Consider the following 92,543-nt stretch of genomic DNA (forward strand, 5'->3'; position numbering starts at 1 on the left):
GTATCCGCCTGGCGGGCCCGCATGGCCAGCGAAGCCGGAAAGGCACAGTACCAAGCCCGCACGATCTGCGAATGCATCCATGCCCGATGGCGGAACTGGGACCTCAGGCAATTGACCGTGCGCGGCATCGAGAAGGTCCGTGCCGTCGTGCTCTGGTACGCCCTCACCAACAACATCCTGCAAGGACACCGTCTCGCAAAAACATAGGCCGCAGAAATGTACCCGACGGCCTGACGCCGCCGGACGCTTGCCATCAAGGAGTGCCACCGCTCCTTGGCCGAATGCCGAAAACAAACGAATTGGCTCACAGGCTCTACGGCTGCAGGGCTTGTAGGAACGATCGCAGAGGCTACGGCTCCACGAACTCCTCGCGCCGATATCCCTGCGCATACAGCAGCGCGGTGAGATCGCCGTGGTCGATCCGGGCCGCCGCGGCGGCCGCGACGGCCGGCTTGGCGTGATACGCCACGCCAAGTCCTGCCGCCTGGATCATCGCGAGGTCATTGGCGCCGTCGCCGACGACGACGGAGTCGATGTCGTCGAGATCGAACGACTCCATCAAATCCACCAGCGTCGCGAGCTTCGCGGCGCGGCCCAAAATCGGCTCCTTCACTTCGCCGGTGAACTTGCCGTCGCGTACGACGAGCTCGTTGGCGCGGTTCTCCTGGAAGCCGATTTTTGCGGCGACCGCGCTGGTGAACAGGGTGAAGCCGCCGGAGACGAGGCAGGTATAGGCACCGTGAGCGCGCATGGTCGCGACCAGTTCGCGGCCGCCCGCGGTCAGCGTGATGCGCTTGGCCAGCACTTCATCGACGACGCTGGCAGGAAGATCCTTCAGCAGCGCGACGCGCTCGCGCAGTGCCGGCTCGAACTCGATCTCGCCGCGCATCGCGCGTTCGGTGATGGCCGCCACATGCGCCTTCATCCCGACAAGATCGGCGAGCTCGTCGATGCACTCTTGGCCGATCATGGTGGAATCCATGTCGGCGAGAAAAAGCTTCTTGCGCCGGACGCCGGCAGGCTGCACCACGATGTCGATGGGCAGATCGCCGCGAAGCTCGCGCAACCGCTCTTCGATAGCGTGACGGTCGCCTTCGAGGTTACTGTCGGCACCGAAGGGAATGTCGACCGCAACCCCGTCGAACAGCCAGTGCGCGGGTGCCGCTTGCGGCAACACGGCGCGGGCGCCGTCGACGATGGTCGAGTCGAGGGCGGGATTGGCGGGATTGCAGATCAGCGTGGCGACGAGGGACATTTGAGGTTTTCGTGAGCGAGAGGCATTCAAGCAAGGCCGTGCTTATCGCAGGCCCGACCGCCAGCGGCAAGTCGGCGCTGGCGCTCGAGCTTGCGCTGAACGCAGGCGGAATCGTGATCAATGCCGATTCCATGCAGGTCTATCGCGACCTCCGTGTCATCACCGCGCGTCCCACGCAGGATGAGGAGGCGCGCATTCCGCATCGCCTCTATGGCCATGTCGATGCGGCCGTGAATTTTTCCGCCGGCGCCTGGGTGGCTGATGCCGCGAAGGCGCTTGAAGAAGCGCGGGTCGAGGGCCGCCTGCCGATCTTCATCGGCGGCACCGGGCTGTATTTCAAGGCGCTGACGGCGGGTCTCTCGGTGGTGCCGCCGATCCCTGCGGAAATACGTGAGGACGTACGTGCCCGGCTGGAGCGCAACGGCGTCGAGGCCCTGCATGCGGAACTCGCGCGCCGCGACCCGCGCGCAGCCGAGCGATTGAATCTCCGCGACCGGACGCGGATCGCGCGTGCGCTCGAAGTGGTCGAGGCGACCGGCCGTTCGCTGCTCGACTGGCATCATGAGGGCCAGCCGCCGCTGTTGCCGAAGGACAGTTTTCGCGCGGTGTTTCTCGCGCCCGACCGTGACGAACTTTATGCCCGTATCGACGCCCGTTTCGAGGCCATGCTGGGTGCCGGTGCCCTGACCGAGGTCGAGCAGCTATCCGCCCGCGGCCTCAATCCGCTGCTGCCGGCCATGAAGGCCCATAGCGTGCCGGCCCTGATCCGCCATCTGCGCGGTGAGCTCAGCCTGGAGGAGGCCGCCACGATCGGCCGGGCCGACACCCGCCACTACGCCAAGCGGCAATTCACCTGGTTCCGGCACCAATTGCCGGAGTTCGAATGGGTGAAGCCGGTTGAGGCGAGGGGCTGGCTCGCAGCGGCCGCCGGCGCTGCGCGGGACCCACACTGACGTGCTTTTGTGCTCGCGTTCCCGCATTTACCTCTCGCCGAACCCCGGGAACACCGCTACACTGCTAAAATCGCGCGGGAACGGCTGCTTTGCCTTGACATCGAGGCTTTGGTCGTTATGTTTCGCGCAACCTTTGGGAAGCTGAGCGCCTGCCATGCGTAATATTATTACCAAACTCCTTATCGTCGTCGTAACCAGGCACACCGCCGGGGGTGGCTAGCTGCCATCCACATGACAGGCGGTGTGCAGGGTCCCTCTTCGGGGCCTTTTTTATTTCCCGAGCCCGACACGAACCAAGCCGCTGACAACAGCGCATCCGGAGCAAGCCAATGAGCGACAAGAGCCACGATCCGAACCAGATGACCGGCGCCGCGATGATCGTCCGCGCGCTCATCGATCACGGCGTGACCGACATTTTCGGCTATCCCGGCGGCGCGGTGCTTCCGATCTACGACGAGATCTTCCAGCAGAGCGAAGTCCAGCACATCCTGGTCCGCCATGAGCAGGGCGCGGGCCACGCTGCCGAGGGCTACGCGCGCTCGACCGGCAAGCCCGGCGTTGCGCTGGTGACCTCCGGTCCCGGCGCCACCAACATGGTGACGCCGCTGACCGACGCGCTGATGGATTCGATCCCGCTGGTCTGCATCTCCGGCCAGGTGCCGACGCATCTGATCGGCAACGACGCATTCCAGGAATGCGACACCGTCGGCATCACGCGCCCCTGCACCAAGCACAATTGGCTGGTGCGCGACGTCAACGATCTCGCAAAAGTCCTGCACGAAGCCTTCTACGTTGCGACCACGGGCCGTCCGGGCCCGGTGCTCGTTGACGTTCCTAAGGACGTGCAGTTCGCGACCGGCACCTATCATCCGCCGCGCAAATCCGACGTGCACCGCTCCTATGCGCCGCGCGTGAAGGGCGATGCGACGCAGATCCGCAAGGCCGTGTCGCTGCTCGCAGGCGCCAAGCGCCCGGTGATCTACAGCGGCGGTGGCGTCATCAATTCCGGTCCTGAGGCCACCAAGCTGCTGTGCGAGCTGGTCGAGGTTACGGGTTTCCCGATCACGTCCACGCTGATGGGACTAGGTGCATATCCGGCGTCGGGCAAGAACTGGCTCGGCATGCTCGGCATGCACGGCACCTACGAAGCCAACATGACCATGCATGATTGCGACGTCATGCTGTGCGTCGGCGCGCGCTTCGACGACCGCATCACCGGCCGTGTCGATGCGTTCTCGCCGAACTCGAAGAAGATCCACATCGACATCGATCCGTCCTCGATCAACAAGAACATCCGGGTCGACGTGCCGATCATCGGCGACTGCGGCAACATCCTCGGCGACATCCTGCAGGTGTTCAAGGCTGAGGCGAAGAAGCCCGACATCAAGTCCTGGTGGCAGCAGATCGCGCAGTGGCGCGCCCGCAACTCGCTCTATTACAAGAAGAGCAACGACGTCATCCTGCCGCAGCATGCGATCCAGAGCCTGTTCGAGGCGACACGCGGCAAGGATACCTACATCACGACCGAGGTCGGTCAGCACCAGATGTGGGCGGCGCAGTTCTTCGGGTTCGAGGAGCCGCACCGCTGGATGACGTCGGGCGGTCTCGGCACGATGGGCTACGGCCTGCCGGCCGCGGTCGGCGTGCAGGTGGCCCATCCGGACAGCCTCGTCATCGACATCGCGGGCGACGCCTCGGTGCAGATGACGATGCAGGAGATGTCGACGGCGGTTCAGTACGAGCTGCCGATCAAGATCTTCATCCTGAACAACCAGTATATGGGCATGGTGCGGCAGTGGCAGCAGCTGCTCCACGGCAACCGGCTGTCGCATTCTTATTCGGAAGCGCTGCCGGATTTCGTCAAGCTCGCGGAAGCCTATGGCGGCGTCGGCATCCAGGTGCACAAGCCCTCGGATCTCGACGGCGCCATCCAGGAGATGATCTCGGTCAAGCGCCCGGTGCTGTTCGACTGCCGCGTCGCCGCGCTGGAAAACTGCTTCCCGATGATCCCCTCCGGCAAGGCGCATAACGAGATGCTGTTGCCGGAGCAGGCCAACGACGAGGCCACCGCCAAGGCGTTCGCCGGCGGCAAGGCGCTGGTGTGACGTCATGTTCGACCTGACGGAGCTCGAGCGCGCACATGCGATCGTGGGGCAGGCGGTGCCGGCAACGCCGGCACGCGGCTGGCCCTTGCTCGCTGGGCGCCTCGGCACCGAGGTTGTGGTCAAGCACGAGAACCACACGCCGATCGGCGCCTTCAAGGTGCGCGGCGGGCTCGTCTATCTCGACCGTCTGAAGCGCGAGCGGCCGAACATTCCCGGCATCATCTCCGCGACGCGCGGCAATCATGGCCAGAGCCTGGCCTTCGCCGCGAGCCGTCACGGCGTGCCGGCGGTGATCTGCGTGCCACGCGGCAACTCGGTCGAGAAGAACCGCGCGATGAAGGCCTTTGGCGCCGAGCTGGTCGAGTACGGCGAGGATTTTCAGGCCGCCCGCGAGGAGGCCGAGCGCCGTGCGCAGTTCGCCGGGCTCCACATCGTGCCGTCGTTCCACCCGGACCTCGTGCTGGGTGTCGCGACCTACGCACTGGAGCTGTTTCGGTCTGCGCCCGACCTCGACGTTCTCTACGTGCCGATCGGGCAGGGCTCGGGCATCTGCGGCTGCATCATGGCGCGCGATCTGCTCGGCCTGAAGACCGAGATCGTCGGCGTGCAGTCGACGGAAGCACCGTCCTACGCGCTGTCGTTCGCAGCGGGCCAGATCGTCGCGACCGAGACTGCCAACACGCTCGCCGATGGCATGGCGACGCGCATTCCGGACGCAGATGCGTTCGCGCTGATCCGCAAGGGCGCCTCGCGCATCGTCCAGGTCACCGACGATGAGGTCGCCACGGCGATCCGGGCCTACTGGACCGATACGCACAATCTCGCCGAAGGCGCCGGTGCTGCCGCGCTCGCCGCGGCGCTGCAGGAAAACAGCAAGCTGAAGGGCAAGCGCGTCGGTCTCGTGCTGTCCGGCGGCAATATCGATTTCGATCTGTTCCGCCGTTGGGTCGGGACGGACGCGCCAGCGATGGCGTGAGGCAGAGACAAGAGGGGACGACAATGAACCAGCCCGCATCCGCCTACTTCATCGAGGAGCGTCACGATCCCAACGAGACGCACACGCTTGCGGTGCTCGTGCAGAACGAGCCCGGCGTGCTTGCCCGCGTCATAGGCCTGTTCTCGGGTCGCGGTTACAACATCGAGAGCCTCACAGTCTCGGAGACCGAGAGCCAGAAGCATCTCTCCCGCATCACCATCGTCACCACGGGCACGCCGATGGTGATCGAGCAGATCAAGCACCAGCTCGACCGCATGATTCCGGTCTATCAGGTCGTCGACATGACGCTGAGCAAGCGCTCGATCGAACGTGAGCTTGCGATGGTCAAGGTGCGCGGGCAGGGCGAGCATCGCGTCGAGGCGCTACGGCTGGCGGATGCGTTCCGCGCCCGGGTGATCGACGCCACCACCGAGAGCTTCGTGTTCGAGATCACAGGCAATACGGACAAGATCAACCAGTTTATCGACCTGATGCGCCCGCTCGGCCTTGTCGAGGTGTCGCGCACCGGCGTTGCCGCGATCGGCCGCGGGCCTGAGGGGATGTGAACCATGCTGGCGCGCGACTGGTATTATAACGAGCGGAACCGGATGGGCATCGGGCCCACGGTGGCGTCGATCTACGACTCTCACGACGATGCCGATCTGCGTGCGCGCGCCGCGCTGAAAATGTTGGGTGTCCAGCGGGGCTGGCGGATTGCCGACATCGGCTGCGGCAACGGCGTGCTGGCGACCGAAGCGTCGCTGATGGGTGCCGAGGTCGACGCCATCGACATCTCGCCGGCGATGCTGGCGCTCGCCGAGATCTACGCGCGCGACCGCAAGGCGCCCGTGCGCACGCAATCAGCCGGCCTGCTCTCCTTCGCTTACCGGCCGGAATCCTACGATCTGATCGTCAGTGAGTTCACGCTGCACCATCTGCCGGACTTCTGGAAGGCTGTGGCGATGTCGCGGATCTATCGCGCGCTGAAGCCGGGCGCGACTTTTTACCTGCGCGACATCGTCTATGCGTCGATGCCCGATGCCGTCGAACGTGACGTCGAGCAATGGGCCGACTACCACATCAAGAACCACGATTTCTCGCACGAGAGCGTGGTGACGCATATGCGCGACGAATATTCCACTTTCGGCTGGGTGATGGAGCGGATGCTGACCGATGTCGGCTTCACGCTGGTCTCGGCCGACTACCACGCACCGATGCACGGCACCTATCTCCTGCGTAAACCGAAAGCCGGCGAGCAAGGCTAGAGCAGCAGTGGCAATGAACTCAACCAGCCAGAGCGAAGCTGCGCTCCCTCCCCCGCTTGCGGGGGAGGGTTGGGGAGAGGGTGTCTCGACAACGAAGACTCCCCCAGAGGAGGGAACCCTCACCCGCGCCTTCGGCGCGACCTCTCCCGCAAGCGGGAGAGGTTAGGGAGTTTGGGATGGAGCCGGCCGACATCCTCATCGCCCTCATGGTGGCGATCATCTGGGGGCTTGCCTTTGTGGCGAGCCGGATCGCGCTCGACGAGTTTTCGCCGGAGCTGATGACGGCGATGCGCTTTTCCATCGCCGCAGTGCCGTGCCTGTTCATTCCCAAGCCGAAGGTCGCCTGGTCGCTGCTGATCGCGATCAGTTTTACGCTGTTCCTCGGCCAGTTCCTGAGCCAGGCCTACGGCATCGCCCATGGCGTGCCGGTGGGGCTGACCTCCGTCGTCGTCCAGAGCCAGGCGCTGTTCACGATCGGCTTCGCGGCGCTCGTCTTCGGCGAGCGCCCGACGCCGGCGCAGACGCTCGGCATCGTCATCGCCGCCATCGGGCTGCTGATGATCTGCGGTACCGTCGGTTTTGATTTCAGCGTCGGCGCCTTCGCGGTGCTGATGATTGCCCCGATCTGCTTTGCCGTCGGCAATCTCCTGCTGCGCGGTGCTCGCGGCGCGCCGATGTTCGATCTGTTCGCCTGGCTCTGCCTCACTGCGGCGGTGCCGCTGTTCGCGCTAGCGCTTGTCGTGAACGGGCCGACGCCGACCTTCCAGTCGCTGATCCATATGTCGCTCACCGGCCTGATCTGCCTGCTGGTGATCGGCGCGATCTCGACCAGCATCGCCTATTGGCTGTGGGGCCGGCTGCTGCGTGATTATCCGGCGGCGCAAGTCGTGCCTTTCGCGCTGCTGGTGCCGTTCGTCGGTTCTGCCGCGTCCAGCATCGTGTTCGGCGAGCGGTTCGGGCCGCTGCGCCTCGCCGGCATGCTGACCGTGATCGGCGGCATCGCGGTGATGGTGCTGGTCAAGCGGCCCAAGGCGTTACCCAAAGAATCGCTTGCGAAGACCGCGTGAGGTAAACATGGCCAACTCGCTCTTCTACGCCTTCCTCGCCTTCATGGTGGTGATGTACTTCACCCCCGGGCCGAACAACATCATGCTGCTGGCCTCGGGCCTGACCTACGGCTTCCGGCGCACCATCCCCCACATCGCCGGCATCGTCATCGGTTTTGCTTTCATGGTCGGTGCGGTCGGCCTTGGGCTCGGCACCGTGTTCCTGGCGTACCCGATCCTCCAGACCATCCTGAAATATGCCGGTGCGGCCTACCTGATCTATCTTGCCGTCGTGATCGCCATGTCTGGCCCAACCACGCCGGGCAGCGAGGACGGCCGCGGCCCGATGACCTTCTGGGGCGCCGCCATGTTCCAGTGGATCAATGCCAAGGGCTGGGTGATCGTGATCGGCACCATCACGGCTTACGCGGCGATTGCCCAGTTCCCGATCAACATCGCCATCCAGACCCTGATCAGCCTTCTGGTCGGCACGGTCTCGACCGTGGTCTGGGCCTTCTTCGGCACTGCACTACGACCGGTGCTGACCTCGGAGCGGCTGGTCCGCGCCTTCAATATCCTGATGGCGCTGCTGCTGCTCGCCTCCCTCTACCCCGTTTTCATGGATGCATGATGTCGCGGATTTCCATGCAGAAACGGGTTTCCCTAAGGGCTGAAAATGCTCTAGACAGCCCCCGAAATCCGCAAATTCCACCCTTCGGACACCGACCTTTGGCCGATTCTGGCCCTCAATGAGGAAACGACTATGCGTGTTTATTACGATCGCGACGCCGACCTGAACCTGATCAAGGGCAAGAAGGTCGCCATCGTCGGCTATGGCAGCCAGGGCCACGCCCATGCACTCAACCTCAAGGACTCCGGCGTCAAGGAGGTGGCGATTGCGCTGCGCAAGGACTCGGGCTCGGTCAAGAAGGCGGAGGCCGCTGGCTTCAAGGTGATGGAAGTCGCCGACGCCGCCAAATGGGCCGACCTCGTCATGATGCTGACCCCGGACGAGCTCCAGGGCGATATCTACCGCGAGCACCTGCACGACAACATGAAGAAGGGCGCCGCGCTCGTGTTCGCACACGGCCTCAACGTCCACTTCAACCTGCTCGACCCGCGCGCCGACCTCGACGTGCTGATGATCGCGCCGAAGGGCCCCGGCCACACCGTGCGCTCGGAGTATCAGCGCGGCGGCGGCGTGCCCTGCCTGATCGCGATCGCCAAGGACGTCTCGGGCAACGCCCATGACCTCGGCCTGTCCTACGCCTCCGCTGTCGGCGGTGGCCGCGCCGGCATCATCGAGACCACCTTCAAGGAAGAGTGCGAGACCGATTTGTTTGGCGAGCAGGTCGTGCTCTGCGGCGGCCTGGTCGAGCTGATCAAGGGCGGCTACGAGACCCTGGTCGAAGCCGGCTACGCCCCGGAGATGGCCTATTTCGAGTGCCTGCACGAAGTGAAGCTGATCGTCGACCTGATCTATGAAGGTGGCATCGCCAACATGAACTACTCGATCTCCAACACCGCGGAGTACGGCGAGTACGTCACCGGTCCGCGCATCGTTACCGCCGAGACCAAGGCCGAGATGAAGCGCGTTCTCGCCGACATCCAGGGCGGCAAGTTCGCTCGCGACTGGATGCTCGAGAACAAGGTCAACCAGACCTCGTTCAAGGCGACCCGCGCCAAGCTCGCCCAGCACCCCATCGAGGAAGTCGGCGCGAAACTCCGCGACATGATGCCCTGGATCAAGAAGGGCGCGCTGGTCGACAAGTCGAAGAACTGAGGCGGCGATCTCTGAACGTGGCGCGTCGGTGACGCGCTACGTTCGGCACGCGGATGCGAAACAAAAGCTTCGCTCGCCAAACCAAATCTTAAATCTTCACGACTATATCTGAGCGAGATCGCAAACAGCGGTCTCGCTCTTTCATCTCGCGCGAAGCATTGCTGCTTCATTCAAATTCTTCGCGAGTTGATGTCCTCTCAGAGCATCAAGAACTGACGCTTAAACCACATTCTTGGGTTCGCGTCGTTTCTCAGAACTTTCTCAGAAGTTGCGATTGCCAAAAGCGCTGTGTCCTCAGAGTCTAGGATTCGGCTCTTCATCTGCGCTCTTATCGCGCGATCAAGCGCGTTTCGCGACGTTCGCACGCCGCTTCATCTTAAGAACCGGCACCCGCTGTGCCTTCTTGCAGTGCGCCGAGGTCTCGAAAAAGATCGTCGGTGCGCGGCTTGAGAACCGGGCATCATTGCGCTGGAGGGGCCTTCTCCTACATGATCGCGTGGGGCTAAAGGGGGGAAGACCATGCGATCTGTCGTCGTCACCGGCGCATCCACCGGCATCGGCTGGGCCATTGCGAAATTTCTGATTGGGCGCGGCTATCGCGTCTTCGGCAGCGTCCGCAAGCAAGCCGACGCCGACCGGCTGAAGGGTGAGTTCGGCCAAAACTTCACGCCGCTCCTGTTCGACGTCACCGACGAGGCCGCCGTGCTGGCGGCCGCGCGCCAGGTGCGCGAGGCGCTGGGCGGCAAGACGCTGGCTGGCCTCGTCAACAATGCCGGCGTGGCCGTGGCTGGCCCCGTGCTCGAATTGTCGGCGGATGATTTCCGTCGCCAGATGGACATCAACGTCATCGGCCCCGTGATCGCGACGCAGGCGTTTGGACCGCTGCTCGGTGCAGATCCGTCGCTGAAGGGGCCGAAAGGGCGGATCGTGATGATCAGCTCGGTCGCGGGCAAGAATGGCAATCCGCTGTCGGCGCCCTATTGCGCCTCCAAGCATGCGATCGAGGGCCTGTCGGAGAGCCTGCGCCGCGAGCTGATGCTGTTCGGCATCGACGTCATCATCGTCGCGCCCGGCGCGGTGAAGACGCCGATCTGGAGCAAGGCCGAGCAGTTCGACATGTCGGTCTACCAGAACTCGCCCTATCTCCCCGCGCTCAACAAGGTCATGGCGTTCATGATGAAGCTCGGTGAGACCGGGCTGCCGGCTGAGCGGATCGCGGAAGTCGTCTTCGAGGCGCTCTCGGCGGCAAAGCCCAGGGTTCGCTATCAGATCGCGCCCGACCGGATGCGGCACTTCATCACGGCCACGCTGCCCAAGCGAACCGTCGACCGTATCATTGCCAAGCGGCTCGGGCTGCTGCCACAGGGCTGAACATGCGAAGCATTTTGATCGCAGTCCTTTGCGTCCTCACCACCGCCGCGCAGGCCGGCGACCAGGGCGATCCGCGGTCCTGCGACGGCTCGACCGCCGAGATGGTCGAATGCCTGAAAGGGCAGACCGCGCAATGGGACAAGCGCTTGACCATCGCCTATCAGCAGGCGATGAAGAACGCGGCGGACGCGCAGCGCGACCAGCTTCGCGCCGCGCAGCGGCTCTGGATCCAGTACCGCGACGCCAATTGCCTCTATTACGGCATGGGCGAGGGCACCATTGCCCGCGTCGATGCCGGCGAGTGCCTGCGCCGGATGACCGAGGCTCGCGCGCGCGAGCTCGAGGGCCTCGGCCGGTGATTATGCTTTGGCGGTCTGCGGGGTCGATCGCGAGGCCATCGCGATCATGCGCAGCGCCATCACCGCGAGCAGCGGAATGAGGAACGCCGCGTAACCCGGCATCGCCGGCACGCGCTTGCCGAACGACACCATGAACTGGAACCAGAGGTAATAGCCGCCAACAAGGTGCAACGCGCGCCAGGCGCGGGGCCCGATCAGCGCGGCCGCGCGGTCGAACGAGGTCGCGCTCATGGCGATGATCACGGCATAGCCGATGCCGCCGAAGATGTAGGACGCGGCCGAAGTTGCCTCCGCAAAGCCGGCCGGATCCATCTTGGCGAAGACGACGATCGCGACCGCATGGATGGCGTGGGAAGCCGCAAAGCTCAAGCCCAGATAGCGCCGGTTGCGCCGCTGCCAGCGCGTCCAGGCGTTCGGCCATAGCCGCGCCAGTGCCGCGGCACCGAAGGCCAGGCAGAACAGCAGCAGCGAGCTGCGCGCCGTGAAGCGGATCACCATGCGCACGCCCTCGACCTCGAATTGCCGCATCGAGGCGATCCAGAGGCTCAAGGCAATCAGGCTCAGCGTGAGGACGGCGAGCAGCCGCCAGCCTTCGAACCAGCTTTGACGTTGCGACATGGTGGTCTCCTCCATTATGTAATCATCGATTACATTTCGAGGTGGCACAGCCGTCAACGGTGTAATCGCTGCTTACATTCACGTTCGGGTGATGCTAGAAGGCGCCATGCCCGCCCGTCAGACGTCCAAGCCCCAGACTTCAAAACCTCGCGCCCGTCGCCAGACATCCGCAGCCCGGCCCTATCATCACGGCGATCTCCGCCGCGTGCTGATCGATGCTGCGCTGCAACTGGCGGCCGAGGGCGCCGAGGTGTCCGTGCGCGAGGCTGCGCGCCGGGCTGCGGTATCACCGGGGGCGCCGTTCCGGCACTTCCCCAATCGCGATGCGCTGATGGCGGCGGTGGCCGAGGAGGCGCAGCGGCGCTTTCGCGCCGAGATCGAGGTCGCACTGGCGGAAGCGCCGTCGGCCGATCCGCTGGCCCGCTTCCGCGCCTTCGGCATCGCCTATGTGCGCTGGGCGATGCGCAACCCCGCGCATTTCGAGATCATCTCTACCGGCCGTTATTTCGCCCACGACAGCTCGGCCGAGCTGACGCGCGACAATGCCGAGCTGGTCGTGCTCACCGAGCGGATGCTGGCCGCGGCGGCCGCGCAGGGCCTGCTGCGATGGACGGATCTCAAACGCATCCTGATCGCGGGCCGTGCCCTGATCTACGGCTTTGCCCGGATGAACCTCGACGGCCATTTTCCGCGCTGGGGCGTGGCGGAGGACGAAATCGAGCCGATGGCGGAGGGGGTGATCGATCTGTTCATCGCGGGGATCGCCAAGCCCTAGCGTGCTCGGCGTGCGGCCTTTCGCCTCCCGCTAACATTAAGCGAAGGTCGGATCGTTACACGCGTTGCTTGTCCGTGACCGTTCAATTACAGTTTTATGACACGGTGCAGGCTTTCCGGCTGCGCCGAACGCCGCAGGCATCATCGCGCCGGACCAGAAGTTGCGTGTCGTCGATGGCGTCCGCGCCCAATTCAGGTCCTTCCGCCACCACCGCCGTCCTGGCGAGCGTCGCCGCGCTCGGCATCTGGCGGCTGCTCGCGGTTGCCGCGCCGCATTTCGCCGCGCTTGCGCTGATGTACGAGACCGAGACCGATTTCGGCTCGCGCCTCTCCTTCCTGCTCGCCTGGGGCATCCTCAACTTCTTCTGGATCACGCAGCTGCGCCGGCCGGCACTGTCGGGTGCGCTGTCGCTGACCATGGTCGTGGTGCTGGTGCTGCTGTCGCGGCTCAAGCACGACGTCGTTCAGATGACGGTCAACTTCATCGACCTGATGATGATCGACCGCGACACGGTCGCCTTCCTGTTCACGATCTTCCCGAATTTGCGCTGGTCGGTGATCGGGGCCGGCCTGGTCACGCTGCCGCTGATGTATGCGCTGTGGTGGCTCGATCCGTTCCGCATCCGCCGCCTGCCGGCACTCGCCGCGATGCTCGCCTGTCTCGCGGGGTTGGTCGGATATTCCGTCTATCATCCGGACGAGGCCTGGCGCGGCTATTACGACGACGGCTATCTCTCAAAATTCTTCCGCTCGGGCGTCAGTGCGGTTTCCGACTTCGCGCAGTATGGCTTCATGGAGTCGGACGCCTCGACCAATGAGCGGCTCAACATGCCGCTGGTCGATTCCTGCCATCCGGCCGGCCGGCGGCCGAACATCATCATGATCCATGATGAATCGAGTTTTGACATCCGCGCCGCGCAGGGCGTCAAGGTGCCCGCTGGTTACGGCAGCCACTTCAAATCCTGGGATGGCAAGGAACGCACATTCCTGGCCGAAAGCAATGGCGGGCCGAGCTGGTTCACCGAATACAACGTGCTGGCCGGTCTCTCCTCGCGCTCGTTCGGCCGCTTTGCCTATTTCGTGACGCGCATTGCGTCGGGGCGCGTGGAGCGCGGCCTGCCGCTGGCGCTACGCCGCTGCGGTTACGACACCATGTCGCTCTATCCCGCCTATGGCGGCTTCATGGGCGCGCGCAGCTTTCAGGTGACGACCGGCGTCGAGCGCTTCCTCGACTCCAGGGATCTCGGCGCGAAGGACGTCGAGCCGGACAGCTTCTTCTACGACAAGGCGCTCCAGTTGATGGGCACGCGGACGCCGAACAAGCCGCTGTTCAGCTTCATCTATCTCGGCGCCAATCATTTCCCCTGGGAGACGCGCTTCCGTCCCGATCTGGTGCCGAGCTGGCGCGCGCCGGGCAACGTACCATCCATCGACGAATATCTGCGCCGGCAGGCGATGAGCGCCGAGCAATACAAGGCCTTCATTGCGGGCTTGAAGAAGACTTTTCCGGGAGAGCCTTTCCTGATCGTGCGCTATGGCGATCACCAGCCTGAGTTCGCGCCCAATCTGCTCGAGCCCGGGCTCGACGAAGGCGCGATCGGCAAGAAGCTCGACGCCTACGATCCGCGCCTCTATGCGACCTATTACGCGATCGACGCCGTCAACTTCGAGCCGGTGAAGAGCGACGCGGTGATGGACACGATCGACGGTCCCTATCTGCCGCTGGTGATCCAGGAAGCTGCCGGCATTCCGCTCGATCCGTCCTTCGCCGAGCAGAGGGAGATCATGCTCCGCTGCAAGGGCATCTTCTACGGCTGCAAGGACGGCGCCGAGGCGCGGCGGCTCAACCGATTGCTGATCAATGCTGGGATGATTCACGGGCTTTAGTTACTGGCATCCTAGCGCCCGCCGACCTTCCCCCACAGCCACTTCGCTACTACATCCGGCGATGAATTCGCATCATTGCCGCTGGCGCGCAGATTGGCCTCACGCATGGTGGCGATGTCGATCTTGCCGAGGAGCGGGCTCAGCGCCGCCTTGAGGCGCTCGTCACCGGTACGCTTCGGCGCCAGCAGCAGGATGGCATCGTAAGGCGGGATCGCTTGCTTGGGATCGTCGAGCGCCACCAGCTCGTACTTCGCGATCAGCCCGTCGCTGGTATAGCCCGCGATCACGTCGACCTCGCCGCTGGCGACCGCCGCATACATGAAATCCGGCTGCATCTGGCGCTGCGCGCTGAACTGAAGACCGTAGGCCTTTTGGAGCGCCGCCCATTCGGGCCGCGAGAAGAATTCGTAGTCGCCGGCAATCGACATCGTCGATGCGTGGGCGGCGAGATCGGCGATGGTGCGGATGCCAAGCGCGTCGGCGCGCTTCTTCGGCAGCACCAGCGCATAGGCATTCTCGAAGCCGAGTTCGCCGAGCAGCGTGATGTCGTCCTTGGCGAGCGCCATCTTCAAATCTGCCACCAGCTCTGCACGCGGCTTGATGTCGGTGCGGTGCAACTGGTTGGCCCAGAGCGTGCCGGAATAGTCGACATAGAGATCGATGTCGCCGGCCTTCAGCGCCTCGAAGATCACGCTCGAGCCGAGACCGGACCGTGCCGTGGCGGAGAGGCCGGCTGCCTGGAGGCGGTCCCTCAGCAGGGCCGAGAGCACGTATTGCTCGGCGAAGGTTTTTGCACCGACCACATAGCCGGACGACGAACGTCCCATCGTCGGCACCAGGGTCGCCGCAACCAGCGCCGCGATGCCGATCGCGCCGAGCCCGGCGCGGAGGCGGCTGCGATTGCGCAGCCCGCTCTCGATCAGGCCGAGCAGTTGATCGACAGCGAGCGCGAGCAGGGCTGAGGCAAAGCAGCCGAACAGCACGAACACCCAGTTCTGGGTCTGGAGCCCCGCAAAAATGTAATTGCCGAGGCTGGTCTGGCCGATCGGCGTCGACAGCGTCGCGGTGCCGATCACCCACACGGCGGCGGTACGGATGCCGGCCATCATGACCGGCAGTGCCAGCGGAAGCTCGACCATGACCAGCGACTGCCGCTCAGTCATGCCGACGCCTTTCGCGGCTTCGATCAGCGCGGGGTCGATGCCGTTGAGCCCGGTGATGCCGTTGCGCAGCACCGGCAGCATCGAATAGAGCGCCAGTGCCAGCATCGCCGGCAGGAATCCGAATGCGGAGAAGGAGACGCCGAACCATTTCAGCGTCACGGACGCCGCAAGCAGCAGCAGCGGATAGAACAGCGCGAGCAGCGCCAGCCCCGGCACGGTCTGCACGATGCTGGCGAGCGCGAGCAGGATGGCGCGCGGCGCGGGGCGGTTGCGTGTGAGGATTGCGAGCGGCAGGCTGACGATCAGGCCCAGCGCGAGCGCGGCGAGGCTCACCCGCACATGATTGCCGAGATAATCGGGCAAGTGCGACAGCGCCTCGCCCCAGCGCGGATCATTCAGGAAGCTCATGCCGCACCGCTCTGTGGTAGCAGCGCGTTCAGCCGCTCGACCTGGCGCCGTGGCGTGCGCAGCAGCTCCAGCACATAGGCATCGCTGCTCGTTGAGAGCTCCGACGGCGTGCCCTGTGCGAGCAGCTTGCCGCCGCGCATGACCGCGATGCGGTCGGCGAGCAGAATCGCCTCCGTCATGTCGTGCGTGATCATCACGGTCGTCAGGCCGAGCCTGCGATGCAGTGAACGATAGTCGTCCCCGAGCGCATCGCGGGTAAGGGGATCGAGCGCGCCGAACGGCTCGTCCATCAGCACAATGCGAGGTTTTGCTGCCAGCGCCCGCGCCACGCCGACGCGCTGGCGCTGCCCGCCCGAAAGTGCCTCCGGCAGCCTGTCACGATGGGCGGCACGGTCGAGCTGCACCAGCTCGATCAGCTCGTCGACGCGCGCGGCGATCTCGGTTGCGGGTGCGCCGAGCAGCTTTGGCGTGATCCCGATATTGTCGGCGACGCTTAAATGAGGAAACAGCCCGCCGCTCTGGAAGACGTAGCCGATCCGGCGCCGCAGCGCGACCGGATCGATGTTCTGGACGTCCTCGCCCTCGACCGTGATGGTGCCGCCATCGGCCTCGATGAGCCGGTTGGCAACCCGCAGCAGCGTCGTCTTGCCCGAGCCCGAGCCGCCGACGATGGCCAGAAACTCGCCGTCGGCGATGTCGAGCGAGACGTCGTCGACCGCCCTGAGGGCGCCGAAGCTCTTGGTGACGTTTCGGTAGCTGATCGCCGGCTTGGAAGGCATCGCGGGTGGGCTCAAGGGCGGGTAAGGGGACGGCCAGCCCCATGCGTAGCACGCTTGGCCGGTTGATTGAACTTGCTCGCGCGAGCGGCTAAGGCATCAAGCCAAGTTCGGAGGAAACACATGACAACGCCAACGGCGGTGGCGCTGGAAGATGCCAAGGTTGCGTTCCGGCTGGGGGACGGGCGGGTCTATACGGCGGTGGAGAAGGCCCATCTCGCGGTCGCGCAGGGCGAGTTCGTCGCCATTGTCGGCCCGACCGGCTGCGGAAAATCCACGCTGCTCAATGTCGCCGCAGGGCTGCTGAAGCCGGCCGCCGGCAGTGTCAAGATTTTTGATCGGCCGCTCGCCGGGCTGAACCGGGATGCCGGCTATCTGTTCCAGGCCGATGCGCTGTTCCCCTGGAAGACGGCGCTGGACAATGTCGCGATCGGGCTCGAGATCAAGGGCACGCCGCGCGCCGAGGCGCTGCCGCAGGCGCAAAAGTGGCTCACCTCAGTGGGTCTCGGCGCCTTTGCGGGCCGCTATCCGCACATGCTCTCCGGCGGCCAGCGCAAGCGTGTGGCGCTCGCGCAAGTGCTGATCCGCGACCCAAAGATCCTGCTGATGGACGAGCCGTTCGGGCCGCTCGATGCGCAGACGCGCCAGGTCATGGGCAATCTGCTGCTCGACTTGTGGAATGCCGACCGCAAGGCCGTGCTGTTCGTCACCCATGATCTCGAAGAGGCGATCGCACTCGCTGACCGCGTCGTGATCATGTCGGCGGGGCCGTCCTCGCGCATCATCGGCGCCTGGCGCGTGACGCTCGCCCGCCCGCGCGACATCTTCGAGGTGCGGATGGACAAGGAGTTCCATGCGCTGCATCGCGAGATCTGGAGCGTGCTCAAGGACGAGGTGATGAAGGGCTACGCGCAATCCACCCACGCGGCGGAGGCGGTCTGATGTCGCGCGTCACGCTGCTTGCGCTGCAAATCCTGGTCGCGATCGTCTGCATCGTGCTGTGGCAGTTGCTGTCGACCGTGCCCTTGTTCGGCAAGATCCTGCTGCCGCCGTTCTTCTTCTCCAATCCGGTCGACGTGTTCGAGCAGATCGTCAAATGGTTCGCCTCTGGCGTGATCTGGAAGCATCTCTGGATCACGCTGGTGGAATCGATCCTGGCCTTCGTGATCGGCTCGCTCGGCGGCGTCCTCATTGGCTTCTGGTTCGCACGCCAGCCGTTGGTTGCCGCGGTGTTCGACCCTTACGTGAAGATGGTCAACGCGCTGCCACGGGTGGTGCTGGCGCCGATCTTCGCGCTGTGGCTGGGGCTTGGCATCTGGTCCAAGGTCGCGCTCGGCGTAACGCTGGTGTTCTTCATCGTGTTCTTCAACGTCTATCAGGGCGTCAAGGAAGTCAGCCGCACCGTGCTCGACAATGGCCGCATGCTCGGCATGAGCGAAGGGCAGCTGATGCGGCATGTCTATTGGCCGTCGGCGCTGTCGTGGATGTTCTCCTCGCTGCACACCTCGGTCGGCTTCGCTGTGGTCGGCGCCGTCGTCGGCGAATATCTGGGATCGGCCGCAGGGCTAGGCTATCTGATCCAGCAGGCCGAAGGCGTGTTCGACGTCGCGGGTGTGTTCGCCGGAATGTTCGTGCTGTCAGCCTTCGTCATCCTGATCGATTACGGGGTGACGTTGGTGGAGCGTCGCCTGCTGGTCTGGCGGCCGACGGTGGATGGGCGCGGCTAACCGCCGGGGGCCCGCGCGCAAGCGCGAGCCCGGAAGCAACGAACGCTTAATCCAGCAGCTTGGTATCGTCAGGTGCCTGCGGCGGCGTCTTGATCGCGATCGCCTTGACCTGGCCGGTGATCGGCTTGGTGCCGCCATGCGGCGTGCCCTTGGGGATAATGACGAGGTCGCCGGGCTTCACCGTGACCTCCTTGTCACCGAACCAGATCGTACCGGTGCCCTCCAGAATGTACTGGATCTCGTTGGTGTTGGAATGCAGGTGCTTCGGCACATTGCCGACCTGGATCGACACGGTGGCGCCGTCAGCGGTCATGAAGGTCTTGGAGCGGTAGCCGACTTTGTTGGCGTCCCCTAGCGCGTCGCCTTCCATCTCGCTGGTATGGATGATCTGCGGGGCGATGCTCTCGGCGGCCAGTGCCGGCCGGAGCAAGTGGGTCGCGCCGCATCCGGCGATAAAGGCGGCAGTGATCGACAGCCCGGCAGCAAGGCGATTCATGGACGATTCTCCCCATCAGGAATGGTTGTTGTGTGGGCATGCTATTGCGCCGAAAGGCCAATGGCCAGTGCCACTTAAGCGGTGCTTCTCAAGCCAGTCCCGCTGCTCTATGGTGCCGCCAGCCGAACGGAGGAAACCAATGAAGAACACGATTGCCAGGCTCGCCAGCGCGCTGCTCGCGCTGACGCTCACCACCGGTTTTGTGGCAGCGCAAAGCAAGGTCACCATCGCGATCGGTGGCGGCGCCTGCCTGTGCTATTTGCCGACGGTGCTGGCCAAGCAGCTCGGCGAGTACGAGAAGGCCGGCCTCAATGTCGAGCTGGTCGACCTCAAGGGCGGCTCGGACGCACTCAAGGCCGTGCTCGGCGGCAGCGCCGACGTGGTGTCCGGCTATTTCGACCATTGCGTCAACCTGGCGGCCAAGAAGCAGGAGCTGCAGGCTTTCGTGGTCTATGACCGCTATCCCGGGCTCGTGCTGGTCGTCGCCCCCTCGCACACGGGAGACATCAAGTCGGTCAAGGATCTCGCCGGCAAGAAGGTCGGCGTCAGCGCGCCGGGCTCCTCCACCGACTTCTTCCTAAAATATCTCCTGAAGAAGAACGGGCTCGATCCGGCCGGCACCGCCGTGATCGGCGTTGGCCTCGGCGCCACGGCCGTGGCTGCGATGGAGCAGGGTCAGATCGACGCCGCGGTGATGCTCGATCCCTCCGTCACCGTGCTCCAGGGCACCCACAAGGATTTGCGCATCCTCAGCGACACGCGGACCCAGAAGGATACGCTCGAGACCTTCGGCGGCGAATATCCGGGTGGTGCGCTGTACTCGACCGTGGCCTGGATCAACGGACACGAGAAGGAGACGCAGGCGCTGACCAATGCGATGCTCGCCACGATCGCCTGGATCCATTCGCATTCGCCCGAAGAGATCATGGCCAAGATGCCGGACGAGATGGTCGGCAAGAACAAGGAGCTTTATCTCGCCGCGCTGAAGAACACGATCCCGATGTTCTCCGAGACCGGTAAGATGGATCCGAAGGGCGCCGATGCCGTGCTGGCGGTGTTCAGCGTCGGTTCGCCCGAGGTGGCCAACGCCAAAATCGACGTCAGCAAGACTTTTACCAACAAGTTTGTCGACCAGGCCAAGAAGACCACGGGGAGCGCCAAATAACTGACGCGAAGGCCTGGTAATCAGACGTCATGACGTCACCCACCATTCATCGCGTCTCGACGCTCGAGCTTGCCGTGCGCCCCGTCGTCTGGCCGTTCGCCGAAGAGCGGCGCGCCGAGATCGAGGCGCATTTCGCCGAGCAGCAACGCGCGCGGCCGAAAATCTGGAACGGCCGGGTTCTGCTCGGACGCGATGCCGTCTTCACCGACGGTCATCTCGCTGCGACCTATTTCGAGACCGATTTCGCCAGCTTCCTGGCCTGGCGCGATTGGGGCTTTCCCGATCCGGCCGTGTTCAACGGGTTCGGCATGGCCGCGCTGCGCACCTCCGATGGCGCCTTCGTAATGGGCGAGATGGCACATCACACCGCCAATGCGGGACGCATCTACTTCGCGTCAGGCACGCCCGACCTCGATGATGTCAGGGGCGACACGCTCGACATTCCCGGCAGCGTCGTCCGCGAGCTCGAGGAGGAGACCGGTCTGCTCCCCGCCGATTATTCGGCGGAGGCGGACTGGCACTGTGTCGTCACCGGCAGCGCACTTGCCATGATCCAGATCCTCAACCTGGATATGCCGGGTGAGGCGGCTCGCGCGCGGATCGAAGCCAATCTGGCGCGCCAGGACGAGCCGGAGCTTTCGGCCATCCATCTCGTGCGCGGAATGGATGATCTCACGCCGACCATGCCGCGATTTGTCACGGCCTTCATCGCGCAGCAGTTCGCCCCGCGCTGAGGCGCGAGGCTTGACATCGCGCGCCCCAACCCATGTGATGGGTGCAAAAGCAAAACAAAAAATTGCAATGCACAATCGTCCAGGGAGGTTTAGATGCGCCCGCGCATGGCTGCCCGCTTGGTACGTGGGCTGTTGATCGCAATCGCTGCGATGGGTTTGACGGTTTCGGCCCAAGCTCAAGACAAGAAAATCAAGATCGGCGTGATTTTCGACCTGACCGGCCCGCTCGCGGGCGGCGGCTCCGAGCTCGAATATCTCGGCACCAAGATCATCCTCGATCATTTCAGCAAGACAGGCGTCGAGGGCTACAAGGTCGAGGCGGTCTACGCCGACGCGCAGAGCAAGCCCGACATCGCCATCAACGAATCCGTCCGCCTGCTCGAGCAGGAGAAGGTCGACATGGTGCTCGGCTTCTTCTCCTCGGCGCAATGTGTGCCGGTCGCTGCCCGTGTCGAGCAGCTGAAGAAGTTCATGTGGATGACGACCTGCATCTCGTCCGCCGTGTTCGCCGACAAGAACTACAAATATGTCTTCCGCCCGCAGGCGAGCGGCGACCAGTTCGGTGCGATGACGATGGATTTCATTGCACAGAATGCCCAATCGAAACTCGGCAAGGAGCCGAAGGATCTCCGCGTCGCCATCATCCACGAGGACGGTTCCTACGGCGTCGACGTCTCCAAGGGCAACGAGGCCGGCGCGAAAAAGGCGGGCTTCAACGTCGTGATGAAGGAGGGCTATTCGGCGACCGCACCGGATCTCTCGGCGCTGGTGACCAAGCTGAAGCGCGCCAAGCCCGACGTGATTTTCCACACCGGCTACAACCCTGACATCACGCTGTTGCTGCGGCAGGCGCGCGAGCAGGGCCTGAAGTTTGCAGCCCTCGTCGGCCACGGCGCCGGCTACGGCGTCTACGAAAAGCTGAAGGAAGGGATGGGTGCCGACGCGAGCTTCATCTTCAACACCGATCCGATCTCGATCTGGCTCGCCAACCAGAAGACGATGAACCCGAAGCTTGCGCCGGTCATCAAGATGGTCGGCGAGGAGTTCGACAAGATCAAGCCGGGCGTTGCCATCCGCTCCGCCCATGTCGGCATCGGCGCGTCCAACACCTACGTGTTCATGGATGACGTCCTGCCGCGCGCCATCAAGAAGTATGGCGGGGTCGATCCCGAGGCGCTGCGCAAGGCGTCGCTCGACACCGACATCCCCGAGGGTGGCACCATGCTCGGCTTCGGCGTCAAGTTCTACGGCGAGGGCACACCGATGGCGGGCCAGAACGAGCGCTCGTTCCCGGTCGTGATCCAGTATATCGACGACAAGTCCTCGGTGGTGTGGCCCAAAAGCCAGGCGCAGCGCGAAGCCGTGCTGCCGCTGCCGAAGGGCACCACCTACAGCAACCAGTAGCAGCGGAGCGGGGGCGGTGCTGGAGGTCAGCGGATTGGTGAAGCGGTTTGGCGGCTTCACCGCTGTCAACAACGTGTCGTTTAGGGTCGAGCAGGGCGAGATCCTTGGCCTGATCGGTCCCAACGGCTCGGGCAAGAGCACGATCTTCAACATGCTCTCCGGCACGCTGGCGCCAAGCTCAGGATCGATCCTGTTCGATGGCTCGGAGATCGCGGGGCTGGCGCCGCACCGGATCATCAACCGCGGCATCGGCCGCACCTTCCAGATCCCGCGGCCGTTTCGGCGGCTGACCATTTTCGAGAACGTCGCGCTGGCCGGCTTCTATGGCCAGGGCCGCCACAGCCGCGTCAAGGCCGAGGAGGCGGCGGAGCGCTCGCTCGCCATGGTAGGCTTGCCGACCGATCGCCACGCTAGCGTCGACGGCCTGGGCGCGGCCGGCTTGAAGAAGCTCGAACTCGCGAAAGCGCTCGCCACCGCGCCAAAACTTCTGCTTGCCGATGAGAGTCTCGGCGGTCTCGACGAGACCGAGATGGGCCAGGCGGCCGACATGCTGCGCAACATCCGCGACGAGCTCGGTATCACCATCATCTGGGTCGAGCACATCATGGGCGTGCTGATGCGCGTCGTCGACCGCGTCATGGTGCTCGATCACGGCGAAAAAATCTCGGAAGGCCTGCCGAGCGCGGTTGCCGGCGATCCGCGCGTCATCGAGGTCTATCTCGGCACCGATGCCGAGACCACGCAGGCTGCGGCCGCCGAAGCGCGCCGCCGTGCGGGAGGCCAATGATGCTGGAGCTTCGCGGTGTCAATGCCGGCTATGGCACGTTCCAGGCGCTGTTCGACGTCAATCTCGACGTAAGGGCCGGTGAGGCCGTGGGCGTGATCGGTCCGAACGGCGCCGGCAAGACCACGCTGATGCGCGTCATCTCCGGCCTGATCCGTCCCTCGCGCGGGTCGATCGCCATGGAAGGCGTCGATGTCATCGCAACGCCGCCGCACAAGATCGTCAGCCTCGGGATTGCACATGTGCCGGAGAACCGGCGGCTGTTTCCGCAGCTCTCGGTCGATGACAATCTCAAGATGGGCGCCTTCATGAAGGAGGCGCGCGGGAAATACGCCGAGCGGCTGGAGGTCGTGTTCGACCTGTTTCCGCGGCTGAAAGAGCGCCGCCATCAGATGGCCGGCACCATGTCCGGCGGCGAGCAGCAGATGTGCGCAATCGGCCGCGCGCTGATGTCCAATCCAAAACTTCTGCTGCTCGATGAACCATCGGCGGGGCTGGCGCCGGTCGTGGTGCAGCAGGTGTTCGAGCTGGTGAAGCGGATCCGCGGCCGCGGGCTGACGGTGCTGATCGTCGAGCAGAACGTGCAGCAGGTGCTGCGCGTGGTCGACCGGGCCTATCTGATCGAGGCCGGCACGATCCGCGCCTCAGGCACCTCGGCCGAGATGCTGGCGAGCGACACGGTCAAGGAAGCGTATCTCGGGGTGTGAGGAGCATATGCAGGGTTTCCTGGACATTTTCGACATCTATCTGCTGGAGGCCGTGATCAACGGCATCCTGCTCGGCGGCGTGCTGGCGCTGCTCGCGCTCGGGCTGAACCTGATCTTCGGCGTCATCGACGTGACCTGGATCTGCTACGCCGAGCTCGTGATGATCGGCATGTACGCGATGTATTTCCTGGTGCAGTATTACGGCATCAGCTATTTCATCGCCGCACCGCTGACCATTCTGCTGGTCGCGATCCTCGGCGCATTGCTGCATTATCTCGTGATCGCGCCGTTGTTGACGGCGCCGCCGATCAACCAGCTGCTCGCAACCGGCGGCGTGCTGTTCGTGCTGCAGAGCTTCGCCACCGTCGCCTTCGGCATCGACTTCCGTAACCTCGGCATCCGCCTGCCGGTGCTCGCCTTCGGCGACATGAACTTCAGCTACGCACGCCTGCTGTCGTTTCTGGCCGCGCTGGTCGGCATGGTCGCGGTCTATCTGTTCATGACGCGAACCTTCACCGGCACCGCGATCCGCGCCATCTCGCAGGACCGGCAGATCATGGCGCTGATGGGTGTCGATACGAAGAGGATCTATCTCATCACGTCCGCGATCGGCGGCGGGCTGGCCGGGCTCGCCGCTTGTCTGCTGGTGCTGCAATACGACGTGCACCCCTTTGTCGGCCTCTCCTTCGGGCCGATCACCTTCCTGATCTGCGTGCTCGGGGGGCTCGGCAATTTCATCGGCGGCTTCATCGCGGCCTTCGTGTTCGCCGAGATCATCTCGCTCGGCGGCCTGTTCTCCGATCTCGAATGGGGCTACGTGCTCGCCTTCGCCTTCTTCATCGTCATGATGTTCATCCGGCCCGCGGGCCTGCTCGCGAGGCGCCGATGACGCGGCAGGGCCGGCTCGTGGCTTGGGGGATAGGACTGGCCGCGCTGGTCGCGCTGCCGTTCGTGTATCGCGATCCCTATCATCTGCACATCCTGGTGCTGATCCTGATCTGGTCATTCGCCTACACGTCGTGGTCGATGATGGGGCGGTTCGGCCTGGTCTCGCTCGGCCACGGCGGCTTCATGGGGATCGGTGCCTATGTCACCGCGCTGCTGTGGAATCATCTGGGCCTGTCGCCCTGGATCGGCATCCCCATCGGCATGGTCGCGGCCGGCGTGCTGGCGCTGATCGTCGGCTATCCCTGCTTCCGCTTCCGCATCACCGGGCATTACTTCGTGCTGGTGACGCTCGCGCTCTCCGGCATCGTGCTCCAGGTCATCACGGCCACGCGCGACTATACCGGCGGCTCGCTCGGCTACACGCCGAACCGCGCCTCGGGCAACAAGCTGCTGGCGCTGCAGTTCGACGACAAGATCACCTGGTATTTGATCGCGCTGGCGGTGTGGCTCGTCGGCATCGTCGTCTGGCACCTGATCGACCGCAGCATGAGCCGCTATGCGCTCGAGGCGATCTCGGAGGACGAGGACGCGGCTGCCGCCGCCGGCGTCGACGTCACCGCGGAGAAACTGAAGATCACGCTGATCAGCGCTGTGATGACGGCGCTGGCGGGCGCGATCTATTGCCAGTACCAGATGTTCATCACGCCCGACACCGTCTCCGGCATCGCGGTGTCGCTGCAGATGGTGTTCGCGGCCATCGTCGGCGGTCTGTTCGTCTCGCTCGGTCCGACCGTCGGCGCCGTCATCACCATCATGCTAGCGGAAACCCTGCGCATCGGCTTCGGCACCAAGGCGGTCGGCTGGGACAACCTGGTCTACGGCGTGCTGCTGGTGCTTTTCATCATATTCCTTCCCAAGGGCATCCTTGGTAGCCTGCTCGACCGATTGAAGCCGCAACGCAAGGTGCCCCGCGCTCATGAGCAAAAAGCCGTCCAAATCGCTCGCCCAGGAACTTGACCGCTACATCACGCCATTCCGGCATGACGGGTCCGGCAAGTTCCACCTGAAGACCTACAAGACCAACGAGAAGGGCGATCTGGACAAGGAGGCGGCGCAGGAGATTCTCGACGCCAACAAGAAGCGGCTGGTCGCGTTCCAGGAGAAGCTCTACGCCCAGGACCGCTGGTCGGTGTTGATCGTGTTCCAGGCGATGGATGCCGCCGGCAAGGACAGTGCGATCAAGGCGATCTTCGAGGGCATCAATCCGCAGGGCTGCGAGGTGTCTTCCTTCAAGGCACCGAGCAGCAAGGAGCTCGATCACGATTTCCTCTGGCGCCACGTCATCGCGCTGCCGGAGCGCGGCCATATCGGCATCTTCAACCGCTCGCATTACGAGGAATGCCTGGTGACGCGCGTGCACCCGGAGATCCTCGCCAAGGAGAAGCTGCCACAAAAGCTCGTCACCAGGAACATCTGGAAGGAGCGGTTCGAGGACATCTCCGCCTTCGAGCGCTATCTCAGTCGCAACGGCACCGTGGTGCTGAAATTCTTCCTCAACCTCTCCAAGGAGGAGCAGCGCCAGCGTTTCCTCGACCGGCTGGAGGAGCCGGCCAAGCAGTGGAAGTTCTCGATGGACGACATCAAGGAGCGCGCCCTGTGGCCGCGCTACCAGGCAGTCTACCAGGACATCGTGCGCCACACGGCAACGCCGCATGCGCCGTGGTATGTCGTGCCCGCCGACCACAAATGGTTCGCCCGCGTGGTGATCGGCTCCGTCATCGTCGCGGAGCTCGAGAAACTGGATCTGCGCTTTCCGCGCGCCGACAAGGCCTCGGCGGCGGAGTTCGAGAACGTCCGCAAGGCGCTGGAGAAGGAAGGCAAGGGGAAGCGGTAAGGCGCGTCTCCGAACGATCTCCGCTCTCCCGGTTCTCGAAAACAACCCCATGCACAGTAGCCGACGGTCGCAAAATCAATGGCTTGACCGCCGGCTCAAACAACATTCGGAATTAGCGAATATCACTTGACCCGTCGGGCAAAACAGGGGCATGATGTCACCATCGCGCCTCTTCACTTCAGCGGACAAATCCTCTGGTCGGTCGACGCGGAACCGCTCCGCAAATGTGATCCTCAGGCGGTCGATCCCGCTTGACAGTTTTATGTCATGGGAGGACCATCGATGCGGTCGCAAACAAGCGACGCGTAACGTCCACATCATGAGCAAGGGGAGGTCTATGACTCCACCTCCGCAGATCCAGCCGCGTTAAGTGCGATGGAGCTCGTTCGGACTATCGCATAGCGGCAGAAACCGCGAACGGCACGCCGGGTTAAGGTTTAGTGGGCTGCATCAGCGAGGCATAGCCCCTACCTGCCCGGCGCTGTGCGTTTTGGACCCTCGCGCGTCGACTATGCTTTCTTCTGCACGCCGAAGAGATCACCGAGCCAATGATAATACACCGGCTGCTTCTCGTGCAGCGTGGCGCGGTCGTTGGGGGGACGGTCGACATTGCCCCAGAGGTAGAGGCTTCCCGTCACCGCAAAGAACTCCTGTACGTTCTTCAGCACGTAGGAGTCCGGCGGATAGAGTTCGTTCTGCCTGGCGATGCCGTAGAAGCGCACGAGGTCCGGATTCTCCAGCGCGCCCGGCAGGACGCGGAAATGATAGGCGTGGAGCAGCTCGTGCAGCAGCACCGGCTTCTCCGGCGCAACGACGGCCGCGTCAACCGTGACGCCCTCGACCTTGGATGAGAAGTGTCCGCCGCCGTCGCCCTGTCCGGGCTTGACCGAGACCGGCTGACTTTTGAAGAAGGTCATGATCGCGGGCTTGGCGCCGCATTCGACGACGATGTCGATCTGATGCTTCAGCGATGCGACGACCTCCTTGATGTTCGGCTGGCCCTGCGCGGCGCTGGTGTCGACCGTGATGCCGCGATAGGTGAAGGTGGGTCCGCTCTGTGCGACCGCGGATCGCGTGCCGAGCAGGACCGCAGCTCCCGCAAGCACGAGCCGGCGCCGATCGAAATCTGTCATGTGATGCCCCCGAATTCCCACAGCAATTTCTCATGCTTTTGCGACATTGACCATGACGCGGTTCCATCACATTTGCGTTGCAGCAAATGCCAAGAGATGGTCGCCTGATCGGCAAACTTCCGACACATGATCGGGGCGAATAGCCCCATCCGACATGACGCAGTGCTTCGCGGTCACGATTCCGCCGGCGCATTTCATTTATTTTGGGGAATCCGCGTGTCGCACAAATTTGTCTCGGCGCTTTTTGCAGCGCTCTTCCTCGCCATCTCGTCTTTCTCCCCAACTCACGCAGGGCCGCCTGCGCCGGCCGCCAATGGCACGGCCGCACTGTCGCCTGACGAGGCCAGGCGGGCGCTGGAGACGCTTCAGGACGACAAGAAGCGCGCCCAGATGATCGATACGCTGCGCGCGATCGCGAATGCGTCCGGTCCACAGCAGCCGGCACCCGCGCCCGAGCAGAAGTCACCGATCCCGCTGTCGGCGGACGGCCTCGGCGCGCAGCTTCTGCTCACGGTGTCCGAGCAGATCGGCGAGATCTCGCGCGATGTTGCCGACATGGCGCGGACGCTCACGCATTTTCCGGCATTCTACTACTGGATCGTGCGCACCGCGAATGATCCCGACGCTTACAACCTCCTGATCGAGATCGCCTGGAAGCTGGCGCTGGTGTTCGGCTGTGCGCTTGCGGCCGAATGGGTGATCGTCCGCCTGATCCGGCGTCCGGTCGTCTTCCTCGAAGGGCGCGTGCCGCAGACCGCGCATCTGCCGGCACAGGCGCTGCCCATTGCCGATCCACCGTCATCGGTCGCCGATGTCACGCCATCGCCGGAATTGCACAAGCGCAGGCACAGCCTCGCGCGGGTCTGGCAGCTGTTGCTGCGGCTACCCTTCGTGCTGGGGCGGCTGTTGCTCGAACTGCTTCCGGTGGTCATTTTCGTTGGCAGCGCGACCGCACTGCTTGGAACGGAGATCGGCGAGCCCGCCACCGTCCGCCTCGTGATCCTTGCCGTCGTCAACGCCTATGCGTTCTCGCGCGGGCTGATTTGCGTCGTCCGTGCACTGGCCGGCCCGTTCGGCCTGTTTCCGGTGCGCGCAGAGACGGCAGCCTATATCGAGATCTGGGCGCGTCGCATCGTCGGCGTCAGTGTCACCGGCATTGCGTTCGCCAACGTCGCGCTGCTGCTCGGCCTGCATCGCGCCGGCTACGCGGCGCTCATTCGTATGGTAATGCTGGTCGTGCACCTCTTCGTCGTCGTCATCATCCTGCAATGCCGCCGCCAGGTCGCCGATGCCATCCGCGCGCCTGCGGATCGGCAGGGGCTTGCGGCGCGCCTGCGCAATCGCATCGCCGGCGGCTGGCATTATCTGGCCATCGCGCTCGATCTGGCGCTGTGGGCGGTCTGGGCGTTGAACATCCGCAACGGCTATTCGCTGCTGCTGCAATATTTCGTCGGCACCATCGCGGTGGTGCTGATCACGCGGGTCGCGATCATGGTGACGCTGAGCCTGATCGATCGCGGCTTCCGCATCCAGCCGGAAATCCTCCATCGTTTTCCGGGGTTGGAGATCCGCGCCAACCGCTATCTGCCGCTGCTGCGCAAGATTGTCTCCGGCGTGATCGCCTTCATCGGCTTCGTCGCCGCGCTCGAGGTCTGGGGCGTCGATGCCATCGTCTGGTTCTATGGCGGCCAGATCGGCGGCCGGCTGATTTCGGCGGTGGCGACGATCGGTGTTGCGGTGTTCATCGCCGCGGCGGTCTGGGAGGCCAGCAACGCGTTGCTGGACCGGCAGATCAATACGCTGTTGCGCGACGGACATTATGCCCGTGCCGCGCGGCTGCGAACCTTCCAGCCGATGCTGCGGACGGCACTGCTGTGCGTGATCGCGACCGTCGTCGGCCTCACGGCACTGAGCGAGATCGGCGTCAATGTCGCGCCGCTGCTCGCGGGTGCCGGCATCGTCGGCATTGCCATCGGCTTCGGTTCGCAAAAGCTGGTGCAGGATCTCATCACTGGGCTTTTCCTGCTGCTGGAGAACACGGTCCAGGTCGGCGATACCGTCAGCGTGTCGGGCCTGTCAGGCGTGGTCGAGAACGTCTCGATCCGCACCATTCGCTTACGCGCCGGCGACGGCGCCGTGCACATCGTGCCGTTCAGTGCGGTGACGACCATCACCAATGCCAGCCGTGGCGCCGGCAATGCCTCCGTTAGTATCAATGTCGCCTACAAGGAAGACACCGACCGGGCCGGCCAGATCCTCAAGGACATCGTCGAGGAGATGCGCCGCGAGACGGAATTCCGACCGTTGATCCGCGGCGACCTCGAACTCTGGGGCATCGACAAGGTCGATGGTGCCATGGTGTCGATCGTCGGCCAAATCCGTTGCACCGAGGCCGGCCGCTGGCCGGTCCAGCGCGAATTCAACCGCCGCATGAAGCTGCGCTTTCAGCAGAACGGCATCGAGGTCGCCTCGGCCACCCAGACCATTTTGATGCACGTTGCGCCGCCGGCCGATGTCGCGACCAATCTGACGCCGCGGCGGGCGGCGGGATAAATTTCCAGCTTGCCTCCGTTCACGCGGCAGCGTTCACTCACCCTCCAGTCCGCTGATGACATGCGGGCGAGAAGAAGCTTGGGAGTAGGTGATGCGGGGGCTGTGGGCCGGATTGCGCGGTCATGTAATCGTCATGTGTGCGTTGATCGGATGTGCGGCGTGGAGCGCACCCGGCCAGGCCCAGTCGTTCCCCTCCCGTCCTATCACCCTGGTGGTCCCGTTCGCCGCCGGCGGGCCGACCGATACGCTGGCGCGGATCCTGTCGGAACGGATCGCAGCCGGGCTGCATGCGACGATCGTGGTCGAGAACGTCGCCGGCGCGTCCGGCAGCATCGCGGGCGCGCGCGTCGCGCGTGCGACGCCTGACGGCACCACCATCACCATCGGCCATTGGGGCACCCATGTGCTCAACGGCGGGATCTTCAAGCTGCCGTATGATGTGGTCGCCGATTTCGAGCCGGTCGCGCTGGTGGCGATGGGCACGCAGCTGATCGTCGGCCGGAAGTCGCTCGAGGCCAACAATCTGAAAGAGATGATTGCGTGGCTAAAGGCCAATCCCGGCAAGGCCACCGCGGGGACCGCCGGCGCCGGCACCGGCGCGCATGTTGCGGGTGTCTTCTTCAAGGAGAAGACCGGCACCGACTTCCAGTTCGTGCCCTATCGCGGTGCGGGGCCCGCCATGATCGACCTTGTCGCCGGACAGATCGATATCATGTTCGACCAGGCCTCGAACTCGCTGCCGCAATACAAGAACGGGGCGATCAAGGCGTTCGCGGTGACGTCGCCGACGCGGCTCGCATCCGCGCCCGACATTCCGACCGTCGACGAAGCGGGCCTGCCTGGCCTGTACATCTCCTATTGGCACGGCATCTGGGCACCGAAGAACACGCCGAAGGAGATTGTCACAAAGCTCAACACGGCCATTGTCGCGGCCCTTGCCGACGCTTCCGTCAAGCAGCGCTTTGCCGAACTGGGCCAGGAGATTCCGCCGGCGGACCAGCAATCGCCCGCAGCGCTTGCCGCCTTCCAGAAGGCCGAGACCGAGAAATGGTGGCCGATCGTGAAGGCCGCGGACATCAAGCCGGAATAGCTGTACAGCGCCACAAGCACTGCTCCTCATCCTGAGGAGGCCGCGCAGCGGCCGTCTCGAAGGATGGCCGCCGGCAATATGGGGCCTTCATGGTTCGAGACGCGCGAAGACGCGCTCCTCACCATGAGGGGCACGAGTTGCCCCGCGGCGTTAACCTTTTGCGCCGCCTGCAACGCAGTCTCTCGCGAAAATCTCGCTGCGGTGCGAGATCACAATCGCAGCGCAAGGGGCAACGTCCTTGATCTCGATGGAACGCTGGCCGACAATGTCTGCCCTTCAATAAGAAACTCCCTGGGGGAATTCGTGAATAGACCTGCTCGGGTCAGCGCCCATTCGACATTATCCGATTCCGCGCACGGCATGACGCTGTTGCGCGACCCCCTGCTCAACAAGGGCACCGCTTTCACGGAAGAGGAGCGCGATACGCTCGGCTTGCGCGGCCTGCTGCCGCCCTGCGTGCTGACGATGGAGACGCAGGTCGAGCGCGTGCTCGTTAATCTGCGCACGCTGCCGACAGATCTGGAAAAATTCGTCGCGCTGAACGCGCTGCATGACCGCAACGAGGCGCTGTTCTTCCGCGTCGTGGTCGACAATATCGACGAGATCCAGCCGATCATCTACACGCCGACGGTCGGGCTCGCCTGCCAGAAATACGGCCTGATCTACCAGCGGCCGCGCGGCATGTTCATCTCCTCGCGCGACCGCGGCCAGATCGCGGACATCCTGAAGAACTGGCCCAATCCCGCAAAACTCATCGTCGTCACTGACGGCGAACGGATTTTGGGACTTGGCGATCTCGGCGCCAACGGAATGGGTATCCCTGTCGGCAAGCTCTCGCTTTATTCTGCCTGTGCCGGTGTGCATCCCGAGCACTGCCTGCCGATCGTGCTCGACGTCGGCACCAACAACGAAGAGCTGTTGAACGATCCCTATTATCTCGGTCTGCGCGAACGACGGCTCACAGGGGAGGCCTATGACAGCTTCGTCGACGAGTTCATGACAGCCGCGCGAAAAACGTTTCCCGATGTGCTGATCCAGTTCGAGGATTTCGCCAACCATTCCGCGTTCAAGCTGCTGCACAAATACCGGGATGAAGCCTGCGTCTTCAACGATGACATCCAGGGCACCGCAGCGGTTGCGCTCGCAGGCCTGTTTTCGGCGCTGCGGGTGAGTGGCGGCAAGCTCCGGGATCAGCGCATCCTGTTCCTCGGCGCCGGCGAGGCTGCGACCGGTATCGCCGATCTCGTCGTCTCCGCCATGATGGCGGAGGGCGCAACAGAAGCCGATGCGCTCCGGCGCAACTGGCTGGTGGATTCCCGCGGCCTCGTCGTCAGCGGCCGCGATGGTTTGCACGGCCACAAGCTCCGTTATGCCCATAAGGATCAGGCGCCGATCGCCGACTTCCTCACCGCGATCAAGACGCTGAAGCCGACGGCGATCATCGGCGTTGCCGCGGTGGGCGGCGCCTTCACGCCCGAGGTGCTCAAGGCGATGGCCGAGCTCAACGAGCAGCCGATCGTGTTCGCGCTGTCCAACCCGACCTCGAAGGCCGAGTGCTCGGCGGAGGATGCCTATCGTTACACCCAGGGCCGCGCGCTGTTTGCCTGCGGCAGCCCCTATGATCCGGTCAAGCTCAACGGCCGCACCTTTGTGCCGCGCCAGGGTAACAACTCCTACATCTTCCCCGGCGTCGGCCTCGGCGTCATCGCCAGCCGCTCGCGGCTCGTGACCGACGAGATGTTCATGGCGGCGGCCCATACGCTCGCCAATTGCGTCGGCAAGGAGGACCTCGATCAGGGCAGCCTCTATCCCGCGCTGCCCCGCATCCGCGAGGTCTCGGCCCGCATCGCGGTGGCCGTCGCTGATGTCGCCTATCAGCGCGGGCTCGCGGATGGACCCGCGCCCAACGATGTCAAGGGCCTGATCCAGTCGCAGATGTACGAGCCGAAGTACTAAAGGGGAGAGCTCGGCCTGCATGGTTCGAGACGCCCGCTTAGGCGGGCTCCTCACCATGAGGGTCTGGCATCTCGCTGCAAACGCGACCTCATCCTGAGGGCCCGCCGCAGGCGGGCGTCTCGAAGGATGGGCCGCAGGCAAGCTGCCCGCGGCCGGCCGGTTCCGCCGGAATCGCCGTTGTCTGCCCGCGCCTGATGTGCGACGGTCCGTAACGTTACAAGAATCTCAAGCCGTTAGGTAAGCCACATGGACGATCGTTTGCCCGACCTGGGCGATCTCGAGCACGAGGTCATGCAATTGGTATGGGCCCATGGGCCGGTCACGGCCGAAATCGTGCGCGAGCGGCTATCGCGACGCCTGAAGGAATCGACGGTGCGGACGGTGCTGCGCCGGCTGGAAGAAAAGGGCTATGCTCGTCACACCGTGGACGGGCGTACCTACGTCTACCACGCGGCCGAAGAGCGGGCCCGCGTTGCAGCCAAGGCGGTGCAGCGCATCGTCGACTGGTTCTGCAACGGCTCGATGGAGGAGGTCCTCGTCGGCATGGTGGACAATGCGATGCTCGACCAGCAGCAATTGCGTGCGCTGGCCGACCAGGTGGCCAAGGCGAAGAAGGCAAGGGGAGTGAAGAAAGAATGATCGCAGCTCTGGCTGAGGCGGCGTTACGCTCCTTCGCGCTGGGAGGCGTCGTCTGGATCGGTCTCATCCTGTTTCGTGTGCGCAATCCGCACATCCACATGACGGCGTGGGTCGTCGTGCTGCTGGCATCGCTGGCGATGCCGTTCGTGATGCATTGGCCGACGCTCACCCTCGACCGGATGCCTTTGTCCGTGCCGGTGCCGGACGACGCCTGGCCGGCCGACTTCGCGATGCCTGATCGACCGCAGCCATCCCTGCCGATCGCGCCGGCTTCGGCGATCGCGCCGACGGTCAAGGCAGGCGTCTCGATCAATTGCTGGATGGTCGCCACCACCGTCTATGCCTGCGTCGCCGGCCTGTTGCTGCTGCGACTGGCCATCGGCCTCTGCCTGACCTGGCGTCTGGCGCGCGCGGCGAGGCCGGTGAAAAGCCGCGAGATGATCGATGCCGATGTGCGCGTCAGCCGCGACGTCGGCGGCCCCGTCACCTTCGGCTCGACCATCCTGGTGCCGCCGCAGTTTTTCCGTTGGGATGCGAAGAAGCGCCTCGCGGTGCTCGCCCATGAGGGCGCGCATGTCGCCAATGGCGATTTCTACGTCCTGTTGCTCGCCTCGCTCAACCGAGCGGTGTTCTGGTTCAGCCCGTTCTCCTGGTGGCAGCTGGCGCGGCTTGCCGAGCTCGCCGAGATCATCAGCGACGCCCGGGCGATCGAGATGATCGACGACCGGCTGTCCTATGCCGAAATCCTGCTCGACGTCGCTTCCTCCGTGAAGCCGCGGCCGATGGAGCTTGCGATGGCGCAGATGTCGACCGTGCGCGCGCGGGTCGAACGCATCATCGCGGCCGCCGCCATGCCCGCAGCGGTCGGTTGGCGCAAGCGGCTGTGGATCGCGGCCGCGATCGTGCCGGTGGTGGTCGTATCGGCCGGCATGATCGCCGACCGCACGCCGGATCCGGTGCCCGCCGGCGCAGATATCGGCCAGGTGCCGGCCGAGCATTACCGTCCGTTCGTCAATTTCTACGCCATGGGCCCCGCCTCGGTGTTCGCCATCTTCCGCGAGGGCGACGAGATCTACGGGCAGCTCACCGGGCAACGCAGGCTGCGCCTGACCGTCACCAACGACGGCACTGCGTCCTATGCGGCGTCGTTCGGTGAGATCACGTTCCCGATCGACGCAGAGCGTCGCTCGTCCGAGTTGACGCTGCGCATGAATGGCCGCGACGTGCGCGCCGTTCGCGTTGCCGAGATGCCGGCGCCGGCCACCGATCCGGTGTCGCTCGATCAATATGTCGGCTGGTACAAGATCGCGCCGAACCGCGTGCTCACCGTTCGGCGCGATGGCGATCGTCTGCAGGTGCAGGAGACCGGGCAGGGCCGGGCGCCCGTTCTTGCCGAGGGCACCGACGCCTTCTCCGTCCACGGCGATCATCTCCTGATCTTCCTGCGCGATGACGCGGCCGGCGTCTCGCGCGTGCTGGTCCAGAACGCCACCTCTGGCGCCCGTCTCGCGCAGCGGATCGATGCGGCGGAGGCCCAGGCGATCGAGACCGACTTCGCGCGCCGCCTGGCGGAAGTGCCCGACAGGTTCAGGGAGCAGGTTCCGGCTGCGGGCAGCAAGGAAGCGATTCTGACTGGAATCGAGGATCTGCGCCGCGGGACGCCGAACTATGATCGCATGAGCGCGCCGCTCGCCGCCAACATCCACCGTCGGGTCGACGAATTGCGCGCGACCTTCGTAGCGCTCGGCGCGGTCGAGACGATTTTCTTCCGCGGCGTCGGGCCCGGTGGCTACGACATCTATGGCGCCAAGTTCGAGAACGGCACGGCGGAATTCCGCGTGCTGCTCGAGCCCGACGGCAAGGCCGGCGACGTCATCTTTCGTGCCGATGGCAATGACGAGCTCGGCGGCATCGTCCCCTGCTCGGAAGAGGCGAATGTGCGCGGCCGCGCCGGCACCTCGCCGATCCGGATCATGGTCTATAACGAGCTGGGCGACGACATTCGGATCTTCAATCTCGACGCCGATGGCAATCGCCGGACGCAGAGCATCGTCCGGTCAAACATGACCTGGGCCTCAACGACCACCGTGAACAATCCATGGGTCATTGCCGACAAGTCGGGGAAGTGCATGGAGATCCTGGTGCCGGGCCGGCAGACGCGCTTCCATAATGTCGAGGCCTCGAACCTCGGTGCCAGGCCGGGACGCGCCGCGCGTCGCGCGGTTCCGATCGCCGATGGCGAGGCGATGCTGCGGCAGTACATCGCGGGCGTCGGCAAGGGGCAGCCGGACTACGACCACATGACGACCGAGGTTGCCAACATCACGCGGCAGCAGCTTCCGTTCGACCAGGCCATCCTGGCGCGGCTCGGCACGTTGCGCGCGGTTTCGTTCCACGGCGTCACCGCGCTCGACAGCGACATCTATGTCGCCCAGTTCGCCAACGGCTCGGCGGAATGGCGCATCGGCGTCCGGAACGGAACGATCACCAAGATCGCGCTGGGGCCGAATTTCTAGCGGCGCGGCTTGCGCACGAGTGCTGCGAGCGCTACGGTGTGTAACATTACGTTAGGTAGCCGGCCGCGGGCCCGGGAATCCGTCGCGGCCCTCGCAAGCTGACCGGGTTCATCATGTGTATGCTGACGCAACGGGAGCTCGACTTTCTCGCCAGCCTGAAAACCGGCTGGCGGCTGCTCTATCGGCGCGAACTGATGCGGCTCATCAGGAGCGACGTCGAGGCCGGCGAGGCACAGCCGGAGACGCGCCCGATCATCTGGCGCGTCGTATCAGGCTGATTTTTCGCTGATTTGTCTCGATTCAGGACAGTTAACTGTGGTGGATTCATCACATCCGGCGCGAAACGATGGTGGCCGCAAGGCCGCTTTTGTTCAGCCAAGGTTCTGCCCTCATTGCCCACCGAAACTTAGGCGTGTTCGGAGGGCGCATCATGTCTTGCATTGCACATACCGAAACTGCCCGGATTTCGCTGGCAACCTCGAGCCGGTTGCTCCTCGTCATCATCGGAGCCGCCTCGCTCGCTGCGTGCGCGCAATCACCCGCCGGCCGGCAGAGGGCTGATCTCGCTCCGACCACGAGGCAAACCGCGATCGAGCGTCCGCACAGGGTGGCGGCGCTGCATCCGCGCCCGATCTACCGGCCGCATCGGTCTCATGACATAGCCAGCGCCAAGTCGACTGCCTCGCAGGGCGTTGCGAGCTTCTATTCGGATACGGAGACAGCGAGCGGCGAGAAGTTCGACAAGAACGAATTGACGGCGGCGCATCCGAGCCTGCCGTTCGGCACCAAGCTGCGCGTCACCGACGTCTCCTCCGGCCGCGCCGTGACCGTCAGGGTCAACGATCGCGGGCCCTTCGTTCGCGGACGCGTGGTCGACATCTCGCCGTCCGCGGCCGAGGCGCTCGGCATGGTCGACAAGGGCATCACCAATGTCCGGCTCGACGTCGTGCGATAGAGCGCAATTCATCGATCCGAGATGACGCCGCTTAACCGGCTGTTAGCCGCTTCTCACGCACCATGGCTGCCCAAACAAATTGGGGCTATGGGGGAGACGGCGCTTGAACACGATCCAGTATCTTGAAGATCAGGCTGCGCGCGCCGAGCGACTTGCCAAACGGATCACGGATACGCTGACGATCGAAAAGCTCCTGACCTTCGCCGGCGAACGCCGCCGCGAGATCGAGGTCATCGCCGGAAGACGGCGCGGCTGACGCCTGTCAGCAGATAACGCCGGCAGCCCAAGCGGCGCCTTTTTGTTGCCTGCGCTTTGAAGCGTGTCGCGAGGACAACGCGCTCAGCTATGGCTTTCGACGAAGTCGCTGAGATAGTCGGGAAGCCGGATGCCGTCGATGTCGCAACGCGCGCGAATTTCGCCGGCGACGTCAATCGAGATGTCCTTCATCCAGTGCTCGAGCGTGTTGAACGAGATCACCTTGATGGGATCGTTGAAACAACCGGCGACGAGCTCGCTGATCGTCGTGTCGAGGTCATATCGTTCGACGCGAATTTCTTTTCCTTTGTCGCGGCGATCGATCACCACGAACAGGGTCTGGTCTGCGCCATAGGGCACGTTTTGACTGGGTACGGCTTCAAGCATCTCAGGCACTCACGCCTTGGCTTTGACTCTTAACTTCCGATCCGCGTTAACGGGAAAAACCGGAAGAAGGTTCCTACTTTTTTGAGAAGCCCGTCGCGGCGACGCCGTCAGAGATATTCACGTAGCCGCGACAGCTCCGCGATGTGCTCGGGCGAGAGGATGTCCGTGACCAGCGGCGGCTGCGGCGCCGTGTGGATGTCATAGAGATGCCGGGTCGGCGCGGGCTTCTCCATGAAGGCCGAGATGCACTCGTCGAGCGTGCCTTCGCTCACCTGATAGGACGCCCGGTCCGGCCGGCGCTGGTTTCCGAGCGATGGCCACTTATGCAGCACGGCGTGCGCGGTGAAATCGACCTTTGAATCAACTGATACGCCACCCATCGTCCCCGCCTCACGCAAAAAGAACCCCAGCACGCAAACTAGCGTGCCGGGGCCCATACCAAATCGTTGCATCTCAAAGCCACGCGTCCATAACGCGGCGGCCGGGAAAAGGTTCCCGGCCGATGGCTTCTTAACTCGCGGCCGCAGCGATCTTGTGCCCCGGGCTGTCATGGCCCTGGCTGGTGTCGTCGCCGCGGCTGACCTCCGGCGGAAGCCCCGCAAAGCGCCGCAAGGCCCCTGCCATCTGCGTCCGTCCCTGGACGCCGGTGATCACCACATCGACCATCGGAAAGGACGAGTGGAAATGGCCGCGCGCCTTGAGCTGCTCGACCGGCACGCCTGCCGCCGCCATCGCGTCCGCATAGGCGATGCCCTCGTCGCGCAGCGGATCGAACTCGCAGGTGACGACGAAGGCCGGCGGCAGGCCGGCGACCTTGCCGCGCAGCGGCGAGACGCGCGGATCGGTGCGGTCGGCCGGCGAGCAGTAGAGATCCCAGAACCAGTACATCAGCGACCGCGTCAGGAAGTAGCCCGTCGCATTGTCGTTGTAGGACGGACGGTCGAAGCTGCAGTCGGTGACCGGACACACCAGCAACTGGCCGGCGATCTCGGGCCCGCCGCGGTCGCGCGCGAGCTGGCAGGTGACGGCGGCAATGTTGCCGCCGGCGCTCCAGCCTGCGACCAGCACCGGTCCCGGCTTGCCGCCGAGCTCGGTGAGATGCTCGGCGATCCAGCGCGTCGCTGCATAGCCGTCCTCGGCCGCCGTCGGGAAGCGATGCTCCGGCGCGTGGCGATAGCCGACGCTGACGAAGGTCATGCCGGTCCGCCGCACCATGTCGCGGCAGAACGGCTCGTCCGACTGCTCGTCGCCGAGCACCCAGCCGCCGCCGTGGAAATAGACCACAACCTGGTGCGGTCCCGGCGTGGCCGGCTTGTAGACGCGATAAGGCAGCGGGCCGTCCGCGCCGGGCAGGGTGCCGTCGACGATGTCGCCGATCAGCCGTCCCGCAGGCCGGCCCTTGTTGAACTCGTCGACGAAGGCGCGCGCGCCGATTGCGCCCATCGATTCGATCGGCGGCAGGTTCAGCGACGTCAGCAGGTTCAGCACCAGCCGTACGTCCGGCTGCAGCCGCACCACCTCGCCGTCATTGCATTGTGCGGCGACGTCGGGGCCGGTGAGCTTGAAGCCGAGCATGCCGCGGCTCGTGACCTCGTCGCAGATGCTGCGATAGGGACCGACGCCGCCGGTGTAGGGCATCAGGCCCTGCACCTTGCCGGGCACGTTGGCGCCCGTGTACCAGGTGTTGGCGAGCCGGTGCAGCGTCACCATCGAGCAGTCGGCCAGGTGCCGGCCCCAGCCGGCCTGCGCCGTCTCGGTCGGCTCGATCGTGGTGAAGCCGGCATCGCGCAGCGCTTTGAGGCGGTCGACGACCCAGTCGACATGCTGCTCGATCGACACCGCCATGTTCGACAGCACCGACGGGCTGCCGGGCCCCGTGATCATGAAGAAGTTCGGGAAGCCCGCGACCGTGAGACCGAGATAGCTCTGCGGCCCCTGTGCCCAGACATCGGTGAGCGACTTGCCGTTGCGACCCGTAATCGGATGCACGGCGCGGATCGCGCCGGTCATGGCGTCGAAACCGGTCGCGAACACGATGACGTCGACGTCGACGTTGCGTTTGCCGGTGGTGATGCCGCCTGCGGTGATCCCCTTGATCGGCTCCTGGCGCAGATTGACCAGCGTCACGTTGGGCCGGTTGTAGGTCGCGTAGTAATTGGTATCGAGGCACGGACGCTTGGCGCCAAAGGGATGATCGTGCGGCATCAGTGCTGCCGCCGTCTCCGGATCCTTCACGGCAGCGCGAATCTTCTCGCGGATAAGCTCGCCGATCAGCGCATTGCCGTCGAAATCGACGCCCTGGTCGGCCCAGAGCTGCGTCAGGATGTGGACGAGGTCGCCGGCGGCCCAGGCACGTTCGAACCGCTCACGACGCTCCGCATCGCTCAATTGCCAGCTCACGACGGTTTGCTGCGGATAGGGCACACCGGTCATCGACTGGCGCGCCTGCTCGCGATAGGCCGCGCGGTCGCTCTGGAACAGGTCTCTGCGATCGGCCGGCGAGGGGCCGTTATGCGCGGGCAGCGCGAAATTCGGCGTGCGCTGGAATACGGTCAGATGCGCGGCCTGCTCGGCGATCAGCGGGATCGACTGGATGGCCGACGATCCGGTGCCGATCACGGCAACGCGTTTTCCGGCGAGATTGACGCCGTCATGCGGCCAGCGTCCGGTGAAATAGATCTCGCCCTTGAAGTCCTTGACGCCGTCGATCTCCGGCGGCTTTGGTGCGGAGAGGCAGCCGGTGGCCATGATGTAATGGCGGCAGGAGACCGGCGCGCCGTTGCTGGTGCTCAGTTGCCAGCGCTCGGCTGTCTCGTCCCAATTGGCTTCGGTGACCTTGGTCTTGAAGCGGATGTCGCGGCGCAGATCGTAGCGGTCCGCGACGAAGCCGAGATAGCGCAGGATCTCGGGCTGTGCCGCGTATTTCTCCGACCAGGTCCAGACCTTGTCGAGTTCCGGATCGAACGTGTAGCTGTAGTCGATGGTTTGGATATCGCAGCGCGCACCGGGATAGCGGTTCCAGTACCAGGTGCCGCCGACGTCGCCGGCTTCGTCGAGACCGACAGCCGAGATTCCTGCCTTGCGCAGGCGATGGAGAAGATAGAGGCCGGCAAATCCGGCGCCGACCACGGCAACATCGACCTGTTGAGCTGTTCCACTCGCCGCGTTGGACTCACGCGCGGCGACCATTGCGTCAGGCATGGTATTCCTCCCGTGTATTTTGTTTTGCCGGCAGGCTAGTCCTGCAGGCCCGGCTTGTCATCAGAGCAGGTGCAATCTTCGGTAGTCGTTTGCGGCGTGATCGTGGCGGCGCGAACCCTGCTTCAATGCACGCATCGCGATGCACAATGGCCGTGATTACCCGGGCTAATCATGTACGATTCGCCTGTGTATGCTTGCGGCTACAAGCCACGCTTACCGACCGGGCGTCATGACAGAGTTGAGTGAGCGAACCAAAGCCAACATGGACGTCGTCCTTGAGGAGACGTGCCGCCAATTGCCGCACGGCGGCGATCACGACAGCCGCAGGTTCATCGCCGAGCGCCTGATCGAAGCCGCGCAATCCGGCCACTCCACGCTAGGCGAGCTCGGCATCATCGCGCGACGTGCGCTGTCGGATATCATTGCCAAGGGCGGGTAGCTGCCCCCTCAGCGCTTGCCTCGGTGCTGGCTGCGGACGTAACCTGACGGGGAACATTTCCGCGCATCGAGATCCCCGAAGATGCGGTCCCTGCTTGCGCTCATTGCAGCCTTTGCATCGCTCTATGCCGGCGCGGCTGTGGCGCAGTCGGTCGGCCAATTTCCATTTGCGTTGACGCGCGAAGGCCAGATGCTTGGCGCCGTCGAGGGCGAGGTGGCGTCATTCAAGGGGCTTGCCTATGCGGCACCGCCGGTCGGCAGCCTGCGCTGGCGTCCGCCGCAGGCCTTGCCCGAGAGCTCCGAGATGAGCACGGCCTACGATTATGCCGCGGCCTGTCTCCAGCCAGCGATGCCGGCCGCGCGCGAGGATTGCCTCACGCTCAACGTGTTTCGTCCCTTCGGCGTCGACGGGCCGCTGCCGGTGATGGTGTTCATCCATGGCGGCGATTTCGTTACGGGCACCGCCAGTGATCCGCTGTTCGACGGCTCGAGGTTCGCGCAGGCCGGGCTCATCGTCGTGACCTTGAATTATCGTCTCGGCGCGCTCGGCTGGCTGACGCATCCCGCGCTGTCGGACGGCGGCTCCGGCAATTTCGGCCTGATCGACCAGGTCACGGCGCTGCATTGGGTGCATGACAACATCGCGGCCTTCGGCGGCGATGCGAACAACGTCACGCTGTTCGGCAACGGCGCCGGCGCAACGTCGATCGCGCTGCTGATGCTGTGCGCGCAATCGCGCGATCTTTTCCAGAAAGCCATTCTGCAATCAGTGCCCGGCCGCGCGCGCCTGCATTCGTCGCAGGAGGCCGAGGCCGTAGGCCGGCAATTTGTCGCCGCGCTCGGGCAGGAGGCGGATTTGCGCGCCGTCAAACCGGCGCGTCTGCTTGCGGCTGAAAAACGTCTGCTGGAGAAATCACCACGCAGCTTTGCGCCGGCGATGGATGGACACCTGGTGACGGAAGACATCGCCGCCGGATTTGCGGCAGGACATGAGAGCCGCATTCCCCTGATCATCGGTTCGAATGACGACGAGACCCGTTTCGGCAGCGAGCCGGAGGTCATGGAGACGCTGTCGTCCTCAGGCGCGAGCATCGACGAGCTGCGCAAGCTCTATCCCGATGCCGCGAGGCCGTCCGACGTTGCGGCGAGCTTCTACACCGACAAGGTCTTCTCCGAGCCGGTGCGAATGCTCGCCCGGCTTCATGCCGCGAGCGGCGCGCCGACCTTCCGCTATCGCTTTGCCTATGTGCCTGAAGCACGGCGCGGCAATCCCGACGAAGGCCACGGGCGGGAGTTGCAGTTCATCTTCGGCGTGGAGGGCGTGCCCGGTGCGGGCATCTTCTCGCGACGGGACCGCGAGGTCGCAAGCCGCATGCGGGCCTACTGGATCAACTTTGCCAGGAGCGGCGACCCCAACGGCGCAGAGCTGCCGCATTGGGATGCGGCCGCGGACCACGACCATCTGCTGCTGATCGCGAACGATCGCATTGCGAGCGGCGACGACCCCTGGGTGGTGCGTCTCGACCGGCTCCCGCGCGAGAGCAAAAAATGAGTTGGAGTTAGGCCGCGAGCTCGACGCGCGGCGCCGGGCTCAGCCGGTCTTCTTCCAGATAGTCCATCGCGCCGTCCTTCTCGACGGCATAGAACTGCTGGCCTTCCTTCGAGCGGTAGGCGGCGCGAACGACGCCGCGGCGGCCCTTGTCACTGTTGACGACGTCCCCCAGCGCAAACTTCTTCATCTCACGACTCGCATGTCTTCAGGCCGATTCCTTCGGCCACGCCGGATTGTGGGCGGCAAATCGTTAACGACTTGCTAACCATACCGGTTTGCCTATGCTCGCCGCCGATTGCGCGACTGCTACACGCGCATGTCGTTCAACGAGACGAGCTGGCACAAATGACGCGATTTCCGACCCTGTTCCTGTCCCACGGCGGCGGCCCCTGGCCCTTCATGGAGGACCGGCGGGTGCAATATGCGAAGACGGCCGCGGAGTTCGGCCGGCTGCCGCAGCTTCTGCCCGCAAAGCCGAAGGCGGTGCTCGTCATCACCGGCCATTGGGAGGCCGACGCCTTCACCGTGTCGACCTCGGCGCATCCGCCGATGGTGTACGACTATTACGGCTTCCCCGAGCATACCTACCGCATCACATATCCGGCGCCGGGCAAGCCCGAGCTCGCGGCAGAAGTGAAGGCGCTGCTCACGCGCGCCGGCCTCGATTGCCGGGAAGATCTCAATCAGGGGTTCGACCACGGCACCTTCGTGCCGCTTGGGCTGATGTATCCGAACGCCGACATGCCGATCGTACTGCTGTCGCTGAAGTCGAGCTACGACGCGGCCGAGCACATCAAGGTCGGGCAGGCGATCGCCTCGCTCCGCGACGAGGGCATTCTGATCGTCGGCAGCGGGCTCACCTATCACAATATGCGCGGTTTCGGCCGCGCGGAGTCCAAGCCCGTCTCGTACGATTTCGAGGCCTATCTGAACGAGGCGATCGGCAATCCGGATCCGGCGCGCCGCAACGCGATGCTGGTGGACTGGGAGAACGCGCCGAGCGCGCGTCTCGCCCATCCGCGTGAGGATCATTTGCTGCCGTTGATGGTCGCCGCAGGTGCCGCCGGCAGCGACGTCGGCAAGCGCGTCTTCGTCGACGAGGTCGCGAACGTCGCGATGGCGTCGTACGTGTTCGGGTGAATCCGTAGAACTCGTAGGGCGGATTAGCGTAAGCGTAATCCGCCATTGGGCTAAAACGTAGGTCGCGGATTTCGCTTCGCTAACCAATCCGCCTTATGGGCTGCGCTTCGCGATGAAGGTGCCGTTCGGCTGGTGATACACGAGTTCCTCGATCGCGCCGGATGGGCCGCGGCGGAATTCGGTGCGATAGCCGTCGAGCTGGACGATGCTGAGCGTCGCGCCCTGGTAGGGCCGCAGCTGGTAGAGCGGCACGAACGGAATTTTCAGAGTAAGCTGGCCCTCGCCATCCTCGGTGACGATGTGGGTCTGATCGCCGCGAATGTATTCGCCGACGCAGGCCAACCGGAACGCAGGGTCCATGCATTCGCCGGCGGCGGCGCGCGTGAAGACGATGTCCGGCACCAGCACCTCGAGCTGGGCCGAGAGACTCGCAATGTTGCCGTCGCGGTCGGTCGCAAAGGTAATCACGAGATCGTCCGGATTGAGGTCTCCGAAAACGTACGGCAGCTGGAACGAATCGTAGTGCCGGTGTGCGAGCTTCGCCTTCGTGCCGCGCCAGGCCCAGTGCAGGCTGTCGCCGTCTTGTGTGATGACCACCCGGCCATAGGCCGGATGTTCATAGGCGCCGCAAAAATCTGCGAGATCATGGCTAGGCTTCGTGTTCAGCTTGCGCGCCGTCGGCTTCGCCGACTCGTCGGCTTTCTGCTGCGCCAGCGCTTTGCGGCGCTTGTCGCGCAGGCGGTCCAGCCACGGCACGGGTTCGTTGCCGGCGAGATGATCGTGAACGCGGTTGATCAGGATGCTGGACACCAGATTGCCGCCGGTGTTGGTGAAGACGGCGATGCCGGTGTTTCGCGCCGGGATGAGGCGCATCAGCGTACTCCAGCCGAGCCAGCCGCCGGAGTGTCCGACCACGCGCTCGCCGCGGTAGGTGGTGTGGTTGAAGCCCAGCCCGTAATGCGAATGGCCGAACTCTTCCCACTCAGCAGCGCCGGCGAAGACGCGCGGCGACTGCATCTCCCGGATCAGCGTGGACGACAGCAGGCGCTCGCCGGCGAATTCGCCCTCGGCCAGCAAGAATTTCATCCAGTTGGCGAGGGCGGCAACCGAGGTGACGATGGCGCCGGCGCCCGTCGTGGTGATGGGGAGGAATTTGCTTCGCGAGCGCAGGTCGCCCCGTTCCACCAGGTAGGGAACGGCGGCGTCAGTTGCCGCGGCGTACTCCTCGGCCGAAAAGCCGACCGGGATCCGTAACTTATCTGTAAGCCGGGTGCGGACGAAATCTTCATAGCTCTGACCACTGATGCGCTCGACGACAAGGCTAGCGGCATTGTAGGCGAGATTGTTGTATTGAAAATCGGTGCGGATGTCCCGGGCCGGCTCAAGGTGACGCAGCGCCGCCATCATCTCGCTGCGCGAGAGATCGGCTGGAATCCATATCCAGTCGTGGCGGGGCAGGCCGGAGTGGTGGCTGAGCAGGTCGCGCACGGTGACGCGCTCGGTCGCGACCGCGTCCTGCAGGCGGAATTCGGGAATGGTGTCGCGGACCGGTTTTGTCCAGTCGAGCCGTCCCTCGTCCACCAGAAGCGCCAACGCCGTGGCGGTGAACGTTTTGGTGATCGAGCAGATCAGGAACTGCGTCTCTGGCGTCGCGGGCAGTCCGGCTTCCACGTCGCGCTGGCCGCATGCCCTGAGCAGCACCGTCTCGCCGTTCTGCACGACGGCGAGCGTCACGGCCGGCACCTGCCACTCCGCCATCGCCTCCGTGACCAGCGCGTCGAGCTCGGGGATGAGGGCTGTGATGGTCGTATCGCTTCGGGCAGATCGGCTGGACATGGCACACTCGTTCTTCCGCTCGCCTCCACAACGGCTGGATGACGACCCGTAATGTTACAAAGCGTAGCATTCGCGACTGACCGACGCAAGCTGCGGGCGAGGCGACACGGGTCGTCGCTTCCGCCCTCGCTCTTCGAGGTAAGGCGGACAAGTCCGCCGCGCGCAACGCGCACGCGGAGAACCCATGACGCAGTAAGACGAATCCGCCCTACGCGCTGCGGGATGCCATCAGGCCGCGATAGAGTGCCGCGTACTCGCCCGCCCGGTTGCGCCAGGACACGTCGGTCGCGAGGCCCGCGAGCTGCAATTGCCGCCACGTTGCCTTGTCATGGTAGGTGAAGCTGGCGCGCCCCAGCGTTGCCGAGAGATTTGCCGATGTTACGGGCCCGAACGTGAAGCCGGTCGTCTCGTTCACGGTATCCGCGAGGCCGCCGACGCGCGACACGATCGGCACGGCGCCATAGCGCAGCGCACAGAGCTGGGTCAGCCCGCACGGCTCGAACCGCGACGGCACAATCAATGCGTCAGAGCCGGCCTGGATCAGATGCGCGAGCGCTTCGTCGTAGCCGATCACGGCCGCGATCCGGCCCGGATGTCCGCGTGCGGTTCCCTGGTAGCGATCCTGCAGTTCGGCATCGCCGCTGCCGAGCAGCGCCAATTGCATCCCATCACCGAGGATGGTGGGCATGGACTCCAGCAGCAGATCGAGTCCCTTCTGCCAGGACAGGCGGCTGATAACGCCGAGCAGCAGCGCATCCGGCCGCGGGTCGAGGCCGAGCCGCTGCTGCAGCGCGGCCTTGTTGGCCGAACGAAACGACAGCTCCTCGGCGCTGAAGCGGTAGGCGATGTGCGGATCGGTGTGTGGATTCCACACCGAGATGTCGATGCCGTTGAGGATGCCGCTCAGCGCGTTTGCGCGCTCGCGCAGCAGGCCGCCGAGCCCCATGCCGCCCTCGTCGCTCTGGATCTCCTGCGCATAGGTGGGCGACACCGTGGTGATGCGATCGGCCAGTTGCAGCCCGGCCTTCAGGAAACTGATGCTGCCGAAATATTCGAGGCCGTGGACGTCGAACGACGCGTCCCAAGGCAGCCCGATCGCGCCCGCGAGCGTGCGGTCGAACTTGCCCTGATAGGCCATGTTGTGAATGGTCATGACGGTGCCGGGCCGTGCCCCGCCATCGTAGTGCAGATAGGCCGGCGCCAGCCCGGCCTGCCAGTCATGGGCATGCACCACGTCAGGCACGAAGGCCGGAACGAGACCGTGGCCGATATCGGCCGCGATGCGCGACAGCGCCGCGAAGCGCACGCCGTTGTCCGGCCAGTCGACGCCTTCGGCGGTGACGTAAGGATTGCCCGGCCGCGCGTAGAGATGCGGCACGTCGAGCACGAACAGGTCGAGCCCGTCATGGGAGCCCGCGAGCAGCCGGCCCGGGCCGCCGAAATAATCCGGCCAGCGCCGGATTTCTTCCGCACCCGAAAGCCGCCGCATCACGTCCGGGTAGCCCGGCATCAGCGTGCGCATCTCGACGCCGTGCGCCTTCAGCGCAATCGGCAACGCGCCGGCGACATCCGCGAGGCCGCCGGTCTTGACGATGGGGTAGACTTCTGAAGCGACCGCGAGGACGCGAGCAGGCGTCATGTATTGAGCCTGTCGATCATCGTTTGCGTAATCAGCGAGATGCCTTGCTCGGTGGTGCGGAAGCGTTTGGCGTCGAGCTCGGGATCCTCGCCGACGACAAGCCCCTCGGGGATCTCGATGCCGCGATCGATCACGACATTCTTCAGCCGCGCGCCGCGCCCGACGTTCACATAGGGCATGATCACGGCGTTTTCGACACTGGCATAGGAGTTGATGCGCACGCCGGTGAACAGCAGTGAGCGGCGCAGCGAGGCGCCGGAGATGATGCAGCCACCCGAGACAAGCGAGCTCACGGCATAGCCGCGCCGGCTCTCCTCGTCGTGGACGAATTTGGCTGGCGGCGTGATTTCCGAATAGGACCAGATCGGCCAGGCGCGGTCGAACAGATCGAGCTCCGGCACCACGTCGGTGAGGTCGATATTGGCGGCCCAATACGCGTCGACCGTTCCGACATCACGCCAGTAGGAGCGCGGTTCGGTGCCGGTCCGTACGCAGGACGTCGAGAACTGGTGCGCAATAGCGCGACCGTTCTTGACGATGTAGGGAATGATGTCCTTGCCGAAATCGTGGTTGGAGTGTGGATCCTCGGCGTCGCGCTTGAGCTGGTCGAACAGGAATTTCGAGTCGAACACGTAGATGCCCATGCTGGCGAGCGAGACGTCCGGCTTGCCGGGCATCGGCGGTGGATCCTTGGGCTTCTCGAGGAATTGCTGTATCCAGCCGTTCTCGTCGATATGCATGATGCCGAAGCCGGAGGATTCCGCGCGGGGCATTTCCAGGCAGCCGACGGTGACGTCCGCGCCGCTGTCGACGTGCTGCCGCAGCATCACCTCGTAATCCATCTTGTAGATGTGGTCGCCGGCGAGCACCACGATAAAGCGGGCGTTGTGCGACTCGATGATGTCGATGTTCTGGTAGATCGCATCCGCCGTGCCGACATACCACATGCTCTCCGAGACGCGCTGGCTCGCAGGCAGGATGTCAAAACTCTCGTTGCGCTCGGGGCGGAAGAAGTTCCAGCCCATCTGGAGATGCCGGATCAGGCTGTGCGCCTTGTACTGGGTGGCAACCGCGATGCGGCGGATGCCGGAGTTGACCGCGTTCGACAGCGCGAAATCGATGATGCGGGATTTGCCGCCGAAATAGACCGCGGGTTTGGCGCGCCGGTCGGTCAATTCCAGCAGCCGGCTGCCGCGACCACCGGCCAGGACAAACGCCAAAGCCTGGCGGGCAAGCGGCTCATTTCCGGCGGCACTCATGTCATCCTCCCTGAACTCAGGCGCATACCAAGGTCTTCGCGAGACGCCTCCCGGCCGCGCATCGTTGGAACCGATAGTAACGGTACGAATAGGTAATCGGGAAGGTGCTTGTTGGTTGCGAACGCATGGGAAGCTTAACGCTTTCCCGCCGGTCTCAACGCTCCAGCGCCGTCGTACCGGCGTCATACCGGCGCGGCGGATGATCACATTTCGGGCACGCGTGGTGTCTTGTGCGGTGCACGCAAATTCGAGGCTTTGACTTAACGCTGGGATGCCTGAATCATGGCGGCGCGATCCTTTCCAAAACGAAACGTCAGAGAGGGAGAAAGGCGATGAATATCTGGAAAACGACAATTGCCTGTTCGCTCACGGCTGCGGTCGTGGCGGGCCAGGTGGGGCAGGCGTCAGCGGCCCCGCTGCCGACCCATGTCGCGACCATGAAGGCCGCGGCCGGCGATGACGTCACGCCGGTCTATTGGCGCGGCCGCGGGTTTGGTTGGGGGATCGGTGGCCTGGCGGCCGGCGCGATCATCGGTGGCGCCATCGCCAGCAGCGGGCCTTATGGCTATTACGGCGGCGACCCTTATTACGGTGGCGGTTACGGGCCGGGCTACGGCTATGCGCCGGCCTATTATGGTTACGGCTACGGGCCGGCCTATCCGCGATATTACCGGCCCTACCGTCCGTATTACGGCTATGGCTACGGCTACCGGCCGTATCGCCCGTACTACCGCGGATATTGGTAGGTTAGAGCGACAGCCACACGATCAGGCTCATGCAGGCGAGATGCGCGAGCACGATTGCGGCGAGATGCAGCGGGCCGGCTTTGGGGCGAATCCTGCGCATCTCGCCGCCCCGCGCTAGTTCGATCCCGCGGCCGCGGCGGTGAAGCTGCGGTCGACGGCTTTGCTGACGTCGAGCGTCTTCGGCAGGATGCCGTAGCGCGTCGAGCGGTCGGATGCTTCCTGCACCTCCTTCACGACGTTCTCGTCGATCGGAATCGGACTGGTGCGCTGTGCGGTGTAGGCTGACAGCAGCACATCCTCGGGCAGTTTTGTGAGTTCGGCCGTGCTCTTGGCGTATTCACTGATGTGATCGAGCGACCACAGCCGCGCCTTGTTCAGCCGCTGCAGCAGGTCCTGCACCGCCGCGCGCTTGGTGGCGATGGCGCTGTCGGTGGCGACGATGAAGGTGATGGTCGGCGTCAGGCCGTCGCCGTCGGCGATCACGCGCGCCTTGTCCTTCAGCGTGGCGAACGAGACGTAGGGCTCCCACACCGCCCAGGCGTCGATCGAGCCGGCCACCAGCGCGACCTTGGCATCGACAGGGCCGAGCGGCGCGAAGGTCGCGTCCTCGAGCTTGATCTGCGCTTTCTCCAGCGTCGCGTCGATCAGGAACTGTCCCCAGCCGCCGCGCGTGCCGGCGAGGCGCTTTCCCTTGAGGTCGGCGGCCGACTTGATCGGCGAATCCTGGCGCACCAGGATCGCTTGCGTCTTCGCGTCCGACTTGGTGCCGCCGATCGCCTTGATCGGCGCACCGGCCGCATAGACCGACAGGAAGGAAAGATCGCCGGTGTAGCCGACGTCGAGCGCGCCGGCGTTGAGCGCTTCCAGGATTGGTGCTGCCGCCGGGAATTCCGACCATTCGATTCTGTACGGCAGGTCCTTGGCGTAACCCGAGATCTCCAGCAGCGAGCGGTTGCCGCCCTTCTGGTCGCCGACGCGCAGCACGACCGTGTCGGCCGCGAACGACGCGGCTGCCGTCGACAAGGTGACGGCTGCGGCAAACAGCGAGGCTGCCAACCGGCGCGTGATGGAATGGTCGTGGGAATTGATGCTCATGTGATCTGTCTTGTTGCCTGCTTGTTACCTTGGCTCACGACACGTGAGCGCGTGATGCAGTAAGACGATCGAGTCTATGATTGCGCGGTGCGCAGTCAATGAAATGGCTATCCGTATTGCGGATGCGTCGGGCAATGACGTTTCAGTGTGGCGCCGCTTTCGAGAATGCGCGGCGTGTGCGGCAGAATATGCGCAACAATGGAGCAGATCGCGGGAGTCGCGGTGTACCACTGCCGGATGATGCACCAGCTGAAATCGTTGCATCGTTCCTGCGCGCGCTGATGGAGAGAATGACTTCGCATCGCGCCACATTAGAAATTCCATTTCATTGACGATGCGGCAGGCGCACCGCATGATTTGCGCATCGCATCAACGCGGCGCCGGAAGCGCCTGCGAAAAAGATTCTCTCAACGCAGCTCCGCACGGAACATGCGCAACGCGAAGCGGTGCGCGAATGGTGGAGCCATCCCAACTCAGGAGTGGGGCTGATGGGCAACGACGACAAGCGCGCTGGATCGGGCCTCGACCGACGTCATCGCGGCGACCCATATCTGGCCGATCTGCGCCGTCAAATTCTTGGTCTCTTGGGATTGGATGCGACATGGTGACTTCTGCAGCTCAGGGACGAGTGGCGCATAGCGAGCCCGACTACATCGCGCGCGCCGAGGCGCTTGCGCCGGGCTTTGCCGCGCGCGCGGCCGAGCATGACCGCACCGGCAGCTTTCCTTTCGAGAATTTCCGCGAGCTGTCCGAGGCCGGCCTGCTGTCGCTGACGGTGCCGGCCGCGCTCGGCGGGGCCGGCGCGGGCGCACGATACACCGCGCGCGTCCTCGGCATCATCGGCAAGGCCGATCCGTCGACCGCGCTGGTGCTGTCGATGCACTACATCAACCATCTCGTGATGGGGCGAAGCCCGACCTGGCCGGCAAAGCTGTCGCGCAAGCTTGCGCGCGAGACGGTCGACGGCGTCGCGCTCGTCAATGCATTGCGGGTCGAGCCCGAGCTTGGTTCACCGTCGCGCGGCGGATTGCCGGCGACGATTGCGCGCCGCACCGAAACCGGCTGGCGCCTGACCGGCCACAAGATCTATTCGACGGGCTCGCCGATCCTGAAATGGTACCTGGTCTGGGCCCGGACCGACGAGGCGGAGCCGCGCGTCGGCCAGTTCCTGGTGCCGGCGGGCCTGCCGGGCACGCGCATCGTCGAGACCTGGGATCATCACGGCCTGCGCGCCAGCGGCAGCCACGACGTCATCTTCGACGATGTCGTGATCCCGCTCGATGCCGAGGTCGATATTCGCAAGCCCGCGGATTGGAATGCGCGCGACATCACGCAGGCGACCGTCCATACGGTCTTCGTCGCCGCGATCTATGACGGCGTTGCCCGTGCGGCACGGGACTGGTTCGTTCAGTTCCTGAAGCAGCGCGTTCCCGCCAGCCTCGGCGCACCGCTTGCGACCTTGCCGCGCGCGCAGGAGATCCTCGGTGCCATCGAGGTCAGGCTCGCGGTCAATGCGCGACTGCTCGACACATTTGCCCGCGATTTCGACGACGGCGTCGATCTCTCCACCGGCGAATCCAACGTCGTCAAGCTGACGGTCACCAACAATGCCGTCGCCGCGGTCGAGGATGCCTTGTCGCTGACCGGCAATCATGGGCTCAGCCGGACCAATCCGCTGGAGCGGCACTATCGCGATGTCCTGTGCGGGCGCGTGCACACGCCGCAGGACGATGCCACGCGCATCGGCCTCGGCCGCGCCGCATTGGGCCTTTAGCTTTCAGAAAACAACAGGGAGACCATCATGTCGGTCGAGTTCATCGGCTTTATCGCAAACAGCGACGCTTCCGAAACCATCGTGCGCCAGGGGCCGGTGCTCGATCCGCACTATATCGAGACGGTGGCGAAGGCGCATGAGCTTGCCGGCTTCGACCGCGCGCTGCTGGCGTTTCATTCGACCACGCCGGATGCGCTGCAAATCGCCCAGCACGTGCTGACCATCACGAAGAATCTCAAGGTGATGATCGCGCAGCGCCCGGGCTTCACCGCGCCGACGCTGCTGGCGCGCCAGCTCGCCACGCTGGACCAGCTCTATGATGGCCGCGTCTCGCTGCACGTCATCACCGGCGGCAACGCCATCGAACTGCGCCAGGACGGCAACACGCTCGACGACAAGGACGAGCGTTACGCCCGCACCAGCGAATTCCTCGACATCGTACGGCTGGAATGGACCAGCGAGAAGCCGTTCAACTACAGCGGCAAGTATTACACCGTCGAGAACGGCTTCTCGCAGGTGAAGCCGCTGCAGAAGGGCGGTATCTACACCTTCGTCGGCGGCGGCTCGGACGCCGCGATCGAGGTCTCGGGCAAGCATGCCGACACTTTTGCGCTGTGGGGTGAATCCTATGCCCAGGTGCGCGATGTGACCGCGCGCGTGCGTGCGGCAGCCGCGAAGCACGGGCGGCCAAGCCCGCGCTTCAGCCTGTCGGTGCGGCCGATCCTGGCCGATACCGAGGAGAAGGCCTGGCAGAAGGCCGAAGGGATCCTCGAGCGCGCCACCGCGCTGCAGGACCAGACCGGCTATCGCCGGCCCAATCACGCGACCGAGGGCGCCAAGCGGCTGCTGGCGGCGGCCGACCAGGGCGCGCGCATCGACAAGCGGCTGTGGACCGAGATCGCAAAGCTCACCGGCGCCAACAGCAACACCACCGCGCTGGTCGGCACGCCCGAGCAGGTCGCGGAAGTCTTCGCCGATTATTACGATCTCGGCGTCAGCCACTTCCTGATCCGCGGCTTCGATCCGCTTCCGGATGCCATCGACTACGGCCGCGAGCTGATCCCGCTGACGCGCAAGCTGATCGCCGAGCGCGACCAGCAGCGGGGGATCGCGGCGGAATGATCCGGTTCATTGTTGCAGCAGCGCTCGCATTTGCGGGCGCTGATCTCGCGGCCGCGCAGACCACGCTGCGCGTCGGCGACCAGAAGGGCAATTCGCAGGCGGTGATGGAAGCCGCCGGTGTGCTCAAGGATGTCCCCTACAAGATCGAGTGGAAGGAGTTTCCGGCGGCCGCGCCGCTGCTGGAGGCACTGAGCGCCGGTGCGATCGAGACCGGTCTCGTCGGCGACGCGCCCTTCACCTTCGCCGCCGCCTCCGGCGCGCCGGTGAAGGCGATCGCCGCGATCCGGCAAACCGGCGAGGGGCTCGCGATCCTCGTGCCCGAAAATTCGTCGATCAGGAGCTTTGTGGATCTCCGCGGCAAGAAGATCGCGACGGGCCGCGGCTCGATCGGCCATCAGCTGATCCTCGCTGCACTGGAAAAGAACGGGTGGGCTGCGAGCGACGTGCAGATCGCGTTCCTGGCGCCGTCGGACGCCAAGATCGCCTACACGCAAGGCTCGGTCGATGCGTGGTCGACCTGGGAGCCATACGTCAGCCAGGAAGAGGTGGTGTTCAAGTCACGCCGCGTCATCACCGCGGAGGGCCTGACGCCGGGGCTGAGCTTTCAGGTGGCGCGGCCGGATGCGATTCGCGACAAGCGCGCCGAGCTGACCGACTTCGTCCGCCGCCTCACGGTCGCGCGAGCATGGTCAATGACCAACGCCAACGGTTATGCGGAAACCTGGGGCAAGCTGATGAACATCCCGACCGCGGTGCCGCAGAACTGGCTCTCGCGCGCAAAAATCCGCATCGCGCCGATCGACGACGGCGTCGTCGCGGACGAGCAGAGCACGATCGATCTGTATTTCCGCTGGGGCCTGATCAAGCAGAAGCTCGATGCCGCGGAGGTGGTCGATCGATCGTTTACGGATGCGATCGCGAGGGCGGGGTTGTAGCCGTACGTCTTGCTCTCGGTTAGATGGGCCCCGGCTCAGCAGCGCACCACTGCGTGATGCGCTGCGTCCGGGGCACGAGATATCACAACGTCATCAAGCGCCTGTGAGGTGAGGACGGCGTTTCTAACCCGATCCGCACCTCCGAAACATTCCTTCTGCATTCCCGCGTCGCGGCAACACTCTCATTGCTATTTGCATCGCACCTCTTGCACCGCCGTCCGTCCCGTCAAAAATCAAATGGACGACCACATCGGGAGACCGGCCATGGGCCTGCAAGAAACAAAAATCGAATCGCTTCCCTTCGTCACTGCTGAACTCAACTACCTCGCGCCGGTGTCCGGCAAACCACGCACCTATGCTTTCGATCCGCCGCCGGGTGAACCCAAAAGCACATCGCTGCCGGAGCCGCACCAGGTGCCGATCTTCGATGCGAGACTGATCGCGAACAATATCTCGCTCGATCGCGAAGGTTTTGCGCTGGTGCGCCATCCCAATCAGGTGAAGGACTTTTACAACGACGAAGAGATACGGGCGGTCTACTATCCAGCCGTCGAGGCTTTCCTCCGCGCGACGTTGAAAGCTGATCGCGTCGTAATCTTCGATCACACAGTGCGGAGGCGCGTCGAGGGCGCCGCCGACATTCGCGACGGTGGTCCGCGCCAGCCCGCGACCCGCGTCCACGTCGACCAGACCGCTGTCTCCGGCGCCAACCGCGTGCGCGAGCATCTGCCTGATGAAGCCGATGAGCTGCTCAAGGGCCGCGTCCAGGTGATCAATCTCTGGCGACCGATCCGCGGCCCCTTGCGCGATTCACCGCTCGCAATGGTCGACGGCACCACGGTGTCGCCCGACGATCTCGTCGCCTCCGACCTGATCTATCCCAACCGTCGCGGCGAGACCTATTCGGTGAAGTACAATCCGAACCACCGCTGGTTCTATTTCCCCGAGATGACGGCGGACGAGGCCTTGCTGCTCAAATGCTATGACTCGGCAACCGACGGCCGCACCCGCTTCGGGCCGCACACCGCCTTCGTCGATCCGACCACACCGGCCGATGCCGCGCCGCGTGAGAGCATCGAGGTGCGCACGCTGGTCTTTCACAAGCGTTGATTGCTACGAGGGAGTTCGGTCGTGTCGGGCCAGACAACCCGACACGGCGGCAATCTATCTCCTCAGGCGATTTCAGCCTCGCCCGTCACCGACAGACATAGGATCCGTTGACAAGCACGCGAACGCATCCGGTGCCTACTGCGGCCGCGCCAACGGCAGCGCCGCCTACGACGGCACGTCGTGTGGTGCGACGCGCAACGCCGGCCACGCTGACAGGCGTCAGGGGACGTCCGACCCTGGCCTCTGCGCTGCTGACCGACAGCGCGAGTCCTTCGGTCGGCGACCACTCAAATGAACCGGATAGTCCAAGGCCGGCTATCAATGCAGCCAGTAGCAGCATTGTCGGCTTGCGATATGTCATGCTGAGCTCCCGTCGTCTTAGAGTGAGAGGTCATCAGCCTACGGCTGGACCTCCAGACCATTGATCAGGATCAACAGATCAGGCTGGCGCAGGGCAGCGAAAGGTGCGGTGGCGTCTTGCCGCAGGCGGGGTATTTCACAGGTCGTAACAATGTGTGATGGCACTGCCTGGCGTCGCCCGGCAGTGTTCCCGGAACCAACGGGAACTGGGCGACGTTGCAGCGGGGGCAGGGCTAACCGGGAGCGGTGCCGTGCGAGCGCAGCCAACATTATTGTTTTACCTGATCACTTTCTCGCTTTCTGCATTTTCCGTCGCCCATGCCGAAAGCGGACTTGCCTCATATTATGGATACGGGAAAGCCGCGAAGAGCGGCGAACTGACCTGCGCGCATCGTACGCGTCCGTTCGGCAGCGTGCTCAAGGTGTCCTACAGCGGACGGAGCATTCAATGCCGCGTCAATGACCGCGGTCCCTTCATCCGCGGCCGCATCGTTGATCTCTCGGTGCCCGCCGCCCGCGCGCTCGGCATGATGAGCGCAGGCGTGGTGCGGGTCTCGGTGGAATAGCTCCTTCAGCGCGCTATAGTGCCGCCCAAAGCAAGGGGAGGGGCGCTATGGCCAGAATTAGGGTCGGACTCGTCGGCTGCGGCTTCGTGTCGGAGCTGCATATGTACGCGTTCCGGCGCGTCTACGGTATCGACGTCGAGGTTGCGGCGGTCGCCGCGCGCGGCGATCACGTCGTCGAATTTGCCGCCCGTCATAACATCCCGCGGGTCTATCGCAGTTTTTCGGAATTGATCGCAGACCGCGCGCTCGATGTCATCGACATCTGCACGCCGCCCAACCTTCATGCCGAGATGATCGTCGCAGCCATGCAGGCCGGCAAGCACGTCATCTGCGAGAAGCCGTTTGCCGGCTATTTCGGCCGCAACGGTGACAGGGAGCCGATCGGCAAGCACGTGCCGAAGGCGCTGATGTATGAACGCGTGCTCGAGGAGATGGACGCAACGCGTGCCGCGATCGAGCGCACCGGAAAACTGTTCATGTATGCCGAGGACTGGATCTACGCGCCGGCCGTGACCAAGACCGCCGAGATCCTCAAGGCGACGAAAGACAAGATTTTGTTCATGAAGGGCGAGGAGAGCCATTCCGGCTCGCACGCGGCGCATGCCGCGCAATGGGCGATGACCGGCGGCGGCTCGCTGATCCGGATGGGCTGCCATCCGCTCTCGGCCGTGCTCTATCTCAAGCAGGTGGAAGCGAAGGCGCGTGGCGAGACCATCAGGGTTGCCGGCGTCACCGGCGATGTCGGCAACGTCACGGCCGGTCTCAAGCCGGAGGAGCGGACTTACATCAAGGCCAACCCGGTCGACGTCGAGGATTGGGGCACGCTGACGGCGACCTTCTCCGACGGCACCAAGGCCACCGTGTTCTCCGGCGACATGATCATGGGCGGTGTACGCAATCTGATCGAGACCTACACCAGCGGCGGCTCGCTGTTCGCCAACATCACCCCGAACAACCATCTGATGAGCTACCAGACTTCCGAGGAGAAGCTCGCCCCGGTCTACATCACCGAGAAGGTCGATCGCAAAACCGGCTGGCAATATGTCTGTCTCGAGGAGGAATGGACGCGCGGCTATCTCCAGGAGATCCAGGATTGCATGGAATGCGCCGCCACCGGACGGCAGCCGCTGTCGGATCTCGCGCTGGCCTACGAGACGATCAAGGTGAACTATGCCGGTTATTGGGCGGCGGAAGAGGGACGGCGGGTGGTGTTGTAGGACGCCGCGCGTTCGCTGCTACCAATTCCGCCGCCTACCAGGCTCCGACAGCCATCATCACGACAATGGTCAGGCAAGAGAGGCAGGCAATCGACGCAGCATAGACTTCGGGCGTATTCAATGTTGCCTCCTGGAAATGTACTGCCGATCTAAAATACCGTTGCCGTGACGCGATTATTCCCGGACGCGCTTCGCTTCGGCTTCGTGTTGCGGGTCCGTCCCATCCGGATCGGCAGGATCGTCTTCCGGCAGAAAAAGTTTTGGATGTTTGCCGATGAGCAGAAGCTGCTTGCGCATCTCGGCAAGGCGAGCGCGGCAAAATTCCTTGTAGAGCAGTTCGAATATGGCGGGCATTGTCACCCCCATCGCTGGAATTCACGATCCGAAAATGTCTGATCCGCGCTGGACGGCTTCGAAATGCGAGCCGATTTGCCGGTTGGGCCAATGCTGAGCGCGATTGGCTGATCGGCTTGTACGTACGAAACGAGGCGGGGCTCGTTAGCCAGATCACACTTTAGAAAGCTTTTGTTTCAAAGAGACTTCGTCTCACAACCAGCACGAGTTGCTCTGTGGTCGAAAATCCAACTACAGCGCGAAAAGAATGACTGCTGGGTGCAAACGCTCCGGCCTGCAACGCGATTGTTGCGGCGGGTAGAGTTGTCAGGCACGGGCGGCGCCGCAGTTCACCTCGCCCTGCAAGCGGAGCGAGGGAGCGCACCGTCATCGCCGCGCGCTCGCTACGTCCCGTAGGTCGAGCCCTTCGGCAGCGGAAACACCGGATCCTGGGTACGGATGTTGGTCGGCCACACCACCGAGATGTGCTCGCCGGCGTTCTGCATCACCACTGGCGTCGAGCGTTCGTTCTGGCCGGAGAGCGGCGTGCCCGGCGGGAAGAATTTCACGCCGTAGCCCTGGATGGTGCCACCTGCGGGGATGTCGACATCGAGCGCGGCCTTGCGAATGGCCTCCGGCTCGAAGCTGCCGTACTTTTCCTTGGCGACCGGCAGCACGTTGTTGAGCAGCACCCAGGTCTGATTGAAACCCATCGAGCAGTGCGGCGGCACGTCGGTGGCGCCGGTCTTGGCCTGGTAGCGCGTGACCATGGTCTTGATCAGATCGCCCATGCCGGGCGCGAGCTTGGACGGATCGAGCAGTTGCGCCGGCACCGGATCGATGTTGCAGAAATTGTCGATGTCGGCGCCGAAGGCGGTGCGCAGCTTGTCGAGCTGGCTGTAACCGGCGCCGGCGCCGAACAGCATCCTGAAACGCAATCCGCTCTCGCGCGCCTGGCGCAGGAACAGGGTGATGTCAGGGTTGTAGCCGGCGTGCGAGATCACATCGACCTTGGCGCGCTTGAGTTTGGTGACGAGCACCGAGAGATCGGGCGCGGAGGCCGAATAGCCCTCGCGCAGCACCACCTGAATGCCCGCCTCCTTGGCATAGGCCTCGTCTGCGGCGGCGACGCCGACGCCATAGGGACCGTCCTCGTGGATCAGCGCGACCTTGACCTCCTTGGGGTCCATGCCGAGCTTGCCCTTGGCGTGCTCGGCGATGAAGCCGGCAAAGGCCTGGCCGTACTGGTCGGAATGGATCTGCGCGCGAAAGACGTATTGCAGGTTCTTGTCCTTGAACACGGCGGTCGACACCGCGGTCGTGATCCAGAGGATCTTCTTCTGCTGCTCGACCTTCGCCGCCATCGGCACGGCATGCGCGCTGGAATAGACGCCGTTGATGATGTCGATCTTCTCCTGGCTGATCAGCCGCTCGGCTTCGTTGATGGCAACGTCGGCCTTGCTCTGGGAGTCGGCGGAGACCGGCACGATCTTGGTCTTGCCGCCGATGCCGCCTTTCTCGTTGACGAGATCGATGGCGATCTGCGCGCCGACCGAGGAGGCGACCGAGCCGCCCGCGGCAAACGGGCCGGTGAGATCGTAGATCAGGCCGATGCGCAAATTCTCGGCTTGCGCCTGGGCCCGGGTCCAATCGAGGCTGAGTGTGGCGGCGGCAGCCGCCGTACCCTTCAGCAGCTGCCTGCGTGAAGTCGGCATCCTATCCCTCCCTCCCTCCGAACCGTCGTTTGCGACTGATTTTATGCTTTTTGGTGAGTATTTGGAGGGTGCTCGTGAAAGTCAACATGCACCGCACCAGGCAAATCGCGGCCGTCCGCGAGCAGTTCGGCATTTTTCCCTGAGTATCATTCTTTTTGCGGAGCGCTCAGGAAGCGACCGCTCCGCTGCCCCTCACCACGGATCGTTCGATTGCTCTGCATCATGCCGGACGCGAACATCCGCTTGTCGTGCGTGGGCTTTCAGCTTCGCTCCAACACGGACATCGTCTCCCGTGATTGTGATGGTTTCGCTGCAGCGCGTCCGCCGCTGATCAGGCTGAACGGCTGGCATTCGGCTTGTGCACATCGGAGGTTGCGTGCCATCCTAGCGAGGTAAATTGCACGGGAAGCCCAATTCCCGGCTTGGCCATCGCGCCGCTTTAAGGGTCGAAACAAAAAGCTCAGGAGAAGAGACATGGTGTGGACGCTTCGTTTTGCGGGGCTCGCTTGCGTTGGCCTGCTGCTGTCCCCGGTCAGTGCCTTGGCAGGGCCGAAGGTCGTATCCGGTCCGGGCGCCGATCCCGGTTGCTTCAAGCCCTGGTCTGCTCAAACCAAGTTCTTCCAGTGGGACAAGAAGCCCGGTCCCTACAAGATCGCGCTCGTCAACGGCTTCGTCGGCAACACCTGGCGCATTCAGATGGTGAAGACCGCAAAGGCCTTCGCCGCGCAGCCGGGCATCAAGGAGAACATCAAGGAGTTCAAGGTCGTCTCGACCGGCACCGATGTTGCAGCGCAACTCGGCGCGATGGAGGACTTCATCAATCAGGGATTCGACGCGATTGTCACCATCGCAGTGGCCCCCGATGGCTTCGACCGCATCATCCGCCTCGCCGACAAGAACAACGTGGTCGTGGTTCCCTTCGACAACGTCCTCGACACCGACAAGGTGATGATGGTCAACGAGGACCAGAAGGAAATGGGGCGCATGTCGGCGAAGTGGCTCATCGACGAGAGCGGCAAGAAGGCGGGCGACATCCTCGAAGTCCGCGGCCTGCCGGGCAATTCGGTCGACCGTGACCGCCATCTCGGCTTCCGCGAGGTCATGGAAGCTTCGGGCAACAGCTTCAAGATCACCGAAGTGGTCGGCAATTGGGATACCGGCACCTCGCAGAAGGTGACGGCGGACGCGCTCGCGGTGCACGGCCATTTCGACGGCGTGTTCACGCAAGGCGGCTCCGACGGCACCGTGCAGGCGCTGATGTCGGCGAAGCATCCCTTCGTCCCGATGTCGGGCGAGGGTGAGAACGAGTACCGCAAGCAGATCGCCGATCACGCCAAGGACGGGCTCAAGGGCATGTCCTACGGCCAGTCTCCGGCGCTGGTCGCCATCGCCACCAAGGCGGCGATCTCCGCGCTGCAAGGCAACGTGATGCCGCAGCTCATCTCGATCCCGATTCCGGTTGCGACCTACAAGGATCTGAAGCCCGGCACCAATTACTGGCCGGACCTCAACGCAAATTTCTTCGCGCCGAACCAGTTCACGCCCTGCGGCGTCAACTTCACGGCGCCGGAGATCATGTCGCAGAGCGAGAAGAACACCCAGTGAGCCTACTGGAGATGTCCTGGTTGCGGCCCGGCGTTTGCCGGGCCGCTGCTGCTTGAGCCCGCCATGCCGGACGCCACCTTGAGCCAATCCGCCTTCCTCACCCTGTCCGGAATCTCCAAGCGCTACGCCGGCGTGAGGGCGCTCGAAGGCGTCGACTTCGCATGCGAGCGCGGCAAGATCCACGCGGTGCTGGGCGAGAACGGCGCCGGCAAGTCGACGCTGATCAAGATCATCGCCGGCGTTGTCCAGCCCGATACCGGCGCCATGCGGCTCGACGGACGCGATGTGACCTTCGCGACGCCGTCCGCGGCCAATGCAGCCGGCGTCGTCTGCATCTTCCAGGAATTGTCGCTGATGCCCGACCTCTCGGTCGCGGACAACATCTCGATCGCGTCGCCGCCGCGCCGCTTCGGCCTCATCGACGCGCGGGCGCAGCGCCGCCGGGCCGAAGAGCTGCTGGCCGCGATCGGTTGCGAGGACGTCAATCCCCTGATGCGCGTGCGCGATCTGCCGCTGTCGCGCCGCCAGGTGGTGGAGATCGCCAAGGCGCTCGGCAAGAAGCCGCAGCTCCTGATCCTCGACGAAGCCACATCGGCCCTCACCAGTGCCGACGTCGAGAAGGTGTATGCCATGCTGGCGCGGCTCAAGGCCGAGGGCGTTGCCATTCTCTATATCTCGCACCGGATGCACGAGGTCGAGGCGCTGGCCGACCGTGCCTCCGTGTTCCGCAACGGTCGCCATATCGAGACCTTCGACAAGGGCAGACGCTCGACCGCCGATATCGTTCAGCTCATGATCGGGCGCGACATCGCCACCCAATATCCGCCCAAGCCCGCGCGCGGATCGCCGAAGCCGATGCTGGCCGTCGATAATCTGAGCTGGGACAAGAGTCTCGATCGCATCTCGCTCAGCGTCGGCGCCGGCGAGATCGTCGGCCTCGGCGGGCTGGATGGCCAGGGCCAGAAATCCCTGCTGCTGGCGCTGTTCGGGGTGCTGCGCGGCGTCTCCGGGCAGGTCACCGTCGATGGTCGCGAGGTACGTCCGGGATCTCCGGCGGCGGCGAAGTCGGTCGGCATCGCGCTCGTGCCGGAGGATCGCAAGACCGAAGGCCTGATGCTGCCGATGTCGATCGCCGACAATCTGGTGATCGCCTCGCTCGACGCGATCTCGACCGGACCTCTGGTCGACCGCGCGCGCGAGACGGAGGCGATCAAGCGCGGCATCGCGCGGCTTCAGATCAAGATCGGCGCGCCCGGCGACGCGGTCGCCACGCTCTCAGGCGGCAACCAGCAGAAGGTCGTTCTCGCCAAATGGCTGATGACCGATCCGCGCATCATCCTGCTCAACGATCCCACGCGCGGCATCGACGTCGGCACCAAGCAGGAGCTTTACCGGCTGATGCGCGAGCTCGCCGACCAGGGTGCCGCCATCCTGTTCTACTCGACCGACTATGACGAGCTCATCGGCTGCTGCGACCGGGTGGCGATCATGTATGACGGGCGCATCGTGCGCGAGCTCGAAGGTGACGAGCTCAACGAGACCAACATCATCGCGAGCGCGCTGAACATCGACGGGGCGACGCCGGACACGCCCGGAGCCGCCCATGCTTGACGATGTCGCCATCAGGATTCGCCAGAACATCGGCATCGTCACCGCCGTCTTGTTGTTCTCCATCCTCTATCTGCTCTACAATCTCGCCCACCCCAAGGGCTTCTCATCAGCGGTTCTGGTGCAGAACGGCGACGAGATCTTTGCGCTCGCCATGTTGGCGATGGCCCAGACCGTGCCGGTGCTGGCGTCGGGGCTGGATCTCTCCGTGGGCGCCGTCATGACCATGGTGGGGTGTTTTGCGAGCTACCTGCTCACGGGTGCGGCGGGGGGCGCGGCGTTACATCTCGACATCTTCGGTCTGCATCTCGGCCTCGGCACCTTTCCCGGCGGCGTGAGCGGCATCCTGCTCGGGATTGTCATCTGCCTCGCGATCGGCGCGCTGGCCGGCTTCGTCAATGGCTGCGTCGTCGTTTATGGACGCATTCAGCCGATCATCGCGACGCTCGCGACCGGCGCGATCTATATCGGCATCGCGCTGTTCCTGCGGCCGACGCCGGGCGGCAAGATCGACGAGGATCTCAACTGGGCGCTGACCAATTCGCTCGGGGATTTCGCCGCGACCGTCCATATCTTCGATGATGGTGCAGCGCAGTGGTTTGCGCCGGTGGCCTGGATCCCGGTGCCGTTCGTGCTGCTGGTCCTGATCGCGCTGCTGGTCTGGGTGCCGTTCCGCCGCTCCGTGATTGGCCGGGCCGTCTATGCGGTCGGCTCAGCTGAAGGCGCGGCCTATATGTCCGGCCTTCCGATCGAGCGCGCCAAGATCGCGGCCTTCACGCTCGCCGGCTTCTTCGCCGGCTGTGGCGGCCTGTTCCTCGCCATCCAGACATCCTCAGGCAATGCCGACATCCCGCAGGCCGGCGCCTATACGCTCAACTCGATCGCCTCCGTCGTCATCGGCGGCACCTCGCTGCTCGGCGGGACCGGCAGCGCGATCGGCTCGATCTTCGGCGCCATGATCCTGCGCGTCATCTCGTTCTTCTTCCGCATCTTCGACATCGCGCCGCTGTTGCAACCGCTGTTCGAGGGCCTGATCCTGCTGGCGGCGGTCAGCATCGGCGCGCTCGGCGTCCTGCGCGTCAAGAACACGCTGGAGCTGTTCCGATGAGTTCGGCCTCGCTCAGCCTCTCGCGCGATGACCGCCCGATCCTGATCGCGGCGCTGTTCATCCTCGTCATCCTGGTGGCGGGCACGGTCTACACATTTGCCCGCTTCGGCAGCGCGCCGCTGCTGTCGCCGACCTATTTGTTGCAGCAGCTTCAGATCGGCGCCTTCCTCGGCATCGTGGCCGCCGGGATGATGATGGTGATCCTGATCGCCCAGATCGATCTGTCGGTGCCCTGGACGCTCGCCGCGGCCGCCATGATGGCGACATCGATCGGCGGGCCGCTGGCAATTCCGGTCGGGCTCGGGGTCGGGCTTCTGGTCGGTCTCGTCAACGGCATCGGGGTTGCCTATCTGCGCGTGCCCTCGATGATCTTCACGCTTGGCGTCAACGCGGTGATGCGCGGCCTGATGGTCGCGCACACCGGCGGCTATGCGCCGCAGACCGGCGCCACCGACCTGATGCGGATGCTCGCCGGCGACCGCACGCTCGGTATTCCCAACGCCTTGTTCGTCTGGATCGCCGTGTCGGTGCTCGTTACGATTGTTCTCCAGCGCACAACGCTCGGCCGCTATGTCTATGCCATCGGCAACAAGGAGGCAGCCGCGTATCTGGCCGGCGTCGACACCCGCCGCATCACCGTGGTCTGCTTCGTCCTCTGCGGTCTCGCCGCCGCGCTCGCCGGCGTGCTGCTCGCCGGCTACTCCACCAAGGCCTATCAGGGCATGGGGGATGCCTATCTGCTGCCGTCGATCGCGGCGGTCGTGATCGGCGGCACCAATATCCTCGGCGGCCGCGGCCGCTATCTCGGGACGCTGATCGGCGTCGTGCTGATCGTGCTGCTCAACAGCGTGCTGTCGATCATGGACATGCCCGAGGCCGGCCGCCAGGTGATCTACGGCCTCGTCATCATCTTCATGCTGCTGGTCTACGGCCGCGGCGAACGCGTCACGAGTTGACGCCGCGCTGACGGATCAGAGAAACGGCGACGCCAGGGCCGGAGTCTCGACCAGCGCGTGAGCGGCGTACTCGAGCGCAGATCTGATCTGCGCCCGGGTTGAAGGACCGCAGATGCATATTCTCACGGCCTCGGGAGGCGGATCACTCACGACAAAGGCGTCGCTTGCGACCACACCGATACCGGTCTGCCGCATATGCCCCACGAAAGCCGACCGGTTCCAGGCTTCGGGCAGCGCAACCCACAGGTTGAAGCTCAGCGGATCGCCGCGATAGGACCCCTTGGGCAGGATCTCGGCGGCGAGCTTCTGCCGCGCCGAAGTCTCGGCCCGGATGAACCGCAACATCGTGTCCGCGGTGCCGTCTTCGATCCATCGTGTCGCGATCGCCACGGTGAGGGGAGATGCCATCACGGTCGCTGACCGGAGCGCCGAGGCAAACGGCCAGGCCGAGCGCGTATCGGGCACGACGACGTAGGCGGTGCGCAAGCCCGCTCCGATGCATTTTGCCAGTCCCGCGACGTGCCAGGTCAGATCGGGTGCGATGGCCGCGAAGGGTGCGTGGCCGTGGCCGTGCTCGGGAATGAAGCCATAGGCATCGTCCTCGATGATCGGCAGCTTGAAGCGTCGTGCGATCGCGACGATCTCGCGCCGTCGCGAGTCCGGGATCGTCAGGGTCGTCGGATTCTGCAGCGTCGGATTGAGGTAGATGGCCTTGGGCTTCAGCTTCTTGCAGGCGTCGGTCATCGCCTGCGGCTCGATGCCGTCGCCATCCATCGGCAGGCCGACGAGCGTGATGCCGAGTTGCGCGGCGATGGACCTGATCCCGGGATAGGTGATGGCCTCGCACAGCACTACCTCGCCTGCTTTCGCGAGGATCGAGAGGATGCCCAGCAGCGCCGGATGTGCCCCCGGCGAGACGAAAATGCGGCTCTGTGCCGGCACCAGCGCACGGCGGCCGAGCCAGCTCGACGCGGCATCCTTGTCGGCCTGCGTGCCGCCAAAGCCCTGGTAGCGCAGCAGTGATACGACGTCGCGCAGCACATGTTCGGCGCCGGCCTGCATCCGCTCGATCAATTCGGGATCATCAGGCTCGGGCGGCAGATTCATCGACAGGTCGACGGGACGGGGCGGAAAGCTCGTCGCCGAGCGCCGCGGGCGCGGCTTGTCGCGAACAAAAGTTCCCTGTCCGACCTTCGATTCAATCAACCCGCGCTTCTGGGCTTCGACGTAGCCGCGTGCAACGGTCGTGAAATCGACATCGAGGCGCTTGGCGAGTTTCCGCTGTGGTGGCAGGCGGTCGCCGATCACAAGCCGTCCGGCGGCGATATCGTCGGCAATTGCGTCTGCAATCGCGAGATAGCGCGGCTTGTCGCTGTTCGATAGATCGGGTCGCCAGTCGGCCATTGCTTGGTTCCGTCAAGTTACGTCAGTAGAATTGACTGTATATTGTTGCAAGCGTCGAGGCAATTGCATCGCGGCTGTTGCTTGCCTCGGCGAGGCGGTTCCGCCTGAGCATGTTGCACACCGATCGAGCGCGCTGCCCAGCATTTCTCAGGCAGTATTTTTCGACCATTGCGCAAACATATCCATATCCAGTCAGGTCTCCATTCAACATTGAATGCATAAATGAATGCATATTGTATGGGTTGGTGATTTGTAGTGCAGAACGTCGCTTGGCACATTGATTGCAAAACCTGATCCCGATCCGGGAGGCCCGGACGTGAACAGGAGATGTCTATGCCAGCAGTGAACATGCCCGCGCGTCAGAAGGGCGACTTTCTTGTCGACTATGAAGAGAAGGTTTTCGAGGACGTCAAAGCAAAGCCCGGTGAGAAGGCGCTCGTCACCTTCCACACCGTTGCGTTCGAGGGCTCCATCGGCCTCGTCAACATTCTCCAGGCGCTGCGCCTGAAGCGGAAAGGTTTCGAGACCTCGGTTCTGCTTTACGGTCCCGGTGTCACGCTCGGTATTCAGCGCGGCTTTCCGAAGATCGGCGACGAAGCCTTCCCCGGCGCGCAGAACTTCAACAACCAGCTCGCAAAGTTCATGGATGAAGGCGGCAAGGTCTATGCGTGCCGGTTCGCGCTGCAGGCACTCTACGGCCATGGCGAACCGTCGCTCATTCCGGGCATCCGGCCGATCAATCCGCTCGACGTGCTCGACCTCATGCTGATTCACCGCAGGGACGACGCGTTCATGATCCACACCTGGACCGTCTGATCCCGGTTGGCTCACGCGACGGACGAGGGAGGAGCACAGTGACAGCGAAGCGCACGATCAGGGCCGGCGCGATTCAGATCGCGCCGGATCTGGACACGCCGACCGGAACGGTCGACCGGATCCTGGCGGCCATCGCGGAGGCGGCCGGCAAGGGAGTCCAGTTCGCCGTTTTTCCGGAGACGTTCGTTCCCTGGTACCCGTATTTCTCCTTTGTCCGTCCGCCGGTCCTGAGCGGCGCCGAGCACATCCAGCTCTACGACAACGCCGTCGTCGTGCCTGGTCCCGTAACGGACGCGGTTGCGCAAGCGGCCAGGCGTCACGGCATGGTGGTGGTGCTCGGCGTCAACGAGCGCGATCACGGCTCGCTTTACAACACCCAGCTCGTGTTCGACGCGAACGGCGCGCTCGTCCTGAAGCGCCGCAAGATCACGCCGACATTTCATGAGCGCATGATCTGGGGGCAGGGCGATGGCGCTGGCCTGAAGGTGGTCGAGACCACGGTCGGCCGGGTTGGCGCGCTGGCCTGCTGGGAGCATTACAACCCGCTCGCCCGCTACGCGCTGATGGCCCAGCACGAAGAAATCCATGCGGCCCAGTTTCCAGGATCGCTGGTCGGACAGGTCTTTGCCGATCAGATCGAGGTGACGATCCGGCATCATGCGCTGGAAAGCGGATGTTTCGTCGTCAACGCCACCGGTTGGCTGACCGAGGAGCAGATTGCGAAAATCTCGCCCGAAGAGGGCCTGCGCAAAGGCCTGCGCGGCGGCTGCATGACCGCGATCGTCTCCCCCGAAGGCAATCATCTGGTGCCGCCGTTGACCAGCGGCGAGGGCATCCTTGTCGCCGATCTCGATCTCGCCCTGATCACCAAACGTAAGCGGATGATGGACTCGGTCGGCCACTACGCTCGGCCGGAGCTGCTTTCGCTGGTGCTGAACGACCAGGCCGCGCGTCCGATGCACGGCTTTCACCCGAACCGCCTCGCGCCCATTCCGGGAGACCAATCAGATGAGACCGCAGATGCTGCAACCCAACGCGATGCCGACCGAGCAATTGATCAACGAGTTGCAGTCCTTCGGGGTCCGGCTCGCTGATCCCAAGACCGCGGGAACCGGCCGCCGCGGCGGTGCCGGGCCGTCGGATCATACGCCGTTCACGATCGACGGCGCGACCGTGATGATTCCAGTCCACAACGCGCCGGCCTTCGAGAGCCCCTATCTCGTCGAGCGCCCGGACGAGGCCGGGCGCAGCCGCATCTCGCGCGACGGCGTGGTGCTCACTGAGGTCTCGTTTCCGTTGCGACCCAAATTCTACGACCGCACCACCGAGGACGGCGTTCCCTATTGGAAGATCGCGACCCTGCACGGGCGCGACGTTCTCGCCACCACCGTCCTGCAGACCTGTATTCGCTACCAGAGCCGCACCAAGACCTGTCAGTTCTGCGCCATCGGCCAGTCGCTCGCGGCGGGACGTACGGTCGAGCGCAAGACGCCGGCACAGCTCGCCGAAGTGGCCAGGGCTGCCGTCGAGCTCGACGGTATCAGGCACATGGTGATGACGACCGGCACGCCGCATACGTCCGATCGCGGCGCCGGGATCCTTGCGGAGAGTGCGCAGGCCGTTAAAGCCGCGGTCGACCTGCCGATCCAGGCGCAATGCGAACCGCCGGACGATTTTGCCTGGTTTGGGTGCATGAAGAGTGCGGGCGTCGACGCGCTCGGCATGCATCTGGAGGTGATCGGGCCCGCCGTGCGGCAAAAGATCATGCCGGGCAAGGCGCAGGTCTCGATCGAGCAATATATGGAAGCGTTTGCTGCGGCCGTCCCGGTGTTCGGCTGCGGACAGGTCTCGACCTATATCCTGGCTGGCCTTGGCGACGAGCCTTCCGAGATTCTTGCGCTGTCGCGCCGGCTCATCGAGATCGGCGTCTATCCCTTCGTCGTGCCGTTCGTGCCGATTGCCGGCACGCCGCTGGAGAGCCATCCGACACCGTCTGCCGCGTTCATGCACGACATCCTGCAGCCGCTCGCCGAGATGCTGCGTGCCGGCGGCCTGCGCGCCACTGACATCAAGGCAGGCTGCGGCAAATGCGGCGCCTGCTCGGCCCTGTCCACCTACGAACGCGGAGCAAGCGCATGATGTTCGAGCCGTTCAAGCCATTCGTTGCGCCGGAATTCCAGGTGAAGTTCGCAACCGAAGCCTGGGAGCGTGCCGCCGCCGCAGCCCTGCGCCGCGACGTCTTCTGCGAGGAGCAGGGCGTGTTTGCGGGTGACGATCGCGACGCGGTCGACGATATCGCCATTCCGCTCGTGGCCGTGTCGCTGCTCGGCGTGGCCGAGGTCGATGTCGTCGGCACCGTGCGCATTCACGCCGATGAACACGAGACGGACGTGTGGTGGGGCTCCCGCCTTGCCGTTGAAAAGGGCCATCGCCGGCTCAGCGCGGTTGGCGCCGGTCTGATCCGGCTTGCCGTCTCCTCTGCGCATGCGCGCGGCTGCCGGCGCTTCCTTGCCAACGTGCAGAGCCAGAATGCGCTGCTGTTCCAGCACATGCACTGGCGCTCGCTCGGCGAATTCGATCTCCATGGCCGGCCGCACCATCGCATGGAGGCTGACCTCGATCATTATCCGCCGTTCCGAACGCCCGAAACCGGCTTCCGGTCACTCGCAAAACTGGCGGCCTGATCATGCTGACGGAGGCCGCACTCACAAGTCTCGCCGAAAGGCTCCGCCAAAGCCGCGGCATCGCCGCCAAGACCGACATCGCGGCTGTCGCGGCCGCGCTCGACCTCTCGGGCGGCGACGCCATCGCGGTGGGGGACGACTGCGCGGCGATCCCGGAGGGTGACGGTTACACTCTGTTCGCCATCGAAGGCTTCATGAACGAATTCGTCGCCGCCGACCCCTGGTTTGCGGGCTGGTGCGGCGCCATGGTCAACATCTCGGACGTCGTGGCGATGGGCGGACGGCCGACGGCCATCGTCAATGCGATCTGGTCCAATGGTGCGGACAAGGCCGCGCCCATTCTCGAAGGACTGAAAGCTGCCGCGAAGACATTTGGTGTACCCGTCATCGGCGGGCACACCAATGTGCGCAGCGGCCAGAGCCAGTTTGCCGTCGCGATCCTCGGCCGCGCCAGGCGGCTGCTCACGAGCTTCGACGCCAGGCCCGGCGACAAGCTCATCGCGGCGATCGATCTTCGTGGCCGCTACCGCGAGCCGTTTGCGAACTGGGAGGCGGCGACCGACGCGCCCGCGGAGCGGTTGCGCGGCGATCTGGAGATCCTGCCATCCATTGCCGAGGCGGGGCTCGCACTCGCAGCCAAGGACATCAGCCAGGGCGGTATCGTCGGGACCGCGGCGATGCTGGCCGAGTGCTCGCAAGTCGCCATCACGCTGGACGTTGAGGAGATTCCGATTCCCGCCGGTGCGCCGCTCGAGCGCTGGCTGCTCACGTTCCCGAGCTTCGGCTATCTCCTGTCGGCGAACCCTGACTCCGTCGACGAGATCCTGTCGCGCTTCCAGCGACGCGGTATCGCGGCGGCCGCGATCGGAGAGGTCAGTGCGGGAACAAGCGTGGACATTCGCGACCGCTCCGGCCGCGCAACGGTCTGGGACTTCGCGATGCAGCCCCTGATTGGCTGTGCGCCAGGTCAGAGCCATCAGCAACGGAGCGTGGCATGAGCTATGGCTCGTCCCGGCTTCGCATCGCGATTCTCACCCATTCGACCAATCCGCGAGGCGGCGTGGTGCATGCGCTCGCGCTTGCCGACGCCCTTGCGGAGCTCGGACATAGGCCGGTCGTGCATGCGCCCGACCCCGCAGGCAAAGGCTTCTTCCGCCGCAGCGTCGCCGCGACGCGCTCCGTGCCTGCGTCGCCCGCCCCGGGCGACGTTGTCGCGATGGTCGAAGCGCGCATCGAGGACTACGTCCGGCATTTCGAGGATGCCGCAAATCGGCAGTACGACGTTTTCCACGCCCAGGACGGCATCTCCGGCAATGCGCTGGCGACGCTGAAGCAGCGCGGCCTGATTCAGCGTTATGTCCGGACCGTTCATCATATCGATGCATTCAGCCACGAGCGGCTCTGCGAACTCGACCGTCGCTCGATCGTTCACGCCGACGGCCTGTTCGTCGTCAGCCGGTTCTGGCAGGCGCAGCTGGAGGCGGAGATGTCGCGCTCGTCGACGCTGGTCGGCAATGGCGTCGACACGGCACGCTATTCGGCTGCCCCGGCATCCACCGACCAGGTGCTGCGCGCCCGGCTCGGCCTTCGCGCGGGCCCGATCCTGCTGTCCGTCGGCGGCGTCGAACAGCGCAAGAATACGCTCGGCATTCTCGATGCCTTCCGGCAGGTGCACGCCATGCACCGGTCCGCGCAGCTCGTCATCGCCGGCGGCGCCTCTCTCCTTGACCATGGTCTCTACCGACAACAGTTCAAGTCGCGGCTGCGCGATGCGGGACTGCCGGCGGATGCGGTGATCGAGACCGGTCCGCTGATGGTGGATACCGACATGCCATCGCTCTTTCGCCTGGCCGATGCGCTGCTGTTCCCGTCCTTGCGCGAAGGCTTTGGCCTGGCTGTGCTGGAAGCGATGGCCAGTGGCGTGCCGGCGGTGGTCTCGCATATCGCACCTTTCACGGAATATCTCGGCCCCGACGATGTTGCCTGGTGCGATCCGCATCACGCGGGCTCGATCGCTGACGCCGCCCTCAGTGCGCTCGCCGAGCCCCTGCGCTCGCGCCTGATCGCGAATGGTGCCAGGGTCGCCAGGCATCATGACTGGAGCCGCACCGCCAGGGCACACATTGCGACCTATCAGGATCTGCGCGAGGTGCACTATGCCTGAGATGCAGTTCAACGTGCGCTGGCCCGATGAGCGGATAGAGGCCTGCTATTCGCCCTCGCTCGTCATCAAGGATCATCTCGTGGCCGGCACGACCTATGCGCTCGACGATTTTCGCGAACGCAGCCGCATTGCGCTGACGATTGCGGCCGAACGTGTCCGTGAGAAGTACGGCTTTCTTTGCTCGCGCGCGCTCGGGCAGCTTGCCCGGATCGAGGCGACGGCCGCGCAGTTCGAGGCCACGCCTGGCGCTTCCGTCACCATCGTCTCGTTTGAAGAATAGCAGGAGCTGATCATGCCTGACCTTGACACTCACTATCCAGTCGTCGTGATCGGGGGCGGCCAGGCCGGCCTTGCGATGAGCGCGCAACTCTCGGCTCAGGGTATTGAGCATGTCGTTCTCGAAAAGAACACCATCGCCCATTCCTGGAAGACGCAGCGTTGGGACGCGTTCTGCCTCGTCACGCCGAATTGGCAATGCCAGCTTCCCGGCTTTCCCTACGCCGCCGGTGATCCGCATGGCTTCATGCTGCGCGACGAGATCGTCTCCTACATCGAGGATTTCGCCAGGCACATCGATGCGCCGGTCCACGAAGGTGTCGCCGTCACACGCCTCAGGCAATCCGGTCGCGGTTTCATGCTCGAGACGACAGCCGGCGAGATCGCCGCGGATCGCGTCGTGCTGGCCGTCAGCGGATATCACGTTCCGAAAGTGCTGCCGTTTGCCGACCGGCTCGATTCATCGATCACCCAGATCCACTCCTCCGCCTACCGCAATCCGGATCAATTGCCGCCGGGCGAGGTCCTCGTGGTTGGGAGCGGGCAATCGGGCTGCCAGATTGCCGAGGATCTGCATCTGGCCGGCCGCAAGGTGCATCTCGCTGTCGGCAGCGCGCCGCGGTGCCCGCGCTTCTATCGAGGCCGCGACGCCGTCGACTGGCTCGACGATCTCGGCCAGTATGACCTGCCTGTCGACAAGCATTCGCTGAAAGAGGGCGTTCGCAGGAACGCCAACCATTATTTGACCGGTCGGGATGGCGGCCGCGACATCGACCTGCGCAAATTCGCCCTCGAAGGCATGAAGCTCTACGGTCGTCTGAGGGATGGCCGCGGAAGCAAATTGCAGCTTGGCGATGATCTCCAGGTCAATCTCGACAATGCCGATCGGGTCTACAACGGCATCTGCCGAATGATCGATGAGCACATCGCGAAGAATAGAATTGCCGCGCCGCTGACGTCTCACTATGAGCCCGTGTGGTCTCCCACTGCGGTGCCCACGGAGCTCGATCTCGCAGCGAGCGGCATCACCAGTATCATCTGGACCACCGGCTTCCGGTCCGACTGGTCCTGGATCGACCTGCCGATGTTCGATGGCAACGGCTATCCAACACACAAGCGGGGCATCACGTCGGTCGACGGCGCCTATGTGGTCGGCCTGCCGTGGCTCTATACCTGGGGCTCGGGCCGATTTGTCGGCATCGGGCGCGATACAGAGTTTGTTGCCGACCACATCAAAGAGCGAGCGAGTGCATCGCACGCCGGCATGCATCAGGCGGGCCCACGCGAGGTCTCGCAATATGCAGCGAGAGAAGCCGTGTAGCCTCGCTGCGCGCTCTACACCGCCGCCCGTGTGTTGAGGTAGATCGAATACAGCGAGGTCTGGCCGCAGATGTAGAGGCGGTTGCGGCGCGGACCGCCGAAGCAGACATTGGCGACGATCTCGCCGATCGCGATCGTACCGAGATGCGTGCCATCGGCTGCGTAGCAGAACACGCTGCGGCCCGCCGACGTCCAGATATTGCCATGGATGTCGCAGCGGAAGCCGTCATAGAGTCCGTCCGGGCAGGTGGCGAACAGCGAGGCTTCCCCGACTTTCTGCCCCTTGACCTCGTAGGACCAGATCGTCGGCGGAAGCCCGCGGACATGGGTCGCGCCGGTGTCGGCGACATAGAGCCGGGTTTCGTCTGGCGAGAAGGCCAGCCCGTTGGGCTGCACCCGGTCGGACACCACGCGCGTGATGGCACCCGAGCTGCCGTCGATCCGGTAGACGTTGGAGGCGCCGATCTCGGACGGGCTGTGCTGCCCTTCATAGTCGCTGTCGATGCCGTAAGTCGGATCGGAGAACCAGATCGAATTGTCCGATTTGATCACGACGTCGTTGGGTGAATTCAACCGACGACCCTCGAACGCATCCGCCAGCACGGTGATCGCGCCATCGTGCTCGGTTCGGGTGACGCGCCGCATGAAATGCTCGCAGGTTACGAGCCGCCCCTGGCGATCGGTCGTGTTTCCGTTGGAATTGAAGCTCGGCGCGCGGAACACCGACACTGAGCTGTCGGTCTCGTCGAAGCGCATCATCCGGTTGTTTGGAATGTCGGACCAGATGAGGTAACGCCCGGCCGGAAAATAGGCGGGGCCTTCAGCCCAGCGGCAACCGCTGGTGAGTTTCTCGAGATTGACATGGCCGAAGACCAGCCGCTCGAAGCGAGGGTCGTGGGCGACATAGGGGAGCATGCGTCCTCCTTGATGAGCCGCAGATTCTTGGAGCTGCCTGCGTGCCGTCCATAGTTTGATCGACCCTGCCAAATTTGCAAGCGTGCTTCACTTCAAGGGCGCATCGCGGCAGAAACGAAATGCCCGGGAATAGGCCCCGGGCATCACGCGTTTGCGAAAGCGTTCTTCCGATATTTACTGCGACAGCTTCACAAAATTCGGAAACTTCAGCTTGCCTTCCGCGACCTTCTCCGGCCACACCGTGACTTGCTTGCCGTCCTGCCACTGGAAGACAAGACCGGTGACCGCGCCGGGACCGTACTTGATGCCGTGGGTGAACTCGTCGTCCTTGCCGTAGAACTGGATTTGGCCGATCGTGCCCTCGAAATTGGTCTTCTCCATCTCGGCGACCATCTTGTCCGGATCGGTCGAGCCGGCGCGCTTGATCGCGTCGGTGATGATGTAGACCTCGTCATAGGCGGTGTAACCGGTATAGGCCGGCGGCATGCCGAACTTGGCCGCGAAGGCCGCCGCGAACGGCTTTGTCTTGGAGGTGACGGCGACGTCGGCCGTCGACACCGCGAACGACGGCACGCCGTCGGCGGCGCCGTTGGTATCCTTCCAGAAGGTCGGGCTCAGCGCCTGCGCGCTGATGCCGAACATCGGGATCGGCACCTGCTGGTTCTTCCACTGCACCGTCGGCTGAACGCCGACATGGGAGATGCCGGTGACGATCACGTCCGGCTTCTTGGCCTCGATGTTGTTGAAGATCGGCGTGAAGTCGGTGGTGTCAGGCGAGAAGCGCACATGCTCGACGACAGTCAGTCCGGCCTTCGGCAGGCAGGCCTCGTAGCCGATGTCGAGCGGCTTGGTCCAGGCGGCATCCTCGCTCATGATGGCGACTGTCTTCATGTGCATCTTGTCGACCAGGAGATCCTTGGCGGCATCGCAGACGATCTGGGCCTGGGCCGCCGAGGTCAGATAGCCATGGAAGGAGTACTTATTCTTCTCATAGTCGTTGTGGATCGCCTTGGTGATCTCGTTCGAGGCGGCGCCCGGCGTGATCAGCGGCATCTTCAGGCGAGCTGCCCAGGGCTCCAGCGCGAGCACGACCTCGCTGATATAGCTCGCGATCACGGCGGAGACCTTGTCCTCGCTCACCGCGCGCTGGAAGGCGCGCACCGAGTCGGCCGAAGAACTCTTGTTGTCATAGGTGACGATCTCGACCTTGCGGCCGAGGATGCCACCCTTGGCGTTGATCTCGTCGGCGGCGATCTGCGCGCCGCCGGGTGTCGCGGCGCCTGCGATCGACTGCACCTCGGCGATGACGCCGATCTTGATCGGATCGTTCGCCTGCGCGTAGGCGGGGGCGGCGAGGCACAGTGCCAGCGCGGAGGTGAGGAGGCTGCTGCTCAAGATCGTTTGTGGTCGCATGGTCGTTTCCCTTTGCTTGTTTTGTTATTGATACGCGCGAATTAGAGAAAGTCGGCGCCGGCCTCGGCGGCGAAGCGGCCGGGATCGCCCTCCCAGACGATCCTTGCGTGCTCCAGCACATAGACGCGGTCGGCATGCGGCAATGCGAAGGTCACGTTCTGCTCGCCGAGCAGCACCGTGATCGACGTGGTCTGCCGCAACTTCGTTAGTGCCTTCGACAACAGCTCGAGGATGACCGGTGCCAGCCCCAGCGTAGGCTCGTCCAGGATCAGGATCTGCGGCTGCATCATCAGTGCGCGGCCGATCGCCAGCATCTGTTGCTCGCCGCCGGACAGCGTCTGTGCCATTTGGCCCTGTCGCTCTTTCAGGATCGGGAACAGCTCGAACAGCCAGGCGAGCTGCGCGGCGCGCTTGTCGTCGGCTAGATGTTGCCCGCCGAGATCGAGGTTTTCCCGCACACTCATTTCGCCGAACAGCTCGCGCGATTCCGGGCACTGCACGAGGCCGCTGCGCGCGATCTTGGCTGGACTGGTGCCGCGGAGCTTGTCGCCGCCGCGGATGATCTCGCCGCTATAGGGCAGGAAGCCGGAGATGGCGTTGAACAGCGTGGTCTTGCCGGCGCCGTTGAGGCCGACGATGGAGACGAACTCGCCCTCGTGGATGTGGATCGAGACATTCTCCAGCGCCTGCGCCTTGCCGTAATGGACGCTGACATTCTCGACCTGGAGCAGCGGCACCTTGTCCTTGAAGCTGGTCTCGGGCCGCGCATGGGTCTCGATGGCGCCGCCGAGATAGACCCGGCGCACGGTCTCGTTCTTCATGACGTCCTCGGCCTTGCCGGTGACGATCTCCTCGCCGAGATACATCGCCAGCACGCGGTCGACCAGCGCCGCGACGCTCTTGACGTTGTGGTCGACCAGCATCACGGCGCGGCCGTCGTCGCGAAAGCTGCGGATCAGGTCGGAGAACACGTCGACCTCGCCCCGCGTCAGCCCGGCGAAGGGCTCGTCTACCAGCACGACCTTGGGATCGCGCGCGATCGCCTTGGCGAGCTCGAGCCTTCGCAGATCGGCGAAGGGCAGCGTCGGCGGGCGGCGGTTCATGACGTTGCCGAGGCCGACGCGATCGGCGATCCATTTGGCGCGCTCGACCAGCGCCTTGTCCGGAAACAGCATGAACAGGCTGTCGGGCAGAAGCGCCACCATGATGTTCTCCAGCACCGTCTGCCGGTTCAGCGGCCGCGAGTGCTGGAACACCATGCCAAAGCCTTTTCGCGCGATCTTGTGCGCGGGCAGGCCGGCGACATTCTCGCCCTCGAACACGACTTCGCCTGCGGTCGGGCGCTCGATGCCCATCACGCTCTTCATCGCGGTCGATTTGCCCGAGCCGTTCGGCCCGATCAGGCCAAAAATCTCGCCGCTGTTGACCTCGAAGCCGAGGTTCTTCACCGCGGTTAATCCGCCAAAGCGTTTGGTCAGGCCGCGGACTTCGAGCACGGGCCGATTTGAAAGCCTTTGATCCATTACGAGCGAGCCTCGCGCGAGAGGGCCGCTCCGAGGAAGCCGCCGGGGAAGAACAGCACGACGAGAAGCGCGACCGCCGAGACGATGAAGGTCGCAAGCTCGCCGGTTGGGCGCAAAAATTCGCCGGCGACGATCAGGAAGATCGCGCCGAGCGCAGCCCCAAGCACGGTGCGCCGGCCGCCGAGCACGGCCGAGACGATGACGTTCACGCCGACCGCGACGTCGACGACGGTGCCGACCGAGGCGGTGCCGAAATAGAACACCAGCAGCGCACCCGACAGCCCCGAGAAGAACGCGCTGACGATGAAGGCCGCGAGCTTGTGCTTGACGATGTTGAAGCCGAGCGCGCCGGCCTGTACCGGGTCCTGGCCGCTGGCTTGCAGCACCAGCCCGATCGGCGATTGCGACAAGCCGTAGAGGATCGCTGCCGAGATTGTCATGAAGCCGAGTGCGATCCAGTAATTGGCGCCAGCATTGATGGTGATGACGTCGGGGATGGTCAGCCCGATCTCGCCGCCGGTGAGGTCGGCGAACACCACGACGAAGTTCTGCAGCATCAGGACCGCGACCAGTGTGGTCAGGCCGAAATACGGCCCGCGCACCCGCAGCGCCGGCAGCGCCAGCACGAGGCCGGCGACGACGGAGGCCAGCGCGCCCAGCACGATGCAGAGATAGACCGACCAGCCGAACTGCGCATTGAGGATGCCGGCCGTGTAGGCGCCGACGCCGATCAGGAAGGTCGGACCGAAATTCACTTCGCCCGCGAAGCCGAACAACAGGTCCCAGGCCATCGCGAACACACCGAAATAGAACGCGACGGTGAGAAGGCCGAGCACATAGCCGGAGACGTAGAGCGGCAGCGTGGCCGCGATGACGACCAGCACCAGCGAAACGAAGAAGAGGCGCGAGGTAAAGAAGCCGGCCATCTCAGCGCCTCCCCAGAAGGCCCTGGGGCCGGATATACATCACGAACACAAGCAGCAGCAGCGCCGGAATGGTGCGGTAGGCCGGCGAGACCAGGTAGGCCGTCAGCGTTTCGAGATAGCCGACCACGAAAGCCGCGATCAGCGAGCCGGAGACGCTGCCGAGGCCGCCGAGCACCACGATCGAGAACGCGCTCGCGGTCAACGGCCCCACGCTGTAGGAGCTGACGCCGAGGAACATGCCGAGCAGCACGCCGGCGATGCCGGCGAGAATGCCGTAGATCCCCCACACCACGATGTAGATGTTGGTGAGCTCGAGGCCGAGCAGCGTGACGCCGCGCGGGTTCATCGAGGCCGCCAGCACTGCTTTGCCGGTGCGGGTGCGGTTCACCAGCAGCCACAGCAGCGCGATGACGAGGCAGCACACGATCGCGGTGAAAATCTCGTTCTTCGGCGTGCGGACGCCGAGCACGTCAACGACGCCCTCGACGATCGGCAGCACCGTCTTGGCGTTGTTGGTGAAGAAATAGGCGATCAGTTCCTGGATCATGATGCCCCAGAGCAGCGTTCCCGTGAGGACGAAGATCTCTTTCTCCTCATTCGGGATGCGCCGGGAGTCCTGGATCGGCTTGACCACCGCGAAGTAGGTGGCGAACGCCGCGAGGAGGGCGACGCCCACTCCGATCAGCGCGCCGGCATAGGTGCCGACACCAAGCACGCTGGCGGCGGCCCAGGCCGCCACCGCTGCCGCCACCATGATGGCACCGTGGGAGAGGTTGAGCACGCCGGAGACGCCAAAGATCAGTGTAAAGCCGGTGGCACCGAGAGCGTAGAGGGCGCTGATGGCAAAGCCATCAATCAGAATCTGGAAAGCTCGCATTGATGATTGGCCAAGAGTCCTACTGGAGGGAAGGTGCTGCGGGGGCCCGCAAATGGAAGCTCCCGGGAGGTGGTCCCGGGAGCGTGTCCGATCAGTTGCCGAGCTTGATGAAGCTCGGGAACTTGATGTCGACCGTGGCGACGTCCTTCGGCCAGACGGCGCTCTGCTTGCCGTCCTGCCATTGCAACATCAGCCCGGTGATCAGGCCCTTGCCGTATTTGATCGAGTGCGTGAACGGATCGTCCTTGCCGTAGAACTGGACGCGGCCGATCGTGCCTTCCCAGTCGGTCTTCTCCAGCGCATCGACCAGCTTGTCGGCATCGGTCGAGCCGGCGCGCTTCACGGCGTCGGCGATATAATAGACCTCGTCATAGGCGGTGTAGCCGGCATAGGACGGGTAGTTGCCGAACTTCTTCTTGAAGTTTTCAGCGAACGGCACCGACTTCGGCGTCACCGCCACGCCGGGGCCGGAGACGCCCTGATAGAGCACGCCTTCCGCCGCCTGGTTGCTGTCCTTGCCGAAGGTCTCGTTGGTCGCCTGCGAGGAGATGCCGAACATCGGGATCGGCACCTGCTGGTTCTTCCACTGCACCGTCGGCTGCACGCCGACATGGGAGATGCCGGTGATGATCACGTCAGGCTTCGAGCCCTCGATCTTGTTGAAGATCGGGGTGAAGTCGGTGGTATCGGGCGAGAAGCGGATGTGGTCGAGCACCTTCAGCCCGATCTTGGGCAGGCATTCCTCGTAGCCGACATCGAGCGGCTTGGTCCAGGCGGCGTCCTCGCTCATGATGACCGCCGTCTTCATGTGCATCCTGTCGACGAGCAGGTCCTTGGCGCCGTCGCAGACCGAGAGCGCCAGTGCCGCCGAGGTCAGATAGCCGTGGAAGGTGTACTTGTTCTTCTCGTAATCGGCGTGGACGCTCTTGCTGATCTCGTTGGAGGCCGCACCCGGCGTGACGAACGGCGTCTTCAGCCGCGAAGCCCAGGGCTCCAGCGCCAGCACGACTTCGCTGATGTAGCTGGCGATGACCGCGTTGACCTTGTCCTCGTTCACGGCGCGCTGGAAAGCGCGCACCGAATCCGCCGAGGAGGAGTGATTGTCGTAACCGATGATCTCGATCTTGCGGCCGTCGATGCCGCCATTTGCGTTGATCTCGTCGGCGGCGAGCTGCGCCGCCTGCGGGATCGATGCGCCGGCAATCGCCTGCGCTTCCGCGATCACACCGATCCTGATCGGATCGGCCGCAAAGGCCGGGCCTGACGCTGCCAATAATGCGCCGGTCGCGGCCGCACCAAGCACACTTCGCAATGCACCAGAGAGTGCTTTATTCATATTGTTCTCTCCCTTGACCCAAGCTTCTTTGAGCTATTGGGCGGGACTATAACGACGAGAGAATCCTCGGCAAGTGAAACTGTATTCAGGATTGTACGATGGGGACTAAAGTTCTAGCGCTGCGCAAAATGCAGGCAGACAAGTGCTGGACCCGTTGTGCGCAGCTATGCAGATTTCGTCGACGAGCATGCGCGTCTATCGCAGGCGGACAATTGCGCTGCCGTTGAGAAGCTGTGGCGTTGAGCCGGTTCAGCGCGCTTGCAGCAGCGATGGATCGAGCGGCGTGAGCCGGGCGGGATCGAACGGCGCGAGATCCACCTCGCGCGCTTCGCCTTCGGCGATGAGCCGTGCCATGGCCTCGCCGGTCGCGGGCGCATTCAGGATGCCCCACACATTATGTCCGGTCGCGACATAGAGACCGTCGCTCTGCGGCACCCGGCCGACCAGCGGCAGGCCGTCCTCCGTCACGGGACGGAAACAGGCCTGCTGCGCGATGATCTTGTCGGGACGAAACAGCGGCGATAGCCGCTCGGACATGGCTTGCAGGCGCGCGATCGCATCGCGGTCCGGCGTCACCGCCGCCGGGTCGAGCGGCAGCGGCGCGATGTCGGAGAGTGCGGTGACATGCGTGCTGCCGTCGGCGCGCGGAAAGACCTCGATCGACACGGTGCTGCCATCCGTCTCGCATTCCAGGAACAACGCATCGGCCGGCAGGTTGGGGTCGATGTCGTACACGATGCTCGGGCTGCGCTGGCCATAGACAGCGGGCAGGCTCATCCATTGCGCCGCGAGCAGCGACCATGGTCCCATCGCGATCATGACGGCATCCGCGTCAATGATGCTGCCTTCGACCTCGACACCTTTCGCGCGCGTCGCATCGCGGACGATGCCGGTGACGCGGCCGCGGCGAAGCTCGGCGCCTTGCGTGAGCGCCGCGTTCATCAAGGCCGATGTGAACTTTTGCGGATGAACGATCGCGGTTGTTTCGGTGGTGCCGATGCGCTGGGCGATGACGACGCCGTCGCTGAGCCAGCCGAGCGCGGATGGCGTGTTCCGGCGTGGGTCGCTATCAGGAGCAACGTAACCGCTATGCGCGCTCATCGGGCGGTAGCCCCAATCGCCTGCGATCTCCCCAGGCAGTTGTGCATGAAGCGCAAAACTGCGCCGCGCCAGCGCATCGAGCGGCGTACCCGCACACCAGTCGCGCGCCAGAAAACCGCCGGCCTAACCCGAGGCCGCGGCCGCCACTTCGGTCCGTTCGACGACGATGACATCGGCGCCGAGGCGGCAAAGGAAGTAAGCCGTGCAGGCTCCGATCACGCCGCCGCCGCAGATCACAACGCGCATGGCTTGTTTCCTGACCCGGGCCTACGCTTGAGGAGACAACCTAGCTCGAATAGCCGCGTTCCAGGGCGTGACGCTGCTGGTAGCGGTCCAGCGCCAGATGGACGAGGCGTGTCAGCAGCTCTCCATACGGCACGCCGGAGGCTTCCATCATCTTCGGATACATGCTGATCGACGTGAAGCCGGGCAGGGTGTTGATCTCGTTGAAGCAGAATTCGCCGCTCTGCCGATCGAGGAAGAAGTCGACCCGCGCGAGGTCGCTGCATTCAAGCGCCGCGAACACCTGCACCGCGAGCGCGCGCACGCGCTCCATCTGTGCCGGATCGAGCCTGGCCGGAAGATCGACGCGGGCGCCGTCGGGATCGAGATATTTGGCCTCGTACGAATAGAATTCGTGATGGGCGTTCGGATTGAGTTCGCTGGCGACGCTCGCAAACAGCGTCTCGCCTTCGAGCACCGCGACCTCGATTTCGCGCGCGTCGATGCCCTGTTCAACCAGCACCTTGACGTCATAACGAAACGCATCATCGAGCGCGGGGCCAAGCGCATCCCACGTCTTGACCTTGTGAATGCCGACACTGGAGCCCATGTTGCACGGCTTGACGAAGACCGGAAGGCTCAGCCCCTCGACCGCCTTGGCGAGAGACGCGGCGCGGTCCGCGGCGAAGGCCTTGCGGGTGAGCACGCGATAGGGCGCGACCGGAACGACGGCGAATTCCGCGAGTCGCTTGGCGACATCCTTGTCCATGCTGACGGCGGAGGCGAGAACGCCCGAGCCGACATAGGCGACCTCGGCCAACTCCAAAAGGCCCTGCACGGTGCCGTCCTCGCAAAGGGGGCCGTGCATGACCGGAAACACGACGTCGATCTCGATCGGGCCTGTCGCGCTTTCGGAGATCGGCACGAGAACGCCGCGTCCGTCAGCCCCTCGGGCGAGCCGCATCTCGGGTGCATCGGGCAAGATCGGCAAGGCCGCCTGCGCCGGATCGATCCTGGCAAGATCGTTCCACTGCCACCGGCCGGTCTTGTCGATGGAGATCGGGATCACCTCGAAGCGCGCGCGGTCGAGATGCCTGAGCACGGAGGCCGCCGATTTCAGCGAGACCTCATGCTCACCGGACCTGCCGCCATAGAGAATAACGACGCGAATTTTGTCTGCCATGGCTCAATTATCACGCGCTCTGTCCGGAAGTCACGTGCTGCCTCGGGGACTAGATCGATCTGGATGCCAAAAGTTCTCGAGCGCGCTCGAGATCGGCCAGCGTGTCCACGCCCAACGGCTCCGTCCGGATCACCTTCGCGTCCATCCGCATGCCGTGCTCGATCGCTCTGAGCTGTTCAAGGCTTTCGCGCTGCTCGAGGACGCCGCGTGCGAGGCTGACATATTTCGTCAACGCCTCGCGCCGATAGGTATACATGCCGACGTGATGATAGTGCTTTCCCACTCCCGAGGGGATCATGGCCCGGCTGAAGTAAACCGCGCGACCGATGGTTTCTCCCGGGTGAATCGCAAGGGCGATCTTCACAACGCTCGGTGCCTGAAGCTCGATGGGATCCTCGATCTCGGTGGCGAGCGTTGCAATCGCGCATTCGGCACGTCGAGACAACGGCTCCATCGTCGCCCGTATCGTCGCCGGATCAATGGTCGGCAGGTCACCCTGAAGCACGACGACGACATCATAGGCCGCTTCCGCGTCGATCAGCTGCAGTGCCGCGTGCGCACGATCCGACCCGGTCGGGAGGGTTGGGTCGGTCAGGACGGCCCGACCGCCCAGATCGTCGATGACATCCACGATGGCTTGATCGCCACAGGCAACGACGACGGGGCCGATATCGGCCTCGAGACCTCTTCGCCAGACGTGAGCGATCATTGGCTGACCGTTGATATCCGTCAGCGCCTTGCCTGGGAGCCTGGTCGAACCGAGCCGGGTGGGTATGATCACGATCGGACGCATCGAAACTTTCCGCTTTCTGAATGGGCAAGTTTGAGGCGTCAGCGGGCTACGCTGGCGCCTCGTTGCAATTCAGCTCACGCCTGCTCAGCCCGGCCCTGCACCTTGCGTCGCGGTGAACACCGCGTAGAGCGACTGGCTCGCGGCCATGAACAGGCGGTTGCGCTTCGGCCCGCCGAAGCAGATGTTGCCGCAGACTTCGGGTAAGCGAATGCGGCCGAGCAGCTTGCCGTCCGGCGACCATGTCGTGACGCCGTTATAGCCGACCGCGCGACCGGCGTTGCTGGAAGCCCAGACATTGCCGTTGACGTCGCAGCGCACGCCGTCCGGCCCGCACGTCACGCCGTCGATCACGCAATCGGAGAAGCGCTTTCCGTTGGACACCTTGTTATCCGCGCCGACATCGAACACGAAAATCTCGCCCTTGCCGCCGGGGCCGGTGTCGCCCGGTCCCTTGCCGGTCGAGACGACATAGAGCTTCTTGAAGTCGGGCGAGAAGCACAGCCCGTTGGGATCGGGCACCTGCTCCTCGGTGACGACGAGATCGACGCGGCCTGAGGGATCGATGCGATAGCAATTGGTCGGTAGCTCGCGCTTGCCAGGGGTGAAGCCGGCCGGTTGTCCAATCCGCGGATTGAGCTTGCCACCTGCATTGCTCGGTCCGCCCGCCGCATCGGGCTCACCTTCATAGAGCTGGCCGCCATAGGGCGGATCGGTGAACCAGTAGCTGCCGTCGGGATGCGCGACGACGTCGTTCGGCGAGTTCAGCTTCTTGCCGTTGTAATTGTCGCACAGCACGGTGGCGGTGCCGTCGTGCTCGTAGCGCGTCACCCGACGGGTCAGATGCTCGCAGGAAAGCTGGCGGCCCAGGAAGTCGAACGAGTTGCCGTTGGAATTATTGGAGGGCGCGCGGAACACGCTGACGCGGCCGTCATCCTCGCTCCAGCGCATCTGCCTGTTGTTGGGAATGTCGCTCCAGAGCAGATACCGTCCTTGCGCGCTCCAGGCCGGACCTTCCGCCCATAGCAGGCCGGTATGAAGCCGCTTGATCGCGGTGTTGGGCTGCGCCAGATCGTTGAACGACGGATCGACCGCGATGATATCGGGGTCCCAGAAATAGGTGGTCGGTGCGCCGTTGGGGCCGAAGTCGCGCGGTGGTGTGGTGATCGTGGTCGGCGGGGCGGCAGGTCCGGTCTGGGCCAGTGCGGTGCCCGCTCCGGCCATCGTGGCCGCGGCACCGAGCGCGAGTCCCTGGACCAGCGTCCGTCGTGAAAGCGCAGCATCCTGCTCACGCTGCTGTTGGCGTGTCATTCGCGTCCTCCCGGGTCATGTTCAGCTGGCCGGTTGATCCGGCCGAGCAAGTGCAAGGTTAGTCCCATTCATCCCCGGTTGCGAGGGCGGCCAGGCTGATTTCGGGCGCAACGGTGTGACGCGACAATTCGCGTGCCCTTGCGGAATTAACCGAGCCCCAGTTTGGGCCCTGTCAAGTCTTGACCTCGCCTCTATTGCTGCGCAGAAATCCTGAGAGAAAGGCCGCAGCCAATGGTGCAGGGTGTCATCACATTGATCGTGTTGCTCGGGATCGCGTATGCGGCCGGCTATTTCACGCGCGATTTCCAGTCCCGCAAACGGCGTGCCGTGGCTCGCCGCTCGGGCGGCTACACGCAGCCGGACTGGCTTAGCCCCACCGTTCCCGCCAACACCAACGAAACTCCGTCCCCAGCCGTCGGTGAACTCGGCCAGATGCTGGATCGCTGGGAGACCAGGTCCCGCTCGCGTCGCACGGGTTAGGCTGATCGCCTGACATATCGGCAGGTCGTAGCCCGGATGGAGCGTAGCGCAATCCGGGACCGGTCCCGCATTACGCTCCGCTCCATGCGGGCTACAAGTGCTCGCGTTGCCCGACACGGGCAAAACACGCAAGCACTGAGTCAATCGGCACGCATCAAAATATTCCACGTTACCGAAATTCGGGTTTGTTGGCGTTGTCGAATACCGTCACCCTGAGGTGCGCGCCTTGGGGCGCAACGCGCCGCAGGGCAAGCCTCGAAGGGCGACGGCCCGGATGCACCTGTTCGGCCGTGCATCCTTCGAGGCTCCCGGCGCGATGCTATGCGCACCGCGCCACTCGCACCTCAAGGATGACGGAGCCGCCATTGCGAGCCGAGCGGCGAGATCCGCACCCAGGTCAGTCCCCCTGACCATCTTTTGGCGTTGCGGTTGCGCCTATTTCTCGTCTAGAAACGACGCACTGAGCCTCCCGGCAACCAACCGTCAACGGTTTTGATCGAGGATTTGGGGCTCAAAAGGGTCTGGTAATGCTGATTCGCGGCCAAATCGATGGGATTTCGGGGGAGGTGGCTCTGGCCGCCGCCACGATCCCGGCCGCGCTGCTGCCCACCCTCCTTATTGGCGGCCTTCTTCTTACTTGCCCCTGAGGGCCGGCTGGGCGCCACGCGCCTGGGCACTCAGGGGTTGGTCGAGATCACCGGACACCTCCAAGCGCCCAGCAGACTGAACGGCGCAGAAGCTCAAAAGGAATTTTGCAATGGCCCCCGCGAACAAGTCCGACAAGGACCGCGTCATCATTTTCGACACCACGCTGCGCGACGGCGAGCAATGCCCCGGCGCCACCATGACCTTCGAGGAAAAGATCGAGATCGCCGAGATGCTCGACGACATGGGCGTCGACGTCATCGAGGCCGGCTTCCCGATCACGTCCGAAGGCGACTTCCAGGCCGTCAGCGAGATCGCCCGCCGCTCCAAGAATTCCGTGATCGCCGGCCTGTCGCGCGCCAATCCAAAGGACATCGACCGCTGCGCCGAAGCGGTGAAGTTCGCCAAGCGTGGCCGCGTCCATACCGTGATCGCGACCTCGCCGCTGCACATGCGCGTCAAGCTGAACATGACGCCCGAGCAGGTGATGGAGCTCTCGATTGCCAATGTCACCCGCGCTCGCAACCAGATCGACGACGTCGAATGGTCGGCCGAAGATGCTACCCGCAGCGAGATGGACTACCTCTGCCGCATCGTCGAGGCCGTGATCAAGGCTGGTGCTACCACGGTCAATATTCCCGACACCGTCGGCTACACCACGCCGGAGGAATATAGCCACTTCATGCGCACCTTGATCGAGCGGGTGCCGAATTCGGACAAGGCGGTGTTTTCGGTGCACTGCCACAACGACCTCGGCATGGCGGTGGCAAACTCGCTGGCCGGCATCGCCGGTGGTGCGCGCCAGATCGAATGTACCGTCAACGGCATCGGCGAGCGGGCCGGCAACGCTTCGCTCGAGGAAGTCGTGATGGCCATCAACGTCCGCAACGACGTGTTTCCGTGGTGGAACAAGATCGACACCACGCAGCTGACCCGCGCCTCGAAGGTTGTGTCGGCGGCGACCTCGTTCCCGGTGCAGTACAACAAGGCGATCGTCGGGCGGAACGCGTTTGCGCATGAGAGCGGCATCCACCAGGACGGCGTGCTGAAGGATGCATCGACCTACGAGATCATGCGGCCCGAAATGGTCGGCCTGAAGCAGTCCTCGCTGGTGCTCGGCAAGCATTCCGGACGCCATGCCTTCGTGCACAAGCTGGAGGAGATGGGCTACAAGCTCGGCCCGAACCAGCTGGAAGATGCGTTCACGCGGATGAAGGCGCTCGCCGACCGCAAGAAGGACATCTACGACGAGGACATCGAGGCGCTGGTCGACGAGGAGATGGCGGCATCGCATGACCGCATCAAGCTGACCTCGCTGACCGTGATCGCCGGCACTCATGGCCCGCAGCGCGCGACCATGAAGCTCGACGTCGACGGCCAGATCAAGATCGAGGAAGCCGAGGGCAACGGTCCGGTGGACGCGGTGTTCAACTGCATCAAGGCGCTGGTGCCGCACGAGGCCAAGCTCGATCTGTATCAGGTCCACGCCGTCACCGAAGGCACCGACGCGCAGGCGGAAGTGTCGGTGCGGCTGTCGCATGACGGACGTGCGATGACGGCACGCGCGGCGGATCCGGATACGCTGGTGGCGTCGGCCAAGGCCTATCTCGGCGCGCTCAACAAGATCGTCATGAAGCGCCAGCGCGACACTGTGACGACGGCCGCCGCAAGCTGAGCTTGCTGTCTTCGCCTCTCTCGCTTGCGGGAGAGGCAGACACGCGAAGCGTGGCGGGTGAGGGTTCTCTCCTCTAGGGGGCTCTCGCTCGAGGAGACACCCTCTCCCCAACCCTCTCCCGCAAGCGGGAGAGGGAGCGCAGCGGCGCTTACGGCATTCACTGTGAATAGCAGCCCTGCTAACGGCCAATAGCACGCAGGGGCGCCGGCCTGTATTGAAGTGCCTGGCATGAGGACAGGCCGCCCGCGCGCCGGGCGGCCCAAAAACAATAGGGAGAGATTATGCGCACCTTCGCGATCGCGGCATCCGTCGCGGCATTGGCCTTGAGCCTTGCCGGCCCCGCCAGCGCCGACCCGATCATCATCAAGTTCAGCCACGTCGTCGCGACCGACACGCCGAAGGGCAAGGCCTCCGAAAAATTCAAGGAACTCGCCGAAAAGTACACCGGCGGCAAGGTCAAGATCGAGGTCTATCCAAATTCGACGCTGTACAAGGACAAGGAAGAGCTCGAGGCGCTGCAGCTTGGTAGCGTGCAGATGCTGGCGCCGTCCAACTCCAAGTTCGGCCCGCTCGGTATCCGCGAGTTCGAGGTGTTCGATCTGCCCTATATCCTTCCCGACCTGAAGACGCTGCGGAAGGTGACGGAAGGTCCGCTCGGTGCGCGGCTGCTCAAGCTGCTGGAGCCGAAGGGCATCACCGGCCTTGCCTATTGGGACAACGGCTTCAAGCAAATGAGCGCCAACAAGAAGCTGGTGGCACCGAACGACTATCAAGGCGTCAAGTTCCGCATCCAGTCCTCGCGCGTGCTGCAGGCGCAGTTCAAGGCACTCGGCTCGCTGCCGCAGGTGATGGCGTTCTCGGAAGTCTATCAGGCACTGCAGACCGGCGTGGTCGACGGTCAGGAGAACACCTGGTCGAACATCTATACCCAGAAGATGCACGAGGTGCAGAAGTACATCACCGAAACCAATCACGGTTACATCGGCTACGTCGTGATCGTGAACAAGAAGTTCTGGGACGATCTGCCGGCCGACATCCGCGACCAGCTGTCGAAGGCCATGAAGGAAGCGACCGACTTCAACAACGCGCAGTCGCAGAAGGAAAACGACGACGCGCTCGCCGAGATCAAGAAGAGCGGCAAGAGCGAGATCATCAAGCTTACGCCGGAGCAGGACGAGGCGATGCGCAAGGCGATGGAGCCGGTCTACAAGGACGCCGCAGGCCGCGTCGGCCAGCCGCTGATCGACGAGTTCCTGAAGGAATCGAAGAGCACGACGAACTAATCTAAACGAAATATGAAGGAGAGCTTCCGTGCGGGCTGCACGGAAGCTCTTTTTTGTTACGGATGATGTCCGCGGTGGCTGAACGGACATTCAAGTGAGTTACATCTGCGAAAGAACGCCCTCTCTGTCCAAGTTGTAAGTTGCACCTTGGCCTCGCGACGCCCATCTTCAGGACATCCTTCCAGAGGAGGTTCGTATGAGGAAGTTCACCATCGCCGCCATCGCCGTGCTCAGCATCGCCGGCTCGGGCGCGGTCTATGCCCAATATCATCGCCCGTGGATGGAGCACTTCCGCCACATCCGCATGAACCCCGAAGACCGCGCCGCCTTCGTCGACGCGCGGATCGCCGCGGTCCATGCCGGGCTGAAGCTCAACGCCGACCAGGAGAAGCTGTGGCCGCCGGTCGAAGCCGCCGTGCGCGACTTCGCCAAGCTGCGCCTCGACCGCGCCAATGCGCGGATGAACGCGGGTCCGGGCGACGCTGCCAAGGACGGCAATAAGGACGGCGACAAGCCGGACGATCCGGTCGCCCGCCTGCGCCAGCGCGCCGACGACATGGGCGCGACCTCTATGGCTTTGAAGAAGATCGCCGACGCCGCCGATCCGCTCTACAAGAGCCTCGATGATGGCCAGAAGCGCCGCCTTGCCATGCTGACCCACCACCGCGGCCCGTTCGGCGGCGGCGAGGATGGTCCGCCCCGCCACTTCATGGAGCGCGGCATGGACCGCATGATGGAGCGTGGCATGGACCACTTCCGCGGTGGCGACCGGTTTGACCGCGACGGCGGCCCGGATCGGGAAGGGCGTCTTTGAGCGCTCCGGGATTTCCCGAGGTTTAACCTCTGAGAAGCCGCTGGAATCCAGCGGCTTTTCGCATTTCCGGGGCTGTGGAAGAACCTTGGAAAACATGCGCCACATCGCTTGCCAGACCCGGATCGCTTTGCTAAACGACCGGCCTCGCAAGGCATTGACCGCCTTTCGGGCGCATAGCTCAGTTGGTAGAGCAGCTGACTCTTAATCAGCGGGTCCCAGGTTCGAGCCCTGGTGCGCCCACCAAATAAATCAAAGACTTACCAACGCTGTGCACCAGAACGGACCTTTCAGTTGGGAGGTCAGTTGGGAGTTTTTGTTCGGTTTTCGTGCTCGCTCGCACGCCCTGATGAATGATCGGGGAGGGCTGCGCGCTGCCGCAGCGGCTACCTCGTTCCCGGCGGCGTGGAGCACTCTCTTACGCGGAAGCTTTGGCGACCGGTGAACGCCTTCACCTGGATTTCCATCCACATCCCAAACCTTCATTTTTGCCCTTCTCCGTAAACTGCACTCAGCTTCTTGATCGCTGACTCCGCAAGTTCTACTCGCCCGCCAAGATAATGCGCATCGAGTATCTGCTGCACCGTGGCCATGGAATGTCCGGTTATCGCGGCAATCTCGGGCACTGAGCAATTCGACAGTGCGAGCCGTGTGACAGCGGTTCCGCGCAAATCGTGGAAGTGCAAGTCCTTTAGCGAGGTCCGTTTGAATGCTTTGTCCCAGCTCGTCCTGAAGCCGTCCTCCGTCCACGGTCGGCCGAACGAGTTAACCAAAATAGTGACGGCTGAGCGCTTCTCGTTGAGCGCAGCGTCAAGGGCGGCCTTCAGCGGCGGGCCGACCGGGATCGTTACCCGGCGCCGGCCGTTGCTGCCACGACCCTTCGACTGACGCATCCGGATGTAGGCGCCGTCGTAATTGCTCCAGGTCAGCCGCAACAGGTCTCCCTGGCGCTGGCCGGTCCACAGAGCGAGCAGCAAGGCCGCCTGCAGCTCGATGGACGCTACACCGCAAAAGGCACGGATGTCCTCGGCGGTCCAGACGATCTCCGACCGATCGGATTCATAAAGCCGCCCGCCGCGCTCGCAAACATTCACAGCAATCTTGCCGTGGTCCTTTGCAACCGAGAGCACGCGCGCAATCGTCGTCCAGACGTAATCTGCCTTGCGAGGTGTGGAAGCGAAGGTGTTGCGGAAGGCTTTGAAATCGCCGCGCGCACGCCGGTCCTCGATTGCGCCAATCGGCATCGCGCCGAACTTGGCCTCGATCAAGGCGAGGTACTGATCGTAGGCGCGCTTGCTCTTGTCGCCAAGGCCCGTGTACTCGCTCTGATCTTTGAAGTAGTCAATCAATGAGCTAAATGTTTCAGCGCTGTTCTTCTTCGCCGCAGTAGCTTCGCCGTAGAGCCTTATGAAGTCCGGTGTGCCTGGTTCAGCATCGATGCGTGGACCGCCCTTCCACGCGTACCAGTACGTCTTCACTGTTCCATCAGCGAGTTTCTTTGTGAGGCTGTTGATGCCTTTGAGTCGCACCCGCATCTTGCGAGGCCTTCCATTCATCATAGGGTGATCGCTGCGGTTGCATTTTAGAATCGAGACCTGACATCCGGTCAAGGGCCGCATCAATGGCTTTTCTGTCCCATTTGCGGGTTCCCGCAATCGGTTTCGGCATAATCCCGCGCCGAACCCAGGTGTTGAACGCTGAAAGCGACTCGCAGCCTGCGTAAGCCGCAGCTTGTTCTCTCGACATGCCACGGGGCTCGATCATCGCTGTTTCCACTTGCGATACTCTGAATGATACCGATTTTCGACAGCACTCTTTTTGATCGAGGCCGAGAACGCTCGACAAGAGGAGAAGGCCGGGCGTAGCAAATTCGGCTGGTGTGGCGTGGAATCGGACCTGTCCGTGCGTAATGGCTGTGAGATGATACGGCCGGCTCCAACCATTGAGCTACAGGCCCCGCCGCGAGACGGCCGCGGGAAGGCGGCTGGCAACGGTGTGCGGTTCGTTTACAGATTGCGGTGCAGTCCAGGACTGGACTGCACCCCTGAAGT

Annotated in this window: 88 protein-coding genes and 1 tRNA gene; 59 read left to right on the forward strand and 30 right to left on the reverse strand. The window is 64.1% G+C overall.

Annotated elements, in window-relative coordinates:
* Positions 1-207, forward strand: a 207-nt coding sequence (locus FXB40_RS44110) for a transposase (protein WP_187437554.1), incomplete at its 5' end; no start/stop codon positions are given.
* Between the two features lie 142 nt (positions 208-349).
* Here FXB40_RS44110 and serB read toward each other — a convergent pair.
* Positions 350-1,255 (reverse strand): phosphoserine phosphatase SerB, encoded by a 906-nt coding sequence (serB, locus tag FXB40_RS44115; protein ID WP_148778501.1) that lies wholly within the window; start codon positions 1,253-1,255, stop codon positions 350-352.
* An 11-nt stretch (positions 1,256-1,266) separates the two neighbouring features.
* Here serB and miaA point away from each other — a divergent pair, with 11 nt between their 5' ends.
* The 10 genes from miaA (at position 1,267) to FXB40_RS44170 (ending at position 11,113) form a co-directional block, all read left to right on the forward strand.
* Positions 1,267-2,208, forward strand: coding sequence for a tRNA (adenosine(37)-N6)-dimethylallyltransferase MiaA (gene miaA / locus FXB40_RS44120; protein WP_148778502.1), 942 nt, complete (start codon positions 1,267-1,269; stop codon positions 2,206-2,208).
* Between the two features lie 329 nt (positions 2,209-2,537).
* A complete protein-coding gene (locus FXB40_RS44125) occupies positions 2,538-4,313 on the forward strand; it encodes an acetolactate synthase 3 large subunit (protein WP_148778503.1) in 1,776 nt (591 codons plus the stop codon).
* A 4-nt stretch (positions 4,314-4,317) separates the two neighbouring features.
* Positions 4,318-5,289: a threonine dehydratase gene (locus FXB40_RS44130; RefSeq protein WP_148778504.1), complete on the forward strand. Its 972-nt coding sequence runs from the start codon at positions 4,318-4,320 to the stop codon at positions 5,287-5,289.
* Positions 5,290-5,312: 23 nt separating this feature from the next.
* Positions 5,313-5,855, forward strand: a complete 543-nt coding sequence (gene ilvN / locus FXB40_RS44135) for an acetolactate synthase small subunit (RefSeq protein ID WP_148778505.1) — start codon at positions 5,313-5,315, stop codon at positions 5,853-5,855.
* Positions 5,856-5,858: 3 nt separating this feature from the next.
* Complete coding sequence (locus tag FXB40_RS44140; protein WP_148778506.1) at positions 5,859-6,554, forward strand: class I SAM-dependent methyltransferase; 696 nt, start codon at positions 5,859-5,861, stop codon at positions 6,552-6,554.
* 176 nt (positions 6,555-6,730) lie between these two features.
* Positions 6,731-7,621 carry an EamA family transporter gene (locus FXB40_RS44150; RefSeq protein ID WP_148778507.1) on the forward strand — a complete coding sequence of 297 codons (891 nt, stop codon included), beginning with the start codon at positions 6,731-6,733 and terminating at the stop codon, positions 7,619-7,621.
* Between the two features lie 7 nt (positions 7,622-7,628).
* Complete coding sequence (locus tag FXB40_RS44155) at positions 7,629-8,231, forward strand: LysE family translocator (protein ID WP_148778508.1); 603 nt, start codon at positions 7,629-7,631, stop codon at positions 8,229-8,231.
* Between the two features lie 132 nt (positions 8,232-8,363).
* Complete coding sequence (gene ilvC, locus FXB40_RS44160; protein ID WP_148778509.1) at positions 8,364-9,383, forward strand: ketol-acid reductoisomerase; 1,020 nt, start codon at positions 8,364-8,366, stop codon at positions 9,381-9,383.
* A 519-nt stretch (positions 9,384-9,902) separates the two neighbouring features.
* A complete protein-coding gene (locus tag FXB40_RS44165; RefSeq protein WP_148778510.1) occupies positions 9,903-10,754 on the forward strand; it encodes an SDR family oxidoreductase in 852 nt (283 codons plus the stop codon).
* Between the two features lie 2 nt (positions 10,755-10,756).
* Positions 10,757-11,113 (forward strand): lysozyme inhibitor LprI family protein, encoded by a 357-nt coding sequence (locus tag FXB40_RS44170; RefSeq protein ID WP_246208337.1) that lies wholly within the window; start codon positions 10,757-10,759, stop codon positions 11,111-11,113.
* Here FXB40_RS44170 and FXB40_RS44175 read toward each other — a convergent pair whose 3' ends face one another.
* Positions 11,114-11,731, reverse strand: coding sequence for a hypothetical protein (locus tag FXB40_RS44175; protein ID WP_187437555.1), 618 nt, complete (start codon positions 11,729-11,731; stop codon positions 11,114-11,116).
* 205 nt (positions 11,732-11,936) lie between these two features.
* Here FXB40_RS44175 and FXB40_RS44180 point away from each other — a divergent pair, with 205 nt between their 5' ends.
* Entirely contained in the window at positions 11,937-12,506 is a 570-nt protein-coding gene (locus FXB40_RS44180) for a TetR/AcrR family transcriptional regulator (RefSeq protein WP_246208338.1), read from the forward strand.
* Between the two features lie 173 nt (positions 12,507-12,679).
* Positions 12,680-14,392, forward strand: coding sequence for a sulfatase-like hydrolase/transferase (locus tag FXB40_RS44185; RefSeq protein WP_148778513.1), 1,713 nt, complete (start codon positions 12,680-12,682; stop codon positions 14,390-14,392).
* Positions 14,393-14,403: 11 nt separating this feature from the next.
* On the opposite strand, the gene FXB40_RS44190 is transcribed toward FXB40_RS44185, so the two are convergent.
* Entirely contained in the window at positions 14,404-15,963 is a 1,560-nt protein-coding gene (locus FXB40_RS44190; protein WP_148778514.1) for an ABC transporter permease/substrate-binding protein, read from the reverse strand.
* Positions 15,960-16,742 (reverse strand): ATP-binding cassette domain-containing protein, encoded by a 783-nt coding sequence (locus FXB40_RS44195; protein ID WP_187437556.1) that lies wholly within the window; start codon positions 16,740-16,742, stop codon positions 15,960-15,962. The genes FXB40_RS44190 and FXB40_RS44195 overlap by 4 nt, the downstream gene beginning before the upstream one ends.
* A gap of 120 nt (positions 16,743-16,862) precedes the next feature.
* Here FXB40_RS44195 and FXB40_RS44200 point away from each other — a divergent pair, with 120 nt between their 5' ends.
* Complete coding sequence (locus FXB40_RS44200) at positions 16,863-17,681, forward strand: ABC transporter ATP-binding protein (RefSeq protein ID WP_148778516.1); 819 nt, start codon at positions 16,863-16,865, stop codon at positions 17,679-17,681.
* Positions 17,681-18,466, forward strand: coding sequence for an ABC transporter permease (locus FXB40_RS44205; protein ID WP_148778517.1), 786 nt, complete (start codon positions 17,681-17,683; stop codon positions 18,464-18,466). The genes FXB40_RS44200 and FXB40_RS44205 overlap by 1 nt, the downstream gene beginning before the upstream one ends.
* 46 nt (positions 18,467-18,512) lie before the next feature.
* Here the strand turns inward: FXB40_RS44205 and FXB40_RS44210 are convergent, their stop codons facing one another.
* Complete coding sequence (locus FXB40_RS44210) at positions 18,513-18,962, reverse strand: cupin domain-containing protein (protein WP_148778518.1); 450 nt, start codon at positions 18,960-18,962, stop codon at positions 18,513-18,515.
* A 139-nt stretch (positions 18,963-19,101) separates the two neighbouring features.
* Between FXB40_RS44210 and FXB40_RS44215 the strand changes: the two genes are divergently transcribed.
* From FXB40_RS44215 to FXB40_RS44250, 8 genes are all read left to right on the forward strand, one after another.
* Positions 19,102-20,127 carry an ABC transporter substrate-binding protein gene (locus tag FXB40_RS44215; protein ID WP_187437557.1) on the forward strand — a complete coding sequence of 342 codons (1,026 nt, stop codon included), beginning with the start codon at positions 19,102-19,104 and terminating at the stop codon, positions 20,125-20,127.
* 29 nt (positions 20,128-20,156) lie between these two features.
* Positions 20,157-20,861 (forward strand): NUDIX hydrolase, encoded by a 705-nt coding sequence (locus FXB40_RS44220; protein WP_148778520.1) that lies wholly within the window; start codon positions 20,157-20,159, stop codon positions 20,859-20,861.
* A 93-nt stretch (positions 20,862-20,954) separates the two neighbouring features.
* Entirely contained in the window at positions 20,955-22,265 is a 1,311-nt protein-coding gene (locus tag FXB40_RS44225) for an ABC transporter substrate-binding protein (RefSeq protein WP_148778521.1), read from the forward strand.
* 16 nt (positions 22,266-22,281) lie between these two features.
* The gene (locus tag FXB40_RS44230) at positions 22,282-23,052 is read left to right on the forward strand and encodes an ABC transporter ATP-binding protein (protein ID WP_148778522.1); all 771 of its coding nucleotides are present in this window, start codon (positions 22,282-22,284) and stop codon (positions 23,050-23,052) included.
* Complete coding sequence (locus tag FXB40_RS44235) at positions 23,052-23,756, forward strand: ABC transporter ATP-binding protein (protein WP_148778523.1); 705 nt, start codon at positions 23,052-23,054, stop codon at positions 23,754-23,756. Before FXB40_RS44230 ends, FXB40_RS44235 begins: the two co-directional genes overlap by 1 nt.
* A gap of 7 nt (positions 23,757-23,763) precedes the next feature.
* Positions 23,764-24,645 carry a branched-chain amino acid ABC transporter permease gene (locus FXB40_RS44240; RefSeq protein WP_148778524.1) on the forward strand — a complete coding sequence of 294 codons (882 nt, stop codon included), beginning with the start codon at positions 23,764-23,766 and terminating at the stop codon, positions 24,643-24,645.
* Positions 24,642-25,661 carry a branched-chain amino acid ABC transporter permease gene (locus FXB40_RS44245; RefSeq protein WP_148778525.1) on the forward strand — a complete coding sequence of 340 codons (1,020 nt, stop codon included), beginning with the start codon at positions 24,642-24,644 and terminating at the stop codon, positions 25,659-25,661. The genes FXB40_RS44240 and FXB40_RS44245 overlap by 4 nt, the downstream gene beginning before the upstream one ends.
* A complete protein-coding gene (locus FXB40_RS44250; protein WP_148778526.1) occupies positions 25,621-26,538 on the forward strand; it encodes a polyphosphate kinase 2 family protein in 918 nt (305 codons plus the stop codon). Before FXB40_RS44245 ends, FXB40_RS44250 begins: the two co-directional genes overlap by 41 nt.
* A 509-nt stretch (positions 26,539-27,047) precedes the next feature.
* Here the strand turns inward: FXB40_RS44250 and FXB40_RS44255 are convergent.
* Positions 27,048-27,671 carry a hypothetical protein gene (locus tag FXB40_RS44255; RefSeq protein ID WP_148778527.1) on the reverse strand — a complete coding sequence of 208 codons (624 nt, stop codon included), beginning with the start codon at positions 27,669-27,671 and terminating at the stop codon, positions 27,048-27,050.
* 216 nt (positions 27,672-27,887) lie between these two features.
* On the opposite strand from FXB40_RS44255, the gene FXB40_RS44260 reads away from it, so the two are divergent.
* The 8 genes from FXB40_RS44260 to FXB40_RS48525 all read left to right on the forward strand — a co-directional run bounded on the left by FXB40_RS44260 (position 27,888) and on the right by FXB40_RS48525 (position 37,636).
* Complete coding sequence (locus FXB40_RS44260) at positions 27,888-30,224, forward strand: mechanosensitive ion channel domain-containing protein (protein ID WP_187437558.1); 2,337 nt, start codon at positions 27,888-27,890, stop codon at positions 30,222-30,224.
* Between the two features lie 91 nt (positions 30,225-30,315).
* Positions 30,316-31,314, forward strand: a complete 999-nt coding sequence (locus FXB40_RS44265; protein ID WP_148778528.1) for a tripartite tricarboxylate transporter substrate-binding protein — start codon at positions 30,316-30,318, stop codon at positions 31,312-31,314.
* A gap of 303 nt (positions 31,315-31,617) precedes the next feature.
* Entirely contained in the window at positions 31,618-33,270 is a 1,653-nt protein-coding gene (locus tag FXB40_RS44270; RefSeq protein WP_148778529.1) for an NAD-dependent malic enzyme, read from the forward strand.
* 246 nt (positions 33,271-33,516) lie between these two features.
* Positions 33,517-33,909 carry a BlaI/MecI/CopY family transcriptional regulator gene (locus FXB40_RS44275; protein WP_148753097.1) on the forward strand — a complete coding sequence of 131 codons (393 nt, stop codon included), beginning with the start codon at positions 33,517-33,519 and terminating at the stop codon, positions 33,907-33,909.
* Positions 33,906-36,425, forward strand: a complete 2,520-nt coding sequence (locus FXB40_RS44280) for a M56 family metallopeptidase (RefSeq protein ID WP_148778530.1) — start codon at positions 33,906-33,908, stop codon at positions 36,423-36,425. Before FXB40_RS44275 ends, FXB40_RS44280 begins: the two co-directional genes overlap by 4 nt.
* Before the next feature lie 119 nt (positions 36,426-36,544).
* On the forward strand, positions 36,545-36,703 hold the full coding sequence (locus FXB40_RS48520; protein ID WP_187437559.1) for a hypothetical protein: 159 nt from the start codon (positions 36,545-36,547) through the stop codon (positions 36,701-36,703).
* A 152-nt stretch (positions 36,704-36,855) separates the two neighbouring features.
* Positions 36,856-37,380, forward strand: a complete 525-nt coding sequence (locus FXB40_RS44285) for a septal ring lytic transglycosylase RlpA family protein (RefSeq protein ID WP_148778531.1) — start codon at positions 36,856-36,858, stop codon at positions 37,378-37,380.
* Positions 37,381-37,483: 103 nt separating this feature from the next.
* Positions 37,484-37,636: a hypothetical protein gene (locus tag FXB40_RS48525; protein WP_187437560.1), complete on the forward strand. Its 153-nt coding sequence runs from the start codon at positions 37,484-37,486 to the stop codon at positions 37,634-37,636.
* A gap of 83 nt (positions 37,637-37,719) precedes the next feature.
* Here FXB40_RS48525 and FXB40_RS44290 read toward each other — a convergent pair whose 3' ends face one another.
* The 3 genes from FXB40_RS44290 to FXB40_RS44300 form a co-directional block, all read right to left on the reverse strand.
* Positions 37,720-38,022 (reverse strand): hypothetical protein, encoded by a 303-nt coding sequence (locus FXB40_RS44290; protein WP_148778532.1) that lies wholly within the window; start codon positions 38,020-38,022, stop codon positions 37,720-37,722.
* Positions 38,023-38,129: 107 nt separating this feature from the next.
* On the reverse strand, positions 38,130-38,402 hold the full coding sequence (locus tag FXB40_RS44295; protein WP_148778533.1) for a hypothetical protein: 273 nt from the start codon (positions 38,400-38,402) through the stop codon (positions 38,130-38,132).
* Between the two features lie 130 nt (positions 38,403-38,532).
* Positions 38,533-41,223 (reverse strand): flavin-containing monooxygenase, encoded by a 2,691-nt coding sequence (locus FXB40_RS44300; protein ID WP_148778534.1) that lies wholly within the window; start codon positions 41,221-41,223, stop codon positions 38,533-38,535.
* A gap of 190 nt (positions 41,224-41,413) precedes the next feature.
* Here FXB40_RS44300 and FXB40_RS44305 point away from each other — a divergent pair, with 190 nt between their 5' ends.
* The gene (locus FXB40_RS44305; protein ID WP_148778535.1) at positions 41,414-41,662 is read left to right on the forward strand and encodes a hypothetical protein; all 249 of its coding nucleotides are present in this window, start codon (positions 41,414-41,416) and stop codon (positions 41,660-41,662) included.
* An 81-nt stretch (positions 41,663-41,743) separates the two neighbouring features.
* Positions 41,744-43,213, forward strand: a complete 1,470-nt coding sequence (locus tag FXB40_RS44310; RefSeq protein ID WP_148778536.1) for a carboxylesterase/lipase family protein — start codon at positions 41,744-41,746, stop codon at positions 43,211-43,213.
* A 7-nt stretch (positions 43,214-43,220) separates the two neighbouring features.
* On the opposite strand, the gene FXB40_RS44315 is transcribed toward FXB40_RS44310, so the two are convergent.
* Positions 43,221-43,400: a hypothetical protein gene (locus FXB40_RS44315; RefSeq protein ID WP_027519499.1), complete on the reverse strand. Its 180-nt coding sequence runs from the start codon at positions 43,398-43,400 to the stop codon at positions 43,221-43,223.
* A gap of 158 nt (positions 43,401-43,558) precedes the next feature.
* On the opposite strand from FXB40_RS44315, the gene FXB40_RS44320 reads away from it, so the two are divergent.
* Entirely contained in the window at positions 43,559-44,353 is a 795-nt protein-coding gene (locus tag FXB40_RS44320; RefSeq protein WP_148778537.1) for a DODA-type extradiol aromatic ring-opening family dioxygenase, read from the forward strand.
* A 93-nt stretch (positions 44,354-44,446) separates the two neighbouring features.
* Here the strand turns inward: FXB40_RS44320 and FXB40_RS44325 are convergent, their stop codons facing one another.
* The 3 genes from FXB40_RS44325 to glgC form a co-directional block, all read right to left on the reverse strand.
* On the reverse strand, positions 44,447-46,189 hold the full coding sequence (locus tag FXB40_RS44325; protein WP_148778538.1) for a serine hydrolase: 1,743 nt from the start codon (positions 46,187-46,189) through the stop codon (positions 44,447-44,449).
* A gap of 208 nt (positions 46,190-46,397) precedes the next feature.
* Positions 46,398-47,828: a glycogen synthase GlgA gene (gene glgA, locus FXB40_RS44330; protein ID WP_148778539.1), complete on the reverse strand. Its 1,431-nt coding sequence runs from the start codon at positions 47,826-47,828 to the stop codon at positions 46,398-46,400.
* Positions 47,825-49,087 carry a glucose-1-phosphate adenylyltransferase gene (gene glgC / locus FXB40_RS44335; RefSeq protein ID WP_148778540.1) on the reverse strand — a complete coding sequence of 421 codons (1,263 nt, stop codon included), beginning with the start codon at positions 49,085-49,087 and terminating at the stop codon, positions 47,825-47,827. The genes glgA and glgC overlap by 4 nt, the downstream gene beginning before the upstream one ends.
* A gap of 332 nt (positions 49,088-49,419) precedes the next feature.
* Between glgC and FXB40_RS44340 the strand changes: the two genes are divergently transcribed.
* The gene (locus FXB40_RS44340; RefSeq protein WP_148778541.1) at positions 49,420-49,833 is read left to right on the forward strand and encodes a hypothetical protein; all 414 of its coding nucleotides are present in this window, start codon (positions 49,420-49,422) and stop codon (positions 49,831-49,833) included.
* A gap of 114 nt (positions 49,834-49,947) precedes the next feature.
* Here FXB40_RS44340 and FXB40_RS44345 read toward each other — a convergent pair whose 3' ends face one another.
* Positions 49,948-50,928: an ABC transporter substrate-binding protein gene (locus FXB40_RS44345; RefSeq protein WP_148778542.1), complete on the reverse strand. Its 981-nt coding sequence runs from the start codon at positions 50,926-50,928 to the stop codon at positions 49,948-49,950.
* Between the two features lie 98 nt (positions 50,929-51,026).
* On the opposite strand from FXB40_RS44345, the gene FXB40_RS44350 reads away from it, so the two are divergent.
* From FXB40_RS44350 to FXB40_RS44370, 5 genes are all read left to right on the forward strand, one after another.
* A complete protein-coding gene (locus FXB40_RS44350; RefSeq protein WP_148778543.1) occupies positions 51,027-51,260 on the forward strand; it encodes a hypothetical protein in 234 nt (77 codons plus the stop codon).
* Between the two features lie 269 nt (positions 51,261-51,529).
* A complete protein-coding gene (locus FXB40_RS44355) occupies positions 51,530-52,702 on the forward strand; it encodes an acyl-CoA dehydrogenase family protein (protein ID WP_148778544.1) in 1,173 nt (390 codons plus the stop codon).
* 27 nt (positions 52,703-52,729) lie between these two features.
* Entirely contained in the window at positions 52,730-53,824 is a 1,095-nt protein-coding gene (locus tag FXB40_RS44360; RefSeq protein ID WP_148778545.1) for an LLM class flavin-dependent oxidoreductase, read from the forward strand.
* Complete coding sequence (locus tag FXB40_RS44365) at positions 53,821-54,759, forward strand: ABC transporter substrate-binding protein (protein ID WP_148778546.1); 939 nt, start codon at positions 53,821-53,823, stop codon at positions 54,757-54,759. Before FXB40_RS44360 ends, FXB40_RS44365 begins: the two co-directional genes overlap by 4 nt.
* A gap of 264 nt (positions 54,760-55,023) precedes the next feature.
* Positions 55,024-55,869: a CmcJ/NvfI family oxidoreductase gene (locus FXB40_RS44370; protein ID WP_148778547.1), complete on the forward strand. Its 846-nt coding sequence runs from the start codon at positions 55,024-55,026 to the stop codon at positions 55,867-55,869.
* 85 nt (positions 55,870-55,954) lie between these two features.
* On the opposite strand, the gene FXB40_RS49695 is transcribed toward FXB40_RS44370, so the two are convergent.
* The gene (locus FXB40_RS49695; protein ID WP_148778548.1) at positions 55,955-56,230 is read right to left on the reverse strand and encodes a hypothetical protein; all 276 of its coding nucleotides are present in this window, start codon (positions 56,228-56,230) and stop codon (positions 55,955-55,957) included.
* Positions 56,231-56,480: 250 nt separating this feature from the next.
* Between FXB40_RS49695 and FXB40_RS44380 the strand changes: the two genes are divergently transcribed.
* Positions 56,481-56,795 (forward strand): septal ring lytic transglycosylase RlpA family protein, encoded by a 315-nt coding sequence (locus tag FXB40_RS44380; RefSeq protein ID WP_148778549.1) that lies wholly within the window; start codon positions 56,481-56,483, stop codon positions 56,793-56,795.
* Positions 56,796-56,842: 47 nt separating this feature from the next.
* Complete coding sequence (locus FXB40_RS44385; protein WP_148778550.1) at positions 56,843-58,012, forward strand: Gfo/Idh/MocA family protein; 1,170 nt, start codon at positions 56,843-56,845, stop codon at positions 58,010-58,012.
* A 174-nt stretch (positions 58,013-58,186) separates the two neighbouring features.
* Here the strand turns inward: FXB40_RS44385 and FXB40_RS44390 are convergent, their stop codons facing one another.
* Both FXB40_RS44390 and FXB40_RS44395 read right to left on the reverse strand, forming a co-directional pair.
* On the reverse strand, positions 58,187-58,378 hold the full coding sequence (locus FXB40_RS44390) for a hypothetical protein (protein WP_148778551.1): 192 nt from the start codon (positions 58,376-58,378) through the stop codon (positions 58,187-58,189).
* A 371-nt stretch (positions 58,379-58,749) separates the two neighbouring features.
* On the reverse strand, positions 58,750-60,060 hold the full coding sequence (locus FXB40_RS44395) for an ABC transporter substrate-binding protein (protein WP_148778552.1): 1,311 nt from the start codon (positions 60,058-60,060) through the stop codon (positions 58,750-58,752).
* 474 nt (positions 60,061-60,534) lie between these two features.
* Here FXB40_RS44395 and FXB40_RS44400 point away from each other — a divergent pair, with 474 nt between their 5' ends.
* The 4 genes from FXB40_RS44400 to FXB40_RS44415 all read left to right on the forward strand — a co-directional run bounded on the left by FXB40_RS44400 (position 60,535) and on the right by FXB40_RS44415 (position 65,337).
* Entirely contained in the window at positions 60,535-61,665 is a 1,131-nt protein-coding gene (locus FXB40_RS44400) for a sugar ABC transporter substrate-binding protein (protein WP_148778553.1), read from the forward strand.
* Between the two features lie 63 nt (positions 61,666-61,728).
* Positions 61,729-63,276: a sugar ABC transporter ATP-binding protein gene (locus FXB40_RS44405; protein ID WP_148778554.1), complete on the forward strand. Its 1,548-nt coding sequence runs from the start codon at positions 61,729-61,731 to the stop codon at positions 63,274-63,276.
* Positions 63,269-64,381, forward strand: a complete 1,113-nt coding sequence (locus tag FXB40_RS44410) for an ABC transporter permease (protein WP_148778555.1) — start codon at positions 63,269-63,271, stop codon at positions 64,379-64,381. The genes FXB40_RS44405 and FXB40_RS44410 overlap by 8 nt, the downstream gene beginning before the upstream one ends.
* The gene (locus FXB40_RS44415) at positions 64,378-65,337 is read left to right on the forward strand and encodes an ABC transporter permease (RefSeq protein WP_148778556.1); all 960 of its coding nucleotides are present in this window, start codon (positions 64,378-64,380) and stop codon (positions 65,335-65,337) included. The genes FXB40_RS44410 and FXB40_RS44415 overlap by 4 nt, the downstream gene beginning before the upstream one ends.
* A 15-nt stretch (positions 65,338-65,352) precedes the next feature.
* Here the strand turns inward: FXB40_RS44415 and FXB40_RS44420 are convergent, their stop codons facing one another.
* The gene (locus FXB40_RS44420; protein ID WP_148778557.1) at positions 65,353-66,741 is read right to left on the reverse strand and encodes an aminotransferase-like domain-containing protein; all 1,389 of its coding nucleotides are present in this window, start codon (positions 66,739-66,741) and stop codon (positions 65,353-65,355) included.
* A gap of 333 nt (positions 66,742-67,074) precedes the next feature.
* On the opposite strand from FXB40_RS44420, the gene FXB40_RS44425 reads away from it, so the two are divergent.
* From FXB40_RS44425 to FXB40_RS44460, 8 genes are read left to right on the forward strand one after another with little or no spacing between them, the layout of a single operon-like run.
* Entirely contained in the window at positions 67,075-67,557 is a 483-nt protein-coding gene (locus tag FXB40_RS44425; RefSeq protein ID WP_148778558.1) for an MSMEG_0572/Sll0783 family nitrogen starvation response protein, read from the forward strand.
* 38 nt (positions 67,558-67,595) lie between these two features.
* Positions 67,596-68,651, forward strand: coding sequence for a Nit6803 family nitrilase (locus tag FXB40_RS44430; protein WP_148778559.1), 1,056 nt, complete (start codon positions 67,596-67,598; stop codon positions 68,649-68,651).
* Positions 68,578-69,696, forward strand: a complete 1,119-nt coding sequence (locus FXB40_RS44435; RefSeq protein ID WP_148778560.1) for an MSMEG_0568 family radical SAM protein — start codon at positions 68,578-68,580, stop codon at positions 69,694-69,696. The genes FXB40_RS44430 and FXB40_RS44435 overlap by 74 nt, the downstream gene beginning before the upstream one ends.
* Complete coding sequence (locus FXB40_RS44440) at positions 69,693-70,241, forward strand: MSMEG_0567/Sll0786 family nitrogen starvation N-acetyltransferase (protein WP_148778561.1); 549 nt, start codon at positions 69,693-69,695, stop codon at positions 70,239-70,241. The genes FXB40_RS44435 and FXB40_RS44440 overlap by 4 nt, the downstream gene beginning before the upstream one ends.
* Before the next feature lie 2 nt (positions 70,242-70,243).
* Positions 70,244-71,239, forward strand: coding sequence for a sll0787 family AIR synthase-like protein (locus tag FXB40_RS44445; RefSeq protein ID WP_148778562.1), 996 nt, complete (start codon positions 70,244-70,246; stop codon positions 71,237-71,239).
* Positions 71,236-72,405 (forward strand): MSMEG_0565 family glycosyltransferase, encoded by a 1,170-nt coding sequence (locus FXB40_RS44450; RefSeq protein ID WP_148778563.1) that lies wholly within the window; start codon positions 71,236-71,238, stop codon positions 72,403-72,405. The genes FXB40_RS44445 and FXB40_RS44450 overlap by 4 nt, the downstream gene beginning before the upstream one ends.
* The gene (locus FXB40_RS44455; protein WP_148778564.1) at positions 72,398-72,685 is read left to right on the forward strand and encodes an MSMEG_0570 family nitrogen starvation response protein; all 288 of its coding nucleotides are present in this window, start codon (positions 72,398-72,400) and stop codon (positions 72,683-72,685) included. Before FXB40_RS44450 ends, FXB40_RS44455 begins: the two co-directional genes overlap by 8 nt.
* 12 nt (positions 72,686-72,697) lie before the next feature.
* Positions 72,698-74,002, forward strand: a complete 1,305-nt coding sequence (locus tag FXB40_RS44460; RefSeq protein ID WP_148778565.1) for an MSMEG_0569 family flavin-dependent oxidoreductase — start codon at positions 72,698-72,700, stop codon at positions 74,000-74,002.
* 14 nt (positions 74,003-74,016) lie between these two features.
* Here FXB40_RS44460 and FXB40_RS44465 read toward each other — a convergent pair whose 3' ends face one another.
* From FXB40_RS44465 to FXB40_RS44510, 11 genes are all read right to left on the reverse strand, one after another.
* Complete coding sequence (locus FXB40_RS44465; RefSeq protein WP_148778566.1) at positions 74,017-74,916, reverse strand: SMP-30/gluconolactonase/LRE family protein; 900 nt, start codon at positions 74,914-74,916, stop codon at positions 74,017-74,019.
* Between the two features lie 174 nt (positions 74,917-75,090).
* Positions 75,091-76,329 carry an ABC transporter substrate-binding protein gene (locus FXB40_RS44470; protein WP_148778567.1) on the reverse strand — a complete coding sequence of 413 codons (1,239 nt, stop codon included), beginning with the start codon at positions 76,327-76,329 and terminating at the stop codon, positions 75,091-75,093.
* 41 nt (positions 76,330-76,370) lie between these two features.
* Positions 76,371-77,852, reverse strand: a complete 1,482-nt coding sequence (locus FXB40_RS44475; RefSeq protein ID WP_148778568.1) for an ATP-binding cassette domain-containing protein — start codon at positions 77,850-77,852, stop codon at positions 76,371-76,373.
* Positions 77,852-78,778 carry a branched-chain amino acid ABC transporter permease gene (locus FXB40_RS44480; RefSeq protein WP_148778569.1) on the reverse strand — a complete coding sequence of 309 codons (927 nt, stop codon included), beginning with the start codon at positions 78,776-78,778 and terminating at the stop codon, positions 77,852-77,854. Before FXB40_RS44480 ends, FXB40_RS44475 begins: the two co-directional genes overlap by 1 nt.
* Position 78,779: 1 nt before the next feature.
* Positions 78,780-79,655, reverse strand: coding sequence for a branched-chain amino acid ABC transporter permease (locus tag FXB40_RS44485; protein WP_148778570.1), 876 nt, complete (start codon positions 79,653-79,655; stop codon positions 78,780-78,782).
* Between the two features lie 91 nt (positions 79,656-79,746).
* Positions 79,747-80,991: an ABC transporter substrate-binding protein gene (locus FXB40_RS44490; RefSeq protein WP_148778571.1), complete on the reverse strand. Its 1,245-nt coding sequence runs from the start codon at positions 80,989-80,991 to the stop codon at positions 79,747-79,749.
* A 249-nt stretch (positions 80,992-81,240) separates the two neighbouring features.
* Entirely contained in the window at positions 81,241-82,092 is an 852-nt protein-coding gene (locus FXB40_RS44495; RefSeq protein ID WP_347339813.1) for an NAD(P)/FAD-dependent oxidoreductase, read from the reverse strand.
* 123 nt (positions 82,093-82,215) lie between these two features.
* A complete protein-coding gene (locus FXB40_RS50260; protein WP_347339814.1) occupies positions 82,216-82,338 on the reverse strand; it encodes an FAD-dependent oxidoreductase in 123 nt (40 codons plus the stop codon).
* Between the two features lie 40 nt (positions 82,339-82,378).
* Entirely contained in the window at positions 82,379-83,497 is a 1,119-nt protein-coding gene (locus tag FXB40_RS44500; protein ID WP_148778572.1) for a D-alanine--D-alanine ligase family protein, read from the reverse strand.
* A 49-nt stretch (positions 83,498-83,546) separates the two neighbouring features.
* On the reverse strand, positions 83,547-84,290 hold the full coding sequence (locus FXB40_RS44505; protein WP_148778573.1) for a 3-deoxy-manno-octulosonate cytidylyltransferase: 744 nt from the start codon (positions 84,288-84,290) through the stop codon (positions 83,547-83,549).
* 84 nt (positions 84,291-84,374) lie between these two features.
* The gene (locus FXB40_RS44510; RefSeq protein ID WP_148778574.1) at positions 84,375-85,598 is read right to left on the reverse strand and encodes an SMP-30/gluconolactonase/LRE family protein; all 1,224 of its coding nucleotides are present in this window, start codon (positions 85,596-85,598) and stop codon (positions 84,375-84,377) included.
* Between the two features lie 234 nt (positions 85,599-85,832).
* Between FXB40_RS44510 and FXB40_RS44515 the strand changes: the two genes are divergently transcribed.
* The 5 genes from FXB40_RS44515 to FXB40_RS44540 all read left to right on the forward strand — a co-directional run bounded on the left by FXB40_RS44515 (position 85,833) and on the right by FXB40_RS44540 (position 90,738).
* Positions 85,833-86,078, forward strand: coding sequence for a hypothetical protein (locus tag FXB40_RS44515; RefSeq protein WP_148778582.1), 246 nt, complete (start codon positions 85,833-85,835; stop codon positions 86,076-86,078).
* A 757-nt stretch (positions 86,079-86,835) separates the two neighbouring features.
* A complete protein-coding gene (locus FXB40_RS44520; RefSeq protein ID WP_148778575.1) occupies positions 86,836-88,398 on the forward strand; it encodes a 2-isopropylmalate synthase in 1,563 nt (520 codons plus the stop codon).
* A gap of 281 nt (positions 88,399-88,679) precedes the next feature.
* On the forward strand, positions 88,680-89,681 hold the full coding sequence (locus FXB40_RS44530; protein WP_148778577.1) for a TRAP transporter substrate-binding protein: 1,002 nt from the start codon (positions 88,680-88,682) through the stop codon (positions 89,679-89,681).
* Between the two features lie 196 nt (positions 89,682-89,877).
* The gene (locus tag FXB40_RS44535) at positions 89,878-90,495 is read left to right on the forward strand and encodes a Spy/CpxP family protein refolding chaperone (RefSeq protein ID WP_148778578.1); all 618 of its coding nucleotides are present in this window, start codon (positions 89,878-89,880) and stop codon (positions 90,493-90,495) included.
* Positions 90,496-90,662: 167 nt separating this feature from the next.
* Positions 90,663-90,738 (forward strand) — tRNA-Lys (locus FXB40_RS44540).
* A gap of 236 nt (positions 90,739-90,974) precedes the next feature.
* On the opposite strand, the gene FXB40_RS44545 is transcribed toward FXB40_RS44540, so the two are convergent.
* Positions 90,975-92,027, reverse strand: a complete 1,053-nt coding sequence (locus tag FXB40_RS44545) for a tyrosine-type recombinase/integrase (RefSeq protein ID WP_148778579.1) — start codon at positions 92,025-92,027, stop codon at positions 90,975-90,977.
* Positions 92,028-92,543 lie beyond the last annotated feature (516 nt).

The organism is Bradyrhizobium rifense, from assembly GCF_008123425.1.
GTDB lineage: Bacteria > Pseudomonadota > Alphaproteobacteria > Rhizobiales > Xanthobacteraceae > Bradyrhizobium > Bradyrhizobium rifense.

Excerpts from the sequence above, each read along its gene's own strand:
- serB (WP_148778501.1), bottom strand. The coding sequence starts at position 1,255 with ATGTCCCTCGTCGCCACGCTGATCTGCAATCCCGCCAATCCCGCCCTC.
- FXB40_RS44125 (WP_148778503.1), top strand. The coding sequence starts at position 2,538 with ATGAGCGACAAGAGCCACGATCCGAACCAGATGACCGGCGCCGCGATG.
- FXB40_RS44130 (WP_148778504.1), top strand. The coding sequence starts at position 4,318 with ATGTTCGACCTGACGGAGCTCGAGCGCGCACATGCGATCGTGGGGCAG.
- ilvN (WP_148778505.1), top strand. The coding sequence starts at position 5,313 with ATGAACCAGCCCGCATCCGCCTACTTCATCGAGGAGCGTCACGATCCC.
- FXB40_RS44140 (WP_148778506.1), top strand. The coding sequence starts at position 5,859 with ATGCTGGCGCGCGACTGGTATTATAACGAGCGGAACCGGATGGGCATC.
- FXB40_RS44150 (WP_148778507.1), top strand. The coding sequence starts at position 6,731 with ATGGAGCCGGCCGACATCCTCATCGCCCTCATGGTGGCGATCATCTGG.
- FXB40_RS44155 (WP_148778508.1), top strand. The coding sequence starts at position 7,629 with ATGGCCAACTCGCTCTTCTACGCCTTCCTCGCCTTCATGGTGGTGATG.
- ilvC (WP_148778509.1), top strand. The coding sequence starts at position 8,364 with ATGCGTGTTTATTACGATCGCGACGCCGACCTGAACCTGATCAAGGGC.
- FXB40_RS44165 (WP_148778510.1), top strand. The coding sequence starts at position 9,903 with ATGCGATCTGTCGTCGTCACCGGCGCATCCACCGGCATCGGCTGGGCC.
- FXB40_RS44170 (WP_246208337.1), top strand. The coding sequence starts at position 10,757 with ATGCGAAGCATTTTGATCGCAGTCCTTTGCGTCCTCACCACCGCCGCG.
- FXB40_RS44175 (WP_187437555.1), bottom strand. The coding sequence starts at position 11,731 with ATGTCGCAACGTCAAAGCTGGTTCGAAGGCTGGCGGCTGCTCGCCGTC.
- FXB40_RS44185 (WP_148778513.1), top strand. The coding sequence starts at position 12,680 with ATGGCGTCCGCGCCCAATTCAGGTCCTTCCGCCACCACCGCCGTCCTG.
- FXB40_RS44190 (WP_148778514.1), bottom strand. The coding sequence starts at position 15,963 with ATGAGCTTCCTGAATGATCCGCGCTGGGGCGAGGCGCTGTCGCACTTG.
- FXB40_RS44195 (WP_187437556.1), bottom strand. The coding sequence starts at position 16,742 with ATGCCTTCCAAGCCGGCGATCAGCTACCGAAACGTCACCAAGAGCTTC.
- FXB40_RS44200 (WP_148778516.1), top strand. The coding sequence starts at position 16,863 with ATGACAACGCCAACGGCGGTGGCGCTGGAAGATGCCAAGGTTGCGTTC.
- FXB40_RS44205 (WP_148778517.1), top strand. The coding sequence starts at position 17,681 with ATGTCGCGCGTCACGCTGCTTGCGCTGCAAATCCTGGTCGCGATCGTC.
- FXB40_RS44210 (WP_148778518.1), bottom strand. The coding sequence starts at position 18,962 with ATGAATCGCCTTGCTGCCGGGCTGTCGATCACTGCCGCCTTTATCGCC.
- FXB40_RS44215 (WP_187437557.1), top strand. The coding sequence starts at position 19,102 with ATGAAGAACACGATTGCCAGGCTCGCCAGCGCGCTGCTCGCGCTGACG.
- FXB40_RS44220 (WP_148778520.1), top strand. The coding sequence starts at position 20,157 with ATGACGTCACCCACCATTCATCGCGTCTCGACGCTCGAGCTTGCCGTG.
- FXB40_RS44225 (WP_148778521.1), top strand. The coding sequence starts at position 20,955 with ATGCGCCCGCGCATGGCTGCCCGCTTGGTACGTGGGCTGTTGATCGCA.
- FXB40_RS44235 (WP_148778523.1), top strand. The coding sequence starts at position 23,052 with ATGCTGGAGCTTCGCGGTGTCAATGCCGGCTATGGCACGTTCCAGGCG.
- FXB40_RS44240 (WP_148778524.1), top strand. The coding sequence starts at position 23,764 with ATGCAGGGTTTCCTGGACATTTTCGACATCTATCTGCTGGAGGCCGTG.
- FXB40_RS44245 (WP_148778525.1), top strand. The coding sequence starts at position 24,642 with ATGACGCGGCAGGGCCGGCTCGTGGCTTGGGGGATAGGACTGGCCGCG.
- FXB40_RS44250 (WP_148778526.1), top strand. The coding sequence starts at position 25,621 with ATGAGCAAAAAGCCGTCCAAATCGCTCGCCCAGGAACTTGACCGCTAC.
- FXB40_RS44255 (WP_148778527.1), bottom strand. The coding sequence starts at position 27,671 with ATGACAGATTTCGATCGGCGCCGGCTCGTGCTTGCGGGAGCTGCGGTC.
- FXB40_RS44265 (WP_148778528.1), top strand. The coding sequence starts at position 30,316 with ATGCGGGGGCTGTGGGCCGGATTGCGCGGTCATGTAATCGTCATGTGT.
- FXB40_RS44275 (WP_148753097.1), top strand. The coding sequence starts at position 33,517 with ATGGACGATCGTTTGCCCGACCTGGGCGATCTCGAGCACGAGGTCATG.
- FXB40_RS44280 (WP_148778530.1), top strand. The coding sequence starts at position 33,906 with ATGATCGCAGCTCTGGCTGAGGCGGCGTTACGCTCCTTCGCGCTGGGA.
- FXB40_RS48520 (WP_187437559.1), top strand. The coding sequence starts at position 36,545 with ATGCTGACGCAACGGGAGCTCGACTTTCTCGCCAGCCTGAAAACCGGC.
- FXB40_RS44285 (WP_148778531.1), top strand. The coding sequence starts at position 36,856 with ATGTCTTGCATTGCACATACCGAAACTGCCCGGATTTCGCTGGCAACC.
- FXB40_RS44290 (WP_148778532.1), bottom strand. The coding sequence starts at position 38,022 with ATGCTTGAAGCCGTACCCAGTCAAAACGTGCCCTATGGCGCAGACCAG.
- FXB40_RS44295 (WP_148778533.1), bottom strand. The coding sequence starts at position 38,402 with ATGGGTGGCGTATCAGTTGATTCAAAGGTCGATTTCACCGCGCACGCC.
- FXB40_RS44300 (WP_148778534.1), bottom strand. The coding sequence starts at position 41,223 with ATGCCTGACGCAATGGTCGCCGCGCGTGAGTCCAACGCGGCGAGTGGA.
- FXB40_RS44305 (WP_148778535.1), top strand. The coding sequence starts at position 41,414 with ATGCTTGCGGCTACAAGCCACGCTTACCGACCGGGCGTCATGACAGAG.
- FXB40_RS44310 (WP_148778536.1), top strand. The coding sequence starts at position 41,744 with ATGCGGTCCCTGCTTGCGCTCATTGCAGCCTTTGCATCGCTCTATGCC.
- FXB40_RS44315 (WP_027519499.1), bottom strand. The coding sequence starts at position 43,400 with ATGAAGAAGTTTGCGCTGGGGGACGTCGTCAACAGTGACAAGGGCCGC.
- FXB40_RS44320 (WP_148778537.1), top strand. The coding sequence starts at position 43,559 with ATGACGCGATTTCCGACCCTGTTCCTGTCCCACGGCGGCGGCCCCTGG.
- FXB40_RS44325 (WP_148778538.1), bottom strand. The coding sequence starts at position 46,189 with ATGTCCAGCCGATCTGCCCGAAGCGATACGACCATCACAGCCCTCATC.
- glgA (WP_148778539.1), bottom strand. The coding sequence starts at position 47,828 with ATGACGCCTGCTCGCGTCCTCGCGGTCGCTTCAGAAGTCTACCCCATC.
- glgC (WP_148778540.1), bottom strand. The coding sequence starts at position 49,087 with ATGAGTGCCGCCGGAAATGAGCCGCTTGCCCGCCAGGCTTTGGCGTTT.
- FXB40_RS44340 (WP_148778541.1), top strand. The coding sequence starts at position 49,420 with ATGAATATCTGGAAAACGACAATTGCCTGTTCGCTCACGGCTGCGGTC.
- FXB40_RS44345 (WP_148778542.1), bottom strand. The coding sequence starts at position 50,928 with ATGAGCATCAATTCCCACGACCATTCCATCACGCGCCGGTTGGCAGCC.
- FXB40_RS44350 (WP_148778543.1), top strand. The coding sequence starts at position 51,027 with ATGAAATGGCTATCCGTATTGCGGATGCGTCGGGCAATGACGTTTCAG.
- FXB40_RS44355 (WP_148778544.1), top strand. The coding sequence starts at position 51,530 with ATGGTGACTTCTGCAGCTCAGGGACGAGTGGCGCATAGCGAGCCCGAC.
- FXB40_RS44360 (WP_148778545.1), top strand. The coding sequence starts at position 52,730 with ATGTCGGTCGAGTTCATCGGCTTTATCGCAAACAGCGACGCTTCCGAA.
- FXB40_RS44365 (WP_148778546.1), top strand. The coding sequence starts at position 53,821 with ATGATCCGGTTCATTGTTGCAGCAGCGCTCGCATTTGCGGGCGCTGAT.
- FXB40_RS44370 (WP_148778547.1), top strand. The coding sequence starts at position 55,024 with ATGGGCCTGCAAGAAACAAAAATCGAATCGCTTCCCTTCGTCACTGCT.
- FXB40_RS49695 (WP_148778548.1), bottom strand. The coding sequence starts at position 56,230 with ATGACATATCGCAAGCCGACAATGCTGCTACTGGCTGCATTGATAGCC.
- FXB40_RS44385 (WP_148778550.1), top strand. The coding sequence starts at position 56,843 with ATGGCCAGAATTAGGGTCGGACTCGTCGGCTGCGGCTTCGTGTCGGAG.
- FXB40_RS44390 (WP_148778551.1), bottom strand. The coding sequence starts at position 58,378 with ATGGGGGTGACAATGCCCGCCATATTCGAACTGCTCTACAAGGAATTT.
- FXB40_RS44395 (WP_148778552.1), bottom strand. The coding sequence starts at position 60,060 with ATGCCGACTTCACGCAGGCAGCTGCTGAAGGGTACGGCGGCTGCCGCC.
- FXB40_RS44400 (WP_148778553.1), top strand. The coding sequence starts at position 60,535 with ATGGTGTGGACGCTTCGTTTTGCGGGGCTCGCTTGCGTTGGCCTGCTG.
- FXB40_RS44405 (WP_148778554.1), top strand. The coding sequence starts at position 61,729 with ATGCCGGACGCCACCTTGAGCCAATCCGCCTTCCTCACCCTGTCCGGA.
- FXB40_RS44410 (WP_148778555.1), top strand. The coding sequence starts at position 63,269 with ATGCTTGACGATGTCGCCATCAGGATTCGCCAGAACATCGGCATCGTC.
- FXB40_RS44415 (WP_148778556.1), top strand. The coding sequence starts at position 64,378 with ATGAGTTCGGCCTCGCTCAGCCTCTCGCGCGATGACCGCCCGATCCTG.
- FXB40_RS44420 (WP_148778557.1), bottom strand. The coding sequence starts at position 66,741 with ATGGCCGACTGGCGACCCGATCTATCGAACAGCGACAAGCCGCGCTAT.
- FXB40_RS44425 (WP_148778558.1), top strand. The coding sequence starts at position 67,075 with ATGCCAGCAGTGAACATGCCCGCGCGTCAGAAGGGCGACTTTCTTGTC.
- FXB40_RS44435 (WP_148778560.1), top strand. The coding sequence starts at position 68,578 with ATGCTGCAACCCAACGCGATGCCGACCGAGCAATTGATCAACGAGTTG.
- FXB40_RS44440 (WP_148778561.1), top strand. The coding sequence starts at position 69,693 with ATGATGTTCGAGCCGTTCAAGCCATTCGTTGCGCCGGAATTCCAGGTG.
- FXB40_RS44445 (WP_148778562.1), top strand. The coding sequence starts at position 70,244 with ATGCTGACGGAGGCCGCACTCACAAGTCTCGCCGAAAGGCTCCGCCAA.
- FXB40_RS44450 (WP_148778563.1), top strand. The coding sequence starts at position 71,236 with ATGAGCTATGGCTCGTCCCGGCTTCGCATCGCGATTCTCACCCATTCG.
- FXB40_RS44455 (WP_148778564.1), top strand. The coding sequence starts at position 72,398 with ATGCCTGAGATGCAGTTCAACGTGCGCTGGCCCGATGAGCGGATAGAG.
- FXB40_RS44460 (WP_148778565.1), top strand. The coding sequence starts at position 72,698 with ATGCCTGACCTTGACACTCACTATCCAGTCGTCGTGATCGGGGGCGGC.
- FXB40_RS44465 (WP_148778566.1), bottom strand. The coding sequence starts at position 74,916 with ATGCTCCCCTATGTCGCCCACGACCCTCGCTTCGAGCGGCTGGTCTTC.
- FXB40_RS44470 (WP_148778567.1), bottom strand. The coding sequence starts at position 76,329 with ATGCGACCACAAACGATCTTGAGCAGCAGCCTCCTCACCTCCGCGCTG.
- FXB40_RS44475 (WP_148778568.1), bottom strand. The coding sequence starts at position 77,852 with ATGGATCAAAGGCTTTCAAATCGGCCCGTGCTCGAAGTCCGCGGCCTG.
- FXB40_RS44480 (WP_148778569.1), bottom strand. The coding sequence starts at position 78,778 with ATGGCCGGCTTCTTTACCTCGCGCCTCTTCTTCGTTTCGCTGGTGCTG.
- FXB40_RS44485 (WP_148778570.1), bottom strand. The coding sequence starts at position 79,655 with ATGCGAGCTTTCCAGATTCTGATTGATGGCTTTGCCATCAGCGCCCTC.
- FXB40_RS44490 (WP_148778571.1), bottom strand. The coding sequence starts at position 80,991 with ATGAATAAAGCACTCTCTGGTGCATTGCGAAGTGTGCTTGGTGCGGCC.
- FXB40_RS44495 (WP_347339813.1), bottom strand. The coding sequence starts at position 82,092 with ATGAGCGCGCATAGCGGTTACGTTGCTCCTGATAGCGACCCACGCCGG.
- FXB40_RS50260 (WP_347339814.1), bottom strand. The coding sequence starts at position 82,338 with ATGCGCGTTGTGATCTGCGGCGGCGGCGTGATCGGAGCCTGCACGGCT.
- FXB40_RS44500 (WP_148778572.1), bottom strand. The coding sequence starts at position 83,497 with ATGGCAGACAAAATTCGCGTCGTTATTCTCTATGGCGGCAGGTCCGGT.
- FXB40_RS44505 (WP_148778573.1), bottom strand. The coding sequence starts at position 84,290 with ATGCGTCCGATCGTGATCATACCCACCCGGCTCGGTTCGACCAGGCTC.
- FXB40_RS44510 (WP_148778574.1), bottom strand. The coding sequence starts at position 85,598 with ATGACACGCCAACAGCAGCGTGAGCAGGATGCTGCGCTTTCACGACGG.
- FXB40_RS44520 (WP_148778575.1), top strand. The coding sequence starts at position 86,836 with ATGGCCCCCGCGAACAAGTCCGACAAGGACCGCGTCATCATTTTCGAC.
- FXB40_RS44530 (WP_148778577.1), top strand. The coding sequence starts at position 88,680 with ATGCGCACCTTCGCGATCGCGGCATCCGTCGCGGCATTGGCCTTGAGC.
- FXB40_RS44535 (WP_148778578.1), top strand. The coding sequence starts at position 89,878 with ATGAGGAAGTTCACCATCGCCGCCATCGCCGTGCTCAGCATCGCCGGC.
- FXB40_RS44545 (WP_148778579.1), bottom strand. The coding sequence starts at position 92,027 with ATGCGGGTGCGACTCAAAGGCATCAACAGCCTCACAAAGAAACTCGCT.